The organism is Flavimaribacter sediminis, from assembly GCF_019492055.1.
In the GTDB taxonomy this organism is placed as follows: Bacteria; Pseudomonadota; Alphaproteobacteria; order Rhizobiales; family Rhizobiaceae; genus Flavimaribacter; species Flavimaribacter sediminis.
In genome coordinates, this window is sequence record NZ_JAICBX010000003.1 from 1 (window position 1) to 115,343 (window position 115,343).

The 115,343-nt window shown below is 60.2% G+C and carries 99 protein-coding genes, 1 tRNA gene and 1 riboswitch (1 of these 101 running past the window's edge); of the genes, 42 read left to right on the forward strand and 58 right to left on the reverse strand.

Features of this window, described 5'->3' with window-relative positions; genetic code table 11:
- Positions 1 to 633 precede the first annotated feature (633 nt).
- From K1W69_RS15745 to K1W69_RS15765, 5 genes are read left to right on the forward strand one after another with little or no spacing between them, the layout of a single operon-like run.
- Positions 634 to 1,584: a TAXI family TRAP transporter solute-binding subunit gene (locus tag K1W69_RS15745; protein ID WP_220229389.1), complete on the forward strand. Its 951-nt coding sequence runs from the start codon at positions 634 to 636 to the stop codon at positions 1,582 to 1,584.
- A 13-nt stretch (positions 1,585 to 1,597) separates the two neighbouring features.
- A complete protein-coding gene (locus tag K1W69_RS15750) occupies positions 1,598 to 3,538 on the forward strand; it encodes a TRAP transporter permease (RefSeq protein WP_220229390.1) in 1,941 nt (646 codons plus the stop codon).
- Positions 3,539 to 3,541: 3 nt separating this feature from the next.
- Positions 3,542 to 4,348 (forward strand): IclR family transcriptional regulator, encoded by an 807-nt coding sequence (locus K1W69_RS15755; RefSeq protein WP_220229391.1) that lies wholly within the window; start codon positions 3,542 to 3,544, stop codon positions 4,346 to 4,348.
- On the forward strand, positions 4,345 to 5,361 hold the full coding sequence (locus tag K1W69_RS15760) for an amidohydrolase family protein (RefSeq protein ID WP_220229392.1): 1,017 nt from the start codon (positions 4,345 to 4,347) through the stop codon (positions 5,359 to 5,361). The genes K1W69_RS15755 and K1W69_RS15760 overlap by 4 nt, the downstream gene beginning before the upstream one ends.
- Before the next feature lie 21 nt (positions 5,362 to 5,382).
- Entirely contained in the window at positions 5,383 to 6,969 is a 1,587-nt protein-coding gene (locus tag K1W69_RS15765; protein WP_220229393.1) for an FAD-dependent monooxygenase, read from the forward strand.
- Here K1W69_RS15765 and K1W69_RS15770 read toward each other — a convergent pair whose 3' ends face one another.
- Positions 6,970 to 8,535, reverse strand: coding sequence for an MDR family MFS transporter (locus K1W69_RS15770; RefSeq protein WP_220229394.1), 1,566 nt, complete (start codon positions 8,533 to 8,535; stop codon positions 6,970 to 6,972).
- A gap of 305 nt (positions 8,536 to 8,840) precedes the next feature.
- A complete protein-coding gene (locus K1W69_RS15775) occupies positions 8,841 to 9,293 on the reverse strand; it encodes an Lrp/AsnC family transcriptional regulator (protein ID WP_220229395.1) in 453 nt (150 codons plus the stop codon).
- Positions 9,294 to 9,410: 117 nt separating this feature from the next.
- On the opposite strand from K1W69_RS15775, the gene rocF reads away from it, so the two are divergent.
- The 4 genes from rocF (at position 9,411) to K1W69_RS15795 (ending at position 13,240) form a co-directional block, all read left to right on the forward strand.
- On the forward strand, positions 9,411 to 10,343 hold the full coding sequence (gene rocF, locus K1W69_RS15780; protein ID WP_220229396.1) for an arginase: 933 nt from the start codon (positions 9,411 to 9,413) through the stop codon (positions 10,341 to 10,343).
- Positions 10,340 to 11,410 (forward strand): ornithine cyclodeaminase, encoded by a 1,071-nt coding sequence (ocd, locus tag K1W69_RS15785; RefSeq protein WP_220229397.1) that lies wholly within the window; start codon positions 10,340 to 10,342, stop codon positions 11,408 to 11,410. The genes rocF and ocd overlap by 4 nt, the downstream gene beginning before the upstream one ends.
- Positions 11,411 to 11,490: 80 nt before the next feature.
- The gene (locus K1W69_RS15790; RefSeq protein WP_220229398.1) at positions 11,491 to 11,841 is read left to right on the forward strand and encodes a DUF1330 domain-containing protein; all 351 of its coding nucleotides are present in this window, start codon (positions 11,491 to 11,493) and stop codon (positions 11,839 to 11,841) included.
- Complete coding sequence (locus K1W69_RS15795; protein ID WP_220229399.1) at positions 11,786 to 13,240, forward strand: dicarboxylate/amino acid:cation symporter; 1,455 nt, start codon at positions 11,786 to 11,788, stop codon at positions 13,238 to 13,240. The genes K1W69_RS15790 and K1W69_RS15795 overlap by 56 nt, the downstream gene beginning before the upstream one ends.
- A 4-nt stretch (positions 13,241 to 13,244) precedes the next feature.
- Here K1W69_RS15795 and K1W69_RS15800 read toward each other — a convergent pair whose 3' ends face one another.
- The 5 genes from K1W69_RS15800 to K1W69_RS15820 all read right to left on the reverse strand — a co-directional run bounded on the left by K1W69_RS15800 (position 13,245) and on the right by K1W69_RS15820 (position 27,560).
- Positions 13,245 to 14,909: a tetratricopeptide repeat protein gene (locus K1W69_RS15800; RefSeq protein WP_220229400.1), complete on the reverse strand. Its 1,665-nt coding sequence runs from the start codon at positions 14,907 to 14,909 to the stop codon at positions 13,245 to 13,247.
- Positions 14,910 to 15,015: 106 nt separating this feature from the next.
- Complete coding sequence (locus K1W69_RS15805; RefSeq protein WP_220229401.1) at positions 15,016 to 15,846, reverse strand: universal stress protein; 831 nt, start codon at positions 15,844 to 15,846, stop codon at positions 15,016 to 15,018.
- A 49-nt stretch (positions 15,847 to 15,895) separates the two neighbouring features.
- The gene (locus K1W69_RS15810) at positions 15,896 to 17,104 is read right to left on the reverse strand and encodes an OpgC family protein (RefSeq protein WP_220229402.1); all 1,209 of its coding nucleotides are present in this window, start codon (positions 17,102 to 17,104) and stop codon (positions 15,896 to 15,898) included.
- Positions 17,104 to 18,870 (reverse strand): glucan ABC transporter ATP-binding protein/ permease, encoded by a 1,767-nt coding sequence (locus K1W69_RS15815; RefSeq protein ID WP_220229403.1) that lies wholly within the window; start codon positions 18,868 to 18,870, stop codon positions 17,104 to 17,106. The genes K1W69_RS15810 and K1W69_RS15815 overlap by 1 nt, the downstream gene beginning before the upstream one ends.
- Before the next feature lie 158 nt (positions 18,871 to 19,028).
- Complete coding sequence (locus K1W69_RS15820) at positions 19,029 to 27,560, reverse strand: GH36-type glycosyl hydrolase domain-containing protein (protein WP_220229404.1); 8,532 nt, start codon at positions 27,558 to 27,560, stop codon at positions 19,029 to 19,031.
- A 157-nt stretch (positions 27,561 to 27,717) separates the two neighbouring features.
- Positions 27,718 to 27,864: riboswitch (FMN riboswitch) on the forward strand.
- A gap of 75 nt (positions 27,865 to 27,939) precedes the next feature.
- Between K1W69_RS15820 and K1W69_RS15825 the strand changes: the two genes are divergently transcribed.
- Positions 27,940 to 28,374 carry a 6,7-dimethyl-8-ribityllumazine synthase gene (locus K1W69_RS15825; protein WP_220229405.1) on the forward strand — a complete coding sequence of 145 codons (435 nt, stop codon included), beginning with the start codon at positions 27,940 to 27,942 and terminating at the stop codon, positions 28,372 to 28,374.
- Positions 28,375 to 28,413: 39 nt separating this feature from the next.
- On the opposite strand, the gene K1W69_RS15830 is transcribed toward K1W69_RS15825, so the two are convergent.
- Positions 28,414 to 28,815, reverse strand: coding sequence for an META domain-containing protein (locus K1W69_RS15830; protein WP_220229406.1), 402 nt, complete (start codon positions 28,813 to 28,815; stop codon positions 28,414 to 28,416).
- 196 nt (positions 28,816 to 29,011) lie between these two features.
- Between K1W69_RS15830 and K1W69_RS15835 the strand changes: the two genes are divergently transcribed.
- Positions 29,012 to 30,913 carry an adenylate/guanylate cyclase domain-containing protein gene (locus tag K1W69_RS15835; RefSeq protein ID WP_220229407.1) on the forward strand — a complete coding sequence of 634 codons (1,902 nt, stop codon included), beginning with the start codon at positions 29,012 to 29,014 and terminating at the stop codon, positions 30,911 to 30,913.
- Positions 30,914 to 30,967: 54 nt separating this feature from the next.
- Here K1W69_RS15835 and K1W69_RS15840 read toward each other — a convergent pair whose 3' ends face one another.
- Entirely contained in the window at positions 30,968 to 32,104 is a 1,137-nt protein-coding gene (locus K1W69_RS15840; RefSeq protein ID WP_220229408.1) for an ABC transporter substrate-binding protein, read from the reverse strand.
- Between the two features lie 311 nt (positions 32,105 to 32,415).
- On the opposite strand from K1W69_RS15840, the gene K1W69_RS15845 reads away from it, so the two are divergent.
- From K1W69_RS15845 to K1W69_RS15890, 10 genes are all read left to right on the forward strand, one after another.
- The gene (locus K1W69_RS15845; protein ID WP_220229409.1) at positions 32,416 to 33,297 is read left to right on the forward strand and encodes a branched-chain amino acid ABC transporter permease; all 882 of its coding nucleotides are present in this window, start codon (positions 32,416 to 32,418) and stop codon (positions 33,295 to 33,297) included.
- Entirely contained in the window at positions 33,294 to 34,241 is a 948-nt protein-coding gene (locus K1W69_RS15850) for a branched-chain amino acid ABC transporter permease (protein WP_220229410.1), read from the forward strand. The genes K1W69_RS15845 and K1W69_RS15850 overlap by 4 nt, the downstream gene beginning before the upstream one ends.
- Positions 34,238 to 35,011 carry an ABC transporter ATP-binding protein gene (locus K1W69_RS15855; RefSeq protein WP_220229411.1) on the forward strand — a complete coding sequence of 258 codons (774 nt, stop codon included), beginning with the start codon at positions 34,238 to 34,240 and terminating at the stop codon, positions 35,009 to 35,011. The genes K1W69_RS15850 and K1W69_RS15855 overlap by 4 nt, the downstream gene beginning before the upstream one ends.
- Complete coding sequence (locus K1W69_RS15860; protein WP_258571133.1) at positions 34,995 to 35,732, forward strand: ABC transporter ATP-binding protein; 738 nt, start codon at positions 34,995 to 34,997, stop codon at positions 35,730 to 35,732. The genes K1W69_RS15855 and K1W69_RS15860 overlap by 17 nt, the downstream gene beginning before the upstream one ends.
- Complete coding sequence (locus K1W69_RS15865) at positions 35,729 to 37,810, forward strand: hydantoinase/oxoprolinase family protein (RefSeq protein WP_220229412.1); 2,082 nt, start codon at positions 35,729 to 35,731, stop codon at positions 37,808 to 37,810. Before K1W69_RS15860 ends, K1W69_RS15865 begins: the two co-directional genes overlap by 4 nt.
- A complete protein-coding gene (locus K1W69_RS15870; RefSeq protein ID WP_220229413.1) occupies positions 37,807 to 39,612 on the forward strand; it encodes a hydantoinase B/oxoprolinase family protein in 1,806 nt (601 codons plus the stop codon). The genes K1W69_RS15865 and K1W69_RS15870 overlap by 4 nt, the downstream gene beginning before the upstream one ends.
- Positions 39,609 to 40,616, forward strand: a complete 1,008-nt coding sequence (locus tag K1W69_RS15875) for an LLM class flavin-dependent oxidoreductase (protein WP_220229414.1) — start codon at positions 39,609 to 39,611, stop codon at positions 40,614 to 40,616. The genes K1W69_RS15870 and K1W69_RS15875 overlap by 4 nt, the downstream gene beginning before the upstream one ends.
- Positions 40,613 to 41,872 (forward strand): threonine synthase, encoded by a 1,260-nt coding sequence (locus tag K1W69_RS15880; RefSeq protein ID WP_220229415.1) that lies wholly within the window; start codon positions 40,613 to 40,615, stop codon positions 41,870 to 41,872. Before K1W69_RS15875 ends, K1W69_RS15880 begins: the two co-directional genes overlap by 4 nt.
- 3 nt (positions 41,873 to 41,875) lie before the next feature.
- Complete coding sequence (locus tag K1W69_RS15885; RefSeq protein ID WP_220229416.1) at positions 41,876 to 42,853, forward strand: LLM class flavin-dependent oxidoreductase; 978 nt, start codon at positions 41,876 to 41,878, stop codon at positions 42,851 to 42,853.
- A 71-nt stretch (positions 42,854 to 42,924) separates the two neighbouring features.
- Positions 42,925 to 43,746, forward strand: a complete 822-nt coding sequence (locus K1W69_RS15890) for an IclR family transcriptional regulator (protein WP_220229417.1) — start codon at positions 42,925 to 42,927, stop codon at positions 43,744 to 43,746.
- On the opposite strand, the gene K1W69_RS15895 is transcribed toward K1W69_RS15890, so the two are convergent.
- Entirely contained in the window at positions 43,743 to 44,624 is an 882-nt protein-coding gene (locus K1W69_RS15895) for an alpha/beta hydrolase (RefSeq protein ID WP_258571134.1), read from the reverse strand. The two genes, K1W69_RS15890 and K1W69_RS15895, sit on opposite strands and share 4 nt — an antisense overlap.
- Before the next feature lie 273 nt (positions 44,625 to 44,897).
- Between K1W69_RS15895 and cueO the strand changes: the two genes are divergently transcribed.
- Complete coding sequence (gene cueO / locus K1W69_RS15900; RefSeq protein WP_220229418.1) at positions 44,898 to 46,463, forward strand: multicopper oxidase CueO; 1,566 nt, start codon at positions 44,898 to 44,900, stop codon at positions 46,461 to 46,463.
- Between the two features lie 16 nt (positions 46,464 to 46,479).
- Here cueO and K1W69_RS15905 read toward each other — a convergent pair whose 3' ends face one another.
- The 4 genes from K1W69_RS15905 to K1W69_RS15920 form a co-directional block, all read right to left on the reverse strand.
- Entirely contained in the window at positions 46,480 to 47,307 is an 828-nt protein-coding gene (locus K1W69_RS15905; protein WP_258571135.1) for an ABC transporter permease, read from the reverse strand.
- A 5-nt stretch (positions 47,308 to 47,312) separates the two neighbouring features.
- On the reverse strand, positions 47,313 to 48,116 hold the full coding sequence (locus K1W69_RS15910) for an ABC transporter ATP-binding protein (RefSeq protein WP_220229419.1): 804 nt from the start codon (positions 48,114 to 48,116) through the stop codon (positions 47,313 to 47,315).
- Positions 48,117 to 48,120: 4 nt separating this feature from the next.
- Positions 48,121 to 49,128: an ABC transporter substrate-binding protein gene (locus K1W69_RS15915; protein WP_220229420.1), complete on the reverse strand. Its 1,008-nt coding sequence runs from the start codon at positions 49,126 to 49,128 to the stop codon at positions 48,121 to 48,123.
- Positions 49,129 to 49,241: 113 nt separating this feature from the next.
- The gene (locus K1W69_RS15920) at positions 49,242 to 50,180 is read right to left on the reverse strand and encodes a LysR family transcriptional regulator (protein WP_220229421.1); all 939 of its coding nucleotides are present in this window, start codon (positions 50,178 to 50,180) and stop codon (positions 49,242 to 49,244) included.
- 160 nt (positions 50,181 to 50,340) lie between these two features.
- Between K1W69_RS15920 and K1W69_RS15925 the strand changes: the two genes are divergently transcribed.
- Positions 50,341 to 52,548, forward strand: a complete 2,208-nt coding sequence (locus tag K1W69_RS15925) for an arylsulfatase (protein ID WP_220229422.1) — start codon at positions 50,341 to 50,343, stop codon at positions 52,546 to 52,548.
- Between the two features lie 314 nt (positions 52,549 to 52,862).
- On the opposite strand, the gene K1W69_RS15930 is transcribed toward K1W69_RS15925, so the two are convergent.
- The 15 genes from K1W69_RS15930 to K1W69_RS16000 form a co-directional block, all read right to left on the reverse strand.
- Complete coding sequence (locus tag K1W69_RS15930) at positions 52,863 to 54,164, reverse strand: NAD(P)/FAD-dependent oxidoreductase (protein WP_220229423.1); 1,302 nt, start codon at positions 54,162 to 54,164, stop codon at positions 52,863 to 52,865.
- 166 nt (positions 54,165 to 54,330) lie between these two features.
- On the reverse strand, positions 54,331 to 54,804 hold the full coding sequence (locus K1W69_RS15935; RefSeq protein ID WP_220229992.1) for an Lrp/AsnC family transcriptional regulator: 474 nt from the start codon (positions 54,802 to 54,804) through the stop codon (positions 54,331 to 54,333).
- 48 nt (positions 54,805 to 54,852) lie between these two features.
- On the reverse strand, positions 54,853 to 55,617 hold the full coding sequence (locus K1W69_RS15940) for an SDR family NAD(P)-dependent oxidoreductase (protein WP_220229424.1): 765 nt from the start codon (positions 55,615 to 55,617) through the stop codon (positions 54,853 to 54,855).
- The gene (locus tag K1W69_RS15945; RefSeq protein ID WP_220229425.1) at positions 55,614 to 57,149 is read right to left on the reverse strand and encodes a class I adenylate-forming enzyme family protein; all 1,536 of its coding nucleotides are present in this window, start codon (positions 57,147 to 57,149) and stop codon (positions 55,614 to 55,616) included. The genes K1W69_RS15940 and K1W69_RS15945 overlap by 4 nt, the downstream gene beginning before the upstream one ends.
- Positions 57,146 to 58,171 carry an ABC transporter ATP-binding protein gene (locus K1W69_RS15950; protein ID WP_220229426.1) on the reverse strand — a complete coding sequence of 342 codons (1,026 nt, stop codon included), beginning with the start codon at positions 58,169 to 58,171 and terminating at the stop codon, positions 57,146 to 57,148. The genes K1W69_RS15945 and K1W69_RS15950 overlap by 4 nt, the downstream gene beginning before the upstream one ends.
- Positions 58,149 to 59,153, reverse strand: a complete 1,005-nt coding sequence (locus tag K1W69_RS15955; protein ID WP_220229427.1) for an ABC transporter ATP-binding protein — start codon at positions 59,151 to 59,153, stop codon at positions 58,149 to 58,151. The genes K1W69_RS15950 and K1W69_RS15955 overlap by 23 nt, the downstream gene beginning before the upstream one ends.
- 1 nt (position 59,154) lies before the next feature.
- Positions 59,155 to 60,012 carry an ABC transporter permease gene (locus K1W69_RS15960; RefSeq protein ID WP_220229428.1) on the reverse strand — a complete coding sequence of 286 codons (858 nt, stop codon included), beginning with the start codon at positions 60,010 to 60,012 and terminating at the stop codon, positions 59,155 to 59,157.
- A 2-nt stretch (positions 60,013 to 60,014) separates the two neighbouring features.
- Entirely contained in the window at positions 60,015 to 60,983 is a 969-nt protein-coding gene (locus tag K1W69_RS15965) for an ABC transporter permease (RefSeq protein ID WP_220229429.1), read from the reverse strand.
- A gap of 20 nt (positions 60,984 to 61,003) precedes the next feature.
- Entirely contained in the window at positions 61,004 to 62,608 is a 1,605-nt protein-coding gene (locus K1W69_RS15970; RefSeq protein WP_220229430.1) for an ABC transporter substrate-binding protein, read from the reverse strand.
- A 64-nt stretch (positions 62,609 to 62,672) separates the two neighbouring features.
- Complete coding sequence (locus tag K1W69_RS15975) at positions 62,673 to 63,098, reverse strand: PaaI family thioesterase (RefSeq protein WP_220229431.1); 426 nt, start codon at positions 63,096 to 63,098, stop codon at positions 62,673 to 62,675.
- Positions 63,095 to 64,108: a quinone oxidoreductase family protein gene (locus tag K1W69_RS15980; protein WP_220229432.1), complete on the reverse strand. Its 1,014-nt coding sequence runs from the start codon at positions 64,106 to 64,108 to the stop codon at positions 63,095 to 63,097. Before K1W69_RS15980 ends, K1W69_RS15975 begins: the two co-directional genes overlap by 4 nt.
- 65 nt (positions 64,109 to 64,173) lie before the next feature.
- Positions 64,174 to 65,025 carry a VOC family protein gene (locus K1W69_RS15985; RefSeq protein WP_258571137.1) on the reverse strand — a complete coding sequence of 284 codons (852 nt, stop codon included), beginning with the start codon at positions 65,023 to 65,025 and terminating at the stop codon, positions 64,174 to 64,176.
- A 91-nt stretch (positions 65,026 to 65,116) separates the two neighbouring features.
- Positions 65,117 to 66,304: a M20 aminoacylase family protein gene (locus tag K1W69_RS15990; protein WP_220229434.1), complete on the reverse strand. Its 1,188-nt coding sequence runs from the start codon at positions 66,302 to 66,304 to the stop codon at positions 65,117 to 65,119.
- Positions 66,305 to 66,337: 33 nt separating this feature from the next.
- Positions 66,338 to 67,984: an aminotransferase class V-fold PLP-dependent enzyme gene (locus K1W69_RS15995; protein WP_220229435.1), complete on the reverse strand. Its 1,647-nt coding sequence runs from the start codon at positions 67,982 to 67,984 to the stop codon at positions 66,338 to 66,340.
- Between the two features lie 903 nt (positions 67,985 to 68,887).
- Positions 68,888 to 70,084 carry an ABC transporter substrate-binding protein gene (locus K1W69_RS16000; protein WP_220229436.1) on the reverse strand — a complete coding sequence of 399 codons (1,197 nt, stop codon included), beginning with the start codon at positions 70,082 to 70,084 and terminating at the stop codon, positions 68,888 to 68,890.
- Between the two features lie 156 nt (positions 70,085 to 70,240).
- Between K1W69_RS16000 and K1W69_RS16005 the strand changes: the two genes are divergently transcribed.
- The gene (locus K1W69_RS16005) at positions 70,241 to 70,993 is read left to right on the forward strand and encodes a FadR/GntR family transcriptional regulator (RefSeq protein ID WP_220229437.1); all 753 of its coding nucleotides are present in this window, start codon (positions 70,241 to 70,243) and stop codon (positions 70,991 to 70,993) included.
- Between the two features lie 20 nt (positions 70,994 to 71,013).
- Here the strand turns inward: K1W69_RS16005 and K1W69_RS16010 are convergent, their stop codons facing one another.
- The 4 genes from K1W69_RS16010 to K1W69_RS16025 all read right to left on the reverse strand — a co-directional run bounded on the left by K1W69_RS16010 (position 71,014) and on the right by K1W69_RS16025 (position 75,380).
- Positions 71,014 to 71,418 carry a nuclear transport factor 2 family protein gene (locus K1W69_RS16010; protein ID WP_220229438.1) on the reverse strand — a complete coding sequence of 135 codons (405 nt, stop codon included), beginning with the start codon at positions 71,416 to 71,418 and terminating at the stop codon, positions 71,014 to 71,016.
- Between the two features lie 19 nt (positions 71,419 to 71,437).
- Positions 71,438 to 72,463 (reverse strand): aldo/keto reductase, encoded by a 1,026-nt coding sequence (locus K1W69_RS16015; protein ID WP_220229439.1) that lies wholly within the window; start codon positions 72,461 to 72,463, stop codon positions 71,438 to 71,440.
- Between the two features lie 16 nt (positions 72,464 to 72,479).
- Positions 72,480 to 74,198 (reverse strand): ABC transporter permease, encoded by a 1,719-nt coding sequence (locus K1W69_RS16020; RefSeq protein WP_220229440.1) that lies wholly within the window; start codon positions 74,196 to 74,198, stop codon positions 72,480 to 72,482.
- Between the two features lie 69 nt (positions 74,199 to 74,267).
- Complete coding sequence (locus tag K1W69_RS16025) at positions 74,268 to 75,380, reverse strand: ABC transporter ATP-binding protein (RefSeq protein ID WP_220229441.1); 1,113 nt, start codon at positions 75,378 to 75,380, stop codon at positions 74,268 to 74,270.
- Between the two features lie 303 nt (positions 75,381 to 75,683).
- On the opposite strand from K1W69_RS16025, the gene K1W69_RS16030 reads away from it, so the two are divergent.
- From K1W69_RS16030 to K1W69_RS16040, 3 genes are read left to right on the forward strand one after another with little or no spacing between them, the layout of a single operon-like run.
- Positions 75,684 to 76,847, forward strand: a complete 1,164-nt coding sequence (locus tag K1W69_RS16030) for a serine hydrolase domain-containing protein (protein ID WP_220229442.1) — start codon at positions 75,684 to 75,686, stop codon at positions 76,845 to 76,847.
- 5 nt (positions 76,848 to 76,852) lie between these two features.
- Positions 76,853 to 77,470 (forward strand): flavin reductase family protein, encoded by a 618-nt coding sequence (locus K1W69_RS16035; RefSeq protein ID WP_220229443.1) that lies wholly within the window; start codon positions 76,853 to 76,855, stop codon positions 77,468 to 77,470.
- A gap of 47 nt (positions 77,471 to 77,517) precedes the next feature.
- Complete coding sequence (locus K1W69_RS16040) at positions 77,518 to 79,086, forward strand: GMC family oxidoreductase (protein WP_220229444.1); 1,569 nt, start codon at positions 77,518 to 77,520, stop codon at positions 79,084 to 79,086.
- Positions 79,087 to 79,194: 108 nt separating this feature from the next.
- On the opposite strand, the gene K1W69_RS16045 is transcribed toward K1W69_RS16040, so the two are convergent.
- On the reverse strand, positions 79,195 to 80,073 hold the full coding sequence (locus K1W69_RS16045; RefSeq protein ID WP_220229445.1) for an MBL fold metallo-hydrolase: 879 nt from the start codon (positions 80,071 to 80,073) through the stop codon (positions 79,195 to 79,197).
- Positions 80,074 to 80,288: 215 nt separating this feature from the next.
- Between K1W69_RS16045 and K1W69_RS16050 the strand changes: the two genes are divergently transcribed.
- Genes K1W69_RS16050 through K1W69_RS16090 form a run of 9 tightly spaced genes read left to right on the forward strand, consistent with a single transcriptional unit; the run spans position 80,289 to position 89,066 of the window.
- Entirely contained in the window at positions 80,289 to 81,461 is a 1,173-nt protein-coding gene (locus K1W69_RS16050; protein ID WP_258571140.1) for an acyl-CoA dehydrogenase family protein, read from the forward strand.
- Entirely contained in the window at positions 81,461 to 82,234 is a 774-nt protein-coding gene (locus K1W69_RS16055) for an enoyl-CoA hydratase/isomerase family protein (protein WP_220229447.1), read from the forward strand. Before K1W69_RS16050 ends, K1W69_RS16055 begins: the two co-directional genes overlap by 1 nt.
- A gap of 2 nt (positions 82,235 to 82,236) precedes the next feature.
- Positions 82,237 to 83,433 carry a CaiB/BaiF CoA transferase family protein gene (locus K1W69_RS16060; protein WP_220229448.1) on the forward strand — a complete coding sequence of 399 codons (1,197 nt, stop codon included), beginning with the start codon at positions 82,237 to 82,239 and terminating at the stop codon, positions 83,431 to 83,433.
- Positions 83,433 to 84,557, forward strand: a complete 1,125-nt coding sequence (locus K1W69_RS16065) for a thiolase family protein (protein ID WP_220229449.1) — start codon at positions 83,433 to 83,435, stop codon at positions 84,555 to 84,557. The genes K1W69_RS16060 and K1W69_RS16065 overlap by 1 nt, the downstream gene beginning before the upstream one ends.
- A 13-nt stretch (positions 84,558 to 84,570) precedes the next feature.
- Positions 84,571 to 85,002, forward strand: a complete 432-nt coding sequence (locus tag K1W69_RS16070; RefSeq protein WP_220229450.1) for a Zn-ribbon domain-containing OB-fold protein — start codon at positions 84,571 to 84,573, stop codon at positions 85,000 to 85,002.
- The gene (kce, locus tag K1W69_RS16075) at positions 84,999 to 85,952 is read left to right on the forward strand and encodes a 3,5-dioxohexanoate:acetyl-CoA acetone transferase (RefSeq protein WP_220229451.1); all 954 of its coding nucleotides are present in this window, start codon (positions 84,999 to 85,001) and stop codon (positions 85,950 to 85,952) included. The genes K1W69_RS16070 and kce (K1W69_RS16075) overlap by 4 nt, the downstream gene beginning before the upstream one ends.
- Complete coding sequence (locus K1W69_RS16080) at positions 85,949 to 86,731, forward strand: SDR family NAD(P)-dependent oxidoreductase (RefSeq protein ID WP_220229452.1); 783 nt, start codon at positions 85,949 to 85,951, stop codon at positions 86,729 to 86,731. Before kce (K1W69_RS16075) ends, K1W69_RS16080 begins: the two co-directional genes overlap by 4 nt.
- Before the next feature lie 16 nt (positions 86,732 to 86,747).
- Complete coding sequence (locus K1W69_RS16085) at positions 86,748 to 87,620, forward strand: SMP-30/gluconolactonase/LRE family protein (RefSeq protein WP_220229453.1); 873 nt, start codon at positions 86,748 to 86,750, stop codon at positions 87,618 to 87,620.
- Between the two features lie 15 nt (positions 87,621 to 87,635).
- The gene (locus tag K1W69_RS16090) at positions 87,636 to 89,066 is read left to right on the forward strand and encodes an NAD-dependent succinate-semialdehyde dehydrogenase (RefSeq protein ID WP_220229454.1); all 1,431 of its coding nucleotides are present in this window, start codon (positions 87,636 to 87,638) and stop codon (positions 89,064 to 89,066) included.
- Between the two features lie 15 nt (positions 89,067 to 89,081).
- On the opposite strand, the gene K1W69_RS16095 is transcribed toward K1W69_RS16090, so the two are convergent.
- On the reverse strand, positions 89,082 to 89,948 hold the full coding sequence (locus K1W69_RS16095; protein ID WP_220229455.1) for a LysR family transcriptional regulator: 867 nt from the start codon (positions 89,946 to 89,948) through the stop codon (positions 89,082 to 89,084).
- Positions 89,949 to 90,045: 97 nt separating this feature from the next.
- Between K1W69_RS16095 and K1W69_RS16100 the strand changes: the two genes are divergently transcribed.
- Positions 90,046 to 91,005 carry an MBL fold metallo-hydrolase gene (locus tag K1W69_RS16100; protein WP_220229456.1) on the forward strand — a complete coding sequence of 320 codons (960 nt, stop codon included), beginning with the start codon at positions 90,046 to 90,048 and terminating at the stop codon, positions 91,003 to 91,005.
- A gap of 673 nt (positions 91,006 to 91,678) precedes the next feature.
- Positions 91,679 to 92,182 (forward strand): tyrosine-type recombinase/integrase, encoded by a 504-nt coding sequence (locus K1W69_RS16105; protein ID WP_258571141.1) that lies wholly within the window; start codon positions 91,679 to 91,681, stop codon positions 92,180 to 92,182.
- 125 nt (positions 92,183 to 92,307) lie between these two features.
- On the opposite strand, the gene K1W69_RS16110 is transcribed toward K1W69_RS16105, so the two are convergent.
- From K1W69_RS16110 to K1W69_RS16175, 14 genes are read right to left on the reverse strand one after another with little or no spacing between them, the layout of a single operon-like run.
- On the reverse strand, positions 92,308 to 93,348 hold the full coding sequence (locus tag K1W69_RS16110; protein ID WP_220229458.1) for a branched-chain amino acid ABC transporter permease: 1,041 nt from the start codon (positions 93,346 to 93,348) through the stop codon (positions 92,308 to 92,310).
- Entirely contained in the window at positions 93,348 to 94,232 is an 885-nt protein-coding gene (locus K1W69_RS16115) for a branched-chain amino acid ABC transporter permease (protein ID WP_220229459.1), read from the reverse strand. The genes K1W69_RS16110 and K1W69_RS16115 overlap by 1 nt, the downstream gene beginning before the upstream one ends.
- Positions 94,229 to 94,954: an ABC transporter ATP-binding protein gene (locus tag K1W69_RS16120; RefSeq protein WP_258571142.1), complete on the reverse strand. Its 726-nt coding sequence runs from the start codon at positions 94,952 to 94,954 to the stop codon at positions 94,229 to 94,231. Before K1W69_RS16120 ends, K1W69_RS16115 begins: the two co-directional genes overlap by 4 nt.
- A complete protein-coding gene (locus K1W69_RS16125) occupies positions 94,954 to 95,667 on the reverse strand; it encodes an ABC transporter ATP-binding protein (RefSeq protein ID WP_220229460.1) in 714 nt (237 codons plus the stop codon). Before K1W69_RS16125 ends, K1W69_RS16120 begins: the two co-directional genes overlap by 1 nt.
- Before the next feature lie 30 nt (positions 95,668 to 95,697).
- Positions 95,698 to 96,876 carry an ABC transporter substrate-binding protein gene (locus K1W69_RS16130; RefSeq protein WP_220229461.1) on the reverse strand — a complete coding sequence of 393 codons (1,179 nt, stop codon included), beginning with the start codon at positions 96,874 to 96,876 and terminating at the stop codon, positions 95,698 to 95,700.
- 47 nt (positions 96,877 to 96,923) lie between these two features.
- Positions 96,924 to 98,675, reverse strand: a complete 1,752-nt coding sequence (locus tag K1W69_RS16135) for a hydantoinase B/oxoprolinase family protein (protein WP_220229462.1) — start codon at positions 98,673 to 98,675, stop codon at positions 96,924 to 96,926.
- A gap of 18 nt (positions 98,676 to 98,693) precedes the next feature.
- Positions 98,694 to 100,754: a hydantoinase/oxoprolinase family protein gene (locus K1W69_RS16140; protein WP_220229463.1), complete on the reverse strand. Its 2,061-nt coding sequence runs from the start codon at positions 100,752 to 100,754 to the stop codon at positions 98,694 to 98,696.
- A gap of 22 nt (positions 100,755 to 100,776) precedes the next feature.
- A complete protein-coding gene (locus K1W69_RS16145; RefSeq protein ID WP_220229464.1) occupies positions 100,777 to 102,132 on the reverse strand; it encodes an aspartate aminotransferase family protein in 1,356 nt (451 codons plus the stop codon).
- Positions 102,133 to 102,142: 10 nt separating this feature from the next.
- Positions 102,143 to 103,450 carry a TRAP transporter large permease gene (locus K1W69_RS16150; RefSeq protein WP_220229465.1) on the reverse strand — a complete coding sequence of 436 codons (1,308 nt, stop codon included), beginning with the start codon at positions 103,448 to 103,450 and terminating at the stop codon, positions 102,143 to 102,145.
- Positions 103,447 to 103,953 carry a TRAP transporter small permease subunit gene (locus K1W69_RS16155; RefSeq protein WP_220229466.1) on the reverse strand — a complete coding sequence of 169 codons (507 nt, stop codon included), beginning with the start codon at positions 103,951 to 103,953 and terminating at the stop codon, positions 103,447 to 103,449. Before K1W69_RS16155 ends, K1W69_RS16150 begins: the two co-directional genes overlap by 4 nt.
- A gap of 16 nt (positions 103,954 to 103,969) precedes the next feature.
- Positions 103,970 to 104,992, reverse strand: a complete 1,023-nt coding sequence (gene dctP, locus K1W69_RS16160; protein ID WP_220229467.1) for a TRAP transporter substrate-binding protein DctP — start codon at positions 104,990 to 104,992, stop codon at positions 103,970 to 103,972.
- A gap of 42 nt (positions 104,993 to 105,034) precedes the next feature.
- Positions 105,035 to 105,964, reverse strand: coding sequence for a 3,5-dioxohexanoate:acetyl-CoA acetone transferase (gene kce, locus K1W69_RS16165; RefSeq protein WP_220229468.1), 930 nt, complete (start codon positions 105,962 to 105,964; stop codon positions 105,035 to 105,037).
- Positions 105,957 to 106,910, reverse strand: a complete 954-nt coding sequence (locus tag K1W69_RS16170) for a 3-hydroxyacyl-CoA dehydrogenase (RefSeq protein WP_220229469.1) — start codon at positions 106,908 to 106,910, stop codon at positions 105,957 to 105,959. Before K1W69_RS16170 ends, kce (K1W69_RS16165) begins: the two co-directional genes overlap by 8 nt.
- Positions 106,911 to 106,912: 2 nt before the next feature.
- The gene (locus K1W69_RS16175; RefSeq protein WP_220229470.1) at positions 106,913 to 107,692 is read right to left on the reverse strand and encodes an SDR family oxidoreductase; all 780 of its coding nucleotides are present in this window, start codon (positions 107,690 to 107,692) and stop codon (positions 106,913 to 106,915) included.
- Positions 107,693 to 107,797: 105 nt separating this feature from the next.
- On the opposite strand from K1W69_RS16175, the gene K1W69_RS16180 reads away from it, so the two are divergent.
- Entirely contained in the window at positions 107,798 to 108,499 is a 702-nt protein-coding gene (locus K1W69_RS16180; protein ID WP_220229471.1) for a GntR family transcriptional regulator, read from the forward strand.
- Here the strand turns inward: K1W69_RS16180 and K1W69_RS16185 are convergent.
- From K1W69_RS16185 to K1W69_RS16195, 3 genes are read right to left on the reverse strand one after another with little or no spacing between them, the layout of a single operon-like run.
- The gene (locus K1W69_RS16185; protein WP_220229472.1) at positions 108,496 to 109,545 is read right to left on the reverse strand and encodes a Leu/Phe/Val dehydrogenase; all 1,050 of its coding nucleotides are present in this window, start codon (positions 109,543 to 109,545) and stop codon (positions 108,496 to 108,498) included. The genes K1W69_RS16180 and K1W69_RS16185 overlap by 4 nt on opposite strands.
- Positions 109,546 to 109,598: 53 nt before the next feature.
- Complete coding sequence (locus tag K1W69_RS16190; protein ID WP_220229473.1) at positions 109,599 to 110,015, reverse strand: acyl-CoA thioesterase; 417 nt, start codon at positions 110,013 to 110,015, stop codon at positions 109,599 to 109,601.
- 17 nt (positions 110,016 to 110,032) lie between these two features.
- Entirely contained in the window at positions 110,033 to 110,665 is a 633-nt protein-coding gene (locus K1W69_RS16195) for a TRAP transporter large permease subunit (RefSeq protein ID WP_220229474.1), read from the reverse strand.
- Positions 110,666 to 110,896: 231 nt separating this feature from the next.
- On the opposite strand from K1W69_RS16195, the gene K1W69_RS16200 reads away from it, so the two are divergent.
- Positions 110,897 to 111,181, forward strand: coding sequence for a site-specific integrase (locus K1W69_RS16200; protein ID WP_220229475.1), 285 nt, complete (start codon positions 110,897 to 110,899; stop codon positions 111,179 to 111,181).
- Between the two features lie 7 nt (positions 111,182 to 111,188).
- Here K1W69_RS16200 and K1W69_RS16205 read toward each other — a convergent pair.
- Positions 111,189 to 111,265, reverse strand: a tRNA-Ile gene (locus K1W69_RS16205).
- 127 nt (positions 111,266 to 111,392) lie between these two features.
- On the opposite strand from K1W69_RS16205, the gene K1W69_RS16210 reads away from it, so the two are divergent.
- Entirely contained in the window at positions 111,393 to 112,121 is a 729-nt protein-coding gene (locus tag K1W69_RS16210) for an SIMPL domain-containing protein (protein WP_220229476.1), read from the forward strand.
- Between the two features lie 66 nt (positions 112,122 to 112,187).
- On the opposite strand, the gene K1W69_RS16215 is transcribed toward K1W69_RS16210, so the two are convergent.
- From K1W69_RS16215 to K1W69_RS16230, 4 genes are all read right to left on the reverse strand, one after another.
- Positions 112,188 to 112,532, reverse strand: coding sequence for a hypothetical protein (locus tag K1W69_RS16215; protein WP_220229477.1), 345 nt, complete (start codon positions 112,530 to 112,532; stop codon positions 112,188 to 112,190).
- A 203-nt stretch (positions 112,533 to 112,735) separates the two neighbouring features.
- Entirely contained in the window at positions 112,736 to 113,341 is a 606-nt protein-coding gene (locus tag K1W69_RS16220; protein ID WP_220229478.1) for a GNAT family N-acetyltransferase, read from the reverse strand.
- Entirely contained in the window at positions 113,334 to 113,735 is a 402-nt protein-coding gene (locus K1W69_RS16225) for a ketosteroid isomerase-related protein (protein WP_220229479.1), read from the reverse strand. Before K1W69_RS16225 ends, K1W69_RS16220 begins: the two co-directional genes overlap by 8 nt.
- A gap of 2 nt (positions 113,736 to 113,737) precedes the next feature.
- A complete protein-coding gene (locus K1W69_RS16230; protein ID WP_220229480.1) occupies positions 113,738 to 114,193 on the reverse strand; it encodes a MarR family winged helix-turn-helix transcriptional regulator in 456 nt (151 codons plus the stop codon).
- 245 nt (positions 114,194 to 114,438) lie between these two features.
- Between K1W69_RS16230 and K1W69_RS16235 the strand changes: the two genes are divergently transcribed.
- Positions 114,439 to 114,927 (forward strand): hypothetical protein, encoded by a 489-nt coding sequence (locus tag K1W69_RS16235; RefSeq protein ID WP_220229481.1) that lies wholly within the window; start codon positions 114,439 to 114,441, stop codon positions 114,925 to 114,927.
- Positions 114,928 to 114,929: 2 nt separating this feature from the next.
- Here the strand turns inward: K1W69_RS16235 and K1W69_RS16240 are convergent, their stop codons facing one another.
- Positions 114,930 to 115,343, reverse strand: partial view of a glutathione S-transferase gene (locus tag K1W69_RS16240; protein WP_258571144.1) — the 3' portion only. The gene runs 258 nt beyond the window's last position; the window shows 414 of its 672 coding nt (coding positions 259-672); its start codon lies off the right edge, out of view; it ends in the stop codon at positions 114,930 to 114,932.

Genomic DNA, 115,343 nt, shown 5'->3' on the forward strand with positions numbered 1-115,343 from the left:
AAAATCAGGCATGCAGCAGACCGCCGCCCACGTTTCTCTTTCCCCTATTCAATTGTCAAAAAACACGGGAAAACCATCCCGTTCCCCAAACAAAACTCTAAAGTCCCGTCCAGGTCCAAAACAAAGCCCAAAAGCCCATTCCGGAAACCAACAAGGCAAAACGTAGCGTCGCCAGCGGCGACACCGCCCTCGTTGGTGGCGCTATATACTCAACACATCTCGAACAAGTCAACACCAAAAAACACCCAAAATGAAACTTTCTTGACAGTGGATGGGCGTCGACTTTCAGAACCCCCGAATACCGGCCTTTTGGCAGGCTGGAGCAACGGGCGTTCGCTTTGGAGATAGTGACAGGCATAGCCTTTTTCACCCTGGAGAAGGTTACAAATCGGCAATGTTTTCAGAGCAAGCGCCTGACGATTCCGGTCATCGCCATAGGGCGATGATGCGTTTGCGCCTCTACGCCCGCCATGGCCGGCGAAGCCGCAGCCATTTCGCTCCAATCCACCCTGGTGACATTTGGCGCTTGTAAATCATCGTATTCCCGTTCATTCTAGTCGAAAATCTCATGATAAGGGATTATTGATCGGTTTTGGCTCTAAACGCCATGCCGTCACACTGAGGGAGGAAACCATGCGTCACTTGCTTGCAACTGCATTGATGGCATTCGGACTGTGTCTGGCCGGACAGGCACAGGCCCAGAACGTCGGCATCGCCACATCCAATCCGGGTTCGCTGTTTCACAATATCGGGACAGCAGTCGCCAACGCCGCCAACGAATCGGGCCTCAACGCCACCATCCAGCCGGCGACCAGCCCGAACCAGTTCATACCCTTCATCAATTCCGGCGGCATCGAATTCGGCGTGGCGAACCTGCAGGAGGTCAATTACGCGCTGGAAGGCAAAGCCTGGTTCGACGGCCAGCCCAATCCGAACCTGCGCGTCGTCGCCATGCTGATGCCGTTGCGTGAAGCCATCTTCGTGCGGGCCGACAGCGACATCATGTCAGTCGCCGATCTGAAGGGAAAAAGGATGGTTGACGGCTACACAGCCCAGAACACCATTCTGCCGCAGCTCGACGCCATCTATTCCACGGCAGGCCTGACGCGCGGCGACATGACGCCGGTCAACGTTCCGAGCGTGGTCGCCGGCGCCGACGCCTTCATGGCCGGTGAATCCGACGGCTTCATCTTCGCCCACGGCGCAGGAAAGGTTCGTGAAGCGGACGCCGCCGTCGGCGGCTTGCGGGCTCTGCCGATCGACAATCCGACGGACGAGGTGCTGGCAAAGGCGCGTGAACACTGGCCGACCGCATTCTTCACCACGATCAAGGCCGGAACGACGCCGGGCGTGCTGGAAGACGCTTCCTATTTTGCTTTTCCGCAAGTGATCTTCACGCATGCAAATGCGCCGGACGACGTCGTCTACGCCATGACCAAGGCGATATATGAGGGCAAGGAGTCTATGGCCAATACCTTCAAGCCGTTCAATCTCTTCGATCCCGCAGAAGTAAAGGGCGATCCGGGCGTCGCGGAGTTTCATCCGGGCGCCTTGAAATTTTTCGAGGAAAACGGCCTGAACTGAGCCAGAACGCCCAATGAGTGAATCGTCGCAACGGGAGGCCGCCCACGGCCTCCCCTTCGCACTGGCCAGATCAGTCGCCGACGCGTTGGCGTTGCTTTTGACGGTTGCGGCGGTTTGCTGGGCCCTTTCGGTTCCGCGCTATTTCAATCTCGGCTTCTATCCACAGCAGTTTTTCGCGATTATCCTCGCCTGCGTGCTGCCGATCGCCTTTCTGACATTGCCGGCCCGCATGGGCGCCGAGCGCCACCGGGTTCCGTGGTGCGACGTGGCCCTTGCCGTTCTCAGCTTCGCCGTCGTCGCCTTCATCGCCATCCGCTATCCGGACCTGGTGCTGAAGATATTTTCCCGGCCGCCCGAAGTCTGGATACCGGGGCTCATCGCCACCGTGCTGGTTCTCGAAGCCCTCAGACGCGCCACAGGCTGGGCGCTTGTCATCATCATCCTCTGTTTTCTCGCCTATGCGCTTCTTGGCCATTTCATACCGGGGCGCCTGTCCGGCCGCCCCCAGAACTGGCAGATGCTGTCCGGCTACATGGCTTTCGATTCCAACGGCATCCTTGGCCTGCCGCTTTCCGTAGCCGCAACAATCGTCATCACCTTCATTCTGTTCGGCGGTCTGCTGTCGATCACCGGCGGATCGCGGTTCTTCACTGACGCGGCGATGCTCGCCATGGGACGGTTTCGCGGCGGCTCGATGAAGATCGCGGTGCTTGCGTCCGGACTTTTCGGCTCCATATCCGGCTCCGCCGTCGCCAATGTCGTTGGAACCGGCGTCGTCACCATTCCCATGATCAAACGAGACGGTTATCCGGCCCACAAGGCGGCGGCGATCGAAGCCGTCGCGTCCACGGGCGGACAGTTGATGCCACCGGTGATGGGCGCCTCCGCATTCCTGATGGCGGAGTTTCTGGCGGTCCCCTATTCGACCATCGTTCTCGCCGCTCTCGTTCCGGCGATTCTCTATTACATCGCGCTCTTCATTCAGGCCGACCTTGAAGCCGCGCGGCTCGACATATCCCCCGTTCCGAAATCCGAACTGCCTGTTCCCTCCGCGGTGCTTGGCGGACTGCATTTCGCGATCGCTTTTGCAGCGCTAATCTACGCGCTTTTCTGGATGCGCTGGCAGCCAGAGCGCGCGGCGCTTCTGGGCTGCGTGTCACTTGTCGTCACCTCGCTGCTGTTCGGATACGGCGGCAGCCGGCCGAAAATATTCGATATCGCGGCGAGCCTTTCCAGAACCGGACATTCGGTCGTCGAGATCATCCTCATATCGGCGGCCTCCGGCCTCGTCATCGGCGTGCTGAACGTCACCGGCCTCAGCTTCAACCTCACCTATGTGCTCGTACAGATAGGCGGCGGAAACGTTATCGTGCTGCTTGGACTGTCTGCCATCGTCTGCATCATTCTTGGCATGGGACTGCCGACGCTCGGCGTCTACGTGCTGCTGGCGGCGCTTGTCGCGCCGGCGCTCGTTCAGGTGGGCGTCGAGCCGATTGCCGCCCATCTGTACGTACTCTATTACGGCATGATGTCCATGATCACCCCGCCTATCGCGCTCGCCGCTTTCGCCGCCGCGAGCATCGCCAAAGCGCCATCCATGCAAACCGGCTTCGCCGCCGTGAAGTTCGGCTGGTCGGCCTACGTCATCCCGGTGTTGTTCGTGTTTTCTCCGACGCTGCTTCTGATCGGCGCCCCGATGGACATCGTGCTGGCGATCGTCACTGCTATTGTCGGCGTATGGCTGATATCGGCGGGGCTCGCCGGCTATTTCACCAGCCGGATGAATTTCGCCACGCGATGTCTGTTCGTGCTCTTTGGCCTGATGGCGCTAATTCCCGCGCAGGCGTTTCCCGGCGCACTCTACAGCGATATCGCCGGCGTGCTTGGCGGGTTCGTTCTGATGGGTTCGGAGTTCGCGCGAAGGCGTCTGCGCCTCAACCGGGCGGAGGGCTGAGCAATGGCCGCAAGCAACAGCCTCGAGCGCGTCCTTTCGGTCCTGCAGGTCTTTTCGGAAGACCGTCTGGAGTGGACGCCGGAAGAAATGATGGCCGAACTCGGCTACAGCCGCCCCACCCTCTACCGCTATCTCAAGACGTTGAAAGACGCCGGTCTGCTGACTTCGACGCCGAACGCCGGGTTCTCGCTGGGCCCAAAGATTGTGGAGATGGACTATCTCTTGCGCAAATCCGACGCGCTTTCGCTGAACGGCCAGCCCTATATCGAGGACCTCGCCGGCCGCTATCCCTGCACCGCTCTCCTGGTGCGCTGGTATGGCAAGAAGATCCTGTGCGTCGCCTCCGAATGCTCCACGCCCGATCCTCTCAGCAGCTATCCGAGAGGCCGGCCGATGCCGCTTGCCCGCGGGGCGATCTCACGGTCGATCATGGCCTTTCTGCCCCGACGGCAATTGCTTCCAATGGTGAAGGCGAACCTGGACGAGCTCAGCGCCGTCGGCCTTGGCGACACCGTCGAGGAGATCCTCGACAGCTACAGACGCGTCCGCAAGGCCGGCTTCGCGACCGCGCAGGGCGAGGTCACTGCGGGCGTGACCGGTTTCGCCGCGCCGATCTTCGACGCCGGCAAGAGCCCGATCGCAAGCATCTGCCTGACGATCGCGAGCGCCGAGCTGACGCCGGATCGCGAGATTGCAATAAGCCGGGACATAGCCCGCGCAGGCGCAGAACTCAGCAACGATCTCTCCGATCGGCGCAACGCCCTGGACGAGGATGAAAACGACACGATGCGGGAAAGGGAACACCCATGAAGAAGATCGACATTTTCAACCACATCTGGCCAGCCCCTTTCTTCAAGGCCCTTATCGACCACATCGGGGAAATGACGGACATCACGAACCGCAGCGGCGCTGTGCCGATGATGACCGATCTCGACCGACGCTTCGACGTCATGGACATGTTCGGTGAGGAGTACATGCAGGTGTTGTCGCTCGCGTCTCCGCCGCTGGAAAAACTCGCCGGCCCCGACAAGGCGCTGGACTTGTCGAAGATCGGCTCGGACTCCATGGCCGAACTCTGTGAAAAATATCCGGACCGGTTTCCGGGCTTCATCGGAACCGCCCCCCTGGGCAATCCGGACGGCGCCGTCGCCGAAGCCAGGCGCGCCATCGAAGATCTTGGCGCCTGCGGCATGCAGATCTTCACCAATGTGTCCGGCAAGCCGCTCGACCGGCCCGAATTCGAGCCGTTCTTCGACTATATGGCGTCGTCCGGCAAACCCGTCTGGATGCACCCGGCGCGCGGCGAGAATTTCCCCGATTACCTTTCCGAAGACCGCTCGGAATATGAAATCTGGTGGACCTTCGGCTGGCCGTACGAGACATCAGCCGCCATGGCGCGCATGGTGTTTTCAGGCCTGTTCGACCGCTATCCGGGTCTCAAGGTGATCACCCATCACGCCGGCGGCATGGTTCCGTTTTTCGAGGGCCGGGTCGGCCCCGGCTGGGACCAGATGGGCGCCCGCACGACCGATCGCGATCTCGCCGCCGTCCGCAAGGCGCTGAAGCGGCCGCATCTCGATTACTTCAAGGATTTCTACGCCGACACCGCGTCCTTCGGATCGCGCAAGGCGATCGAGCACGCCATGGAGTTCTTCGGCGAGGAGCATGTCCTGTTCGCCTCCGATGCGCCGTTCGACCCGGAAGCCGGCCCGATGTACATCCGGGAAACGATCCGGATCATCAGCGAACTCGACATATCCGAAGAGACCCGCGCGAAGATCTTCCAGGGCAACGCGGTTAAACTGTTGGGGCTTTCGCTTTGACGCGCAAGCCAGGTCCGCCCCATGTCTGATCAAACGGTCTCACGCGATGTCATTATTGTTGGCGGCGGTCCCGTGGGCATGGCGCTCGCGATCGAACTCGGCCAGCGGGGCGTATCCTCCGCAGTCATCGAGCGCTATCACACGCCGCAACCCATCCCGAAAGGTCAGAACCTCAACCAGCGCACCATGGAGCTGTTCCACTTCTGGGGCGCAGAGAAACAGCTCCGCAACGCCAGGCGCATTCCGGAAAACTACGGCATCGGCGGCCTCACCGCTTACGGGACGCTGTTGAGCGACTATCACTATGACTGGCTCAAGCGCGAGATCGTGCGCCCGTTCTATTTCAGGGAAAATGAGCGCCTGCCGCAAAACGAGACCGAAGGCGTCCTGCGCGAACGGGCGTCGGAACTGCCGGAAATCGCCATTTCCTGTGGCTTGCGCGCCGAAAAGATTGGACAGGACGCCGATGGCGTCTGGGCGGAGGCTCACGGCGAGACCGGCGCGATGCGACGCTTCGAAGGCCGCTACCTTGTCGGTTGCGACGGCGCCAGGTCGATCGTGCGCGACCAGGCCGGCATCACCCAGACCCTCAAGGACCACGACCGCGTCATGGTGCTGCTTGTCTTTCGGTCGACCGGCCTTCACACGCTGCTGGAACGGTATCCGGACAAGCAATTCTATTGCGTGCTCCATCCGGATCTCGAAGGTTACTGGCGGTTCTTCGGGCGGGTGGATCTCGGCACGACCTGGTTCTTCCACGCCCCTGTGCCGCCGGGAACCACGGAAGACATTTTCGATTTCGCGCAGCTCCTTTACGATTCCGTCGGCGCGGAATTCGACGTCGCCTTCGAGCATGTCGGCTTCTGGGATCTGCGTTTCGCAACCACCGACAACTACCGTTCCGGGCGGATCTTCGTGGCCGGAGACGCCGCTCACAGCCATCCGCCCTATGGCGGCTACGGAATCAACACCGGTTTCGAGGACGCCTGCAATCTCGGCTGGAAGCTCGCAGCGACCCTGAACGGATGGGGCGGCCCGGCCCTGCTCGACAGTTACAATGATGAGCGTGGGCCGGTCTTTGCCTCCACGGCGGACGATTTCATCGAGAATTTCATCCTCGAAGACCGCGCCTTCCTCGAACGCTACAATCCGGAGATCGACAAGTCGCTGTTCGAAGCGCAATGGGCCGCGCGCGCGGCGAGCACGGCCGAGGTAAGCGCCTATGTCCCGAACTACGCCGGATCGCCGGTCGTTTTCGGTTCGCAGGGCGCTGCGTCCGGAGCGAAAGGTGAACACGCATACGCCGCCCGTCCCGGCTTTCATTTGACGCCGCAAAGTCTCTCGTCGGGAGACAACGTCTATGAACGGCTCGGTACAGGCTACACGCTACTGGCCATCGATGCCCCGTCGCAGGCGGAACTGTTCAGAAAGGCCGCCGCTGACGCGGGTATGCCGCTGACGATCGTCACCGACGATGACCGGAACCTGGCCGAAACCTACGCCGCAAGGCTCATTCTGGTTAGGCCGGACCAGTATGTCTGCTGGACGGGCGGCGACGCTGAACCTGACGCCGTCGATGTTCTGAAACGGGTCTCGGGCGTCGTTTGACTACTCGCCGGCGACCGCCGCTGCTCTGCCGCCTACCTCCGGAGCGTCCGCCTCTTTTGCTTCATGCTTGGGAAGTCGGATATCCTTGAGCATGATGGCGAGAAACAGCGCGACGACGAACAGGGCCACTCCGAAATAATAAACGTCGTGAAAGGCGTAGGAGAACCGCGTCACGGCTTCGGCGGCCGCGTCCTCCGGCAGCGCGGAAATCATTTCCGGCGTGAGTTCGCTCAGAGGCAGGCCGAGCCGGCTGGCCATTTCCTCCGACACCAGCCCTTGCCCACGGACGAGGCCCGCCGTCAGCAATCCACCGTTGATCGCGAGCCCGAAGGCGCCGCCGGCCAGCCGCACCAGGCTCAGGGATCCCGTCGTGACGCCGACATCGCGATGCGGCACAGCGTTTTGCACCGCCACCATCAGGGTCTGCATATGCAGGCCGATGCCGAATGAAAACATCATCATCAGAGCTGCGACGCCCCAGACGGGCGTCTCGTTGTCAACCGTGGTGAAGATGACAAGGGCGACAAGTCCAAGCACCATCGATGCGATCGGATAGGGCTTGTAGCGTCCGGTGCGGGCAATCAGGATACCAGACCCGATCGACGCGACGAGGGTGAACATGGACGCTGGCAAAAACATCAACCCGACCATAGCCGGGTTCAGTCCCGTGACCGTTTGCAGGAAGAGCGCGAAATAGTTCAGCATCCCGAGCGTCGACATCGAGGCGAGAAAGGATATGGCGAGCGACAGCGCGACGGTCCGGTTGGTCAGGATCCTCAAGGGAAGAACCGGTTCGCTGGCGACGCGCTCGACCATCACGAAGCCGATCAGCGAAAGAGCGATGAGAACCGGCAGTATGTAGGACATGGCGTCCGGGTCGCCCGGCGCAAGCAGCTTCTGCGACCACAGGACGCCAAGCGTCACAGAGGCTGCGAGGAGCAGTCCGCCCGGGTAATCTATCTTCGGCCTGCTTGCCTTCGTCACCGGCGGCATGGCGAAAAACAGCGCCGCGATGACGACCGCCCCCACGGGAATGTTGATCAGGAAAACGAACTCCCAGCCGATCGACTGCGAGAGCACGCCGCCAGCAACCGGTCCGATTACGCTGGAAAGCGTGAAAGTGGCCGTGCTGTACCCCTGATAGCGGGCTCTTTCCCGCGGTTCGAAAAGGTCGGCGATCGTCGAGAAGGCTGAAGTGACAAGCCCGCCGCCGCCCAGACCCTGCAGCACGCGCGCAGCGATCAGCGCTTCCATCGACCAGGCAAGCGCGCAAGCGAGCGATCCGACGGTAAACAGCGCGATCGCGAAGATGAAGACCGGTTTCCTGCCGAAAATGTCGCCGAGCTTGCCGTAAAATGGCGTGACCGCCGCCGTCGCCAGCAGATAGGCGGCGCCCACCCAGCCGAAAAGATCAAGCCGGCCGAGTTCGGCGACCATGGTCGGCAGCGCCGTCGCGATGATCTGGATATCGAGCGTCGCCATGAACATGCCGGCCAGCGCCGCCAGATAGATGACATACTTGCGGCGTGGCGCAAGGTCATACATCGTGCTGGCGGAATGAGACATCAACGAATACTCGGCGCTACAGGAACATTTGGCAATCTGACTGCCGCTATCATCAATTTCTTGACGGAATGATAAGGACAGCCGGCAAATTTTATTACGGCGAAACCGTTCCTGCGTGTCAAACTTATTTATTTGAGGGCTAATATTAACGATTCGTATTTTTCTTTTATATACTACGACCGTCTACAGGAAATGTCCTGCGCCAGACCGCACGTATCGACGTTCATATTGCGGCCGCGATCACTGCCAGCAAGCCAGGAAAGAACACAACGCGGGTCGTCGACCGGATTGCGGCGAACCGGATATCAGGCAGTCGCGACAGCCCGCCCTGCCCGTCTGTTGCGGCGCGTTGAAAGATAGAGATTGGTTTCGCTCGCCGCGACGCCGTCGATCAACCGGATGCGGCGCAACACGGCGTCGAGATCGGCGAGCGTTTCGGCGCCAAACTCCACCACGAGGTCCCAACGGCCGTTGGTGGTGTGGATGCTTAGCGCCTCAGGCATGCCCTGCAATTGCGCTATAATCCGGTCCGCGCCCTTGCCTTCGATCGCTATCAGCACGACGCCGCGCACCGGCTGTTCCCGGACATCCCCCTTGAGTACGGCGGTGAAGCCGACGATTTCTCCGCTCGCAATCAGCCTGTCCAGCCGGCTGCGCACCGTCGCGCGCGTAACGCCGGCCTGCGCCGCCATCTCGGAGACCGACGCCCTGCCGTCGTTTCTCAGTATTGCGATCAACTTCGCGTCGATTTTATCCATAATGATAATCTATTATCGCCAATGTGAATAATATCAAGTCAATTTTGGTTACTATAATGTCTTGAATATGCCGCATGATGAGTAAAATTATTCACTATGCAAATTCAGGAGCAGTCAATGAGCGCCATCAGACTCATCGGCGCCCCGGTGGACCACGGCAGCGCGCAGCGCGGATGCCTCATGGGGCCGGACGCCTTGCGCACGGCCGGGCTGGAGGCGTCGCTGCGCCGTCTCGGTCACGACGTCGCCGACCTCGGCAATCTGACGCCGGACGCCGTGTCGACGCGATCCTCTCCGAATACAGCGATCCACGATCTGGAAACATGCGCAGGCTGGGTTTCCGCGCTCGCCCGGGCGAGCTACGAGGCCCGGCGGGACGACGTGATACCCGTGTTTCTCGGTGGCGATCATCTGATGTCGGCGGGCACGGTGGCCGGCGCCGCGCGCCACAGCGCGGGGGAAGGTCGCGAGCAGTTCGTCCTCTGGCTCGACGCCCACACCGATTTCCATAGTCTCGAGAGCACCGAAAGCGGAAATCTGCACGGAACGCCGGTCGCCTATTTCACGGGCCAGCCGGGCTTCGCGGGATCCTTTCCCGATCTCGAAGCGGCGGTCAAAACCGGAAATGTCTGCATGATCGGCATCCGGTCGGTCGATCCGGCGGAGCGCGCCAAACTGGCTGACGCGTCGATCGAGGTCTGCGACATGCGACAACTCGACGAGGAAGGCGTCGGCGCGCCGCTGCGCAAGTTCCTCGCCCGCGTAGAGCAGGCGAACGGCCGGTTGCATGTCAGCCTTGACGTCGATTTTCTCGATCCGCTGATCGCGCCCGCCGTCGGCACGACTGTTCCGGGCGGCGCGACCGTTCGCGAGGCGCATCTCGTGATGGAGATGCTGCACGACAGCGGCCTCGTGACGTCGCTCGACGTCGCCGAACTCAACCCGTTTCTCGACGAGCGCGGCCGCACAGCGATCCTGATGGCCGATCTGGTGGCGAGCCTTTTCGGAAAGCGCGTGATGGATCGCCCGACACGGAGCATTTGGCCATGAACACAATCATCCATCCCTCAACGCCGACCGGCGTCAACATCGTGCCATTCGTCAGCGTCGACAACATGATGAGGCTGGTCCTCCATGTCGGCGTCGAAACGTTTCTCGCGGAACTTGCCGCCTATATCGAAGACGATTTTCGACGCTGGGAGCGCTTCGACAAGACGCCGCGCATCGCCTCCCATTCGCGCGAAGGCGTCATCGAACTGATGCCGACCAGCGACGGCGAGACTTACGGCTTCAAATACGTCAACGGCCATCCGAAAAACACGAAGGACGGCCTTCAGACGGTTACAGCTTTCGGCGTGCTGTCCAATGTCCATACCGGTTATCCCGCGCTACTCACCGAAATGACAATCCTGACGGCGCTCCGCACGGCGGCGACCTCGGCAGTGGCTGCGAAATATCTGGCCCCGGAGAATGCCGATACGATGGCGATCATCGGCAACGGCGCGCAATCCGAATTCCAGGCGATCGCCTTCAAGGCGCTGCTCGGAGTCGATCGGCTTCGCCTCTTCGATGTCGATCCGTCCGCAACGGCCAAATGCGCCGCCAATCTGGAAGGCCACGGCTTCAAGATCGCCGCTTGCCGCTCGGCGCAGGAAGCGGTGGAAGGCGCGCAGATCCTGACGACGGCGACCGCGGACAAGCAGTACGCGACGATCCTCACCGATAACATGGTCGGATCCGGCGTTCATATCAACGCGGTCGGAGGCGACTGTCCGGGCAAGACGGAACTGCATCGCGACATCCTGCTGCGCAGCGACATCTTCGTTGAATATCCGCCGCAGACCCGCATCGAGGGCGAAATCCAGCAACTCGATCCCGACCATCCGGTCGAGGAACTCTGGCAGGTGATAACGGGTCGCGCAGCCGGACGCACCGGCCCTTCACAAATGACGTTGTTCGACAGCGTCGGCTTCGCAATCGAGGATTTCTCGGCGCTCCGCTATGTCGCCGACAAACTTTCCGCCGCGCCCTATTTCGACGAGCTCGACATGCTCGCCGATCCCGACGACCCGCGCGATCTGTTCGGCATGCTGATGCGGGCGAAAGGCGCCGACTGATTTCCACGCGCGATTACGTCACAGGTAATCGATCCCGCGACACCGCCCGCCTACAAACGTCCGAAACAGAGGAGACCCTCATGACGGCGTATGCAGTAGGCCATCTCACGGAAGTCGATACAGGACCCGCGATCGTCGGTTACCTGGAAGGCATCGACGCGACGCTCGCGCTTTTCAGCGGCAAGTTCCGCATTCACGGCGGACAACCGGAGAAGCTGGAAGGCGACTGGCTGGGCCACCTGATCGTCATCGAGTTTCCGGATATCCAGGCCGCCCGCGCCTGGTATTGGTCTGACGCCTACCAAGACATCGTCGCCCTGCGGACGGACAACAGCAAGGGGCATATTTTCCTGATCGAAGGCGTCTCCGACGATCATGCCTCGATCGAAGTCCTGCAATCCCGGTCCGCCGCTTGGAACAGCCTGTTTTGAGCCTGATCAATACGGCGCTGTGGCGGCGTGCTATGGTCCGGGCATGGTAACAAGCGCTTTCAAATACAAACGCATGACGAAGCGTCTCGACACGCTTGTGCGGACAAAATTATGGGCCCAGGTGCTGGTCGGCCTGTTTCTTGGAATCCTCGTCGGATTGCTGCTCGGGCCCAATCTCGACCTCGTTGAACGCCGGACCGCCGCCCTGATCGGCGCCTGGCTTTCCCTGCCGGGCCAGCTTTTCCTTGGGCTGGTGGCGATGGTGATCATTCCGCTGCTTTCAACCTCGATCATGCTCGGCATCGCAGGCGCCGGCGGAGGCGCCAATCTGAGGCGGCTTGGCTGGCGCCTGGCTATCTTTATCGTCCTGACCACGGCCGCAGCCGCCATCCTCGGCGCCGGTCTTGTGAGCTATTTCCAGCCCGGCCACATCGTTCCGGCGATCGGCGTGCCGCCCCCTGTTCCACAGCAGGCCGAACCGGCCGGCGAGATGCTGAAGCAATTGCCGACCGCCCTGCCGCAAATTATCGTGGGACTGATCCCCAAGGATATTGGCGACGCGGTCATCGAACATGATTTTCTGCCGATCGTCCTGTTTTCGGTGTTTCTGGGCATCGCCTTCGTCACCTCAGACAAAAAGACCGCCCTGCGCCCGCTTCTCGCTCTGCTGGAAGCTGTGCTTGCTGTTTCGATGACCGTCGTCAAATGGGCCATGATCCTGGCGCCTTTTGCGGTATTTGGCCTGATCGCCGAGCTCGTCGCGAACACGGGCGCGGAGACGCTGCTCGGTCTCCTCGCATACATGGCGGTCGTGTCCTTCGGCTTGTTCTGCCTCTATTGCGGCTATGTGATCATCGTCTCCGTGATTGGAGGCATGCCGCCGCTCGCCTTTATGCGCATTTCAGCGCCGGTCCAGCTTCTGGCCTTTTCGACCTCCAGCTCCGCGGCAGTCATGCCGCTGTCCATGGAAACGGCCGTCAAGGAGCTTGACGTTCCGCCATCCGTCGCCGGCGTCGTCATCCCCCTGGGCGCCACCATGAACATGGCCGGGACCGCCTTGTATCAGGCCGCCGCAATTACGTTCCTCGCGCAGATGGCGAACATGTCGCTTGGTCCGTCGGAACTTGCCCTGATCATCATTACGCTCACCGCCACCTCCATCGGCGCCCCTGCGGCTCCCGGAGCGAGCGTTGTCATTCTCAGTTCAGTCGCCGGAGGTTACGGCATTCCGGTGACGGGACTGGCCTTCATACTCGGCGTTGACCGACTGCTGGACATGGCGCGAACGGCGGCCAATGTAACCGGCGACATGGTCGCCTGCCGAATTCTTCGCGGTGTCGTCAGCGAGTATCATCCGGAGGAAAAACCGCCGGATGAGGTCATCGTCAAGAACGGCTGAACGCCTATTCGGCGGCCTGCAACGCCGCCTGCGCGCAGAAACAGGACGCGGCGACGCGCTTGTCCGCCCGCGCATCGGCAAGATCGAGTCGCTGGCGGATCTGTACGATCTCCACGGTCTCGCCGCGCGCCTTCAGGCAGTCATGCAAGCCTTTCAGGCTCCAGACATTGTCCGGATGCACCGTTGCGCGGCTCAACTGACCGCCTAATCCGAGATCCTCCCGGAAGACGGCTTCAGCCTCGTCGACGCGGCCCTGTTCCAGCAGCAAGGCGCCGAGCGCATGCCGCGTCGGCTGCATCCACCCCCAGGGCTCATCGTAGGGAAGACTGTCGTCGATCGCGACCGACCGGCGGAGCGCCGCAAAGGCTTCGTCATACTCGCCCTTGCGGTACAGAATCTCGCCGCGCAGCATTTCCGTTGCGATCTCCAGCAGATCGACAATACGGTTGTTATGCAGCAATCGCGACTCGGGAACCCTGGCCTTGGCCGCGAGAAACGCCTGTTCTTCGGCTTCCGCCTCGTCGATATTGCCAAGGGCGGCGTTCGCAACGCCGCGCGCATAATGCACATTGGCGGCGAGCGTGCAGTAAAGTTCGGGGTCTTCCGGCAATTCCAGCGCCATGGCTTCCCGCCACTTGCCGAAGCGGACAAGCACATGCGGCTCGAAGCCGAGATAGGCCTCGAAATAGTCCGCCATGGGCGGGCTCTCCATGCGCAACATCTCCTCCGGCACGGTCTCCGCCGCTTCTTTAATGGCTCGCATCGCAGGCTCGAATTGCCCAAGGAACAAGGCGCCGTAGATGACGAAATGGTAATTGTGCAACCGATAGCCCGAATAGATATTGAAGGGCCCCTTGTCGCGCCAGTATTTGAGGTCGGCCTTGACCGCCGTCTCGTTCCAGTGGACGACGTCGTGATAGTGGCCGCACAGCACATCGATATGTGTTGGCATGTGGATCAGATGACCGGCGTCCGGCACAAGGGTGCGCAGCGCGTCGCCGGCTTTCAGGGCCTTCTCGGGGAATGGCGACATCTCCATGAGATGGACGTAGAGATGAAGGATTCCGGGATGTGTCATGGCCGCCGGATCCGTATCCATTGCTTCCTCGAGAACCGCCCGCGCCTCTTCCGTTGAAGCGCCTTGGGCCGGCGCGCCGAGCTTCAGGTCCCACATTTTCCACGGCGTACGGTTCAAAAGCGCTTCCGCAAAGACCGTGCGGACCTCGAGATTGCTGCGATGCGCCTCGAAAGCCTCGCGCATCGCGTCGGCGAAATCGTCGTTCCAGGCCTTCATGTCGTCGACGGGTTCGACCTGCGGATAGCGCGCCGGCAAGGCGCGGATCATTGCGGCTTCCCAGTCGCTGACCGTATCGACAAGAGCAAGCGCCGACTGCGAGGACTGATAACCGGTCGCAAGCGCCGCCGCTCTGCCCGCGTCGTCGAACAGTTCCCAGGGCATGTTGTAATTTGGCCCCGCCGCATAGCCGACGCCCCAATGGGCCATGGCGCAGGCGGGATCGGCCTCGATCGCCTTGTTGAAACAGGCGACGGCCTCCTCGTGATTGTAGCCATATGTCCAGATGAAACCCCGGTCGAACCACAACTGCGCCTCTTCAGAGGACGTCGTAACCGGGAAATGATGTCCGCCCAGATCGTAGTAATCGTCCATTGCCAGCCCCTGTCGTTGCAAGAAGAATACGGTTTACTCGCACTGCCCTTGAGTATAGCAGAAGGTTAGCGTGTTAGAATATGTACTCTGTGGGGAACGTCACGCCCTATTCATACCGTGGCGCCGGCAGCGCCAGAACCGGACAGGGCGCGGCGCGCACCACCTGTTCGGTGGTCGATCCCAGCCAACGCTCGGAGAGCGACGCCGGGCCTGAATAGACCATGACGATCAGATCAGCCGCGTTTTCATCGGCAATGGCGGGAATGACCTCTTCCGGACGACCCGGACGCGACAGCGACTTCAACGCCCCATTTGACAGGTCGGGCGGCGCGAGCGGAAAACCGAGCGGCCCGTCGCCGACATGCAGCGCCTGAACAACGCCGACAGAAGCCGCCAGTTCACGCTCCAGCCACGTCACCTGATCGACGGCCAGTTGCGGATCGGGTTCGCTGTCGACAGGAAGCAGCACATGGTTGAACCGCAGCGATCCGTCCGCCGTAACGAACCCCGGCACGCCTTCGCGCACGAAGAGAAACGGCCGGTGGATGCGCCTCGCCAGAGCCTGCGCCACCGAAGGATGCTGCATCGCCGCCATGCCGCTGCGGCCGTGCGTGGCCATCACGACCATCGAAACGTCGTGCTCATCGAGATAGTGCGACATCACCTCGACCGGATTGCGGCCCGTGGCTTCGATTTTCGAAATGCGCAAGCCCGTCAGCGGTTCGAGTTCCGCCTGGCTGATGCCGGGATCGACCAGATTCCACCGCGCCAGGGTTTCACGGATATGCGGAAAGCGCGACCAGTCCTCGCGGCTCGTCCGCCCGTCGCCGACATGCATGATTGTGAGACCGGTCCCGAGCCCGAAGGCGAGTCTGAGAGCATGCCGGAAGGCGACATGGCTGGATGCGGAGAAATCCGTCGGGTGGAAAATCGTCATGGCGTCCCCCGTTGCCGTCGATCGGCCACGCGGAGATCGCCAGAGTTATTCAATCACCGCGCGCCACAAGGGTGGATAGGCCGAGATCGCGAATTTGTCCACTCCTGGCTGCAGACCGGTTGCCGGAAAGCTCCCTGTGCCATTCGAGAAACCAGGCCAGAGCGAACAGCAGCATTGTTCCGCCGCAGACAATAGCAATATCGGACAGGGCGGTGGATCCGTGGGCGATCCTCCAGGCCTGGGCCGCCATCGCCAACAAGGTTCCGAGCAGGAACACCGGCAAAGCGTGTCTACCGAGGACTGCAAGCGGGTTCCTGGCGGACAGTCTGAAGACCTGGTTCAGCTGCGGGATCATCGCGATCAGGTAACCGGCGGCAAGCACGTGAAGAAGGCGCGGCAAGGACAGAAATGTCTTGTCGAAGCCGGTCAGCACCGCCGGAAGATCGAAGGACGCATCGACGCCCCAAAGTGGAATGCGCACCCAGGCGAAGGAAAGAACAAGATAGGCGATGCAGCCGATAATCAGGTCCAGTCGCGCCGGCAGTTCTCCACCGCGACGCAAATACAGCGCCGCAGCGATGCCTATGACAAACAGGAATTGCCAGGACAACGGATTGAGGAACCATACGCCGTCATTCGGATAGTTCGGAAAGCCGATGCGATACCAGCCGCTGAAAATCCAGATCGATCCTGAAAGCGCGACCATCATGGTCAGGCTGCGCTTCCCGATCGCAAGGAATATCGGAAGCAGAAGAAGCATGACGGCGTAGACCGGCAGGATGTTGTTGTAGCCGAGCTGATGGCCGAGCGTCACGACTCCAACAAGCGCCGTTGCCGGCTCGGCGATGACCGGCGCGATGTTGATGGCCTCGAGAAGCTCGGGCCTTGCATAGACGGTCGCCAGGAAGCAAAAGATGCCGAGCGTCGCCAATGTCGTTGCGAGGTGAGCCACATAGAGCACGCCCGACCGCCGCCATATCTTCAGCGTCGTGACCAGCCGCGCGCCCTGGCCGTACTTGGCGCCGTAGGCGTAGGCGGCCGAGACGCCGGACAGCAGCACGAAGATTTCCGCGGCGTCCGAGAAGCCGAAATTCTTTGTCGTCAACCGCTCCAGCGGATTGCCCGGCACGTGATTGACGAAAATCATGATCAGGCACAGCGCGCGAATGACGTCGATGGACGTGTTCCGGTTCGCAGCATCGCGCGAAAGCGAAACGACGTTGCGGCCGGCATGTGGACCATGCGCTGCGTCTGTCATCAGGCCGCCTCGGCCTGCGGTGAGACCGCGTGAAGGCGGTCCTTCTCGAGAAGTCCGCCGGCCCGCAGAAGAGCAGCGAAACGGCCATTGTTGCGAGCGGCAAGGTCCGTAAACGATCCCGTTTCGATGATTTGCCCCTTGTCCATGAAGATCACGAGATCGGCGTCGCAAACGGTCGAAAGCCTGTGGGCGATGATGAACGTCGTGCGGTTCGCCCGCAACCTGTCGATGGCGTCCTTCACCTCCCGCTCGGTTTCGACGTCAAGCGCGCTGGTGGCCTCGTCGAGCACGAGTATGGGCGCGTCTTTCAGCACGGCGCGGGCGATGGCGATGCGCTGCCGCTCGCCGCCTGAAAGCTGCCCGCCGCGCTCGCCGACCACCGTGTCGTACCCGTCACGCTTGGCGAGGATGAAATCCTGCGCAGCCGCGGCAGTGGCGGCTTGGTGGATTTCGGCGTAGCCGGCGTCGCTGCGTCCAAGACGGATGTTCTGCTCGATCGACCGGTTGAGAAGGCCGGCGTCCTGAAAAACGGTGGCGATCTGCGCGCGAAGCGACCTTCTGGTAATCGTGCGCGTGTCGATGCCGTCGATGCGGATTACGCCCTTGTCGGGATCGAAGACACGCTGCAGGAGGTTGATGAGCGTGGTCTTGCCCGCGCCGGTTGGTCCGACGATCGCCACCGTCTGGCCCGCCGGAACTTCGAAACTGACGTCGCGCACGCCGTCCTGACTATCTGGAAACCTGAACGAAACATCTTCAAAGGAAATGTGGCCCTTGAGGGATTCGACCTCCCGGCTGGCGGAGTCCTGACGCTCTCCCACGGCGTCCTGCAGCGCAAAGAAAGGCTCCAGCCTGGCGCGGGACTCGAACACCTGGTTGACGAAGGCGGTGATCTGGTCGAGACGGCCGATCAGCAGTGTCGCAAAGCCCGTGAAGGCTACGATATCCCCGATACGCAACTCGCCGCTCTGAACGAGGAAGGAGCCGATCAGCAGCACGATCATCATCGAGATCGTGGCCGACAGTCTCTGCAGGGCGCTTGCCAACGCCCACCAGTTGAGCACGGGAAACTGCGCATCGATCAGGTCGGCCGTATAGCGGCGAAGCGCTTCGGCCTCCTGCGCCACGCGGCCATAGGACTGCAGGACGGAGATGTTGGAGATCGTGTCGCTGACGTGGGAAAACACCTGGTGATGGTGGCTCTCGACCTGCGCCTGGCCCGCCTTGGTGTTTGTCATGACGATATGGTTGATCAGGACATAGGAGGCGCCCAGACCGAATAGGACGATCGCCATGCGCCAGTCCATACCTATCGCCGTCGGCACGAGCAACACCAGGGTAACGGCGGTCGCCAGATGCTGACGCATGAATTCGAGCCAGAGGGAAAACAGTGTTTCGGACGCCCGCAGCAAGGTGTGCAGCACATGCGAAGTGCCGTGGCGATGATGCCAGGCGAGCGGCATGGTCATGATAGACTCGAAGGAATCGGTGAGAACTTCAACCCGGCGCTTGTGCGCAAGCCGGTCGGCCTCGCGCGACACCACAACAACAGCGACAATGCTGGCACCGCCGAGCGCGGCCCAGCCCGCCATGCGCAGGAAAAGATTTTCCTTGAGGGATATCGCCTCGATGATATTGCCGAACAGGATGGGTTCGGCAATCAGGATGACGGCCAGGGCGCAGTTGGAGATACATATGCCCGCCACCTTCCACCGCTCGGTAAAAAGCGCAGCCATCGAACGCAGATATATCGCTAACAGAGACAAGAAGACTCCTGATGTTCAGCCAAGGGGGTCGCCTTGCCCCTTGAAGACAGTGCACGGGGTAAAAACGGGCAAATTGCGGATGAGTTGCCGCAATGCGGCTACAATTATTTCGCAGCGCAGTAATTCGACGTGAACGCGAGCACGCGCGTAAGGTTTTATTATTGCAACAGTTTCAGCCGCGGTGACCTTGATGGCCTGCTGGTTTTCGATGCACGCGGCACGAATATCCTGACTTCGTGCAGTCCGTCCGTCAGGGGTACGGCCCCCCGCGTGTCGGTTCCGTTGAAAATCAGACCCGCTTTGTCGCCGTGATGCATCTCGATGTTGTAACGGGCTTCGCCGATCCTCAGCGTCACGGAACACTGCTCCCAGTGCGACGGCAGGCGCGGATCGATGTGCAAACGATCGCCTTCCCGGCGAATCCCGAGGATCGCCTCGACGGCCGCGCGATACAGCCATCCGGCAGATCCCGTGTACCAGGTCCAGCCGCCTCGACCGCCTTTTTCCGCCCCCGAATAGACATCGGCCGCAACCACATAGGGTTCGACCCGGTACCGATCGGCTGCTTTCTCGTCGAGCGCATGATTGACCGGATTAAGCATGGAAAAAGCGCGCCAGGCGTCATCGACCCGCCCCATCTGAGCAAGCGCCATGACCATCCATATGGCGGCGTGGGTGTATTGCCCGCCATTTTCACGAACGCCGGGCGGATAGTTCTTGATGTAGCCCGGATCCTTGTCGGTGTTTTCAAAAGGCGGCGTGAACAGTTTGATGATTTGATCGTTGTCATCGAAGAGCATGTCCAAAACGCAGTTAACGGCGCTTTCCGTCTTGTCGCTGTCGCCACCGCCTGAAAGGACCGCCCAGGACTGTGCGATGGAATCGATGCGGCATTCGTCGGAATGCCGGGATCCGAGCGGCGTTCCATCATCGAAACTGCCGCGCCGGTACCACTCGCCGTCCCATCCGTTCTCGTTGAGCGCCGTCTGAAGACCATCCGCGTGAGAAAGCCAGGCGCGCGCCCTCTGGCTGTCATCACGGCTTTCGGCGATCGGCGCAAACTCCCGCAACGTTTTCAGCAGGAACCAGCCGAGCCAGACGCTCTCGCCGCGCCCGTTCTCGCCGACCCGGTTCATGCCGTCGTTCCAGTCGCCGCCGAGGATCAGCGGAATGCCGTTGTCGCCGGTTCGGCTCACCGCGAGATCGAGCGCCCTGGCGCAGTGCTCGTAGAGACTCGCTTTTTCGTCCGACGTGTCCGGCTCGAAAAACCGGTCATGTTCGCCGTCGTTCAGTTCGGGCCCTTCGAGGAAGGCGATTTTCTCTTCGAGAATTCCGTCGTCGCCGGTGACGTGGATATAGTGCCGCGTCCCGTAGCCGAGCCAGACGACGTCGTCGGAGATCATTGTCCGCACGCCTGCGCCGTTGCCCGGCAGCCACCAGTGCTGCACATCGCCTTCCCGGAACTGCCGCCCGGCCGCATTGATGATTTGAGTTCGCGCCAGTTGCGGATCCTGCAGCAGCAGCGCAAGCGTGTCCTGCAACTGGTCGCGGAAGCCGAAAGCGCCGCTGGCCTGATAGAAGGCGGACCGCGCCGTGATGCGGCACGCGACGCTCTGGTAGGGCAACCAGACATTGACCATCGCGTCGAAGGCCGGGTCCGGAGACGAGACCTGCAGCGTTTCTCCGAACTCCTCCCATCGCCCGCGGTTGTCGGAAAGCCTCTCATCGAAATCCCGATCCAGGTGTTCGCGCGCCAGGGACACGGCTTCCTCATCCGAACCGGCGTCGCCGGTCACGAATAAAACATCCACCGTTTCGCCGGGTCGAATTTCCAGATCGCAGGCGATCGCCGCGCAAGGATCGCGGCCCGCCTCTATTGTTCCGGTCAGATCGTTGCCGCGCAGCACAGTAAGCGGCGCCGTGGTTGCGCCGCCCCGGCCGAGAAATTCCGTGCGATCGGCCGTCACCGATTGCCAGCGCGCATTGCTCGCCATGAAAGCCACCCGATCGCCGTAGTCGATGTGATATGGATTGCGGGCGGTCAGCACGCGATTTTCCAGATCGAAACCCGGTATGACGAAGGCAGCGGCCTTGTTCCGATTGTTGCCAAGCAGCCATTCGCAGTAAGCGTAAATTCTGAATCGTCTCTGTCGGTCGCCCGCATTGCCGAGCTTCAGGCGTTGCGCCTTGACCGGCGCAGCCGCGTCGACAAGCTGCGTCAGTTCCGCCGTGATGTCTCCCCGCGTCGCCTCGAATTGCGACACGCCGCGTGAATGGCGCGCGCGATACGCGATCGCCGGATCGCGCAATACGCATGCGAGCGGCGAAAACGCCTCATGCGTGTCAAGATCGTGCACATAGACGGCCTCGCCCGGCCGGTTCGTCACAGGATCGTTGGACCAGGGCGTCAGCTGGAAATCGCGGCTGTTTCTGCTCCAGGTAAAGGAGGCGCCCTCGGCCGAGCTGTGGAAGCCGAAGGACGGATTGGCGACGACATTGATCCAGGGATGCGGCGTCACGCGATCGCCGGTGAGTTGCACAACATAGTTGCGACCGCCATCGTCGAAGCCGCCGTAGCCGTTCCAGAATTCAACGTAGGGAGGCGTGACCGCTGTATCCTGATCCTTGACAGCGACGTCGGACACGGCGCGCCTTGCCGCCTCCGGCCATACCTCGTCGCGAACCGCCGTCAGTTCCGCCCGCTCGATCTGGTCGAGAATGGTGCCGTTGCGCGTATGCATGACGACGCGCGCCGAGGCGATCAGCGTTCCATAGGAACTCGCATCGGCAAGGTCGCGTCGAACCGTGAAGATATGCTGTCGCGGCCCGAATTCCCGACCCCGCGCGCGGGCGTTGTCGCATAGAAGTTCGATCGCGTTCTGCAGATCCTGCACGTAGGAGGAGGCCTGTTCATTGACGATAACGAGATCCGCTAACAGACCGTGTGCGCGCAGATATTCCTGCATCCTCAACGCGGAGGCGACGATCTCGATGTCCGCCTCGTCGCCGATGCGCAACGCGAATATCGGGAAGTCTCCGGAAATCGACAGCGGCCAGAGCGTGGACTGCGGACCAAGGCGCTCGGCGATCGTCTCGGGCTGCGCGCGCAGCACCGGATCGGGATAGAGGAGATACCTCGCCAGTTTCTGAACGCCGGCGGCCTCCGACAGACTGAGCCCGACATGCCGGACCTGCACCTGCGAGCGGGTCCAGGCGAGCATCGCCTGGCGCTGGAATACGTCCGAATATCGAAAGCGACGGATCTCGCCTTCGATATCATCGCGGTTGGCTGCAACCACGGTCCAGAAGCTCAGCGAAACCTTCTTGCGCGCCGGAACCCGCACCATGCAGCGCAAAGCCATGACCGGGTCCATGACATGGCCGGCGTTCCCCGACAGCGTCGCGCCCGGATCGAAGGCGGCTGCGGTGTCGATCGACCGGCCCCGGCCGATGAAGGCCCGGCGGTCTGTTTCGGCCTCCAGATCACGCGCCACGCCGGCTCCGCAGGTCATGAAATGAGCGAGCGCGATCGACGGATCGCTGTCAGAGCGCTTCCTTCGCGTCGCATAGACGACTTTGTCCTGTCCGTCGATTTCCGTCTTCACGAACATCTTCGAAAACGCCGGATGCGCGCTGTCGGCGGCTTCGAAGGCAAGGGCGACTTCGGCGAATGAGGTCAGTTCGATATGACGCTCTTCCTGGCCGTCGTTGATGAGCGTTATGCGGCGCACTTCGCCATTGGCCTCGCCAAGCACGATGCACTCCGTTTCCGACCTGAAGTCGCCGACGGTCTTGAAAAACGTCGCCTTGTCCTCGCAGAAGAACGCTCTGGCCTTCTCGCCTTCGATACGTTTCGGCTCTGCGGTCGCGGACCACCACGCGCCCGTGTCGACGTCTCTGAGGAATATGAAGGTCCCGCTTCGATCTTCTGTCGGATCGGCCGACCAGCGGGTGACGGAAATCTCGTCGGCGCGGCTGTAGCCGGTTCCCGCCGCGGTCACCATGACATGATAGTGCCCGTTCGACATCAGGTTGACGGCGCGGGACGCATTGAGCGGGTTTTCGATCAACCGTGAATCCGGGCGATCGTCGACCACGGCCGGCTTCACCTGCTCGCTCGCCTCGCTGCGGATCGGCGCGGGCGGAATGATGCGCGGCGCCTTTTCTTGCAGCAGCAGTTCCGCGGCTTCAATCACCGGGTCGCCATGAAACCGGTCGCGCATGCGGCCTTCGAACACCACATTGGCGACCGCGACGATGGACATGCCATGATGGTGCGCCATGAAATTGCGAACCACCGCGCAATCGTGGCCCTCGGGCACCCGGCCCGGCGTAAAATCCACCGCGTCGTGGTAGCCGTAGCGGCCCAGCGCTCCGAGTTTTTTCAAACGCTTCAGATTGGCGACCGCCTCGGCCGGCCGGAACTGCGCCGCAAGCAAACTGGCGTACGGCGCGATCACCACGTCCTGGCCGAGCCCGCGCTTGAGACCTAATCCGGGCACGCCGAAATTCGTGTACTGATAGGTCATCTGCGTGTCGCGAGCATTGTAGGCCGCTTCCGAGACGCCCCAAGGTATGCTCTTCGATCGTCCATAAGCGATCTGCTTGCGGATGATCAGATGCGAGGACTGGTCGAGGACGCCGCCGAGCGGTTCCTTCATGACGAGCGGAGGCATGAGGTATTCGAACATCGAGCCGGACCAGGACAGAAGCGCCGCGGAGAAACCGATTTCGGTGACTGAGCGTCCAAGCCGCAGCCAGTGTTCCGTCGGAACGTCCCCTTTTGCGATCGCAAACAGGCTGGCGAGCCGCGCTTCTGATGCGAGAAGGTCGTAGCAGGATTCGTCCAGCTGCTGTTCTGCGACGCGAAATCCGATCGACAAAAGCTTGCGCTCGCTGTTCAGCAGGAACGAGAAATCCATGCCGAGGGCGAAATTGCGCGCCCGCTCGCCGATGCCGAGAAGCCGGCTGCGCAGGCTCGCCGTACCGGCGCCCTCCAGATGTGCGTCGGCGAGGTGCGAGCGACAGGCTTTCTCGAGCTTGTTCGCCCAGAGCACGATCGTCTCGCTGTCGGCGTTGCGGATTTCCTCGTTGAGACCGCCCGCGAGATTCTTGATGTCCACGGCGATCACCGTCAGGTCGATGGTCCGGAACGTCGCCGTTTCCGGCTCGTTGATCATGGTGCGAACGGAGCGCCGCATGCCTTCCAGCCGCTCGCGCATGCGCTGTCGCAATGGTCGCAGAGAGCGCCGTTCGTCCGGCAATGCTTCGTGCTGATCCTCAAGTACAGAGAGCACATCCAGAATGCCGCGGAAATCGCCCTGTGTGTGCGCGGCCGGCGCGTCGGCCCAGTGTCGGCAGGCCGAGGCCACGGCGAGCAGGTGTCCGGCCAGATTTCCGCTGTCCACCGCAGAAATGTATTGTGGCTGTAGCGGCTGAAGGGTCTCGATGTCGTACCAGTTGTATGTGTGGCCGCGATATCGCTCGAGCTTTTCGAGCGACGCCATCGTCTGCTCCAGCCTCTCGATGGTTTCGGTAAGACTGATCCAGCCGAAGTCGCGCGCCGAGACGATCGACAGGAAATAGAGCCCGATGTTGGTCGGCGAGGTTCTTGGCGCGACGACAGGAGACGGCGTCTCCTGGAAATTGTCCGGCGGCAGAAAGTTGTGCTCTTCGGTCACGAAGGTCTCGAAATAGAGCCACGTTCGCCGCGCAATGTTTCGGAGCGCCTCGCCGTCCTCCGGGCGCAACGTCAGACGATCGTCGCTTTCGGCGGAGCGGCTGATGAGCCATGCGATCGCCGGCGAGGCGAACCAGATCAGCGCGAAGACTACGGCGATCGCCGCGCCGGATGATCCGAAAGCGAACGGTATCGCCAGTCCGGCCGCGCCAACAATCAGCGCGCCCCACATGGATTGATAGTGAGCCGACACGGAGCGCGTTCCGGACCGCGCCACCTGCGAGGCGGTGCGCCATTCCAGGAGAAGCTTGCGACTGAAGAAGACGCGGTGCAGCGTTCGCGCGATCGCGTCGCCCATGGACCAGGCCATGTGCGCCATCAGCGCCAGACGCATCGCCACCTGCGCCGTTCCCATTGCGAAACTTCGGCCGAAGGAAGCCAGATAGCTTCGCGGCGTCATTTCCATGGTGCGCGGCATGAAGGCGTCGATGACGCCGAGGGTCAGCGAGAAGAACACGGTGACAATCAGGAAAAGCTGCCACACAGCCGCCGACGCGAATGGCAGCAGGCTCCAGCCAGCCACGGACGCAGCAGTCCACGTGATCGGCATCAGCGACCGGCGCAGATTGTCAATCATCTTCCAGCGCGAGAGGCCGGGCAGCTTCGAGCGCGGGCTGAAAATCCAGTGCAGGAGTTGCCAGTCGCCACGCGCCCAGCGGTGGTGGCGCGAAGCGTCGACGAGGTAGCGCGTGGGATAATCCTCGATCAGTTCGATGTCCGACACCAGGGCGGCGCGGGCATAGGCGCCTTCCAGCAGATCATGGCTGAGGATGGTGTTTTCGGGTATCTTCCGCCTCAAGGCCGCCTCGAAGGCGTCGATGTGATAGAGCCCCTTGCCCGTGAAACTGCCCTCGCGAAACAGGTCCTGATAGACGTCGGACACGGTGAAGACATAGGGGTCGATGCCCCTGCCTTCGGAAAAGATCCGCTGGAAGAAGGACGCCTCGTCGCCGGTCGTAAGCGACGGCGTGACGCGCGGCTGCAATATGCCGTATCCGGAAGTTATGCGCCCGGACGCCTGATCGATGACCGGCCGGTTGAGCGGATGTTCGAGTTTGCCCACAAGCCGGTGCACGGCGTCCCGCGTCATGCGGGTGTCGGCGTCCACCGTCATGACATATTTGACGTCGTCCGGAAGCGGATCGTTGGGTGGAAAGAACGTCGTCTCGACATCGCCCCGCAACAACGCATTGAGTTCGTGCAGCTTGCCGCGCTTGCGCTCCCAGCCCATCCAGCAGCCCTCGGACGGGTTTTTCAACCGGTGGCGATGCAGCAGGAAAAAGCGCACATGTTGCGATTTAGGGTAACGGGCGTTTAGCCCGGCGATCATCATGCGGGCGTAATCGAGCAGTTGGTCGTCGCGGTCGGAGCGTTCTACAGCGCTGTCCGGCCAGTCCGACAGCAGCGCAAAATGAATTTCGCCATCCGCGTTGGAAAGATAGTGAACCTCGAGATTGTGAACCGCATCGTCGACATCGTCGCGCGTCGCGAGGATCACCGGCATCGCGACCATCGTGCGCGCATCGGCCGGAATTCCCGACTTGAATTCGTAGGCGATCAGTCGCTTCGGTTCGACGAACAGCGCCACCAGCGTATTGAAGAGACCCAGCGCCGCCTCGCTGGCCGGCAATGCGACAGCCAGGCAAAGCAGGAAGATCGCCACTGCCGGAATGCCCGTTTGGCCGAGTATAAGCGCCGTAACGGCGACAATGATCGCGGTGAAGAGAACAACCGGGACCACCATGGCCGGCCATCCGACGGCGCGGATGAACCGCAGCAGTCTGTCGGCGCGCGGCGCGCTGTATCCAATGCTCCGTTCGAACGGAACGCGCATTCGGCCGACGAGGGCGCAACCGATCTCGACGCTGCTATCCGATTCCCTCTTGTCCTCGACATAGGCGATCGCCTGGCTCGCAACATCGAATTCGCCCTTGCCGGATCGCTTGGCTAGCTTTTCGATGGTTTTGCGATAGACATTGCGCGAGGGCGCATCAAGCAGGCCAAAGTTCGTGCGCTCATGCAGCATCCGGTCGATCCGGCTGACCTGCTCGAACCAGCCGACCCAGTCCGTATCGTCGATCAGACGCAATCCGCGAATGATGTTGCCTGTGGTGACGTTGCCGCCGGAAAGCACGGCGTGCTCGTCAAGTGTGATCTGCTCGGCGTCGCTGCCGCCGGCCTCGAGCCGCCCCTCCAGCCAGTCCAGCGCCCGGCTGAACGAGCGCGAGCCGTCACGCAACCGATGCAGCAATTGCGTGGCGAAGCTTCGGTCGAGCGCATGCTCCGCATAGTCCTTCAGAATATCGACGTCTTCGTCTTCGGGAATTGAGGCCAGCCGGTCGGCGACGTTGTTGGCAAGCTGGCGCAGCGTGCGCGCGCGCTCGACCCTGAGCGCCAGCCGCCGCAAATTTTCCAGCAACACGAAACGAAGCACGGAGGGAAGCGCCCACAATTCGCCGATCCGGAGCGGCTCCACCTCCTGAAAACCGTCGACGACCGCCTCGAATCCCTCACGCGACACGGCGCTGTCGGTCTGGGCGACATAGTGCCAGGCGATCGCCAGAACCCGCGGCAGGCGCGCGCCGTCCAGTTGCGGAAGCTGACGGTAGAAGCGTGGCGGCAGATCTCGGCGAACTTCGCTGATCGCTTCCTCCACGACGTGTGAATTGTCGAGCAGCCAGTTGGCCGCGGGCGTGATTGTCTCGCCTTGCAGGTTGGCGGCGTTGAGGGTGGCCACGACATCGCCGATGTTGCGCGCGATGACCGAGATGTGGCGGTGTATGTCGAATTCCGGAACAGGTTCGGCGGGAAACAGGTTTCCGGCGGCCAGCGCCTTGCCGTAATCTCGCAAATCTCCGGAATGCGCGAGTGGAGAGCGTATGGGTTCCTCGACGCCCCGAATCAACGGGATGCGACCGCTTGCCGACCTGATGTCGGTATGCGCATTCATGAAAGTTTCATTCGGCTAACCGATGCAAGGGAAGTCACAATAACGCAAAAACTACCGAAATGAGCCGAAGTTCCGGCGCCGCGCCACACATTTTGCAGCGCAACGTAACGGACCGTGTCAATCCGCTTGATCAATTCCACTTTCGCAGAAATAATGAGTGCGTTCTCAGGGCGGGGTGGAAGTCCCCACCGGCGGTATGCGGCGGAAGCCGCGAGCCCGCGAGCGCCTTTCCTGAAGGAGAGGGTCAGCAGATCAGGTGAGACGCCTGAGCCGACGGTCATAGTCCGGATGAAAGAGAACGTGCCGCCGGTCCCGCGCGTCGTGGGCCGTGTGGCATGTGATCGCCTTGGGTGACGTGTCGTTACGAAAGGAGATCACGATGACACACACCCGATATGCGTTCATCAAGGCGAACTGGCACAAAGATATTGTCGACCAGGCCCTGGTGGGATTTTCGGAAATCATTCCTTCGGAACAGATCGACGTTTTCGATGTTCCGGGCGCCTTCGAAATGCCGTTGCTTGCGCGTGACCTTGCGCGTTCAGGACGTTACGGGGCCGTCGCCGCGGCCGCCTTCGTCGTCGACGGCGGGATTTATCGCCACGATTTCGTGGCGCAGGCGGTCGTCAACGGATTGATGCAGGCGGGTCTCGAGACCGGCGTGCCGATCTTGTCGGTGTCGTTGACGCCGCACAACTATCAGCCGAGTGAACACCATACGCGGATCTACAGGGAGCATTTCGTGCTGAAAGGCCGTGAAGCGGCCGAAGCCGCGCTCGCCGTTGGCCGAATTCGCAACGCCAAAGCCGCGTAGACTTGCGATCGGGCGGCGAAATCGCCGCCCGTCTCTAAATTATTTGCTTCTGACAAGGACGGCGACCGGATCGCCGCTGTCGTCACGCAATTGCAGCGTGTCGCCTTCGATGGTGAAGTTGCTTGCCGCGGCCAGCGCTTCCTGCAGCCTCTGCTCGAGCTCCCCGAGCGGCGGCGGACAGGCCTTTCGCGTCGCCGCCACCGGTCCGAAATCGATATTGTCGCCCTCGATCGCCGGTATGGACGTCATGCGGTTGCAGCCGATCGTCATCGAGATGTTCTCTTCCGGCGAAACCTCCAGGCTCGTCTTGCCTGAATCGAAATCCTGCGCGCCGCCGATCGATTCGAACCGCCAGCTTCCCACGATCCCCCCGTCTGCAGCGTGCGACGCGCCGCCAAGGGCCAGAGCGGCCAGTATTCCGACAAAAATCAACTTGCGCATGAATTGGTCCTTTCAAATTCAGCCTCGACGGCGATCTGTCACGGGGATTGCGTGCTCAATGTGTCTTTGAGGCAGAATCCCGCTCAGTCCCGCATTTACCTGAAAGGGTATATTTACCGCAAAGCTTTACAACGGGTTTTCACTGAAAAGAATTGCCGGGGCCAAAGCGCCTGCTGAACCTCCAGACCGCGAAACCATGACGCTATCATTTCGCCTCACCGTCACGTCCCTCGTGATGGTTATCCTCATAACACTGGCCCTGATGCTGATCGGCCTGCAATATCGTATACTCACGATCGCCGTCCACACTTCGGCGGGAGACAGCATGGAGTCGGTCAGCGAGCGCGTCGCGACGCGGATCGACGCGCGTCTCGCCAATACGGTCAGGCTCGTCAATTTCCTCTCCGCCATTCCGTCGATCGCCGACCAGGAACGTCCGGGCGCCGACAATCAGGCGATCGAACTCTTCCGGATGATGCTTGAACAGTCGCTCGGATATGAAAGCGTTTACGTCGGATACGCCGATGGCTACTGGCTGCAATTGCTCCGCGTTGCCGAATTGGCGCCGGAGCAGCGGGAATTGTTCAAGACGCCCGAAGGGGCCGTCTATATTCTGAACCAGGTGATTCCCGGCGCTCCCGGGCAACTTCCGCTGTTTCGCCACTTTCTCGACGCGGATATGCAGTTGATAAGCGAAATCACGATACCCCATCTCGGATACGACGCCCGCACGCGCCCCTGGTATCTCGATGCTCAGGGTCACCATACCGCAGCTATTTCGCGACCCTATCTTTCTTACGTCAGTGATGAATCCCTGATCACGGTGAGCGCGGAACTCGACGGCCTTATGAAAGGTGTGGTCGGCATCGATATCCAAACCGAGGAATTCAGCCATTTCGTCTCCGAACAGGCCGAGATCGAAAACACCGTCAGCGTCGTCTACATGGCCGATGGAACTCTGCTGGCGCATCCGCAATATCACAGCCTGCTTGCAAAGAAGCTGATCGCCAGCGACAATGTGGTCCTGCCGACCGTCGCCGACCTCGACAACGGGCTTGTAAAAGACGCGCTTGCGGATTCGAAAGAAAAAACAAGAGAAGCAGGCGGCGTCCACGACGACGAGGGCGATTATTGGCTCTACCGCATCGGCCCGCTTCATATCCCGGATTTCCCCGGCGCCCATATCGTTCTTCTCGCCGAAGAAACGGATTTCGCCGGAGACATCCGGCGGCTGCAATGGCGCGGTTTCCTCGTCGCCTGCGCGATCGGCGCGATCTTCCTGCCGGTAAGCTGGTTCGCGGCCAGCAGAATATCCAGGCAATTGCTGGCGATCACCGACGAGGCCAACCGGCTGCAGACGATGCAGACGCCGCCCGAGCGGCCAATTGGCTCGCTGATCAATGAAATCCGCAATCTCGGCCAGGCAGTTCATCTCGCCCAGAAAGCGATCTGGTCGTTCTCGCGCTTCGTTCCCTCAGAACTCGTGCGAAGGCTGCTGAAGGACGAAATGTCCACAGAGATCGGCGGCGTGCGGCAGGGCCTTTCAGTCGTTTTCACCGATGTCGAAAACTTCACGACAATTGCCGAAAACACCGACCCGAACGTTCTCATGAGCCAGACGTCGCGCTATTTCAGCGCCCTGACAGACGCTTTTCTCGCCGAGGGCGGCACGATCGACAAGTTCATCGGCGACGCCGTGATGGTGTTCTGGAACGCGCCGGAGCCGCAGGACGACCATGTCAAAAGCGCCTGTCGCGCCGTGCTCGCCGCGCGCGAAGCCAGCAAAGCCATCAACACGCAATTCGAGGCGGAAGGCCTGCCGCGCTTCCGCACCCGCTTCGGCGTCAACACCGGCGTCGCCGTCGTCGGCAATCTCGGCTCCTCGGAGCGGATGAACTACACGGCGCTTGGCAACACGGTCAATCTGGCGGCCCGACTGGAAAGCCTCAACAAGGAATACGACACCGACATCCTGGTCAGCGAGGCCGTCCGCGATCAGGCCGGCGACACGTTCACGTTCCGAAAGGTCGACCGCACGATCGCCAAGGGCATGACCCATGCGACGACAGTGTATGAGCTTGTGGGCGAGCAGAAGTAGCAGTTCACGCTAAATGATGAGCGGCGGGGCTGAACCCCGCCGCATCGCGTCGTCTTATTTTGCGACCTGTTCGAGCGAAAGGATGTCGACCTTGTTGTCGTTGACGCCGAGGATCACGACAATCTCACCGGCCTGGTTGTAATCGTCGAAGGAGATCGTCTTGCCCATCACCGTGGTGAACTCGATTTTTTCGAGCGCGTCGCGGATGGCGGCTGGTTCGGCGCTGCCGGCTTCCTTGATCGCCTGGGCGATGATGTTGACGGAATCATAGCCGGCCCAGGTCTGCAGCACCGGCGAGATCTCGTGCTTCACCTTGATCTTCTCGGCGAACGCCTTGTTCTCCGGCGTGTCGATCTCCGGCGAATAGGTCCAGGCGCTGACGGAGCCTTCCATGCCGCCGGCGCTGATCAACTCTTCATTCTGCCCGCCAAGTTCGGCGCGGCCCGTATAGGGAATGGTGAGGCCGAGCTGCATGGCGTTGCGCAGCATGGTGAGCTGGTCGGATCCGAGCTGGAACAGGGCGATCGCGTCGGGTTTCGAGCGCGACACCTTGGTCAGGACCGGCGTGAAGTCGGGCAAGCCCTGGGGGGCGAAGTCCGTCGAAATGATCTCGACGCCCGCTTCCTTGGCGAATTCGGCGAAGGCGCCGGCGCCGCCGCGTCCGAAATCCGTATCCTCGCCGATAATCGCGACCTTGGAGAACTTGCCTGAATTGGCGAGATAGCCGGCGAGCGTCTTCATCATAGCCGCGTCGGACGGATTGATGCGGAATTCCCACTTGTTGCCGCCGACGCCGGACTGGTCGGTGATGGCGGGGCTGGTCGACACCGCGGTGACCATGGGAATGCCGGCCTTCTCGATGATCGGCATGGTCGCCAGCGTGGCTGAACTGCAGTGCGCGCCGATGATGACGTTGACCTTCGCCTCGACCAGTTTGTTGGCGACGTTAACGGCCTCGGACGGATTGCACTTGTTGTCCATCGGCAGGAGTTCGATCTGCATGCCGAGCAGACCCCCGGCTTCATTGATTTCCTCTACGGCGAGGTCGATTCCCCATTTTTCCCGCTCAGCGGCGATAGCCGCCGGACCGGTGTAGGGATTGCTGATGCCAATCAGGATGCTTTCGGCCTGGGCGGCCACAGACGCGCCCAAGATTGAGGCAACTGATAGAATAACAGGCAGTATTTTCATGTGTTCCTCCTATCGGGACAAGAATAGGCAAGTTGATCTAATTTTTCGATTGACAATAAATCCAATCGGAGCCCATCATATGGTAAGTTACAGCGCTAGCAAGCCCGTTTTTTAGGCATAAGGTGAAAAACAATGGTTATAGGAACTTTAGTTTCATTTCCACGCTATATTTTATACTTCAAGAAATACATTGTGACTATAAGTAATTCTTGAGAGGAATACAGAAGTAAATATGAAGTAATCCTCGAATTGATACATCCCTCCCACCTCCGAACCTCTGCAAACAGGCAAACGCCGTCGGCGAACAGAACATGGACTACATCTACTTTTTGCAATTAACCGCGAACGGACTTGTGATCGGGCTGATTTACGCTTTGATCGCGGTCGGACTCGCCTTGCTCTTCGGCGTCCTGGGCATCGTCAACTTCGCCCATGGCGAACTGCTGCTTATCGGCGCCTATGCGATGGCGATTGCGTTGCCTGCTTTCGGACTGGCCTACATACCCGGCGTCATCGTCGCCGTGCTGACGGCGATCATCGCCGGCTGGTTCATCTATGAAGTGTTCCTGTCGAAGCTCGGGCACGGTGAATTCGAACGCAGCATCCTGATCACGATGGGCCTGTCCATCGTCATCCTCAATGGCATCCAGTATATCTTCACCGCCACGCCGCTCTTGGTGAACACCGAATTCGGCTACGCCGGCGTCAGCATCGGCGATATCCGCGTCGCGTGGACGCGCATCGCCGCAGCAGTCCTGTCGGCCGTCACCTTCGCTGCATTATATGTACTGCTCAATTACACCCAGATCGGCCGGGCCATGCGCGCCGTCTCCCAAAATCGCGACGCCGCCCTGATGGTGGGCATGCAGCCGCGCAAGATCGGTCGCAACGCGGTTATTCTGGCTGCTTCGCTCTGTGGCCTCGCCGGCGCCGCCGTCGCCCCGGTTCAACTGGTTCAGCCCTATCTCGGCCAGTTCCTTGTCTTCAAGGCGTTCGCAATCATCATTATCGGCGGCATGGGCAGCATCGAAGGCGCGGTGTTCGCAGCCATTGCGCTTGGCGTCATTGAAAGCTGGATCGGCGGCTTCTTCCCCGTCGTCTGGCAGGAAGCCGCAGGCTTCATCATCATGATCACGGTGCTGATGCTGAAGCCCAGCGGCCTGTTCTCTCGCGGCGGAATGCGGGTCGGATGAGAATGCCTTTTCTTGCCGTAACAGTCGTCGCCGTGGCCGCATTTCTGCCGCTGGTTGTTACCAGCAGCTACATCCTCAGTGTTGGCGTCACCATGTTCCTGTATCTGGTCGCGGCAATGTCCCTGAACGTCATCTATGGCCTGCTCGGGCTGCTGTCGCTGGCCCACATCGCCTTCTGGGGCATCGGCGGCTATTTCACGGTGATCGCCGTAATGGATCTCGGATTGAGCTTCTGGGTTGCGCTGCCGCTCGCCGGTCTCTTCGCAGGCGTCGTTTCGATCGCCGTCGGCTTTCCGGCGCTCCGCCTCAACCGGCACTCTTTCGTCGTCGTCACGCTCATCTTCGCGCTTTTGACTACACTGGTCGCGCGCGACTGGGTGTCGCTGACGCGCGGGCCGATGGGCATTCCGGGCATCCCCTCGCCCTATTTCTTCGGCCACGAGATCGCCGGCGCCTACAGTTTCTATTACCTCGCCGGCGCATTCGCCCTGGTCAGCCTGCTGCTGCTTTACCTCTTCTTCACGTCGCGGATCGCCGACACCATGCGCGCGATCAACCAGAGCGAGGATCTCGCCCGCTCGCAAGGCGTCAATCCCACTGCCTACAAACTTCTCGCCTTCTTCCTGTCCGCGTTCTTCACGGCCATGGCGGGCGGCATTCTCGCCTTCAACCAGAGGGTCATCGACCCGCTGATCTTCGACTTCTTCTTCATGCAGGCCTTCCTCATCATGGTCATTGTCGGCGGCAGGGGCAGCTTCGTCGGCGTGCTTGTCGCCGGCGCCGTAATGTCGATCCTGCCGGAAGTCCTGCGCTTCTCGGTCGACCTGCGCATGGTGCTCTATGGTCTGGCGCTGCTCGCCTTCGTCACCTGGGCGCCGAACGGCCTTGCCGGATGGATCAGGGAGCGGCGCGAGGAACGCCTGCGTTCGGAGTTGCGGCAATGAACAGCGCAACGCCACTTCTCGAGGTCGAGGGGCTTCGCAAGAGCTTCGCCGGCGTGCACGCCGTGGACAACATGTCCTTCTCCGTCGCGCACAACACGATCACCGGCGTCATCGGCCCCAACGGTTCGGGCAAAAGCACCACCATCGACTGCATCTCCGGCTTCCAGCGGCCGAACGCGGGTCGCATCAGACTGGACGGGCGCGACATCACCCGCCTGACGCCGCAGAAAATCGCCAAGGCCGGACTGATCCGGACCTTCCAGACCGTGCACATCTATGAGGCGATGACGCTGCGGGAAAATCTACTCCAGGCCGCCCGCCCCTTCCAGGCGTCCGGCTGGGTCGCCGATTTCCTGCGCCTGCCCGGCATGCGCCGCGAGGTCGATGCAGCGATGGTCCGCGCCGACGAGCTGGTCGACATGATTGGCCTGCGCAAATATTACGACGCGCCGACGCGCATTCTGTCCTACGGCCAGAAGAAGCTTGTCGCCCTTGCCGCGGGGCTGATGCCCAAACCGCGACTGCTCGTCCTCGACGAACCGGTCGCAGGCGTCAATCCGACGCGCATCCGCGAGATCGAGGAAGTCATCCTCAACCTCCACGCCGCCGGCGAGAGTTTCATTATCGTCGAACACAATGTCGAATTCGTCATGCGCTTGTGCGAACGCGTCATCGTCTTCGTCGGCGGAAGCAAGATGACCGAGGGCGACCCGAAATCCGTGCAGCAGGACGCGCGCGTACTGGAGGCCTATCTTGGAATACCTGCTTGAGCTGGACGGCCTGACCGCCGGCTACGCCGGCAAGCCGATCATCCACGACGTGTCCTTTCGCCTTGAAAAGGGAACCATCACGACTTTCGTCGGCGGCAACGGCGCCGGCAAGTCGACGCTGATGCGCGCGATCTACGGATCGTGCGATCATCTCGGCGGCGGAATCATTTTTGACGGGCGGCAGATCGAGAAAAAGACACCCTGGGAGCGCTACGAACTGGGCATCGGCTTCGTGCCGCAGGGACGCTGCAACTTCCCGGACATGACGGTCGCCGAAAACCTCAAAATGGGCTGCTACACTCTGCCGCGCAACGAACATCGCGACCGTATCGACGCAATGCTTGAAAGCTTCCCCATGCTTGCAAGGAAGATTCGCGAGAAAGCGGGCAATCTGTCCGGCGGCGAACAGCAGGTGCTGGAAACCGCGATGGTCCTGCTGTCGGAACCCTCGCTCCTGCTGCTTGACGAGCCCTCGCTCGGCCTTGCGCCGAAAACCCAGGGCGAGGTCTTCGAGTTCGTCAAACGCATCGCCGCCGACGGCGTAACGGTGCTGGTCGTCGAGCAGAACGTTCACGGCGCCTTGCTGATTTCCGACAAGGCCATCGTGCTTGAAATGGGCCGGAAGTTCCTCGAGGGAACCGCTGAAGAGGTCCGCAACAACCCGAATATCCGCCATGCCTATCTCGGCGGCAACCTGAGCGAGGAGGAAGTTTCCGAATGACGAATGCGGCGCGTCTGGCGGTCGATATCGGCGGGACTTTTACAGACCTTGCGCTGACCCGGGACGGGCGGCGCGTGACGGCAAAGGTGCTCACCACGCCGTCGGCGCCCGAACAGGGCGTGCTGACCGGCGTCAAGGCCATCCTCGAGAAAGCCGGACTGGCGCCGTCCGATGTCGGCATCGTCATTCACGGAACGACGCTCGCGACCAACGCGATCATCGAACGCAAGGGCGCAAAGACCGCGATGATCGTCACCGACGGTTTCCGCGATTCCATCGACATGGCGTATGAGAACCGCTTCGAGCAATACGACATCATGATGGACCGCCCCGCGCCGCTCGTGCCCCAGGCCATGCGCTTTCAGGCGGCCGGCAGGATCGACGCGCAGGGCAATGAGATCCAGCCCCTCGACGAGGCGAAGATTGCGGAAATCTGCGATCGCCTGGCCGCCGAAGAGGTCAGATCGGTGGCCGTCTGCTTCATGCACCCCTACGCCAACATGGCGCACGAGGAGCGCGCGCGCGAAATCATCTCGGCGCGTCTGCCCGACATCGCGATCACGCTTTCGGGCGAGGTCTGTCCTGAAATTCGCGAATATGACCGGTGGTCCACGGCGCTCGCCAACGCCTATATCCAGCCGGTCATGGACACCTATCTGCGCAAGCTTTCGGTCGAGCTTGAAAAAATGGGCGTCGACTGCCCGTTTTTCATGATTACGTCCGCCGGCGGCTTGACCGAGGTCGAGATGGCCCGCCGCTTTCCTGTGCGCCTGGTCGAATCCGGGCCGGCCGGCGGCGCGATCCTCGCTGCCCACGTGGCCGCCCAGTCGGACTACGAGGAAATCCTGTCCTTCGACATGGGCGGCACCACCGCCAAGATCTGTCTCATCGAGAACGGCCAGCCGCATTATTCCCGCACCTTCGAGGTGGCGCGCGAATACCGCTTCCTGAAAGGCAGCGGCCTGCCGTTGCGCATTCCCGTCATCGACATGGTGGAGATCGGCGCCGGCGGCGGTTCGATCGCCCGCATCGATGAATTGTCGCGCATCCAGATCGGCCCGGACAGCATGGGTTCGGAGCCGGGACCTGCGAGCTACGGCCGCGGCGGAACCGCCGCGACCGTCACCGACGCAAATGTCGTGCTCGGCCGTCTCGACCCGGAAACCTTTGCGGGCGGATCGATCCCGCTGCTTCCCGAACGCGCCGAAACCGCTGTGATGGAGCATATCGGCGCGCAGCTCGAACTTGATCCGCTCAATGCGGCGATCGGGATATCGGAAGTGGTCGAGGAAAACATGGCGAACGCTTCCCGCGTTCACGCCGTCGAACTCGGACGCAATCTCGGCGGCCGCACGATGATCGCCTTCGGCGGGGCCGCGCCCCTGCACGCCGCCCGGCTGGCCGACAAGCTGGGCATTCGGCGCGTGGTTGTGCCGGCGAGCGCCGGGGTGGGTTCTGCCGTCGGGTTCCTCCTTGCCCCGATCGCCTACGAGATCAACCAGTCGCGCTTCGTCACACTCGACGACACCTTCGACAACGAGGCGATCAACGCCTTGCGCAAGGACATGTACGCAAAGGCCCTCGAGGTCGTGTCGGCCGGCGCGGGCGACCAGCCGCTGATCGAGACATGGACGGCCGACATGCGCTATGTCGGCCAGGGCCACGAAGTCACCGTCGACATTCCCGCAACGCCGTTCGAGGCGGAAGACCACAAGGCGCTGCATGACCTGTTCGTGTCCTATTACACAAGCACGTTCGGCCGCTCGATACCCGGGCTGGTGTCGGAGATCACAGGCTGGTCGCTGAGACTGGCGACCCAGGCGCCCGCGCCGGAAAAGGCCCGTCACGAGAAAAACGGCAAAACCGTCTGCCCGGCCGGCGCCCGCCGCATGGTGGACGCGGCGACGGGCGACATGATCGAGGCGCCGGTCTATCACCGCGCCGAGCTTGAGCCCGGCGTAACGCTCGCCGGTCCCTGCATCATTACCGAGGAGGAGACGACCACCATCGTCACCTCCCGTTTCGACGCGGGCGTCAACTCGCTCGGGCACATCGTTCTGGACTGGAATGAGGCATGACTGACACATCGATCCTTTCCGTCATTCACTACCAGGTCATGTGGGACCGGCTGATTTCGGTCGTCGAGGAACAGGCGCAGGCGCTTATCCGCACCGGCTTTTCGACATCGACCCGAGAGGCGGGCGACGTCTCCGCAGGCATCTTTGACACCAGCGGCGACATGCTCGCACAGGCCGTGACCGGAACGCCCGGCCACGTCAACTCCATGGCCCGCGCAGTGGCGCACTTCCTCGACAGGTTCCCGGTCGACACGATGAAGCCGGGCGACGTCTTCATTACCAACGACCCCTGGAAGGGCACCGGACACCTGCACGACTTCACGGTCGTCACGCCGGCCTTCTTCAACGGCGCGTGCGTCAGCCTGTTTGCGTGCACCTGCCATGTCGTCGATGTCGGCGGCCGCGGCATTGGCCCGGACGGACGCCAGGTCTACGAAGAGGGTATTTACATCCCGCTGATGTACTTCGCCCGCGAGGGCAGGGTCGACGAAACCATGATCGAGATCGTGCGCGGCAATGTCCGCGAACCGGTGCAGGTGATCGGCGACATCTACTCGCTCGCCGCCTGCAACGACATCGGCTGCGAACGGCTTGTGGAGATGATGAGCGAATTCGGCATCGAAACCCTCGACGCGCTCGGCGAGCACATTCTCGACAAGACCGCCCGGGCCATGAAGGAAGCCATTGCGGACATTGCGCCCGGAACCTTCCACAACACCATGCGGGTTGACGGCTACGAACGCCCGCTCGATCTGGTCGCGGCGCTGACCGTGCACGAGGACCACATATCCGTCGATTTCGAGGGCACGTCCGCCCCCTCGCCTTTCGGCATCAACGTGCCCTTCTGCTACACGGAGGCCTATGCGACCTTCGGCGTCAAATGCGTCGTCGCGCCCAAGGTGCCGAACAACGCCGCTTCGCTCGCGGCGATCCGCATATCGACCCCGGAAAACTGCATCCTCAACGCCAAGCATCCCCTGCCCGTCGCCACGCGGCACATTACGGGTCAGTTGTTGCCAGACGTCATGTTCGGTTGCCTGTCGCAGGTACGAACGCGGGCCGGAGACCCTCTCGCAGTCCCGGCGGAAGGGTCTTCCTGCCTGTGGAACCTCTTTGCGATGGGCGGCGCCGGCCGTGTCGACGCCGAACCCGAAACGCTTGCCGACGCCCGCGTTTTCAACGTGATGAGCTTCCACTCCGGCGGCGCCGGCGCCCGCGCCGGCAAGGACGGACTGTCGGCGACCGCTTTTCCGTCGGGAGTGCGCAACGTGCCGATCGAAATCACCGAGGCCGGATCTCCCATGATCGTCTGGCGCAAGGAATACCGCACAGATTCGGGCGGCGCGGGCTATTACCGCGGCGGCCTCGGCCAGATCATGGAAGTCGACACGCTCGATACGGCGCCCTTCGCCGTCAGCGCCAATTACGACCGTGTTCTGTTCCCGCCCCGCGGCCGCGATGGCGGCCAGGACGGCGCCGCCGGCGTTGTCCGCCTCAAATCGGGCGAACATCTGCGCGGCAAGGGCCAGCAGACAGTGCCCTATGGCGAACGACTGCTCATCGAAATGCCGGGAGGCGGCGGGATCGGCGATCCCCTGCAGCGTCCGGCCGAAATGGTCGCGAAAGATGTCCGCGAAGGCATGGTGTCGGCCGAAAAGGCGCGCAGCGTCTACGGCGTCGCGCTCGATGACGCCCATGCGGTAATTGCCGATCAAACCGAAACCCTGAGAATGCAACTGAGGGCGAAAATGAAACAGGACGCGGCAGAGGACCGGTCCGTGCAAATGGAGACAAGCAAATGATAGTAAGCGCCGGACTGCCAACCGGGATGGAAGGCCTGACCTATCCGATCCCTTTTTCTTCGACGGAAAACGTCCTGAAGATCGCGACCCATGCGGAAGACCTCGGCTACCATTCGGTCTGGGGCAACGACCACATGACCACGCAGACCTATGTTCGCGACGAATTCCCCGAGCCGCCGCGCTTCTGGGAGCCGCTGATCACCTACGCCTTCATCGCCGCGGCCACCACCAGGCTGCGCTTCGGCACCGGCATTCTGGTCCTGCCGATGCGCCGCGACATCGTCGTCACGGCCAAGCAGATCGCGACCCTCGATCACTTCAGCGGCGGCCGGCTGGAAATCGGCGTCGGCGTCGGCGCCTATCGCGAGGAGTTCGAGGCGCTGTGGCCTGATTCGGGCGCGAATCGCGGCGCGATGGTGGAAGAAGGCGTGGAAGCGCTCAACAAGCTCTTTTCCGACCGCGTTTCCAGCTTCGACGGAAAATACTACCAGTACCGCGATGTCGAGCTTGCGCCCAAGACGCTGCAGAAGAAGCTGCCGATCTATTTCGGCGGAAACAGCCCGAAGCATCTGCCGCGCGTCGCGCGGCTCGCCGACGGCTGGATTCCGGCCGGCATGGACGTCGGCAAGATGGGCGGCATGATCACCCACCTCAAGGAACTTGTCGAAAAGGAAGGCCGCGACCCTTCAACCATCCAGATCGCCCCGCAATTCACATGCTATGTCGGCAAGACCCGTGAAGAGGCGCGTGAGCGCTTCAGCCAGAGCCAGATGTACAAACATATGGTTTCGCTGAAGAAATCGACGCTTAAGAGCGAAGGCGAGCAGGATCTGTCCGACGTCAACCTCGTCGGTTCGGTCGACGAAGTGGTGGAAAAGGCGATCGCGGCGCGCGAAGCCGGCGTCACCCATCTTCTCGGTCTTTACTTTGCCGCCAACGACGTTCAGGAATTGCTCGACCAGATGCAGCTGTTCGCGGAAGAAGTGACGCCGAAAATAACATGACCAGACTGAATTCCGGAATGCTGCCCGGTAGCGCGGCAATCGGGCAACGTTCGCTTGGCGATCCCTCCAGGAGCTTCCCGCTCCTGCCGGTGATCGTCGACGGCTGTCCGGCGACGTCCACCGACGCCATGCAGTATCCGCTGGAAATCGCCTATGATTACGACAAGGTCGATCGGTCGCTGTTCGATCAGGCGCCGTTGCCGGGCCTGTCGCGCTGGGCGCCGCTTCTGCCGCCGCTCGCCGACGGCCTGTCCATGGGCGAAGGCGGCACGCCCCTCGTCGATGCGGAAGAATTCGGCCGCGAAATCGGCGTCAAGGGACGCCTCTGGCTGAAAGACGAAAGCCGCAACCCGACCTGGAGCCACAAGGACCGTCTGAACTACTGCGTGGTCAGCGCTGCGATCGCATCGGAGGCGCGCGGCATTGCCGTCGCCTCGTCGGGTAATCACGGCGCGGCGGCTGCGGCCTATGCGGCGCGCGCCGGGCTGCCCTGCGCCGTCATCGTCGCCCAGAACATGCCGGACGCCTATCTGCGTCTCATCACCAGCCTCGGCGCCCATGTCATCGCCAGCCCCACCGAAAGCCGCTGGACCGTGCTGCGTCGCATCGTCGACGAAGCGGGCTTCATGCCCGCCAGCAATCTGACCCGTTTCCATACGGGCAATCCCTATGGCCCGGAAGGCTACAAGACCATTGCCTACGAACTGTTTCTCCAGCTTGGACGCAGCGTGCCGAGTACGGTGCTCGCGCCCACCGGATACGCCGAAATGCTGTTCGGCGTATGGAAGGGATTCCAGGAATTGAAAAACCTCGGCCTGACCGATCGTGTGCCGCGGATCCTGTCTGCCGAACCGGCCACGCGCGGCCCGCTCGCACGCGCCGTCAGCAGCAACGAGCCTGCCACGGAGGTGGACGGGCCGGCGTCCATCGCCATGGGCATTTCCTGTTCCGTCAGTTCCTGGCGCGGCGTGGTCGCGCTTGAAAACAGTCGGGATCGCGCGCTGACGTCGTCGGAAGATACCTTCCAGGACATGCGCCGGCGGCTCGCCGCCAGGGGTCTGTACCAGGAATTCTCGGGCGTGGCCGGTCTCGCCGCCGCGAAGGAGGCGTCGGAGCGCGGCGTCGAACTCGATGGAGACGTGGTCGCAATCCTGACCTCCACGGGGCTCAAGGACGCCGAACTCCTCGCGCCTCCGGACAATCTCTATAATCTCGACTCGCTCGACACTCTCATCGCCGAGCTGCAGAGGATCTAGATCATGTCTTCAGAAATAGGCGTCGCGCTGAACGGCAACGAACCCTGGCCCGAAGTTCAAAAGATGGGCGCGCTGATGGATGCGTCGGGGGTCGAAACCCTCTGGCTCGCCAGCCACCTCTTCCAGCGCGAGCCGGTCGCCAGCGCCGCAGCCATATTGAGCGCCACGAGCCGGCTGAAAATCGCCCTGATGGCGATGAGCCCGTTCAGCGTGCACCCGGTCTATATCGCCATGGCGGCCGCCACGCTCGACGAATTGTTTCCCGGCCGCGTTTCGCTCTGTCTCGGCGTCGGCGCGCCGCGCGATCTTGAAGCCGCCGGTATCGAATCAGACAAGCCGCTCCTGGTCATGCGCGAAGCACTGGAGCTCTGCCGCGCGCTGTTGAGCGGCGAGGTCGTGCGGTTCCAGGGCAAGCGTTTCCAGGTGGAGGGTCGCGCGCTGGAGGCCGGCAAACGCAATGTGCCGCTGATCCTCGCGGCGTCCGGCCCGAAGATGCTGAAACTCGCGGGCTCCCACGCCGACGGCCTGCTCATCAGCGCCGCCGCATCCGTCGCCTTTATCCAGTCTTGCCTCACGGAAACCGCCGCCGGCGAAGCCGAATCCGGAAGCAAGATCCGTCGCATGGGCCTCGTCTACGCCGCCATCGACGAGGATGAGACGCGCGCATTCGACAGCCTGCGCCGCAAGATGGCCTTCATCCTGCGCGGCATGCATCACAAGACCAACATCGAACTCGGCGGCGGAACACTCGATCAGCCGGCGCTCGCAAGGGCCTATGCGGAGAGCGACTGGCCAACCGTCGAGAGCCTCGTGAGCGACGACATCGTGCGCAGGCATGCGGTCGCCGGCAAACCTGAAGACGTGCGCAAGCGCCTGTCGGAGTATGAGAATGTCGGGTTGGACCAGCTGATCGTCACCGGCGTCGCAAGCGCGGAAGAACTGGCTCCGCTTCTCAATAGTCTTGCAGCAATTCGCGACTGATGGCACGATGCTGTCGAGTAATTGGGCGTCCGGGGAGTACGCTCAAAGTTTAGGCGCAAAGGATTGAAACCATGGCCAGACATCTCTCCGAACTCGACGCGAACCAGTCGCTCTCCAAAGCGCTGATGATCGTCAAGATGCTAAGCTCCACACAAGGCGATATCGGCGTACGCGAACTTGGCCGACGGCTGGACATCCCGCCCAGCGTCGTCCACCGTTTGCTGGCGACCTTGAAGAACCACGATTTCGTCGAGCAGGATCCGCGTACTATGCGCTACCGCACCGGATACGGGCTTTACGAGGCGGGCCAATCCTATCTCGTTCAAAGAACGCTCGCCGACGCCGCATTCGAGGAACTTCAGAAAGTCGCGAAAAACTGCAATATGGCCGCCTATCTCGGCGCAATGCACGACACCGAAATGGTGTATTTCCTCTCTTTGCCGAGCCCTCCGATACACGTCTACCCGCAACCCGGCCGAACCGCTCCGCTGCATTCCACCTCCATCGGCAAGATCGCGCTCGCCCGGCTTGAAAACAACGAACTGGCGACCTTCCTGCAGACACTGGATATGCCGCGTCTGACTGGCAACACGATTGTCGAACCGATACAGCTCTATGAAGAGGTGATTGAAGTCCGCAAGACCGGCTATGCGGATTGTCGGGGTGAAAACATCGAAGGCATCTACGCCATCGGCGTTCCGGTGCTCGACAGCCGCGGCGAGATCGTCGCAGGCATCAGCCTCGCCTCGCCAGGACCGGAAATGTTTCGCGAAATCAGAGACAGCGCGCTTGAACAGTTGCGCCGCGCCTCGGCGATCATTACCGAGCGCCTGTCGCGGCTGGTCAGCATTCCCGACACGGCGTCCACATCCAGCCACCGTCAACACGCCTAGTTGCGGGCGAGAAATCCCGATATTGCGGGGACCAGGCCCGGGTGCAAGGGATGCGAGGGGTCGGTATAGGTCGCCAATGGCTGACCTGGAGCATCGACCTTCAGCATGTGCGTCGCGCCCTCAAGAACCACCTTTTCGGCTTGCGGCAGCGCTTCGGCGAGCAGATCGGCGTCCATCGGCTTGACCTGTATGTCCGCATCCCCCTGAACGATCAGCGCAGGCCCCTGCCAGTCATGCGCCAGAGCAACGGGATCGTGAGAGAACAGATCGATCATGTAGCGCTGCAGGCCGGGCGAGAATATCGCCTTCAGATGCGGCGGCAGCTCGTCGGGATCGGCGGTGCGACCGGCCTCTAGACCCGTAACGATACGATCGATCGCCGGCATCGAGGGCGCCATGCCCGGCATCGCGCGCAGCTGTTCCCGCAACAATTCCCCCATCGGCCGTCCGGCGGTTGAAAGCAGCAACAGTCCGCAGAGTGGTTCAGGCGGCTTGCGGCTTGCGACAAGCGCAACCAGCCCGCCTTCCGAATGGCCTGCGATCCAGACGCACGGGGCCATCTCCGCAGCGCGTTTCACCCAGTCGCGCACGTCCCCGGCATAGGCTTCGATCGTCACATCATTGGGATCTGCAATGGCTGCGCTGCTGTCGAAGAGGCCGCGCTTGTCGATCCTGATCGAGGCTATCCCGGCTTCTGCGAGTTCGTCCGCCAGCATCTTGTATGCGTTGCTGTCCAGCCCTCCCTGCGGGCCGTTGCCGTCGCGGTCCACAGGACCGGAGCCGGGGATGATGACGACCACATGGCGTGCGCCTTCCACGGCGGTCGCCTCTCCGGCCAGCGGACCTTCCGGTCCGTCGATCATGATCGTTTTCGCCATTGATGAACCTGTAATGACAAGCAACAGGGCCAGAAGCCACGGCCCCATGGACATAAATTTGCGGAATTCACCCAACGGCGTTCACCCTTGCAGCCTGCTGGATAGATGGGGCCTTTCGGCCGTTCAAGAACTGACGCGACGCCGGCCGGGAATCAGATTTACACCAACTGGACGGGAAAACGCCAGCGCTCCGCCCCCACGGATAAGCGCAGTAAACTCCGGTTGAGAAACCTGTTATAAAGCACCCATCGGGGAAGTCATGGGGCGCGCATCGTGAGATTGATCAACAGAAGAGAGATGCTTGCCGCGAGCGCAGGCGCTGCGGCTTTGCTGGCCGGATCGCCGCTGGCGCGACGCTCGGCGTTCGCCGCGGAAAGACCCGCGCTGCCGATACCCCGCGAGTTGCGTCCGGGGCCGAATGGCGAAGTCCGGCTCAACGCCAGTCCGTCATCGGTGGAATTCCTGTCCGGCGTCAAGACGCCTACTTTCGGAATAAACGGTCCCTATCTCGGACCGGCGATACGCGCGCGAAGCGGCGAAACTCTGCAGATGCGCGTTCACAATGGACTTGCGCAGGACCTCACCATGCACTGGCATGGTCTGAAAATTCCCGGAGACGTTGACGGCAGCCCCTATAACATTATCAGGCCCGGCGCGAATTGGGATATTGCTCTTCCGATCGACCAACACGCCGCCACCTGCTGGTTTCACCCGCATGTCTATCCAGCCACGGCTGAACTCGTCATCAAGGGCCTCGCCGGCCTCTTCCTGATCGATGACGAACAGTCTGACGCTCTTCCGCTGCCCTCCACATGGGGCGTGGACGACATCCCGGTGATCATCCAGGACCGTCATTTCAATTCAGACGGCGCGTTCTTTCATCGCTTCAATCTCGCCGCCGTCACCACAGGATATGTCGAAGACGTGGCCCTGATCAACGGCGCTGTGTACCCGCAGGCCAAGACCGCGCGCGGCTGGATCAGATTGCGGCTCCTGAATGGATCGAATGCGCGCAGCTACCGGCTGGCGATCTCCGACGACAGGCCGTTCTTCGTAATCGCCAGCGACGGCGGCCTTCTCGAAGAGCCAGTCCGCCTCAGTGAACTGACCATGTACGCCGGAGAACGCTACGAAGTGCTGGTGGATGCTCGCAACGGCAATCCGTTCGAGCTTGTCACGCGCCCCGTAAGCCAGCTCGCCATGAACCTGCCGCCTTTCGACACCGACCTGCCCCTGGTGACATTCGTCCCGGACGGCGCGGACGGCCGAGGCCGGCTTCCCGACGCCCTGGTTCCATTGGAGCCGCTGGACGTCAATTTGCCGCCGGTCAGCCGCAACTTCGTGATGAACATGAACCTCGACGACCAGGGCATGAAACTTTTCAGGGAAGCAGGCCTGATGGCCATGAACAAGTCCGGCAAGTCCGACGCCGAAACTCTCAGGAAAGTCCGCGCCCTTTTGTATGACGGGCCGCCCTTGTCCCTGTCGCAACAGCTCTCCGCAAACGCCGTCAACGGCAAGTCCTTCGCCCTTAACGAGGTCTCCGACAACGCGCCGATCGGCGTCAATCTTCGCTGGCGGCTTTCCGAAGGAGACGACAGGATGCTGCATCCCGTCCACATTCACGGATGCCAGTTCCGGCTTCTGTCCATCAGCGGCAAGCAGCCCCCGGCGCATATGCGCGGCTGGAAGGACATCGCGCCGGTGGAAAAAGGCGGATTTTGCGATATCCAGGTGGCGTTTCGCCATCCGGCGTCAAGGCAATACCCCTTCATGCTCCATTGTCACATCCTGGAGCACGAGGATTCGGGAATGATGACGGATTTCACCGTGTCCTGATCGATTGTCGGAGGCGTCAGGTCACCGAAGCGGCGTCCCAGCGGATGACGATCTTTTCCAGTACAGAGACGATCGCAAAGCCGGTGATTGCGATAAACGAGGCCGTCAAGATGCTGGCGAAGAGCCTCGGCGTGTCGAACTCGTACATGCTTTGGATCAGCAGATAACCGATCCCGTGATTGGCGCCGATCCATTCACCGACGATCGCGCCAAGCACGCACATCGTCACGGATATCTTCAAGGCGGAAAAGATGTAGGGCAGCGCGCTCTGGAGCCGCACCCGCATGAAGACTTCCGTTTTCGACGCCGAAAGCACGTGCATCAGTTCGACGAGTTGCGGATCAACCGCGCGGAAGCCGCGCACCGCATTGACCAGCGTTGGAAAGAAGCAGATCAGAGCTGCGACGACGACCTTCGGCTCGATGCCGTTTCCAAGCATGATCTTCAGAACCGGGGCGATGGCGACGATCGGTATCGTCTTGATGATGATCGCGACGGGATAGAACATTTCCTCGATCAGTTTCGCGTAGACGAACGAGGCGGCGACCAGGATCGCAATGCAATTGCCAAGCAGGAAGCCCAGAAAGGCCTCGGTTATGGTCGGCACGGAACTGGAGGCGAGCAGGGCGAAATCGTTGCGCACGGCGAGAGCGACATCGCTCGGCGCCGGAACGAGGTAAACCGGGGTCTCCAGAACCCAGATGAGGAATTGCCACAGCGCAAGCAGTACGAAGAGACCGAGGAGACCCATCACGACGGGCCGCGCGACGCCGGCGAACTGTCCGATCGAAGCGAAGACCGTCATGTCCGACGTCTTGACGTCGCTGGTGTTGGCGATGCTCATTCGTCTTATCCTTCGTCCAGCAGGGCGCGGAGCGCCGCCACATACCGGCCAAGTTCGGGCGCGTCCTTCAGTTTCTGATTGCGCTCTTCGGGCAGGTCGATGTCGAGTACGCCGGCGATGCGCGAAGGGCGGCGTCCCATGACGACGACCCGCTGTGAAAGAAACGCCGCCTCCTGCAACGAATGGGTGACGAAAACGACCGTCGTGCCGCTGCGCTTCCAGATCTTCAGCAATTCGATATTCAGCATGTCGCGCACAAGCTCGTCGAGCGCGCTGAAGGGCTCGTCCATCAGCAGAATACGCGGTCGCGTCACAAGCGCCCGCGCGATCGAGACGCGTTGCTTCATGCCGCCGGAAAGCTCGGCGGGAAGCGCATTTTCAAAGCCGTCGAGTTCGACAAGGCGAAGCGCCTCGGCCGGATCCATCGCCTGGTCGCCGGCCGCCGAGGCACCGCCCACCTTGAAGGGCAGGCTCACATTGTCGATAACCGAGGCCCACGGAAGCAGCGTTGGCTGCTGGAACACCATGCTGAACTGCCTGGCCCGCCTGGCCTTCTCCGGAAGCGCGCCCAATACCTGCACGCGTCCCTCCGTCGGCTTGATGATGTCGGCGATAACGCGAAGCAGCGTCGATTTCCCGCAGCCGGAATGCCCGATCAGGGTCAGGAATTCTCCATCACGGACATCAAGCGAAATCCGGTCAATCGCCCGAACCTGGTTCTGGCCCTGTCCGAACGTCACCGACACATTCTCGATTTCAATGGCGGGCGTCGCCGGGATGTCGTCAAGCTGCATGGCGGCTTCGGCCATGATCCTACCTCTTGGTCAACTCGGTCTGGTCGAGAATGCTGGAATCGAAGACGTCGCCGGTCTTCAGTTCGCCGATCTCGCCGATCTTGGCGTAGAGATCCAGAGTGCGCTGCCAGCGGTCCTTGTCGACATTCGCAAAACCGTATTCGGCGGTATCTTCATTGTAGATATAACCGCCGTCAAGCATCACCTTCAGCGCCGCCGCCTCGGCTTCCGGCCGCAATCCTTCCGCGGTGGCGGTGACGATTTCGATCGCTTCTTCCGGATGGTCGGCGACGTAGGACCATCCCTTGTCGACGGCCTCGAGGAACGCCGCCAGCATCGCGCTGTCATTCTCGATGGTCTCTGTGGTGGCGATGTAATAATTGGACTGGAACTGAAGCCCGTTGTCCCAGATGCTCTGGGTATTGTATCCGCCGGGATGATTGGCGATTGGCTCGAGCGTGGCGAGATTTGTCGGCCACGAGGCGACAACGTCCACCTGCCCCTGCATCAGCGCCGGTATCTGGGCCTGTACGAAGGTTATGTCGTCGATCGACAGCCCGCTGTGATCGAGCAGGGCTTTCACCTGCGGCAGACCGGTCTGGCTGGCGCCGATGCGTTTGCCTTTCCAGTCGGCGACCGACTTGACGCCGGTTTCGCCAAGCGAATAGAAAGTCAGCGGCGCGACCTGGAAGGACGCCCCGAAAGACTTGATCGGCAGACCCTTGTCGGCGGCGTACATGATTTGCGGCGCATAGGCGTGCGCGATGGTCGCAACGCCCGCCAGCGTTTCCTGAACGGTGTTGGTGCTCGGTCCGCCGGGAAGTATCTCGACGTCCAGTCCCATGTCCTTGAAAAAGCCTTTCTCCAGCGCGACGATTTCTCCGGCCGCCGCCGCATTCGGCAGCCAGGCAAGCTGGAACTTGACGACCTTGTCTGCGGCTTCCGCCGACGAAATTTGGGAAACTGCTGCGATCGTCGCCACGGCGGCGGCGCTTGTCAAAGACAGAAGTCGACGGCGAGAAATCATCTTGCTCTCCTTTTAGCCAAGTGAAGGAATTGCCCAATTTCCAATCACATTAGTGGAGAGCGGGACCATTCATCTCATATCTTTTCTCGCAATCGCCATTACACTTGGTTATGTCAGGCCAATGGCGTGGGTATCGCCGTATGCTCATCGAGCACATCTTTCATTGCGGTGAGGACGCCATTGATGGGCGGCAGCCTGTCCAGCCCCTTCCGGTACACGAATCCCATGTCGAATTCGTGGACGGTCTGCGGAAGGTCGAGCACCTTGAGGCCGCTACCGATTGGACTTCTTGCGATCATCTCCGATTCGAAAAACAGGTAGCCGCCTGAGCGAACGAGTTCGACGCAGGCGTAGATCGAGCTTGTCTCGATCATGTTGCGCGGCGGCGGCGCCTCCATAGATTTCAGGAACCCGGACAGAATTTCCATGATGTCGGTCGTGGCGACAAAGGATACGAAAGGGTACTCGACGATCCGGCCGGGATCGATCGGACCTTCGACCCTGGCGAGCGGATGGTCCGGAGAACACATGATCGCCATTCTGGCCTTCGTCAGCGACTTGCGCACATAACCCGGAAACTGGTTCTGGCGGATGAGCGCGCCTGCGAACACATCGATCCGTCCGAGGCGCAGATCCTCGATCATCCGGTCGACCGATCCGGTCTGGATCATCACCCGGTGCCGGGGATAACGGCGATGAAAGCGCGGCAGGGCCGCGGGCACCACTGTCGACGTCCACACCGGTCCGGTGCCGAGCCGGATCGTCGACTCCTGGTCGGAGATGGCGTTCTGGATTTCCTGCAGCGCATGTTCGTATTCCAGCCCGATCGTTTGGGCGTGATTGAAGAACCTGCGGCCGGCTTCGGTCAGCTCCGTCCCGCTTGCATGTCTCTCGAACAGCCGGGTGCCGAGCATCACTTCCAGCTTCCTGATATTCTTGGAAAGCGCGGGCTGGGAGATTCTGAGCCTTTTGGATGCCCGCGTGATGCCTTTGTCTTCGGCGACGGCGACGAAATGCCGGAGCAAGGTCAGGTTTGGTACTTCGAAAGCCACGGGATGCGATCCGTCCGGGTCATAACCAAATGGAATTAGCGACGGTCACAATTCTATTGGCCCGCAGGGACCCTTTGTCAATTATCGGGGCCGGGGCAATCCGTCCTGCAATCGCGGTGAACGGATCCATGGCGGCAGATCGACAGAATGGAGCACAGGCGTGACCGAGAAGTTCAAAGGCAAAATCGCGGAGACTTTCGACGGATCGGAACCCTGGTGGCCTGAAAGGAGCAGAGGAAAATCGCCGAACATCATCACGGTCGTTTTCGATGACACCGGCTGGTCGGATTTTGGCTGCTACGGCTCGGAAATCAGAACGCCGACCATCGACGCCCTCGCCGCAAAGGGTCTGCGCTACACCAATTTCCACGTTACGCCGCTGTGTTCTCCGACCCGCGCCTGCCTGATGACCGGCAAGAACCATCACCGGGTCGGCATGCGCTGTCTCGCCGACACCGACACCGGATTTCCGAATGGCCGCGGCAGCATTCCCCAGGATACGCCGCTTCTGCCGGCAATGCTGAGGGACCGCGGCTACGGCGCCTACATGATCGGCAAATGGCACCTGACGCCGGCCCACGAGATCACGCCGGCCGGTCCGTTTTCCAACTGGCCGGTCGCTCGCGGCTTCGATCGCTACTACGGCTTTCTCGGCGGCTGCACGGACCACTATGCGCCGGAGCTGTGCCAAGACAACCATTCCATCGATCCGCCATTGGACGACGGTTATCACCTTACGGAGGATCTCTGCGACCGGGCGATTCACTATCTGCGCGACCATGCGAGCTGCCGCGGAGACGAACCAGTTTATCTCAACATCTGCTTCGGTGCGACGCACGCGCCGATCCAGGTGGAGCGACGTTATATCGACCCCTACGTAGAGGTGTTTGAGAAGGGTTGGGACACGGTTCGGGAAAACCGGCTTGCCCGTCAGAAGACGCTCGGCCTCGTGCCGGAAAACACCGAACTCGCGCCGCGCAATCCGGAAGTGCCGGCCTGGGATACTTTGAGCGACGACCAGAAGACCGTTTACACGAGACTTCAATCGGCTTTTGCCGGCTTCCTCGAACACGCCGACGAGCAGCTTGGCCGCGTGGTGGCGGAACTTGAGCGCCTCGGCATGCGCGAGGATTCGATCATCGTCGTCATCTCCGATAACGGCGCAAGCCGCGAGGGCGGAGACCATGGCGCCGTCGACACCAATGCGCCCTATTCCGGTCGCCCGGAAACGGTCGAGGAGATGATGGCGAAGCTCGACGATGTCGGCGGACCGGCGGGTCCGGCGCATTATCCGCAAGGCTGGGCCACGGCGGGAAACACCCCTTTCAGGCGCTACAAGCAATATGTCGAACTGGGCGGCGTGCGCTCGCCGCTGGTCGTCAACTGGCCGGCGGGCATCGCAAATCCCGGTGAAGTGCGCGACCAGTTCCTGCATGTCGTCGATCTGGCTCCTACGCTTCTGAGCCTCAGCGGCGAAGTGATGGAAACCGATTTCGACGGCGAAGACTTCTCCGCCACCTTCGCCGACGCGACGGCGTCGACCCGGAATGTACAATACTGGGAGATGTTCGGCAGGCGCGCGGTCTACGCCGACGGCTGGAAGGCCATCGCTACCCATGAAAAGGGCGAAGCCTACGAACAGGATGAATGGACGCTCTATGACACAAGCGAGGATTTTTCGGAAACCAGAGACCTTGCCGGGAAAAACCCGGAACAGCTGGAAAGACTGAGGGCGATCTGGAGCGAACAGGCGGCCGCCAACGAGGTGTGGCCGCTCGACGACCGGACGCTGGTCGATATCATCAAGTTCCGTCAGCCCAACGGCCTGATGGCGCGCGACGAGATCACTCTTTACCCCGGGCAGGGTCATCTGGCCCAGGTCAGCATGGTGACGGCGTCAGAGCGGTCGATGGAAATCACCGCGCATTTCTCGAAGCCGGTGGGGGCCGATCATCCCGGAGGCGTTCTCGTCGCCAGCGGCGACCGCAATGGCGGTTACGCGTTCTACATCAAGGATGGAAATCTGCATTTCGAGCATGTCAGACTCGGCGATCGCGTCACATTGAGCGCGCCGTCAGACGAACCGGTCCATCGCTGCAGCGTGGTGATCCATGTCGCCGACGACCACTCCGCCAGCGCCATCCTGTTCGCGAACCGCAAAAGGCTTGGCCAGCGCTGCATTCCCCTGGTGTCCACCCATCTGTCCTTCTGGGGCCTGGACGTCGGCCGGGACGCGGGCATTCCCGTAAGCGACGCCTACACAGCGCCCTTCCCCTTCCCCGACACGGAGCTCGACCGGGTGGTCATGCGTTTCTATGAGTCCATAACGGCGGAAGAAATCGCGATGGTGCTGGAAGCTGCAGAATAGCACAAACCGGTTTCGTCACCCGGAGAATTGAACAAAAGCAGAACATAAGGGCTGAATTGTTCGGCATTTCGTGCTATGGTCGGTTCCGCTCGCAAATCGGCGTCATCGGTTGTCTGCGCCCGTGAGGAAAGGTGAAATTCCGGATTCCCGAAACAAAGCCAGATTGGTGAAAAGTCGCAAAATCACAGAATCCCGAAACAAAGCCAAATCCAGGAAAAGTGGCGAAACGCAGATTCCCGAAACAAACCCAGATACCCGGAGGCGGCTGTGGTATTTATATAAGCTATTGATTTTAAATTATTATTTTACTCTGATTATTTTCCGGACGCGTCACGCCAGCGATAATAGCGAATGGATTGAGACAGAAACCACGGGTTCCCCGTATAGAAAGGCCGGGTGGAAAAGCGGGTCTTGTCGAGCGGCGTATCGCCCTCAGGGCTGCCCAGCACCTTCTGGCCGGCTTTCATTCCGAGATAGGTCGCCGTCGCGATGCCGGAGCCGCAATAGCCCATGGCGTAATGCATCCCGTCATGCTTGCCGACATGCGGCATGGAATCGAACGTGAAATCGACAAAGCCCATCCAGGAATGGCTGATGCGCACATCGCTGATCTGCGGAAAAAGGGAAATCAGCTCTTTTCGAAGCAAGGGCGCGCTTGTCTGAGCGTTGGTCTCCGTCAAGGAGACGCGTCCGCCGAACAACACCCTGCGTCCGTCCGGCGACGCGCGGTAGTAGTAAACGACCTTGCGGGAATCCGTCACGATGCGGTCGTGGGGAAATATCTCGCGAACGGTTTCCGGCGCAAGCTCTTCTGTTGCGATGACGTAGCTGCCGATCGGGATCACGCGCCGGCGCAGCCATGGCGTCACAGCCCCGGTGTAACCGCTCGTGGCGACAATCACGTCGTCGGCGAGCACCGTCCCCTTCGCGGTCTGCAGCCGAAAGCCCTTGCCCTCGCGGCGAATATTCTCGACGCGGCAACGGGAGACGAACCGGGCGCCGGCGGCCTTGGCGCGGTCAACCAGCCCGTTCTGCAGTTTGGCCGGATCCAGCGCCGAGTTCATCGGCAGAACCGCTCCCCCGTAATAGGCGTCCGATCCGATTTCGCTGCACTGATCTGCGGGCGACACCATGTGCGCCTCCACCTCCAGCCCCTTGGTCTGGTTGGCGTATTTTCTGGCCATCGCCTCGTATTGTGCGGGATTGTGGGCGGCGAAGAACTTGCCGTTCGGCCGATAATCGCAATCGATCTCCTCCTGCACGATGAAATCGCGCAGGAATTCCGTCGACCGCATGCCTTCCTGAAGTATCCTGAGAGCAAGGTCTGCGCCGTATTTTCGGGTCAGCGACGACAGCGACGGCTTGAGCGTATTGCTGATCTGTCCGCCGTTGCGCGAGCTGCAGCCCCAGCCCGGCTGCTCAGCGTCCAGAACCAGCGTCTCGCGACCGCCCCGGGCCGTGGCGATCGCCGCGCAAGACCCGGTATAGCCCCCGCCGACGATCGCCACCTCCGTTCTGGCGGGAAGATCTCGCTCGGGCGCCTCCGGCGCGGGACTGGCGTCCCACCAGTAGGGCCTGTCCTTGTAGTCTTCGGTGAAGATTTGCTGCATCGGCATTGTCGATGACACTCTCGTGGCCTTGCTCGGAATCGCCTGGCGTTCATTGACGATTAGCCCTTCCCGCCAGAGACGGCAATCGGGTCCGTGGAGCAAATCTCACAACATGTTCAGTTATTCAGGATGGCCGGCAGCACATGCATGGCGAGCGGTCTCCGCGAAGGCGTCAGCGCAGTTTGGTTTCCGCGTAATGCAGGGGGAGCTCGGTCGTCGACTTGATCGTCTCCATGGCGAACATGCAGTTCACGTCGCTCATGTCCACCTTTTCGATCAGGCGCTTGTAGAACGCGTCATAGGCCTTGATGTTCGGCAAGGCGACGCGAATCAGGTAGTCGATGTCTCCGCTCAACCGAAAGAAATCGACCACTTCGTCCATGTCCGAGACCGCCTTCTCGAACTTGTCGAGCCAGGCCCTGTTATGCTGGTTGGTGCGGACCGCGATGAACGCGGTCACATCGACGTTCAGCTTCACGCTGTCCAGCAGCGCCACCCGGGAGCGGATGAACTTCTCTTCTTCGAGTTTCTGAATACGCCGCCAGCAGGGCGTCGCCGACAAGCCCACGCGACTTGCGATCTCGGTCGCCGGAAGCGTGCAATCCTTCTGCAGCAGCGCCAGGATCTTCTTGTCAATATCGTCAATCATTGTGACGTCTCCTCCCGTCCGGCGCGGCGTCGCCGGTCCTTCTCATCACAGTCGCTGGCCGCCCGAAGCGTCAACGCATTGCCCTGTAACCCAACCGCCGGCCGATGAACACAAAAACAGAGCCACGGCGGCAACGTCCTGCGGGTATCCGACACGACGAAGCGCAATCGTGTTCGCCGTCGCCTTTGCCCTTTCGGGATCTTCGTCGAGCCGGTTCATATCCGTGACCGTGGCGCCCGGCGCAATGGCGTTGACCGTGATCCCCCGAGGCCCCAGATGATTGGCCAGGAGTTCTGTCAGGGATTCCAGCGCCGCCTTGGAGGGCGCGTAGATCGCCATCTTCGGAAAGGCCATCCGCGTGCCCATGGAAGACGTGTTGACGATCCGGCCGCCGTCACGCAGCGCCGGAGCCAAAGCCTGGGTCAGGAAGAAAGGCGCGCGGAAATTGACGCCCATCACGCGGTCGAAGATGGCCGGATCCACCTGTTCGAGCGTCAGCCGTTCGCCCAGGCCCGCATTGTTGACCAGGATGTCGAAGGCGCGTGCGCCGGTCGCCGCCTCCACCTTGTCGAGAAAGGCGTCGGCCAGTTTCTTCGGCCCGTCGGGGTCGGCAAGATCCGCCTGCACCGTGAAACCTTGCCCGCCTTCAGCTTCGATCCGGCTCAGGGTTTCGCGCGCGGCGACCTCGTTGCCCGAGTAGTGCACGCCGACCAGCGCGCCACCCCGCCCAAGACCCACGGCGATCTCCGCGCCAATACCACGGCTCGAGCCCGTTACAAGCGCAACCTTGCCTTCAAAGTCCTGGTTCAAGCTGTTTCTCCAAATTCGGCGGCGACGGACCAGCCGCCATCGGCTTCCAGCGCAGCGGCTTTCTGGATCAGCGCTCGCCGGTCAATCTTGTTCGTGCCCGCAAGCGGCAATTCCAGAGCGAAGAGCACACGGCGCGGATGCTGGTAGGTCGGCCCGTTCTTCAGGGCGTAGTCCTTGACCTCCTGCGTGGTCAGCGACGCGCCCTCGGCCGGCACGATGAAGGCGACCGGCATTTGACTGCGTTCCTCGTCGGCCAGCGGCACCACCACGGCCTGGCGTATCTTCGGGTGGGTCTCCAGCATCTTCTCGACCTCGCCGGGATAAATGTTCTCGCCCGCGCATACGAACATGTCGTCGGCCCGGCCGACGAAGAAATAGAACCCGTTTTCGTCACGCCGCATCACGTCGCCGCTGTAATACCAGCCGTCGCGAAAGACGGAGGCGGTCTTTTCCGGCATGCCGCGATACCCGGCCATCAGGCTCGGGTTTTTCATCATCAGAACGCCTTCGTCATCGCGTTCTCCGTCGACCAGCTTCACCATCGAGAGATCGACCGGATAGCCGAGCGTCACCGGTGGATTGGGCAGGCCGTCGGGGTGGAGCCCGAAGATCGCCGGACCCGCTTCGGTGGTGCCATAGCCGAAGCCCATGAAGGCGTTGGGGAAACGGGACTGGATTCGCTGCGCCAGACCTTCGGTCATCGGGGCGGAGCCGAGCAGTATCTTGGTCAGCTTCGAAAAATCCAGGGTTTCGAGCAGATCCTCGTGCCTCAGAAGCCTCGCGAACATGGTCGGCACCGCGGTCACGCCCGTGACTTCATATCTGGACAGGTTCTCGAGATATTTCCTGTCGTCAAAGCTGGGCATCAGCACAGTCGACGCGTTGTTGGAGAAAGTCGTCTTCAGCGAGAAAAGCCCGTTCATGTGAAAGAGCGGTTGCGCGATGATGCCTCGTTCTTCAGGCGTCGCCACGCCGGTTGACCGGGCTTCAAGAGCCCAGATCTGCGAATGATGGCTGAGTTCCACACCCTTGGGCCGACCCGTGGAGCCGGAGGTGTAGAGTATCTGAGCGATATCGTCGGGCGCCACGTCCACCGTTTCGAATGCGCCGGGTTTGATCGCTTCGGCAAAGCTGTCGTCCCCTTCGCTGTCGAAGTTCAGATGCGGCATGACTTCAGGGATCAGGCCTGCGCCCATCGTGTCAACGAAAGCGAATACGGTTTCTGAATCCTGCAGAACGAAGCGGATCGTTTCGGGCGGCTGCTTGGTGTTGACCGGCACCGCGACGAAACCCGCGCGCATGATGCCGAAATAGCAGGCGGCGTATTCGGCCCTGTTGAGCGAAAGGATCGCAACAGAGGCGCCCTTCTTCAGACCCAGGTCGGTCAGGTAATTGGCGACGCCATTGGCCAGAGCGTCCACCTCCGCATGGGTCCAGATTTTCGCCGGCTCCGTCCGCGCGTCGACAAGAGCCACGCGGTCCATACCGCCATCGTGATCGACGAGATCGCCAAGATTGGTCCAGGTCTTCATGTAGAGGCTCCCTCATGGTGAGCAGTGGCTGTTTCGGGCAATGAGGCCACGGGGATATCCCCGGCCTCCATCCGCTCCGCCAGATCGAAATGACAGGAGATGCGGTGTTCGCCGGACACACGCCGCAGGATAGGTTTCTCCGCCCGGCAGCGATCTTCCGCAAAGGGACAGCGTGTGGAGAAGGCGCAACCCTTGGGCAGGTTCGCCGGGCTGGGCAGATCGCCCTGTAGCATGAACTTCTTGCGTTTCCGCATCTCTTGCGGATCGGCGACCGGAGCCGCGGCCAGCAGCGCCTTGGTGTAGGGATGCGCCGGCTTTTTCCAGATCGTCTCGGCCGGGCCGGTCTCGACCACGCTGCCCAGATACATGACCAACAGCCGGTCGGCTATGTGCTGGACCATCGTCAGATCGTGCGAGATGAAGAGATACGACACACCCAGCTCGTCCGACAGATCCTGAAGCAGGTTGATGACCTGGGCGCGGATCGACACGTCAAGCGCAGAGACCGGTTCGTCGCAGACCACCAGCTTGGGATTGAGTGCGAGCGCCCGCGCGATCCCGATGCGCTGGCGCTGCCCACCCGAAAACTCATGCGGATAGCGCGGAGCCGCGTCGGGCGGCAGGCCGACCTGGGACATCAGTTCCGCCACACGGGCCTTGACCTCGGCCGCGGGACGACCCGCCACCTGCAGGGGCTGCCCGATCAGCGCTCCGACCGTGCGCCGCGGGTTGAGCGAGTTCATCGGATCCTGAAAGATCATCTGCATCTTGGACCGGATGGGCCGCATCTCCCGCTGGTCGATTTGTGTGATGTCCTTGCCGTCCAGAAAGATGCGCCCTTCGGTCGACGGCGTCAGGCGCATCACAGCCTTGCCAAGCGTGGACTTGCCGCAACCGGATTCGCCTACGAGACCGATGGTCTCGCCCGGTTCGATCTCGAAGCTGACGTCGTTGACGGCATGAATGGTGCCTCCCGAAGTCTCGTAGTCTACCGTCAGGCTACGCACGGACAGGAGCGACATAGCTTTCCTCCATTTCTTCAGCGAGGAAACAGGCGGCCTTGCGGCCATTCTCAAAGGTTTCGAGAGGCGGGTATTCCGTTTTGCACCGGTCAAACACCAGGGGGCAACGGTTGGCGAACGCACAGCCTTCGGGCAGATCCGCGAGGCTTGGCACCACGCCGGGAATTTCCACAAGCCGATGGCGCCGTTCGTCGTCAGGCTTGGGCGTCGCGCCGATCAGCCCGCGCGTATAGGGATGGCGCGCATCGGAAAAGAGCGCGTCTATTCCCGCCTCTTCCACCTTCTTGCCGGCGTACATGACTGTCACCCGGTCGGCGACGCCGGCGATGACGCCAAGATCGTGGGTGATGAAAATCATGCCCATGCCGCTTTCCGACTGGATCTCTTTCAAAAGCTCCACGATCTGCGCCTGGATCGTCACGTCGAGCGCGGTCGTCGGCTCGTCCGCGATCAGCAGCTTCGGCTCGCAGGCGATCGCCATGGCGATCACGACACGCTGGTTCATGCCGCCCGACAATTCGTGTGGAAACGAGTCCAGCCGCCGTTCGGCGTCGGGAATGTGCACCCGCTCCAGCAGGCTCAGCGCGCGCTTGCGGGCCTCGGCCTTCGAGACGCGGAAGTGCTTCCTGATCACCTCGGCCAACTGAAAACCGACCGTGTAGACCGGGTTCAGCGAACTCATCGGGTCCTGGAAGATGATCCCGACCTCGCGACCGCGGACGGCCTGCATTTTGCGCTCCGAGAGCTTCGTCAGGTCGCGCCCTTCGAGTTTTATCGAACCGCCGACGATTTTCGCAGGCGGCGTCGGCAGAAGCCCCATGATCGCCAGCGAGGTCATGGATTTGCCACAGCCGGATTCGCCGACGAGCCCGAGCGTTTCGCCCCGGTCGACGCCCAGCGACAAGCCGTTGATCGCCTTCAGATCGCCCCGACGGGTAAAGAGCGTGACGCGCAGGTCCTCGATTTCGAGAAGTCTTCCCATGTCAGCGGTCCCTCAGTCGAGGGTTCAGCGCGTCGTTCAGCCCGTCGCCGATAAGATTCATCGCCAGAACCGTGAACATGATGGCCAGACCCGGAATCGCGCAGATGTACCAGGAGCGACGGATCAGGGTTCGTCCGTCGCCGATCAGCGCGCCCCAACTCGCCACATTCGGATCGCCGAGACCCAGGAACGAGATGGAGCTTTCGAAGAGAATTGAACTCCCGATAATCACCGAGCCCAGCACGATCACGGGCGGGATCGCGTTCGGCAGGATTTCGGTCACCATGATGCGAATGTTGCCCATTCCCATGGATCGGCAGGCCAGCACGAATTCGCGGTCGCGCAGCGCCAGGTATTCCGCCCGCGTCAGGCGGGCGATCGGGGGCCACATCGTGATGCCGATGGCGAAGGTGATGTTGCCGATGGTCTGGCCCAGAACCGCCACCACCGTCATGATCATCAGGATGTTCGGGATGGTCTGGAACAGTTCGGTCAGACGGGTCAGGACTTCGTCGAGCCAGCCGCCAAACCATGCCGCGAAGGCGCCGATGATCACGCCAAGTATCGTCGCGGTGAAGGCGGCTGCGAAGCTGATCATCAGCGTTGTCCGGGCGCCGAAGAGGATCAGAGCCAGGATGTCCCGTCCAAGACTGTCGGTGCCCAGCGGGTATTTCGGATTGGTGAAAGGCCATATCTCGGGCCGATAGACAATCCGCAAGGGATCGCGGTCGATCAGCCAGGGCGCGGCGATCGCCGCCGCGAAGACGATCACGATGATGATCAACCCCAGCACCGCGCCCTTGTTGCGGGCGAAGCGATAGAGATGGTCAAGCGACTGGGAGGAAGCAGATCGGGCCAATGTCAGCGGTTCCTGATCCGTGGGTCGAGCCGGTAGTAGGCGATATCGACCAGCAGGTTTGCGAAGGCGACCACCACAGCCGACAGGACGAAAACGCCCAGCACGACGGGATAGTTGCGGCTCATCACGCTATCCAGCATGAGACTGCCAATCCCCGGCCAGGAGAACACGGCCTCGATCACCACCGATCCTCCCAGAACGGTTGCAAGCTGAAGCCCCAGCAGCGTCACGACGGGCAGAAGAGCGTTGCGATAGACATGGGCGAAGATCACGCGCGTCGTGCTCAACCCCTTGGCGCGGGCGGTGCGCACGAAGTCCAGCGAAAAGACCTCGAGCATCGAGGCGCGCATCACGCGCGTATAGATCGCCATGTAGAACAGCCCGAGCGACAGCGCCGGCAGGATCAGATGCCGTATCACGTCCCAGATATGGCCGAAGAAGCCATAATCGACCCCGATCGTGGTCATGCCGCCAACCGGCAGCCAACCCAGCCAGACCGAGAACACGATGATCAGCATGATCCCCAGCCAGAAGGTCGGCGCGGCGAAGAAGAAGACCGCCGCCAGAGAGATCACCACGTCCCAGAAGGTGTTGACCTTCACGGACGCGATGACGCCCGCGATCATCCCGAAGGTGACCGCGATGCCGATGGCGACCAGCATCAGCAGGAGCGTCGACGGCAATTGCGCCAGGATGATGTCCAGGACCGGCGCGTTCTGCCGATAGGAGTAGCCGAGATCCAGCGTAAACACCGAATAGATGTATTTCAGAAGCTGGATGATTGGCGACTGGTCGTAGCCATAGAGCTCCCGCATCCGATCCAGAGCCGCCGGGTCGGTAATCTGCTGCTCGGACGTCATAATGTCGAGCAGCGTGCCCGGGGCCATCTGGATGAGTACGAAGTTCATCACGATGACCCCGATGACGAGCGGGATGATCTGGAGCAGCCTGCTTAGTATCAGACGTTTCATTTGCTCGTCTTGCCTTGCTGTTAGTCGTCCAGCCAGACGTCGGACAGACTGTCTGCAGAGATGTCCGCGCGGCCCTCGAGGCCCTTGACCTCATCGGCGTGGACCGTGGTGGACTCCATTTCGACAAGGATCGTGATGGGCAGGTCCTCGGCAATGATTTCCTGCATCTTGTGCGCCATTTCCACGCGCTTCTCCTCGTCCACTTCAATGGCCATGGCGTTGACCAGTTCGTCCATTTCGGGATTGGAGTAGCCATTGGCGTTGCGGAAGGCTGCGCCCTTCACGATGCCGTCGGTGGTCACGTAGTTCGTCTGGCGCGGAACCTGTTCAACCTGTGACGCGTGGTTCGACAGTGCGATGTCATAGTCGTAGTCGTTATAGATGCCCTTGATCGAGCTTGCGCGATCCGGAACCTTCAGGTTCACCTCGATGCCGATGTCTTCCAGGTTCTGCTTCACGAACTGGCCGACCTTGCCGTTTTCCTCAAACCAGCCGGCTGCGAGCAAATCCACGGTGAAACGTTTGCCGTCCTTCATAGGATAGCCCGCCGCGTCCAGCATCTCCGCCGCCTTTTCGGGATCGAAGTCGTATTTGGGCAGGTCTGGATCATGGAAAATCGGATTGACTGACGACACAAAGGATACGCCGGGCTTTGCGCGTCCGAAATAGACGACATCGGCGATCAGCGCGCGATCGATGGCGGTCAGGATGGCTTTGCGCACCGCCGGATCGTCCACGATGGGATTGCGGCTGTTGAACTCGATTGTGGAGGCCCAGGCGGCGCCCAGGTACCCGTCCGAGGTAGCGACGAAATCATCCGTTTCGGTCAAACGGTCGATATCGGGCGCGGGGATAGGGTTGAAGATGCCGAGCTTCAGCTCGCCCGCTTCCATCGCCGCCGCGCGCGAGGCCGCGTCACGCCAGTAGCGTATAACAAGTCCATCGAGATAGGGCTTGCCTTCATCCCAATAGTCCTCGTTCTTGTCGTATTCGATATGGCTGCCGCGCACCCATTCCTTGAACTTGAACGGACCGGTGCCGACGGGTGTGTTGTTGATCGGGTTGGTCGCGATCTCTGTGCCCGCGTAGATGTGTTCAGGCAGCACGAGCGACGTGGCGAGCACGTTCTTGAAGAAGAATTCCGGTGTGGGCTTGCTGAACGTCATCCGCACCGTCTTTTCGTCAATCTTCTCGATGCCGGTGAAGTTGCTCAGAGCCGCGCCCGCGACCATCGGCTTCCAGTACTCGTTGACCGTGTAGATCACGTCGTCGACCGTGAAAGGCTCGCCGTCATGCCAGGTGACGCCGTCACGGATGGTGATGTCGTAGGAGGTGAAGTCGTCGGAGGCCGTCACGTCGGTCGCAAGGACCGGAAAGAATTCCGCATTGTCGTCCATGCGGATCAACGGCTCCAGGATTTTCGTGGAGCTGATCAGCGGGCTTGACCCGCCGCCGCCGGGCACGAACACGGCCTGCGGTTCGAACCCACCCCAGGTGGCGACAAGCGTGCCGCCGGTTTTCGGCGTGTCCTGCGCCAGGGAGAGGCCGGGCATGGTGAAGCTTGCCGCGGCCAGGGCGACGGCCGCGGTTGTCGTCAGGAAGAAACGTCGTGTTAGTCTTGTCATTGCATTCCCCTTCGAGGTCTGTCGTTCTTGGATCGGGACGGTTTTGTCTCCGCCCTCGTTTCGGCTATTTGCTGGGAGGTATTGCGTAGGTGCCGCGGCCGATCGCCACGAGGGCGCCGCTTTCGTTGAAGACGTCCACATCGGCCACCCCGACCGTGCGCCCAAGGCGCCGGACGGTTGCAGTCGAGATCAAGGCGGTGTTGATCGCCGGCTTCAGGTAATCGACGCGGAAATTGATCGTCGGAATGCCGGTGTTCAAAAGCATGGCGAGCGCGAAGTCGCCGACCGTGTCGATGACCGATGCGATCGGGCCGCCGTGCCACTGGCCGGTGCCTGCGCCGCGCTCGAATTCCGGGCGCAGCGGAGCGATCATGGTGATCGTCTGCTTTTCGATGTCGATCTCGGTAACCTTGAGGCCGCAGAAAGCGATGAAGGGCGAGCCGTCCAGGTATTTCTGGACCGTCGCCATATCCATGGTGGCGTTCGTCATGGCGTGATCACCAGCTTGCCAAGAACCTTGCGGTCCTCGAGCAGCCCCATGGCGTCCTTGGCTTTCTCAAGCGGAAATGTCTCGTCGATCACGGCCTTCAGCTTGCCTTCTTCCATCATGTCGAAGAGCCGGTGGATATCTTCGCGCTCCCAACCGTTCGAGCCTTTGATCTGCAGTTCGAAGGTCCAGATGAAGCGGATGTCCTCGACCGGATCGAAGCCGGCGGTGGCTCCGCAAGTTACAAGTCTGCCGCCCCTGCGCAGGCATTTCAGCGACGGCACCCAGGTTTCGCCGCCCGTGAAGTTCACGACCATGTCGACGCCGTTGCCCTTGAAGGCTTTGCCGATGCTCGGCTTGCCGTGGCGCGCGCGGCATTCCTTCATGAAATCGACCTCGCGGTAGAGAATGATCTCGTCCGCACCGTACTTCATCAGTTCTTCGCCTTTTTCCTCGGTGCCGGCGCAGGCGATCACATAGGCGCCCGCCGCTTTGGCCAACTGGACGCAGCAGATGCCGACGCCGCCCGAAGCGCCCAGGATCAGGACCTTCTCGCCTTCCGCGACCTCGCCGATGGTCGTCATCATCCTGATCGCGGTGCCATAGGCGACCGGCAGGGCGGAGGCTTCTTCGAACGACACATGGTCAGGCAGTTTGATCAGCTGATGCGCGCGGGTGACGCAAAGCTCGGCGAGACCGCCATTCTTCGTTTCGCCCATCAATCCGCCTTCGACGCGGTTGATCGGGTCGATCAGAACGCGGTCACCGGGAGCCCAGCCCTCGACGCCCGGGCCGACTTCAACCACTTCGCCGGCGATGTCGAGGCCAACGATGATCGGCATGGGAATCCTGATCCCGGGCATGCCGCGACGGGTGAAAATGTCATGGTAGTTGTACGAGCTGGCCTTGACCCGGATAACCACGTCGCCCTCTTCGGCAACGGGGTCGGGGAAGTCCTCGACATAGGTCATCTTGTCGAGCCCGCCGTGCTCGTTCAATACTACTGCGCGCATATCGGTGTTCCTTTTTCTTTCACATTCTTACGCAGCCAGGGCGCGCCGCCCCTCGTGCGCCTGGTTTATTCGTGGAATTCGATCGCCAGCCCGAAGGCCGCGTCCTCGCCGACGCGCAGCCGCGCGCCGAGGTCTTCGAAGGGCACGCCGCCGTCCGTCAGCGCCTTCCGCGCCGCGTCGAGCGACTTGCAGCGAACACTCAGCGCAATCATTCGCGCCTCGCCCTCTTCCGGAATGATCGAGACGGCGTCGCCGAAGCGCGCCTTGCCGGCCTCGGCGGTCAACGCGACCACCTGCCCTGCGCCAGCCTCCATCGCCATGCCGCCATCGACCGGCTTCATGACGCCTGGACCGAAAAATGTGTCGAACATGGCCAGCGTCTCCTCAGGCGCGCCGCCAGCGAAGACATATTCGGAGACGTCAAGCGCCGTGTTCGGATGCCCTTGCCACTCCTCGCGCCAGACATATTGCGGCGTCTTGTGATGGCAGAAGAAGCTGCGCCCCTCGGCAAAACCCTTCTTCGGAAAATTGATCACTGCGAAGGCGGCGTCGAAGGTGCCTTCGCCGGTCTCGACCGGGCGAACGAAATGCGTCGGATCTTCTATCTTCAGACCTGTTTCGTCCAGGCGGCTCACTACCGCGTCGAGGTCCGGGCAGCGCCAGACCACGGAGGCCAGGCCGCGCGGGGTCTCCATCAATTCGGGGCGCAAAAGCTTCTTGCCAGCCTCGAATCCCAGAAGTTCAAGATAATTGTTCTGGAAGATTGCAAGATTGTTCGATGAACCCAGCGAATGATGACCGCGCGGCGTCAAGTCAAACCCCATGGCGGCGTATTGCTCGACCGAAGCGTCGAGGTCGCCATGCACCATGACCACAACGTGATCAAGTTCTGGAATCAGTGTTTCTTTGTCGGTCATGTCCTGTGCCTTCATGTCTCTGAGATCGGGGCGAACATTTGGTGTAAGTGGATTGCCTAAGTGTTCCGGTGATCCGTCAATGCCTGACAGATCAGTTGATGGAATCGGGGATACTCGTGGGCAAACGCTGCCTGACCAGGGTCGTCCAGAAGGAACATCCCCAGGGGATAACGTCGTCGTTGAAGTCATATTTCGGGTGGTGGACCATGGCGCCCGGCCCGTTGCCGACCATGATCATGGCGCCGGGGCGTTCATTGAGCATGAACGAGAAATCCTCGCCGCCAAGCACCGGCGGCATTTCTGCAGACGTGTTATCCAATCCCGCCACCTCGGCGGCGGCGGCCAACACGTTCTCGACTGCCTCGGCGTTGTTTATCGTCACCGGATAGAGCCGCAAATATTCCAGTTCGCCTTTCGCGCCGAATGCTGCGGCGATGTGCTCGACAGCGAGCCCAAGCTTCTCTTCGACCATGTCGCGCACATCTTCATCGAGGCAGCGCACTGTGCCGCGCAGGGTTACCGTTGGCGGGATCACGTTGAAGGCGTCGCCGCCGTTTATCTGCGTGATCGACACCACCGCCGACTTGATAGGATCGAGGTTGCGCGACACGATGGTCTGCGCCGCCTGGACCAGCGCCGCCATTACCGGCATCGGATCGATCCCGTTATGCGGTGTGGCGGCATGGGCGCCGACCCCTTCGATTTTGATGTTGATTTCATCGACCGAGGCCATCATCGGGCCCGGGCGGGTCGTGAATTTCCCGACCTCCAGGTTGGGACGATTGTGCATGCCATAGAATTCCTGGATCGGAAACTTCTCCAGCAGTCCGTCGTCGATCATGGCCTTGCCGCCGGCGCCGCCTTCCTCGGCAGGCTGGAAAATAACGCAGACAGTTCCGTCGAAAGCGCGGCTTTCCGCCAGCGCGCGGGCTGCGCCCAGAAGCATGGCTGTGTGACCATCATGCCCGCAGGCGTGCATCTTGCCCGGAACCGTTGAAGCCCATTCCGCTCCGGTGTCTTCCTTGATCGGCAGGGCATCCATGTCAGCCCTCAACCCGATCGTCCGCCCGGACGCATTGCTCTGCCCCCGGATCACACCGACCACGCCGGTCTGGCCTATGCCTTCGTGCACCTCATCGACGCCGGCCTCGCGCAGGAGCCGCGCCACTTCGCCTGCGGTGCGATGCACGTCGTAGAGCAATTCGGGATTGCGGTGCAGATCGCGACGGAATTCCGTCAGTTCGTCAAGATGTCTTGCAACCCAATTCTCAATAGCCATTCGCCAGGTTTCCTATCCGTTGTCCGTGTCAGTTCAGGCCGCGCCACGTAGCTGCCGGGATGCTTCCACCGGCATCCAGAACCAACGCAACTTTTCACTTTCCGCATCAAATGCAGGTCCGACCTCCGGGGTGTGGCGCTCGGCCAGGTCGGCAATCTCGTGAGCTATCGCCAGGCAGGTCTCGAAGTCGGGGGCTGTTGTCGGCGCAGCGCCGTTTCCGAACCACATCTGGGCAAAATCCGGCGCCGCGTCTTCAATCGTTTCGACCATCCCGGGCAACGCCGCGGGATCCGGACGCCAGACGCCGCTCGCCGCGTCGAGACGGTAGGCAGGCAGGACCGACAGCCCGCGATGCGCGATGAATGCGATTGCGGCCTTGATCTGGTCTACCGTCTCTTCATCGAAGAACCAGCTGACCCCAAGCCGCGCCCAGCCGGGACGGAATACCGAGTAACCGCGGGCGACGGCGCGCTCATGAGCCCAGGCGGTGGCGGAATCGATGCCCAGAAGATCATGACCATAGGGCCCTGCGCACGAACATCCGCCCCGCGCCTGAATGCCGAAGAGATCGTTCAGCAGGGCGACCACGAAATTATGGTGCAAAAGGCGCTCGCCAGCCCGGATATTGAAGGAAAATATGCCAAGCCGCCGGGATCGCGGCGGGCTCAGCAATTCCACCGCCGGCTCCGCCGTCAGCAGGTTGTCGAGCCGCTGGGTCAGAAACTCTTCCTGCGCCGCAACGACTTCGTCGCCCATTCGCGCCTTGAGATCGAAGACCATGCCGGCGCGAATATTGTCGATGATGGCGGGCGTTCCCGCTTCCTCGCGCCGCTCGGGATCCTCCACGTAGACATGCTTTTCGGCGGTGACGTAGGAGACGGTGCCGCCGCCTGTCATGGTTGGCCGCTTCTGGTCAAAGATCCGACGATCGGCGACCAGGACGCCCGATGCGCCAGGACCGCCGGGAAACTTGTGCGCCGAAAAGAGCGCGGCGTCGATCCGGTCCGTCTCGCCGGGCGCGGATGCTCTCAAACGAACGGGAACATACGGTCCGGCAGCCGCAAAATCACAGATCAACAGGCCGTCATAAGCGTGGAGCAGGCGGGCCAGCGCAGGCAGGTCGGTGAGAACACCGGTCACATTGGACGCCGCCGAAAAAGCGCCGACGAATGGTCCGCCGCCCTGCCTTTCGCGCAGTTCTTCCGCGAGCGTGTCAAGGCAGAGTTCGCCGGCCTGGTTCAGAGGAATGCGCACGATGCGCGCTTTGGTCTCGCGCCAGGTCAAGTCGTTGGAGTGATGTTCGTACGGGCCGATAAAGACCGTCGCATCGGGCCCGAGATCGAGCGCGCGCGCCAACTTGTCCGCCGCCGCAGTCGCGCCCGCCCCGGCGAAAATTACCGCGTGGTCCTCATCGGCGCCAACGCTGGTTCTGATCGCCTGACGCGCCGCCTCGCGGACGTGTGTGGTCTGGCGTCCGCACCACGAAGTCTCGGTATGGGTGTTCCCATAGGCGGGCAGAATATGGTCGCGGATTGCATCCTCGATGAAACTCAAAGCACGCCCCGACGCAATATGGTCTGCATAGATCAACGAACGCGGACCAAACGGACCCGGCATCGGCATGGCGTCGCCAATCACCGAGCGGCGGATCATTTCGAATGTCAGGGTCGGAATTTGCATGGAGAAGTCGGTTTCGCGTCTGTTTGCAGTTCGGTCGTGTCAGCTTCCCCTTCATGAGGCACGTTCCCTGTAAAACCGTCAAGGTCATTTTGCGCATTTTGCAGATATTTTCTAATTCTAGGCCATAGATTAGTAAAATAGTGGAATGGAATTGCGTATTTTTCTCTTAATATAAAAAATTGAAACTCCAAGAATTGATCAAAACAACAGCAAATGCCTAAAAAAGCATCACAACACGCTTTGCCCGCAAAGTAATCAAATGGGGATGTGCAACCTGTCGCATGGCGATGAGTGCGGGGCGGAAGCCAGGTCGAATCCACGCGGGATCGTCATTCAGCATGCTCCATTAGCGGCACGGCATTCGGCTGTTGATCATAGGCTCTCGTTAACCGCTTGAGCGGTTGAGCCAGCGCAGAATAGCTCCGCGTATCGACTAGAAAATAGCCGACTGAGCGACCCGTCACCACGTGACGTGGTTCAATTTTATAGGGCAGCACACCATGACATAGGCGCCCACTGTCACCCATGTCTTGGGAACAAACGGTTACCTATGTCTCCGGGCTGTACAGAAAATAATTGGTGGCCCGGCAGGTGTAGGATTTGGCAACAAAATCAATGGAATATACTTCGAACCCAACACCTCTTGGCGTTTTGATTATCAAAAGCGTTTTTAGATCTACCCCCGAACCTGCGAACTCAAAATGCGATTTTTTCCGCCATCGTCTTTCAGCATTTTAGATCGTGACTGATCATTCCACCTGCCTGGTTCGAACGACTTTCCTCTCTGTCCGAGTCAGAAGATCCGGCGCGCATGAGCACGCCGGATCTGTCGGTTCAATCTTTTAGAAACTGCGATAGAACGCCGGGCAACTTCGCCGCGGAAACATCCGCGTTTCCGACCTCCTACTGGTCAGCGATCATTTTATCGATAACTTTGCGGGTTTCGGCCAGTTGGTCGAACTGGGCGATTGAGGAAACTGACACTACGGCCGAACCGGAGTCGTCGATCTGCCTTTTCAGCGCGGCGCCCACGCTCGAGTTGGGATTTGAGAGCTGACCGATACGCTCTTCTTCGCCCACCATCTCCATACCTTTGGTGACGAACCAGGCAGCAAAGAGGCGAGCTGCATTGGGATGCGGCGCATATTCTGGCACAAAGGTCTTCATACCGAGCACCGGCGTATAGTCAGCGAAAGGTCGAAACCGGATCGGCTCGCCACGCGCGACGGCGAGGTCGGTGGCATAGGCCATTCCGGTGCCGACTGCCGCCTCACCCGCCGAAACCGCAGCTCCGACAGCCCCGCTGCCAGCCTTGAGGATCGGGCCGTTGGCCAGAAGACCTTCGACAATGGAGACGGTCTCATCGTGGCCGATCTCATAGTTCAGGTAATCAACCGGCGCGATGTGATAGGAGTTGAGAGCTATCTTGCCATCCCATTTCGGGTCGGTCAGATCGGCGACGTTCTTCGGCAGATCGGCTTCGTCTACGAATTCAGGATTCCAGATCAGACCATAAACCAGATCAAACATCGAGAGCACGGTGTCATGCATTTCGGGCGGCACGCCTTCAGTGGCCTCCTTGATCCCCGGCAGGCTGTCGCCGAAGGTCGTGGTCCAGTCAAATTTGGCGATATAACCCTTTTCTACAGAAGGCCATAGGTCGTCGACGCTACCCTGTCCGACATCGCCACTGAAAGTCCCGGATGCGCTTTCGGCGTTCAGACGACCCATAAGGGCTGTTGGGTGCATTGGCGCCCATTCGATCTTTATATCGAGATCATATTCCTTTTTGAAGGCCTCGATCAGGCGATCGCGGTTGGCGCTGTTGGTCGGGTGCAGCATCAGCACGACTAGTTCACCTTCCGCCTGGGCGCCAGCAACCAGGTCCTCGACCGACTGAGCGAAAGCCCCGGACGTCAGAATCGCCGTTGCCACGGCAGCACTGGCGATCCGACCTATCGTTGAGTTGAAAAGCATCTCTTCCTCCCTTTTTCGCACATCGATGAGTCTGGTTATGTGCCTCCGCCAAGAATGTCGCAATGAGAGGCGTGAGTCAATTAAATATTGGACCTTTTTAATAATTTCTCCAAATTTTTGCATTTTTGATTATTTTACTGCATTATTACAACGATTTACTAATTTGGACTAAAGATTGTATTGTAGCGCATTTCATGACAAGACGTGGCAAACCGCAATGTTTGGAATCATCACGGCTTTGTTGTACTAAGACAGCGTGTGAGAATTGGTGGGAAAACCATGGAAAAAAAACCAGCGCTCAAGGCAATCGCGAGAACACCTGCGACCAGTATGTTGAACCTGGGTCCGGTAAAAATCCCTCGGGCTGCGGACGTTCTGGCCAACCAGTTGCGCGATGAGATTGTTGGCGGCAGGCTGGCCGACGGCGAAATGCTGCCGAATGAACGCGAGCTGGCGGAGTCATCTCGGCTCTCTCGATCGTCCGTGCGCGATGCGCTGCGAATGTTGGAACTGGAAGGGTTGATCGTCACGAAGCAGGGACGCAATGGCGGTTCCAAAGTATGCAAACCGGGGCGCGATACCATTGTGAAGACCGTGAGCCTGTTCATCTCGAGCCGCCGCACGCGGCGCGCGTCGCTAGTCGAAGCACGGGGTGCAATCGAGCCGTCGGCGGCGATGCTGGCGGCCAAGCATCGCACTGATGACGACATGGCCCAGATACGCGCCCTCCACACGGTGATGGAAGGAGGGATCAACGATCTCGACAGGTTCCTGCGAGGTAACATCGACTGGCATATGGCCGTCGTGCGCGCCAGCCACAACGATCTGTTGATCGCGTTCATGGAGTCGATCTCGCATTCGGTCTATGATGTCACCAATGACGAGACTCTGAACCCGCCGGAAGTTCGACAGCAAGTGGTCAGGATCCACGGACGCATTACGGACGCCATCGAAAAGCAGGACGCGGCCCAGGCGAGACGGCTGATGGATGGGCATGTGAACGCTTACGCCGACTTCCTGGGAATCACCTGAACGGTCGACGTAACTTGCGCCTACCCGGCTTGGTTCACGCCTGACGACACGGTGCCCACGGGTAAGACGGAAAAGCATTTTGCAACAATCTTCCACGACCCCCCAATGCACAGCATATGTAGCAAGTCGCTGAACCGGTAACCCGGTTCTCCCGCCATTTCCAGCGCCACAGCAGCGCAGTTGGGACCGGCCATGTATGCAGAGATTAAGCGGTAGTCGAACGGGCGGCTTTGCGATTTGTGTGAGGGACGGCCAGCGACGATGTCTATCCAGGTGCTGGCTTCGAAGCTTTTTAGCCGGTCGCCATCGACAAATTGCAGGTTGCAATGGGGCAGGAAGATATCGCGCAAGGCGTCGGCGTCACCCGCATGAAACGCGCGGGCATAGGTTTCTGCAAGACAAATCGGGCCGGTCATATCGGTCATTGGCAATCTCGTTCTGCGTTCAAGAGTTGTCGGAAGGGAGCGGCACGTGAAGCACCTGCTTAAGCCACCTTGCGCCGTTATGAAAATTGGTGACTGCGCTCCCCGGCGGCACGAGAGCATCAAAGGCCGGGATCAGTTCGCGTGGGAAAGTCAGGTCGAGAACGGGAAGCATTTGATCGAGCTGATCCATTGTGCGCGGACCGAAAAGAGGTGCGGCGACGGCCGGCTGGTCGCGGACCCAGGCCATAGCGAGTTGACCGGCGCTTACCCCGGCTTCTGCGGCCAGCCGAGCAACCTCGACACCGACCGCGATGCCGCGGTCTGTAATCCGGTCCGAATAGACACCGCCGCGAGTCACGGCTCGCGAGTCCTCCGGCAAATCGGCTTTGGAAGTATAGCGCCCGGCTAACACCCCTTGCGCCAGCGGGGCGTAGGGTATCAAGGATAGCCCGTAGGCAAGGCAGAGCGGCACCAGTTCGTTCTCGACACGACGATCCAACAAATTGTATGGGGGCTGCTCGACAATTGGGCGCACCCAGCCGCGTTGGTCGGTTAGCGCGACGGCCTCCATCACTTTCCAGGCGGGAAAGGATGAAGTTCCGACGTAACGTACTTTGCCTGCAGTGACGAGATCGTCGAGCGCACGAAAGGTCTCGTCCGCGGGAATGTTGAAATCAGGGCGGTGCAATTGCAACAGGTCGATATGATCGATCTTCATCCGAACCAAGCTACGTTCACATTCGCGGATGATATGATAACGAGAGTTGCCGCTGTCGTTGGGGCCCTCACCCACCGGATAATGGACCTTGGTGGCCAACACCACATCGTCGCGGCGCCCCCATTGAGCGATAGCCTTTCCGGCGAACTCCTCACTGCGGCCCTCGTTGTAGGAGTTGGCGATATCGAACAGGTTGATGCCCGCCTCAAGCGCCCGGAGCATGATTTTGATCGACATCTTCTCATCTGTTGGCCCTCCGAAATTGAAAGTGCCAAGCGCCAACGGCGCGACCTTGAAGCCGCTGCGGCCTAGAGAGCGATAGTCCACCTGAAACCTCCTTGTACTATTCTGCGGGAGCCAGTTTTGTGACGGCCGCGTGAGATTTGCGGTGGCGGCCGCTTTCCAGACGTGATGCGAAGAGCTGAACCGGTATCACGATTGACAGCAGGCCACCGACCAGGATTACGGCAAGCGCGGACGCAGTCGGGATCTCGGGTGTGCCCCAAAGAATATAGAGCTGTGACGCAGCCACCACGTTGGAGGTGGTAATCAGGAACAATGGGAAGGTAATGTCACGAGCGCTGTGTCCGGCGACCCAGAGCCAACCGTTGAGGATATGTGGCAGCAAGAGCGGGAATACGATGCGACGCAGCATGGTAAACCATCCTGCCCCGCAGACGAATGAGGCATTTTCCAGCTCACTGTGAATCTGGATCAGTGCGGCGTTCATGGTGCGTGTCCCAAATGCGATATAGGCGGTCACATGGGCCAGCACGATAATCCAAATCGTTCCATAGAGCGGAGTGCGCAGATAGATCAGCAAGATGGCGATAGCCAGGACCACCGGCGGAATGGCGATTGGCATGAATGAGATCACCTCAAGCGCCTTGCCGAGCCGACCCTTGGAGCGCACCGAGATCCAGGCGATCATAACCGATAGAACCATAACGATGGTAGCCGACATCAGCACAAGGATGATGGTGTTGACAAGCGCCCGGATAATGAACGACTGGCCGAATACATCGGCATAATTGTCGAAGGTCAGCCGACCCAGCGCCTCGATCGAAGGCACAGAATAGAACGGCAGGAAACTGGTCCAGACCAGCACCAGGAATGGCAACATCATAATGAGGAAGTAGAGCGCCACGAGGCAGGTTGCCGGCAGACGCCAGCTGCCAAGCGCACGTTTCGTGGGGCGGAATGCCTTGCCAGAGACCACGCGGAAGCGTTCGCTCAGGCGCACGGTGCGGAAATAGACCAGCACCAGAATCGCAGCCAGCAGCAGGAAAAAGGTGCCGAAGGTGGCGGTGAGTGAATAGTCGGGCCGCGAGATGTCGGAATTGGCGAGCAGGAAGATCTGTGTCGAAAGCACCGGCACCTTGGCGGTGAGGCCGATCACCAGAGGCAGGTCGAACGCCTGCACCATCGCCATAAACAACAGTATGCCGACCGACAGCAAACCCGGCACCAAGAGCGGCAGAGTCACAGTGCGAAACACGCTGAAACCGCCTGCGCCATGGACTGAGCCGGCGCTTTCAAGTTGGGGATCCATGTTACGCATCAACCCTGCGATCATGGTAAAGGCGGTTGGCACAATGGCCAGACCAGTGATGAATATCATTGCCTGCAGAGAATAGACCGAGATCACCGCGCCCTTTAGATCGAACATCCAACGCAGCAGCACGTTGAATATTCCGTTGCCCGGATTGCCGAGCAGGATCCAGCCGAACGCCATAACGATGGGCGGCACCGCCATCCACGAGAACATCATCGTGCGGATTGTCGCCTTGAACGGAAGGTCCGTGCGTTCGACCAGCCAAGCAATGCCAAAAGCGACGCTAACCCCGATTATCACGGTACCGCCTGCGTATTTCAGCGTATTGAATATCAATTTGGGAAGGCGGTCGTTGGTCAGCGCATTGCGATAATTTTCGAGCGTGTAGATATCCGTATCGAAAGGCAGTTCACCTGGGGGCGCGAGGCTCGTGCGGAACAGCAGGATCAGGGGCGCCACGACCAGAACCAAAAGTAGGGCCAGTAGCAGGATCGAGACAATCGTCACCGTCGGAATCGAACGTATTCTCTGGAAAGACGAGTTTGAATGCGTGTTTGTTATGGTCATCTCAGCGCCCTAACCCTGGTCCGGCAGCGCCACGCAGCGGTCGACGGGCAATTGCACGGTCACCTGCTCGCCGACCCGATGCGATGCGTAGGAACTGACGAAGACCCGCAGCACCTCCGAGCCCACGGCAACCTGAATGTCAAGAAACTCGCCGGTGAAACTGATATGACTGATAGCCCCGGTAAAGACGTTGGGGGCGTCGGATTTGGCTGAGTTCACAACGATCCCATGCGGGCGCACCATCAGCCCGACACGCTCGCCTCGAGCAGCCAGTTTGGGCGCAGGACAGGTCACTACGCCAAATCCGAGTTGTATTGTGCAGCGATCGCCCGAGACATCGATGATCTGGCCTGGCAGGATGTTCGAACGGCCAACGAATTGAGCCACAAACGCTGTGCGCGGGTTGTTGTAGATCTCGTCTGGGGTGCCGAGTTGTTCTAGTCGCCCCTTATTCAGCAGGGCGATCCGATCGGACATTGACAATGCCTCGGTCTGGTCGTGGGTTACGTAGATCGTGGTGGCGCCCACCGATTTGACCAGTTCGCGCAATTCGACCCGCATCGAGTCGCGCAGTTTGGCGTCGAGGTTCGAAAGCGGTTCGTCCAGCAGCATGATGGAAGGTTCATCGACCAGAGCGCGCGCCAGCGCAACCCGCTGCTGCTGCCCACCTGAAAGGTAAGGCGCGGGGCGGTCGGCAAAGTCTCTGAGGCCAACGCGGTCGAGCGCGCTCATCACCTTCTGGCGCACCTCGTTTCGGGGACAGCCGCCACGGCCATGCACCAGCGGGAAGGCGACGTTTTCAAAGACGGTCATATGCGGCCAGATCGCATAAGACTGAAATACCATTCCCAGCTTACGCTTGTTCGAGGGCACTACTGTCTGGGTGTCGCTGCAGAAGACCTTCCGGCCATCCATGGTGATCCGTCCGGTCGTCGGATGTTCGAGCCCGGCAATACTTTGCAGTGTCGTGGTCTTGCCGCAGCCTGAGGGACCGAGCAGGGTAAAGAACTCTCCTTGCCCGATGTCAATCGACAAATCGGTCAATGCCGGTTCCAGCGCTACACCCCGAGACTGCCCTTCAGTTGGTGGATAGGTCTTGTTTAGCCTCTCCAGAACCAGCATAGTTTCCTCCCACACCTATTCGACTGAACGACCTATCCGGGCACGCTACGTCATCTGCGTGCTCTCCCGGCTCTACGCCTGTCTGTCACACGAACAATAAGCATATGTCGGCAGCCGCGGTCAATATAAAAGGTCTAATGTTTTTATTTTTTGACTGAGAATCTCGCATTAAATGGTTTATCTATATGTTATTAATGGATTTATTAAGATATGAAAATGAGAAAATTTTCGCCATTGATCTTCTTGGACACAAATGTCATGTTAACATCAACCTAATAAAGAACAAGATTTCAGGAGGCCGTATTGAGAGATTTCAGCGCAAATCTTCGCACTTTTCAGCTTGACGCGCTTGGTGCGGCGATCCAACGGGACATCGATGCTGCTCTTTACGATGGCATGGCCGTAGGCATCCGATCCGGCGGAGAGACTGTCTACCAGCAAAGCTTTGGCTTCGCCGATCGCCGAACTGGTCGGAAGCTGGACGGTGACGATGTTTTTGCGATTCTCTCATTTACCAAGGTTTTTACCGCTCTCGGTATCTTCCAGGCAATCGAGAGGGGCGACCTTTCACTCACGACCCGGGTCGCCGACGTGCTGCCGGGCTTTGGAGCCAATGGCAAACAGAATATAACCATCGCCCAGCTGATGTCTCACACTGGAGGAATGCCGTTCACCCTCCCCGGCCTGACGCCGGAGATGCAGGGCGATCTGCGCATGACTGTCGATTTGGCCTGTCAGATCGCCCCGGTCAACCCGCCTGGCGAAGTGGTATCGTACAGTGCGCAGGTATCCTACGACGTCCTCGGCGGCGTGATCGAGGCATTGGATTCACACGGTCGACACTACCGCGAAATAATCGCCGACCAAATTTTTCGTCCTCTAAATATGAGTCACAGCGCGATCGGCGCACATCCCGATATTGCCTCGCGGCGTGTTCCGATCGTGGCGAGAAACGAGACACCGATGAACCTGGCCCTGATGGCGCGCGATGCGGCGATGACCGAAACCAGCGAATTGCCGGGTGGCGGCGGCTATGCGTCACTGGACGATATGCTTAATTTTGTGGCTATGCTGGAGGCAGGGGGCGTACTGGATAGCCGGTATGTCGTATCGCCGGCCGCCCTGGAGCTCGCGCGTAGCAATCATACCGGCCTGCGCCCCAACAACACGTTGGCGGCACAACGCGAAATGCGCGGGTTGGAGCCTTATCCGGCCTATCTGGGACTCGGATTCTTCCTTCGCGGTGAAGGGCTGTTTCCGATGCCCTTCGGCCAATTCGCCTCCGCCGAAACCTATGGGAGCATCGGCGCCGGATCGATGGTGTTCTGGTGCGATCCGAATCGCAACCTTTCGGCGGTGTTTTTATCATCAGGGCTCATGGATCAGGTAGACAGCCATCTGCGCTATCAGCGGCTGTCGGATATGGTGCATGCGGCGCTTGAGCCGCAGGTTAAAGGTGCGGAGTAGTCCGGATGGAAATTGATCCCAACACGAATTCGATGCTTGAGAACTACAAGATCATGACTGGTCTGGTGGTTCCACGCCCAATTGCCTGGGTGACGACGCTGAATGCAGCGGGCTCCACTAACCTGTCGCCGTTTTCTGCCTTTACCTTCTGCTCACACAAACCACCAATGGTAGCGATCTCGATCGGCCGCAAGGCGGGTGTCGTGCTGAAGGATACCGGACAGAACATCCTGCGTAGCGGCGAGTTTGTGGTAAACATCGTGAACAGCGCAGCACTGAGTGCAATGCATAACAGCTCGGCCATCGTGCCGCCCGATGTCAGCGAGGCTGATGCATTGCAACTGGATCAGCTGCCCAGCAGCACCGTTTCCCCTCCGCGCATCGCGGAAGCGCCTGCCAGTCTGGAATGCCGATTGCACCTGTCAATCCCACTGGGTGAGGAGCACAACATGCTCATGATCGGCGAAGTGCTGCGATTTCATGTGCGCGACGATCTGATCAACAATGGCAAGGTCGAAACCGTGGCGCTGGACCCGGTAGCGCGCTTGGGGGGGCCGAACTATGCCGGTTTGGGCGAGGTGATCCGCATGCCCGATGCAGTGCTGACGACGGTCGGCCGCTAGATTTGTCACACGAGACTACAACAGGGGCTGTCAGAACGGCGGATTTTGTGATCGTCGGTGGCGGCAGCGCGGGTTGCGTACTGGCGAACCGGCTGACGCAGTGTGGGCGCTACTCGGTGATTTTGCTCGAAGCAGGCAGTGGGCGGCGGCCGGTGATGACACAGATACCTCTGGGAGTCGGCCGATTGTGGAACAACCCTCAATATGGTTGGGGCTACCGCTCAGCACCAGAACCCGGTCTGCGTGGACGTCAACTGGAATTACCTCGCGGTCGGCTGCTGGGCGGCAGTGGTGCGATCAACGCCATGAATTTTGTGCGCGGGGCGGCGGCTGATTTCGATGCCTGGCATGCGCTGGGACTGCCGGGATGGTCCTCGCGCGACATGGCGGCGTCATTTCGTGCTGTAGAGCGTGTAAGCGGCGCGCTAGCCGGACCGCACCGTGGTGACTCCGGGCCGATTGAGGTCAATGAGACAACAGTTCAGGATCCGCTGATTGACATTTGGATCTCGGTACTGAAGGCGCAGGGTCATGCGTATATTCCCGATTATAACGCGGAATTCTCTGCCGGCGTCGGCCGTGCACAATTCAATATCGCGCGTGGACGGCGGTGCGATCCGCGCTCGGCCTATCTGGATCCAGCATTGAGACGACGGAACCTGACTGTCTTGAGCGGTCACCACGTGGCCCGAATCGCAGTGAGCCAGGGCCAGGCCAGCCACGTGATCGTGCGGCATGGCTTGGCTACGCTGCGCATCGTGGCGCGGCGCGAGATAATTCTGTCGGCAGGGACCTTCGGTTCGCCACATCTGTTACACCTTTCGGGCATCGGGCCGGGCACTGTGTTGAAGGCGGCAGGAATCGAACCGGTGGCCTTTAATGACGGTGTCGGGCGGAACCTGTGGGAACATCCTCGTGTCGCCATAGAGTTTCGCCGCCCACCCTCGTACATGCACCATCTGTTGCGTTGGGACCGGCTGGTGCTCAGGTTGATGCAGGCGCTGGCGCTGCGATCGGGACCGGTAACATGGCCGCTGGCCGCGGCGCATCTGTTCCTGAAAACGTCCCCGGAGCGGATCTCTCCGGATGTTCAAGTGCTGCTCCGGCTGTTCGACCCATCTCTGCAGCCGTGGCTGCTTCACCCACCTGCGGGCGACCGCTGGGGAATGGTGGTCTGCCTAGTTCAGCCCGACAGTCGCGGCCGGGTGCAGGCAGTATCGGACGACCCGATGAAAGCCCCGAAGATCACCACGGGCATCCTGAGCAACGCCGTGGACGTGGCCAGGCTGATTGGCGCCTGCCGAGAGCTTAGACAGGCAATGGACACGCCGGAGCTGGCGCAATGGACCAGGGAAGAGGTGACGCCTGGAGCTGGCCTGTCGTCAGAAGCGGACTGGGAAAATTTTGTGCGCGACACCGCCGATACGATCTTTCACCCTGGCGGCAGTTGCGCGATGGGCGCCGTAGTGGATCACCGACTGATGGTTCACGGTCTCAGCGGATTACGTGTGGCCGATGCCTCGGTCATGCCCCTACCGGTTTCGGGTAATATTCATGCCGCTGTGCTGGCTGTCGCAGAGAAGGCAGCCACGATGATCTTGTCCGCAGCTGGATAAATCATGAGTTAATATAGCCGGCTTTGCACAAAGCGCGCCGGAGACATTTTCTCGATCGCGGTTTTTGTAACGACATGTTTCATCGAACCGGATCAAAATTGATTTCGCTCATGGATTGAAGCGCCAGTCCTCCGCCACGAAAGCAAATCCGCAGCCACGCCGGTCGACGTGGCCAAGCGTAGGAAATGGCAGATGCGAAGCGGACATCAGCCATTTCTCGGTCGCGATCATGTCCAGCCCGCGCCTGCGCGAGGCGATGGCGGCATCGGCGTCCACGTCGAAGGTGAAGTTCTGGTCGAGGATGTGGAAACTATAGACCGGCGAATAGACGAGATCGCCGGCCAGGAAGAGCTGATCGCCGTTGCTTTCGATCATGAACCCGGAATGCCCAGGGGTGTGGCCGGTCAGCGGCATGGCGGTGATTCCGGGCTGCACCTGACCCTCCTTATCGAACAACCTCAGGTTCGGGTACAGCTCAGGCACCGTGCGCGCTCGTAACAACCAGGGGCGGTTGCGCTCAGTGCTGCGCTGCATCGCGAGATCACCCATGAAATAATCGAACTCGGCCTGATGCATAATGATTTCGGCGTTCGGAAACACCGCTCCGCCCTCGTCGAGTAGTCCGCCGATATGGTCGGCATGCATATGGGTGATCAGGATCGCGTCGATGGAGTCAGGCCGGATCCCCGCATATTTCATATTGAACTGCAAAAAACCCGACGTCGGCCCGAACAGCGGTCCGCAACCGGCGTCAACCATCACCCGGCGCTTGCCGTCATCGACGATATAGACGACCGTACCCATCCGAAATGGGCCCGATGGCAGGAAAGCCTCTGAAGTCAGCCGAGCCAGTTGGTCGGCTCCCCCCGAGAAGTAGGACGGATCCGCCTCGAGGTAGCCGTCGGAAATGATTGTCACCATAAATGAGCCGATGCGGCGGCGATAGATCGCTGGAGTCTGGTGTATTTTTGAAAAATTATCAACCATTTAATATTTCCTCTTCTATCGGGAAGAAAAGTCTATCAAGACATATATTTACAGCTACATCATCGAAACCGAAAACGCAATAAGCAGAAAACGAAATAAAAGGTTTGATGTTTTAATTCGATTGATGTTTAATGCTCAAATATGCGGGTCGCCAATCTGACCCGTCGACTTCACGGGGTATAATTACGATGACCGGAACTAGCGACGACGATGGAATGCTTGGCTGGGAAATGCCGGAAGAGCTACGCGCGTTGCGCGACATGGTGCGCAAGTTCATGACCAACGAGGTCCGTCCGGCTGAAGAGACGTTGCCGTTGGATTCGTTCCAGTTTCCCGAGGACATGCTGGAAAAGCTGCGAGATCATGCGCGTGCGCTCGGGCTGTGGTATGTGCAGTCGCCTGCAGAACATGGCGGAGCCGGCCTGAGCCTGCTGGGCCAGGTCGTGGTGGCCGAAGAGGCCGCCAAATGCCGGATGGGCGCCTATGTGCCGGCGGGCGGTGCATTCGGTTATGACCCGCCGAACGTCATCTTCAAAGGAACGCCGGACCAGATCGCTCGTTATGCCAAGCCGTGTATCGCCAATGGCGACAAGACATTCGTTGCTATCTCCGAGCCAAGCGGCGGCTCTGATCCGGCACGGTCGATCCGAACGCGGGCGGTGCGTGATGGCGACGACTATGTCCTGAATGGCACCAAGGTCTGGATCACCGGTGCAGGACAGGCGAAGTGGGGCGTCGTCTTCGCCCGAACGGGTAACCACAACGAGCGCGGGGGAATCACCAGTTTCATTGTCGACGTTAACACGCCTGGCCTTAGTTTGGAGCCGATCGAGGTGATCCGATCCTATTCGCCCTATCAGCTTACCTTCGAGGATTGCCGGATTCCCTCGGCCAACCGCCTGGGTGAAGAAGGCCAGGGTTTTGCGTTGGCGGAGGACTGGCTGGTTCATCAACGCGTTCCTTACTCGGCGACCTGTATCGGCACTGCGCAGGCGGCGTTGGACATCGCGCTGGACTGGACGCGAGACCGCGTCACCTTTGGAAAGAAACTGGCCGATCACCAGGCAATCCAGTGGATGCTGGCCGATAGCGAGGTTGATCTGCGCGCAGCGAGACTTCTGGTTTATCAAGCGGCGTGGCGCGCAGAGCGCGGCGCGAATATCAAGCTCGAGGCGTCGGTGGCCAAGCTTTTCGCCAGCGAGGCGGCAAATCGTGTAGTCGACCGTTGCGTGCAAATACTGGGCGGCATGGGCGTGGCGAAGGAACTGCCGCTGGAGCGCTGGTTTCGGGAGACGCGGATAAAGCGGATAGGTGAAGGTCCTTCGGAAGTGCACCGTATGGTGATCGCACGCGACCTGATCCGCAACGGCAGCCGCGAGGTCGATTGATGTCGATCGACCTTTTAACAACCGGCCACATTGCGCGGATCACTCTGAACCGGCCGGAACGCATGAACGCATTGGATGGCGCGCATTATACGGCGCTGGCCGAGGCCTGGACGGCGGTGCGCGACGACGACGCAATACGCGCCGTGGTGGTCACCGGTTCGGGCGACAAGGCATTTTGCGCCGGGGCCGATCTGAACGGGTTCACCAATACCGGACCGCCGCTGTCGGAACTCTGGAATCCGCAGCAGGGGATGCTGCTGAACCGGGGAATCGAGCTGTACAAACCAGTACTGGCGGCCGTGAACGGTTATTGTCTCGGTGGAGGCATGACGCTGTTGATGGCGACAGACCTGCGCCTGGCAATCCCGTCCGCGACATTCGCAGTAACCGAAGTAAAGCGTGGTGTAATCGCAGCAAATGGCGGCACCCAGAGGATCTTGAAGCAACTGCCGCATGCCATCGGCATGGAATTGTTGCTGACCGGACGCAGCATGGATGCAGAGGAGGCTTTGCATTGGGGGTTGATCAATCGCATCGTGCCGAAGGAGCAGTTGGACGACGCTGCGATGGAATTGGCCGAAGCGTTGGCCGCCAATGCCCCGCTTGCCATGCGCGCATCGAAAGAACTGGCATTGCGTAGCTATGACATGGACCTTCAGGCAGGTCTGCGGGCTGAACAGATGGCAAACCGGCTCATGCAGACGACCCAGGATGTGAAGGAAGGCGCGCGCGCATTCGCGGAAAAGCGCCCGCCGGTTTTCAAAGGGAAGTAGAGATGAACACAACCGGACCCCTGCACAACGTCATCATCATCGACGTGGGGCAAATTTATAACGGTCCATACTGCACGTTTCTGCTGGCCATGGCAGGGGCCAAGGTGATCAAGATCGAACCGCCCCGGGGCGATCCGCTACGGCGGCGCACAGTGGTGGGAGGCGCCGCCCTTCCCTTTGCGATGCTGAATTCGAACAAGGACATGGTGTCGTTGGACCTCAAGTCCCAGCGTGGCAAGGAGATTTTTCGACAGATGGTGATGCGCGCCGATGCTGTGGTCGAAAACTATGCGCCGGGCACGATGGAAAGGCTGGGCGTCGGCTACGAGGATCTCAAGGCTATCAAGCCGGATATCGTCTACGCAGCCGGATCCGGCTATGGCCGCTCAGGGCCCAAGTCACGCTATCCTGCAATGGATTTGACAGTGCAGGCGATGACAGGCGTGATGAGCACCACCGGGTTTCCCGACCGACCGCCGGTCAAGGCAGGACCTGCGATCGCCGACTTCTTTGGTGGCGTACACCTCTACGCCGGTCTGGTGACAGCGTTGTATGACCGTGCCGTGACGGGAAACGGACGGCTGGTCGAAGTGGCGATGATGGAGGCGCTTTATCCGTCGCTCAGTTCCTCGCTGGGTCTGTATTATGGCAGTCACGGCGATATTCCTCCGCGAACCGGCAATCGGCATGCCGGACTAGCCGAGGCTCCATACAATGTCTACCCGACGACAGACGGGCACATCGCGATCATTTGCGTGTCTGACCAGCACTGGATCAACCTTACACAAGCGATGAAACGGAACGATCTCGCTGAAGACCCGACCCTGGAGACCCTTAAACAGAGGGTCGAACGGATGGACGACGTCGATAGGCTGGTGTCGGAATTCACAAGCCAGTATCCAAAGCAGGAGTTGTTTGATCTGCTATCGGAACACCGCGTTCCCTGTGCGCCCGTGCGAACGCTGGACGAAGTGGTCAACGATGACCATCTGCACGCACGCGGAGCGCTGGAATGGATCGACCATCCGATGTACGGACGGCTTGCCCTACCGCGTTCGGCGCTGCGATTCCACGGCCAGGAGACGGTCGAACTGCGGCCGTCGGGCGAACTGGGTCGCGACAATGACGCCGTCTATGGCGACTGGTTGGGTCTTTCTCGGAAGGATGTCGCCTCTTTGTACGAAGAAGGCGTCATCTGATGCGCGGGCAGGTCGTTATTGCGGGCATCGGGCAAACCGAGTTCGGCAATCTGCCGGGGCGGTCGACTTATTCACTGAATGCAGAAGCGGTGCGTCACGCGCTGAACGATGCCGGAATCCCCAAAGACCGTGTCGACGGGTTGTTCGTCAAGTTCCCGACCTCGCGGTTCGAGTTCATGTATGGCCAGAAACTGGCCGAGACTCTGGGTATTGTACCACGGATCGGCGGGGTCTGGGACCAGGGAGGAGCCGCCAATGCTTCGATGGTAGGCTATGCGGCGATGGCGATTGCCGCCGGACAATGTGATGTGGCGGTAGTTACATTTGCCGACAATCCGAAGTCGGGTACTCGCCAGGCCTATGACAAAGCCTGGGGCCACGACCAGATTTACGGCTGGTTCGGCATCCCCGCCGGTTATGCGATGATCGCTCAGCGTCATATGGGGCAGTATGGAACCACAGCCGAACAATTAGGTGCGATTTCGGTAACTTGCAGGACGAACGGTGCGAGAAACCCGCGCGCGCAGTTGCAAAAACCACTGACGTTGGCCGATTATATGGACAGCCCGATGATCGTCGAGCCGTTGCGGCGCGACGACTGCTGTCTGGTCTCGGATGGCGGAGCGGCGGTGGTGCTGACCAGCGCCGAATTCGCTCGGCGTGAAGGGCTGGATAAAACGGTGCCGATCCTCGGTTTCGGACAGGGTCAAACGTCGTGGGAAGTGGCCCAGCGCCCGGACCTGACGACCACAGCGGCCAAGGCGTCGGCTGAAACTGCGTTTGCAATGGCGGGGCTTACGCCGCGCGATGTGGATGTCGCACAGATTTACGACTGTTTTACTATCACAGCACTGATGTCGCTGGAAGATTACGGGTTCTGCAAGCCCGGCCAAGGCGGCGATTTCTGTGCATCTGGCGCTATCGCGCTGGACGGCGAGTTGCCGATCAATACCTCGGGCGGACTGCTATCGGAAACCGGAATGCCCGGGATGCAGCTGATAATAGAGGGTGTGCGTCAGATGCGCGGCGACGCTGCAAATCAGGTCTCCGGCGCCCGGACCTGTGCGATTTCAAACCAGGGTGGGGTGATGCATACCCACGCGACACTCATCCTCGGACAGTAAAGGAACGACGACGTTGAACGCCCCCGATAACTTCCCCACCCCGGTGATCGACGCACTGAACGCTCCCTATTGGGATGCTTTGGGCCAAGGACATCTATCCTATCAGCACTGCAAGACTTGCAGCAATTCCTGGCTTCCGGCACGCAGCGAATGCCCCGGATGTCTCGACACCAATTGGTGCTGGCAAACCGCCTCGGGAGACGCCAGACTTGTCAGCTGGGTTGTCTATCACCGTGCCTTCGACCCGGCATTTCAGGAACGGCTGCCGTATAACGTTGCCATAGTGGAGTTGGACGAGGGCCCGCGGCTGATCTCAAATATCGTCGGGCTGGATGCCAAACAGGACATCGGCTCTCAGTTGCGGATCGACCAACCGTTGCAACTGGCGATCCGCCATGAACACGGGGTGGCTATCCCGGCCTTCGTAATAAAGGCTGTGCAATGAGCCTATCGGACAAGATAATCATTACCTGTGCGGTTACCGGCTCGATCCATACACCGTCAATGTCGCCGCATTTGCCGATTACGCCCGATGAAATCGTCGCATCGGCGCTCGGAGCCGCCGAGGCGGGAGCTGCTATACTGCATTTGCACGCCCGCAATCCGGAGACTGGCCGTCCTGACCAGAGCCCGGAAGCCTTTGCGCCGATCCTGTGCGAATTATCGCAGCGGACCGACGCGGTGCTTAACCTGACCACGGGCGGTGCACCCACGATGACAGTGGCCGAGCGGATCAAGCCTGTAGTCGAACATCAGCCTGAACTGGCTTCAATGAATATGGGCAGCATGAATTTCGGCCTCTATCCGATGCTGGACCGCTACACCGAGTTCAAACACAGCTGGGAGCCAGAATATCTCGAAGGAAGCCGGGCGAATATCTTTCGCAATTCGCTATCAGATATCGAACAGGCGATGGCCGCCTGCGGTAGAAACGGAACACGGTTCGAGTTTGAATGCTACGATATCGGTCACCTGTACACGCTTGCGCATTTCGTGGCGCGCGGGCTAGTGACACCGCCCTTCTTTGTGCAGAGCGTTTTCGGCCTGTTGGGTGGAATTGGGAACCACGGAGAAGACATCGCTCATATGCGCCGTACGGCCGATCGGTTGTTCGGCGACGATTATCGCTGGTCGGTTCTGGGAGCCGGGCGGCATCAGATGCGGGTGGCGGCGGCGGGGTTGACCCTGGGCGGAAATATTCGTGTCGGGCTTGAGGACAACCTGTGGGCCGGCAAGGGCCGGCTGTCCGTATCGAACCGCGAACAGGTGGATATCGCCCACGCGCTGGTCGAGGGATTGGGCTTGTCTGTGGCGACTCCGGATGAGGCGCGCGCGATCCTGGGGCTAAAAGGGTGTGCGAAGACCGGATTTTTGAACAGAGGAGCCATGATGTGACCGAGAAATCGAGCAAACCCGTCGCCTTTGTAACCGGAGCTAGCCAGGGTATCGGCCGGGCCATTGCCGAAACATTGGCGGCGCAAAACTATGCGCTGGTGATCGCTGCTCTGGACACACCCGAGTTGGCGGAAACAACCATGGCGTTGAGAACGGTGACCGAAGTTCTGACCCTGCCCGCCGATTTGGCGGATGCCACCACTGCGCCTGCGCTGATCGCTGAGGCAGTCAAGCGTTTCGGGCGGCTTGATGCCTTGATCAACTGCGCCGGGGCGACGCGGCGTGGCACCATCACCGATCTCAACGACGCGGACTGGCAGCACGGATTCGCAGTAAAGTTCTTTGGCGCCATTGCGCTGACCCGCGCAGCTTGGCCGCATCTGCGCGAAGAACGAGGCGCGGTAATCACGATTGCCGGAGCGCTAGCGCATTCGCCGTCGGATTCTTCGCTGATCGGCGGCACGATCTGCGCCGCACTGCTGAATTTCAACAAGGGACTGGCGGAGACCGGGCGGCGCGACGGGGTGCGGGTGAACGCCATCAACCCCGGATGGATCGACACTGGACGGCTGGGCAGCATGCTGGAGCAGCGTGCCAGCGATGCGGGGCATAACGATCTGGACCAGGCTGCAAGTGAAATGATCGCCGATCTGAAGATCACCCGGTTTGGCCAACCCGGCGACGTCGCAGGGCTGGTCACCTTTCTGCTATCGGATGCAGGCAGCTTCATCCACGGCGCGGCGATCGACATCGACGGCGGAATGACCAAGGGCCTGTAAGTGGGAAGGAGCCGAAGTGTTTACACTCGACGCAAAGGATTTCAGCTTTGCCGGCGCGGATCTCAGCCGCCCCGAATGTATTGTAGCTGAGCGAGACGGAACACTGTGGGTGTCGGACAATCGTGGTGCGATCACCCGTATCATTCCGGACGGACAACAGCAGCGGTTGGGGCGGATGGGCGGTAAGCCCAACGGCATGACGATGGCAGGAGACGGCAGCTTTTTGATGGCCAATATTGCTTTGCGCCGGTTCTATCGGGTATCGCGCAATGGCGAGGAAAAGGTGTTTCTGGACACGATCGAGGGCCAACCGGTGGGGGCCGCAAATTTCGTCGAGCGCGACCCGTTGGGGCGGTTGTGGCTGTCCGTGTCGTCGCGGCTGGAGAACCATCTGGAGGCGCTCGAGTCGGATATTCCGGACGGCTATGTGATCCTGCTCGATGAAAAAGGGCCGAGGATTGTCGCCGATGGTTTGCTATTCACCAATGAAGTGCGGCTGGATGCCGAAATGGGCTGGCTGTACATGGCGGAAACCCGCGGCGGGAGGGTATCGCGCGCACCAGTCTTGGACGATGGCAGTCTGGGACCACGTGAAATATTCGGACCTGAACCGATCTTTGACGGCGCGCTGATCGATGGTATCCGCTTTGATATGGACGGAAATCTATGGGTGACCGAAATTACCCGCAACCGGCTCTACATGATCGCCCCCAACGGCACGGCGCATATGGTGTTCGAGGATCCGAGCAGCGAGATCCTGGACCATCCGTCGAGTCTGACCTTTGCAGGACATGATTTGCGCACTGTGTATGTCGGCGGGTTGGGTCAGACTCGCCTTGCGACGTTCCGGGCGCCAGTAGCCGGGCTGCCCCCCGCACATTGGGTCTGATTGGGATCGCGAGCAATGACGAAAATACACTTGGGTTTCGTGAACGGAGCCTGGCAGGACGCACCGCGCGAGACGACACCTTGTACCGACCCGGCCACAAACGAGGTGATCGGCGCGATATCGATGACCGCACCTGAAGCAGTCCCAGACATTCTTGATGCGGCCGAACGGGGTTTTGCCCACTGGCGACATGTATCGCCGGCGCAGCGCGGCGAAATACTGCGTCGCGCCGCCGCGATCGTGCGGCGCGACGCTGAGGCGCATGGGCGCGCTATCGTCTGTGAGCAGGGCAAGCCACTAGGCGAGGCACGTATCGAGGTAGCGGTATCGGCGGAGATGATCGACTGGTCGGCCGCCGAGGGACAGCGCCAGTATGGACGGATCATTGCCCCGCGCGACCCGCGGTTTCAGCAGTTCGTGAAGCGCGAACCGGTGGGCGTATGCTTGCTGATCCCGTCTTGGAACGTGCCGCTGATGTTTGTCGCGCGCAAGCTAAGCGAGGCGCTGGCGGCGGGCTGTTCGGCGATCCTGATCGGCAACAAACAGGTTCCTTCCGCCGCAACGGCGGTTGTCCTCGCCCTGGCCGAGGCTGGAGTACCGGAAGGCGTGGTCAACCTGGTGTTTGGGTCGAACACAGCACTCAGCGAAGCGTTGCTGAGCTCGGGGCGTGTGGCAAAGCTGTCGTTTACCGGTAGCACCAGAGTGGGCCGGACGCTTTCGCGGATCGCCGCCGACCATGTGGTGAAGACGACGCTGGAGCTGGGCGGGCACGCGCCGACGATCATCGACCGCGACGTTGATGTCGAGGCGGTCGCGGCTACGACGGTGAGCAGCAAATATCGAAATTGCGGGCAGGTCTGCAATTCGCCCACGCGCTTGTTTGTGCATCGCGAAATCTATGATCGCTTTGCCGAGGCGTTTAGCACCGCGGCTACTGGCCTGCGGCTTGGGCATGGGCTGGAGGATGGCACCCAAATGGGGCCGCTGGCATCGGCCCGTCAATTGCAGCGCATCGAGATGATGACCGAGGACGCCCGTGCCCAAGGCGGACGGGTACTGACCGGCGGCGCGGCGCTGGAGGGGCCAGGTAATTTTTTTGCGCCAACAGTTGTCGACCAATTGCCCGAAAGAGCAGCGATACTGCGCGAGGAACCCTTCGGCCCGATTGCAGCGCTGATCGCCTTTGACGACGTTGAGGCGGCAATCGCGCAGGCGAATGCCCTGCCTTTTGGACTGGCCGCCTATTGCTATACCAACTCCATCCGCACCCAGCATCGAGTGTCCAACGGGCTTAATGCCGGCATGATAGGCATCAACACGCCACAGATCTCGTTGCCAGAAACGCCATTTGGCGGTGTCGGACTAAGTGGAAATGGGTCCGAGGGCGGCGCCGAGGGCGTTGCGGGATACATGACAACGAAATACGTTTCGCAGTTCGTGGCCTGAGCTGCGGTGCGCCAGTCAGCCGGCAATTTTCGCCGTCCGCATACTATCGACAAAAGCGCGCACCCGCGCCGTGTTGCGCAAATCGCGGTGGTAGAGAACCCATATGCCTTGGCTGGATTTCATTTCATAGCCCGTCAGCCTCTCTAGCCCAGGTTCGGCATTGCCAATCAAGGTAGGCAACTCTATCACGCCCATGCCCTGCAAAGCCGCATCGATGGCGGTGAACTTGTTGTCGGTATGACAGGCGCACCGGCCCGCAGGGAACAGGCGGTTGTGCCAGCTGTTGCGCAAGATATCGTCGTCGTGCGCGATCCAGTCGAGATCATCGGCGGACAGGCATGACGCGGCGTCCAACCCTCGTTCGGCCAGCAGCGAGGGTGCGGCGTAGAGGCCCGAATAGTTATCGCATATCTTGTAGCCGTGCAGTGTGTCCATCGGCGCGGCGGTAACCCTGACGGCGATATCCGCCTCTCGATTGATCAGGTTGGATATCTCGTCAGCTCCTTGCAGGAACAGATCGATCCCCGGATAGTTCCGGCCGAACGCGGCGACGATCGGGATCAGCAGGTAGTGGATAAGCACTAGCGGCGCGGTGACGCGAAGCGCCCCTTCGAGCCGCGTGTCCTGCGCCAGCGACAGGCGCGAGATGCGTTTGGCCCCAGCCTCTATTTCCTCGGCGGCGGCGATCAGCCGAACCGCTTCGGCGGTCGGCACGAAGCCGGTCTTGCGCCGGTCGAACAGGCGCGTATCCAGATTCTGCTCAAGCGCCGCGATGCGGCGCGATACGGTCGTATGGTTCACGCGCAGGGTTTCGGCAGCAGCGGAAATGCTGCCCTTACGCACTACAGCGAGGAAATAGCGAAACCCGTCCCAGTCTTCCATTCTGCATATTTGCAGCAGAACTCTGCATTATGCAACGTTTATTGCAGATTATCTGACGTGTAATTAAGCCTTAGTCAACGCCGTAAGGGACCACACGATGAACGAGAACAGACGTACTTTTCTGCAGTATTCGACAGCAACGCTTTGTGCCGGCGCCTTGGGCGAAGCGCTGCCAAGTGCTGGATTTGCCAAGGAGTCAACCGATCAGATTACCCTGACCGGGAGCAAGACTTGGCAGATCGGCGATATCAGCTGTACAGCGTTGCTTGATGGCGTCGTGCAGGTCGATGCCGCCATCTTTGGCACAGCCGAGCCTGATACACTGGCCGCTCTGTTGGCCGCGACAGGGCAGCCCGAGGGTAAAATTAACCTGGATGTGAACGCCTATCTGCTGGAGATCGGCGGGGAGAAGCTGTTGATTGATACGGGAACACGCGACATCTACGGCCCGACTCTGGGAAAACTACCCGAACAACTCGCCGCATTGGACGTTGATCCCTCCGAGATTGGCAAGGTTGTTCTGACACATATGCATAACGACCATACCGGCGGACTGACAGATGCGCAGGGTCGCGCGGTCTTCGATCAGGCCGAACTGATCGTGCCGGCGGCCGAGTGGGATTTCTGGACCAGCGAGGACAATTTCGCCCAGGCGTCGGACACTTTCAAATTCTCGTTCACCGGGGCGCGAGCAGCGGGTAAGGCGTATCAGGACCGCGTGCTCGTCATGCCTGATAATGCTGATGTTATGCCCGGATTTTCTGGTATCGCCCTGCCCGGCCATTCGATTGGTCATACAGGTTACCGGATTTCGTCAGGCCGTGACCAGATGATCATTTGGGGCGACACGGTGGTGTCTCCCGAGTTGCAGTTCGAGCATCCGGAATGGGCAAGCGCATTTGACGCAGATGCTGAACAATCTATCGCCTCGCGAAAGCGCATCTTTGATGAAGTTTCGGCCGACAGGATATTTGTTGCCGGAATGCACCTGCCGTTTCCGGGAGTCGGATATGTGTCACGGAAGAATAACAAATACCGCTTCGAGAGTGTCGTCTGACAAGGTGTACTTGGAACCGACGGTTGCGCGGCAGAACGGCTGCCACGAGCGCATCTACCGAACCCTGTAGCTGAAGATGGCACGACCACCGGGCATATAAAGTCTCACGGATTTGATCGCGGGTTCTTTGCGATGTTCTGACCTTCGACCTAAAATCGATAGACGGTGTCTACACGGGCCTTGCAGGCCTTCGCTGGTCTGTCGAGACCTGAAGATAGAGTACCGTGCGCTTCATGGGATGATCCCTAGGTTCGGGGTATCGATCCGATGTTCCGGACTTGGGTATTCATCGATCATAAACAAAGTGTTTTTTGAACAGGCTTGGTATTTCAATCCCCCTTCATCATCGGCTCAGACCTTCGCGCAACAACCAACGAGTTAGAGACCGCTTCTTGATTGAACTCAGCCATTTAGCGCGATTGCATCCCAGCTTGAAAGTGTTTGTTATTCAATTGAGAGCAACGCTTTTCGAATAGCATCGCAGAAGGCATGCAGCGATCCCACGTCGCCAGCTAGTCTCGACACCGAAACATCACCAATCGATATGTGAATACAGATGCGGATCCCAATCGGGAAATCTCCGAGGTCATTGGTCAGCGCATTTAAGCAGGGCTCCGTGAGAGGTTCCGGCGGAGGTGATTCCTCTGAATAAGTAAACATCCTCGCTTCAGGCTTGCGCCGGGGAGATGTGCATAAGGTCGGGCCCCAGCACGTAAAGAACGGCGTACTAAAATACCGTGCCGCCAAGAATGCGGTGGCTGTCACGGTGAAGCTGCCACAGTTCCTAGTCGATACCATCGCAGCAACACCGACCGGTGATATGCGGTTCATGGTCAAGAAAAAGGGCGAGGCCTGGACTTCGAAAGAGAGTTTCGGAAACTGGTTCAGCAAGTGCTGCCGAGAGGCCGGCCTCGAGACGGGTAAATCTGCCCACGGAATTCGGAAGCTCGCGGCGACCATTTCTGCAGATGCTGGCGCAACGACACACGAGCTGATGGCACAGTTCGGATGGAAGACGGTCAGTCAGGCGGAGGTCTACACAAGAGGAGCTGACCGGCACCGACTTGGCTTGCAATCTTCCAGTCGTGTTGCGGACCATATCGAGAACATAATACCCCGAACCTTGATATCGGGTGCGGGTAAAATTCAGAAAAACACAAATAAATCAACAATTTGAAAATAGATGGTGGGCCCGGTAGGTGTAAGATTTGGCAACAAAATCAGAGGATTCCACCCCGAACCCAGCAATTATCGCTCTATTGATATCATAAAAAAAAACTTAGGAGACGCACCGAACGTCGGTTATCCGATTTGATCGTTGGTTATGGGTAATTCGTTGGCTGCCTTCCTCTTCCATGGCAGTGTCAATTCCCTGCCATTGGTGATGCCCATCGGACGAACGAGAAGTATCAGGAGCATCATGATCGCCAGACCGATCTCTCGCAGGCCGGGCATGGCGATGACCTCCACGCCGAATATCTCGAAACCCGAAGAAAGAATTCGCAGGATCTCGCCTATCGCCGCCACGGCGAATGTGCCGACCACCGCCCCCGACAGGCTTCGCATCCCGCCAAGCACAAGCATCGCCAGCGATAGAAACGTGAATTCGAGATAGAACTGGCCTACTGCCAGAATGCCGAGGAAGTGTCCCTTCAGAACACCTGCGATCGCAACGACAGCGGCAGAAACAACGAACGCGAACAGACGCAACTGTCTGACGGGAATGCCGGAAGCCAGTGCCGCCGCTTCGTCCTCGCGGGAAGCCTGAAGCATGAGTCCGTATCGCGAAAACCGGAACACGAAAGCAACGACAAGAGCTAGTAGGGCGGCGGAGGTCGCCACGAAAAGATTGGTCTCGATCGGCAGTCCGACCAGAGAACTTGTCCCCTTTGTCAGAGCCTCGGCGTTAGAAAAGACCGAATGCACGATTGCAAGCCATGCCAATGTCGCGATGCTCGCTGCAATGCCCGACAATCGTACAATGACAACACCGATGACGGCTGCCGTGATCGCCGCCGTGACCGCCCCGATCGCCGCGCCGCCTGCCAGACCGACCTGGGTCGACAGTACGAAAGCCGGCAGCGACGGCAGGAAGATCTTCTTCATGGTGATCGGCAGTGTGAACCAGGCGGCGGAATATGCGCCAATCGCTGCAAAACTCGCATGGCCGAAGGACAGGACTCCCGAATTGCCGATAAAGATGGAAAGACCGATCACGACAACGAGATTGATCATTGCGCCGATCACCACGCGAAGCAGAAGCGGTGAACCGAATACACCTAGCAGCGAAACCGCGAGGATCATGAGCACCAGAATGAAGAGCGTCGGAATTGCGGCTCTCATCACACACGCTCCCGGGCGGCCGCGCCCCTGAAAAGGCCCTGTGGTCTCAAAACGAGAACGGCGATCACAACGATGTACACGAAGGCCTCGCGATAGGCTCTCAGTTCGGGTGGCAGGAATGCCTGCAGCAGTACGGTGACTACCCCGACCGCAAGGCCCCCGAAAACAGCGCCGACCAGGCTGCCCATCCCGCCAATCACCGTCGCGACGAAACCGACCAGAGCCAGTTCGAGGCCGATTGTCGGGGCAGCGACCCCCGTGCGGGCTGCGAAGAGAATGGCGACGACAGCAGCAAGCAGGCCGCTCATGGCAAAAGCCACCGCAATAACCCGGTTTGCCCGAATGCCAAGCAGTCGCGCCATTCGAAAATCGACGGCCGCAGCCCGCATCTCGATGCCGATCCGCGTCTTGCGAAGAAAGAGCGCAAATGCACTCAGCAGCACGATGGTCGCTCCTATCGTCGCAATATCGATACGCGGCACGCGAACCGATCCCATAACGATGGGGCGTGCAAGTTCCGGTAATATGTCCAAGCCGATCGGACGGGCTCCGAAAATGAGCACAAGGGAATATTGGAGCAGGTAGCTGACTGCGAAACTGGTCACCAGCAAAGTGGCGGGATCAGCGGTCCGGATGGGGCGAAACGCCATTCGCTCCACCACAAGCGCCAGGACGACGACGACGCAGATCGCGGCAAGAGCGGCCAGCGGAAACCAGACGCCGGCGCTCAGCATGAGAATATAGATGCCGATTGTCACGAATTCGCTTTGGGCGAAGTTGATCAGCCGCATGATGCCGAACAGCAATCCGATACCGAGCGCGGAAAGCGCGTAAATCGATCCGACGCTGAGGGCGTCAATAGCGGTTTGCAGGGCAAAATTCACGGCGTGGCGGCTTTCAGTGTTCCGAAGTATGCATCTTCCAGCGCCTGCCGCTCGAGAATTTCGGGACGGCCGGACAGGGCAACGGAGCCGCCGGTCAGGACAATCACATGATCGGCGATTTCACCGATCCTCGCCGGGTTCTGTTCCACCAGCAGCATCGCCACGCCAATCTCCTTGAGCTTCTTCAACACCGTATAGACAGTGTCCACCATGATCGGCGCCAGCCCGAGCGACGGTTCGTCCAGGATCAGTAGGCGCGGTTTCGACAGAAGCGCCCTGGCGATGGCCAGTTGCTGCTGTTCGCCGCCGGAAAGCCGCGTGGCCTGGCTCGTACGGCGCTCTCGCAGCACCGGGAACATCGAGTAGACTTCGTCGAATGCCGACGCCGTGCTGCCGCTCTCCTTTCGAGCGGTCATGCCCAGAAGCAGATTTTCTTCCACGGTCAGCCCTTCAAAAATATGCCGGCCTTCCGGCACGAGCGCGATGTTTTGAAAGGCGACCTTCTCGGGCAGCCAGCCGGTGATATCCGTTCCGGCGATCTCGATCGTCCCCAGCGCCGGTCTCACGGCCCCGGCGATCGCCAGAGTGAGCGTCGATTTTCCGGCGCCGTTTGCGCCCACGACTGCAAGCGTGTCCCCTTCCCCGATTTCCAGCGAAATATCGCGAAGCGCCGGGATGGGACCGTAACTTACGGAAAGATTGCTGACCTTCAGCAGCGGCATCAGTGACCGCCTCCTTCCGCGCCAAGATAGGCGTCCTTTACGGCGGTGTTGCTCTTGATCGCATCCGGATCACCACGTGCGATAACCCGGCCGCCGTCCAAAACGACAAGCCGCTCGCAGATGGACATGACAAGATTGATGTTGTGCTCGATGAGGAGCAATCCCATCCCGGTGCGATCGCGAAGTGCGACCAGCGTCCTGTCGAGATCCTCGATCTCATTCGGGGACATTCCGGCGGCTGGTTCGTCGAGCAACAGAAATTTTGGTTTAAGTGCAAGAGCGCGGGCGATTGCAAGGCGGCGCTGATGCGCATAAGGCAGGCTTCCGGCGTCGCTGTCCGGACGATCGGCGAGGTCAAGAAGTTGGAGAAGCGTGTCGACGCTTTCTGACCTGGAGCCCAGAACCGCGGCCGCGGCGGCGACATTGTCTCTGACCGATATACCGGAGAACAACCGGACAGACTGAAAAGTTCGCACGACTCCGGCGCGGGCTATACGGTCCGGCGAGAGACCCAGCAGAACGGAATCGCCGAGCTTAACGGATCCGGTTCGGGTCTTCTGGAAGCCGGAAAGAACATTGACGAGCGTGCTCTTTCCGGCCCCGTTTGCGCCGATGAGACCGACAATCTCGCCGGGGCCGATGTCGATATCGACATCGGCGATGGCCAGAAGACCGCCGAAATTGACCGTCAATTGCTCGGCAACCAGTCGCATTTCCATCTCGTCAGAAAGCCAGATTTCTCTTCAGAACTTGATATCCGACACTTTCTCGGCGGAAAAGCTGCCGACCGCCTTATGCTTGCCGTTCTCGATTTCGAGCACAGTCATGGGCCGCCCGGTGTTTATGTGAATATCCGGCGAAAACGACGTTTCACCGACCAGCAAAGGTTCGTCGGAGAACTTGTCGAGTTCGGCACGAACTGCATCAGTATCGAAGTTGTTGGCGCGCTTCACTGCTTCGGCCCAGGCCTCGATTACGGAGTATCCTGTCATGGAATGCGCGGTTACCGGCAATTCGCCGTACTTCTCCTGGAACTTCGTCACGAAGGCGTTGACCTCCGGGTTGGGGTCGTCGCCGAAGATGCTGCCATAAGTCGCGACATAGAAGTTCGAAAGATCGGGCACCGCTTCCAGCCAGTAGCTGCCGTCCATGGACTCGCCTGCAAGCATCGGCTCATCAATGCCGGCAGCGCGAATCTGACGGACGTAGGACCCGCCGTTGATAGCGCCACAGAACATGATCACGTCGATGTCATCATGGGACTTGATGCGGGTGATTTGCGGCGCGATCGATGTATCGTTGCCGGCATTGTACGCATCGACGTCGACAATGCCTTCAGGTCCGGCCAAGTCCGCGAAGCGCTCCTGAAAGGAGTTGCAGAGGGACTTGTTGTACTCCACCTGCAGGTCATTGAGCACGAAAGCCTTGCGGAAGCCGAGTTCATTGTAGGCGAATTCCGCCAACAGGGCGCCTTGTGCAATGCTGGCCGTCGCCATCGTGTAGGCATTGTTTCCGATACCCTGGGCGCCGAACTTCGGATCGGCGGCGCAGGAGGAGAACGCGATCTTGTTCTGGGCCTGCGCCACCAGTGCAGCCGGCGCTCCGAAATCGAAGTCGCAGGTCACCATAACCATGGCCGCGCCCTTGCCGAGAACGTCCGTGGCGGCATTTGCCCCCTCGGCTGGGTCCGATTTCGTATCGGCTTCGACGCTGACGATCTTCTTGCCCAGCAAGCCGCCTTCAGCGTTGATGTTGTCAATGGCGAGCAGCGCCGCCTTGCGCGGTCCGTCGTCATAGGGGGCGACGAAGCCCGACAGCGCAACCGGAAAACCGACAGTTACCGTATCATCAGCCGCATACGCCATGCCCGGTGCAGCAAACAAGGCAGCGGACACAAACATTGTCTTGTAAAGTTCTTTCATCTTTGTCTCTCCTTGGTTCTAGGGACGCTTTCCATACGTCGTTCTTCTCAGGCCGCGAAATCGGACCTGAGCCTTGAAGTTGCTTCCATGTCGGGTCGCCCGTTTGCATCGAGCGTGACCTTGTAGATTTGCTCGGCGCGTTCAGGCGTAATCCATCCTTCTGCCACATCCCTGGCCACTGCCTCGGGCTCACGTTCCTGTGGCGGTCCGTATCCGCCGCCGCCGCAGGATATTGAAAGGATCAGTTCTCCGTCGTTCAGCGTTACCTGAGCGCAGCCCTCAAGTTGTTCGCGGGCGCCATCCGGCAGCAGGCGGAACTGGTTCGACCCCATGGCCTGATGGCCTTCGCGCACGCCTTTGGCGGGGTTGTGCATCCCGTCGCTGACATAGCCCACCGAAAGATCACATCCGACCGGGCCGAATTCGACCGCAATCGAGGGCGCTCCCTTGAACTTTCCGGCGCCTTCGCTGTCCGGCACCAGCTTTCGGGATCTCACCCAAAGCGGTTGCCGCTGTTCGTCTAGCTCGACGCTGTCGAGACTGCAGAACCCGGCGTTCCCGACATGTCCGACAGTCACCCAGGCATCGGTCGTCGGAGCCCCGGCGCCACCGGTCATGCCGAGAAAAACCTGATTGATGAAGGGTTTGCCATCGCGCGGACTAGTTCCGGAAATAACGCCGACCGCGGGCGGAATTACGGCCCCGCACTCGGCCATTCCGGCCCCTTCCGCGATATCGGCGATGGCGCATTGCACGGGATTAGCCACACGGTCGGCGACATTGGTTGTCGCCACCGACGTCGAAGTGGGATGGCGCGGAATGCCGACGACACAGTTTTCACGCAGTATGATATCCAGCCGCCGAAAGCTGCCGGCGTTTTTCGGCACCGTATGGTCGATGGAATTGAAGATGCCCACCATCGCCGCCGTTCTGGAACAGGCTTCAGACAGATTGAGACCGCATGGCAGGCAATCCATATTGTCGGTCAGGTCCACGCGAATGCGCGCGTCATCGGGATCGATGTCGACATCGACGTTTACGAGAATGCCATCTTCAGGCGTGCCGGGGAAATGATCGTGCGTGCTCGATCGACGGGCCTTGCCGGCGGGCAGCGAACTGACGGCGTCGATCATGCGGCGTTCCGAATAGTCGAACCATTCGGATGCGAATTCCGTCAGCGTGTCCCAGCCGACCTCATTCGCCATCGCCGTGATTTCCTGCTCGCCGATGCGCGCGGAACCAAGCGCCGCAAGAAAATCGCCCCACCACTGGTCAGGCACGCGTATGCGCATGCGGCACATCCGGACGAAGTCCTCATTCGTTTCATAGTTTTCCTGGACCTTCACGGACGGGAAGATCAGCGCCCCTTCCTCGTAAACATCGACGGCCGACCCGTGGTAGGTAGTCGGTATTGAGTTGCCGATATCCGCCTGATGGGCCTTGGCGAGCACGGTGAAGCGATGTCTGCCTTCGTCATCCATGACCGGAACAAGGATCGTGTGGTCGGCGGCGTGGCTGCACCCGTGATAGGGCGAGTTGTTGAGATAGGCGTCGCCGCGCTTGAGTCCCTTTGACAAGTCCACCATGTGGCGCGCCATGATGTCCGGACCCGAAAGAACGTGGATCGGAAGCCCTTCGTTGGCGACCAGCAGATCGCCTTCTGCCGTTGTGATGCAGCAGGAAAAATCACGGGCGATGTTGAGAACCCCGGAGCGACCGGTCCGCAGCAGGGTATTGGCCATACTTTGCGCAACACCCTCAAAGCGATGGTTTAGCAGTGACAGCTTTACCGGATCCATAATTCGCTTCTCCTTGCGTCAAACGTCGATAACCAGCGTGCCCGAGGGCTTACGCCTCGCGACAGCGCCCGGGTCGACGACAATGGTCGTGAATGAATTTTCAATAATCGCCGGCCCCTCGATCTCGACGCCGGGCTCGATGTATCCGAATGGGAAGACCTTCGATTCAATCCATCCTGTATCGCCGAAATAGGTCTTTCGGGCCCGCGGTTCGCCGCTCTCTTCGTTGCTTGAAAGACGCAGCGCCGGGGTTTCCGAGAAGCTGCAGCTCACCTGCGCGGTCCAGCCGATGATCTCGATTGGCGAGGCCGGATCGGCAAATGAGAAGAGCGCCTTGTGGGCGGCATGGAAATCTTCGATGAAACCATCGACATCGGCTTGTGTCGCCAGCGAATTGCCCCGCAGCGGCACTTCGATATCCCAGACCTGGGTCGCATAGCGGGCGCTGACACGGAATTCCGTTCGCGAACCGAAGGAATTGGCGCCGGGGCCCTCTGCAAATTCACGACACCGCTCGCCAAGACCGTCGAGCACCCGCTGCGACCCTTCGTGGTCGAAATCCGCCGTCGTGGCGAAGAAAGCGCCGTAATACTCGGCCTTGAGGTCCGACATCAGCGCTCCGGCCGCTGAAAGGGCGGCGCCCACTTCCGGGATGATGAGCTGGCGGCATCCGAGCCGCCGGGCGATACGGACTGAATTCAGGCCCGCCGCGCCGCCGCCGCCGACCAGCACCACCTCCTGCGGATCAATGCCCTGGTTTACCGTGATGTCGTTAATCGCCTGGACCATGCTTTCCGTGGCGATTGTTATGATCGCGTCAGAGGCGGATGCGACATCAAGGCCGAGTGGTTCGGCAACGACCGTCCTGATGGCGTTTTCCGCCGCGTCCAGATCAAGCGACATTGATCCGCCGAGAAAGAAATCCGGATCGATGTGGCCGAGCATCAGCGACGCGTCGGTGACCGTCGGCTGCGTTCCGCCTCTGCCGTAGGCGACCGGCCCGGGATCCGAGCCCGCGCTTTGCGGACCGACATGCAGGAGACCGCCGCTGTCGATCCAGGCGATAGACCCTCCTCCGGCGCCGACGCTTCTGACGTCTATCCACGGAAGACCGATCATGACGCCGCGATAACGCGGTCCGATCCAGGTTTCGCGCGACGTCGGGATGCGGCCTTTTCGCACGATCGAGACGTCATAGGTGGTGCCGCCGGTGTCGGCTATGATCGCATCCGAAATCCCGCTGTCCTGTCCCGCGAAAAAACGGCCGGCGACAGGCGCCATCGATGGCCCTGAATTGACGATGTGGATGGGAGATTCGGCGGCGTCAGCCGCATCGATGACGCCGGCCTGCGACGTCAACACCAGTGTACGACCGTTGAAACCTGCGTCGCGCAAACGCCCCTCCAGCGACCGCATGTATCTGCCCATCATCGGCTTGAGCGATGCGTCGACCACGACCGAGGATGCACGGCGGAATTCACGAATTGCAGGATTGAGGCGATGCGACAGCGTGTAGGGAACGTCGGGCAGATGTTCCTCGAACAGCGCCGCTATCTGCTCTTCGTGATCGGAGTTGGCTATCGACCAGAGCAGGCAGACGCCGACGGCTTCCACCTGCTTTTCCTTCAATGCTTCGATGATGGCCAAAACAGCGTCTGTTTCCAGTGGCTTGATGATGGAACCGTCCGCATAGATCCGTTCCGGAACCTCGAAGGTCAGCCTGCGGGGGACATAAGGTTCCGGGAATTTCTGCGTGAAATTGAACGTGTCGGCGCGGCCGCCTTCGCGCAGGACAAGCATGTCGCCATGTCCTTCGGTGGTTATGAACGCCGTCTTTGCGGTCCGTCCCGTAATAATGGCGTTGATGGCGTGGGTGGTGCCGTGAATGAGAATGCCGCCCCTGGACAACAATTCCTCGCGCGGCATGCCGAACGCTTCGGCCGCGACGCCGAGCGCATCGAGAACGCCGGCTACCGGATCTTCCGGCGTCGTGCGCGCCTTGAACATGGAACAGCTTCCGTCGTCGTTCTCGACAACGAGGTCGGTAAAGGTTCCGCCGGTATCAACTGCAAATCGCATCTTCGTCCGTATCCAGTATCTTCTAGGGTGCAATCGTGGTTTCTATGCCGAGTGCATCGCGCCAGCGTGTCGACCGAGCGCGCATGACGTCCAGAAACATGTCGACTTCCGCGTCTCCGATCGGCAGCGACAATGCGATCAGACCGCGGCGTGCGAGGTAGACGCCATCCTCGAGCAGATCGAGGAAAACGAGCTCGCGTATGGCCGGATCACACGCCTCGAGATCCGCCGGACTGTTCGGCGTGTCAGGCGTCGGATGCAGGCCAATCAGCGAGCCGAGACCGGTCGCGACAAATGGCAGACCCGTTTCGCGAAACAGCCGGTTGAGAGCTTCCCGCAGCGCGTCTCCGCGCGCGTTCAGCGCTTGAGCGGCTTCCGGCGTATAAACCTCGCTCAGCGCGGCGACGCCGGCGGCCATGGTCAGCACATTGTTGTTGAACGTGCCGGCGTGCGGCAACGCTCCCGGACGGGCGGGATCGAACAGGTCCATGATATCGGAGCGACCGCCAAAGGCTCCGAATGACATGCCGCCGCCGATATATTTACCCAGTGTAGTCAGATCAGGCCGGATATCGAGTTGCTGCTGGCGACCGCCCGCCGCCAATCTGGACGTCATGACTTCGTCGAAGATCAGAAGCGAACCTGTAGCGGACGTTTCACTGCGCAGCATTGAGAGAAACTCCGGATCACCCGGAATGCAGCCCGCCGAGCCCTGCATCGGTTCCACCAGCACTGCAGCCAGATCATCCCCCTGCTGCCGGATCAGCTTCTGTGTTTCCTCGAACCCGTTGAATGGCGCAATCACGAAGTGATGGGGCACATTCACCGGAGACCCGGCGCCGCCGCCAAAAGTCAGCAGACTGCCGTGATAGGCGCCGTCGAAGACAAGGATCTTGTCCCGCCTTGTAAAGGCCTTCGCCAGCGCGATCGCCAGTAGATTGGCCTCGGTTCCCGAATTGGCGAAGCGCACACGCTCGATCGAGGGAAATCGCGAACATACGAGATCGGCGAGCCGTGCCTCCAGTGGACCATGACCTCCGAGATTGATGCCATTGCCCATCGCGCCGACGACGGCTTGCCTGATTACCGGGTCGGAGTGACCAAAGATGCCGGCGGTGAATTCTCCAAGAAAATCGACGTAACGATGGCCGTCGGCGTCTTCCAGCCGGCATCCCTCCCCGCTGACAAAGGTAAGCGGAAAGGGATCATAATAAAGCACCGTCCTGGTATTGCCGCCCGGCAGAAATTGCGAGGCCCGACCGTGCAGCTTGAGGCTTTCCGGGTTTCTGTCGATGAACCCCTGCCGTGCATCGACCAGCGCTTCTTCGAGAGCAGAATAGTTCGGAATTTTGTGACCGGCGGTTGGGTCGGACGACATGCGAATTACCTCAATCGAACAAAAGGTTTGGCAGCCATGTGGCCGTCTGTGGGACCAGCATGACGATCAGCAGGACCAGCACTTTGAGTGACAGGAACGGCGCGATGGACCGGTATATGTCGAGCATCGTTATGCCCGGCGGCGCCACCGCCTTCAGATAAAACAGGGCGAACCCGTAGGGGGGAGTTTGAACGGCAATCCCCATGTTGAGGATCATCAGGATTCCGAACCAGATCGGATCGTAGCCCAGCGCAACCGCAATCGGCGTATAAAGCGGCGCGCAGACGATAACGATGATCATCTCGTCGATAATCAGTCCGAGAAGAATCATCGACAGCTGCATGGTCAGGATAATGGCGAAAGGCGGAAGATCCGACTCGACAGTGAACCGGGTGAGCATGCGCCCGGCCCCCATCAGCAGGTGGAAATTCGAGAAGACAGCCGCGCCAAGCACGATCCAGGCGACGACCGTCGTGAGCTGCCCGGCCTCCAGGCTCGCATCCTTCAGAACACGCCAGTTCAACTGACCGTAGGCCAGAGCCACCAGCAACGCTCCGACCGCTCCCAAGCCGCCGGCTTCTGTCGGGGTGGCCACGCCCAGAAGAATAGTGCCGAGCGTACACAATATCAGCAGGAAGGCGACGCCGCCGTCACGAACGGCAAGCGCCTTGTCCTTGCGGGACGGCCGGGTATCGATCGCCGGACCCGCTTCCGGATTTCTCCAGCAGACGAGCACGACATAGGCCACGAACAGGACGATCAGGATAAACGCGGGAATGAGGGCTCCGGCAAAAAGCTTCCCGATCGAAGTGTTCGTTGTGGCGCCGAAAATTATCATTGGAACGCTGGGCGGGATCAGGATGCCCAGGCTTCCCGCCGCCATCACTACGCCGAGCGCGAGGCGCCGGTCGTAACCACGTTGCAGCATCGGCTCCAAAGCGACTGAACCGGCGGTCATGATGCCTGCTCCGATGATGCCGACCATGGCGCCGATCATGCTGCAGACCCCGATGACGCCGATCGCAAGGCCGCCTCTCACCCGTCCCGATAGAACATAGGCGGCATGGAACATCGATTCGCCCAACCCCGAGCGAACCAGCATCTGACCCATGAAGATGAAAAGCGGAATCGACAGCAGGATGAAGTTCGTCACCGAGTTCAAACCGGTGCTCGGTATTAGCTTGTAAGCCTGCGGTCCCCAGGTGAACGTAGCGAAGCCCATTGCAACAGCCCCGAGGCCGAAACCCACGGGGACGCCGAGAGCAAACACGACCAGAACACTTGCAAACAGAAGGATCGTGAGAATCTCGATACTCATTGCTCGGCGGCTCCGTCGGCAAGAATTGTCACCGCCTTGATCATGTTCGACAGGAGTTGCACCAGGATCGCCGCGGCGCCAACAACGATCGGGGCCAGGAACAGGATGAGCGGGGGAGCCCATTCAGTCGGTCTGCGCGATCCCGTCTCGAGCGCATCGATTGCGATCAGGCCGACCTGCCAGACTACCAGCACCATGAAGAACGCGATGATCGGCGCTCCGACGATATCGAGGATTGCCCGCCCCTTGTCGGAAAAGCGGGAATAGAAGATGTCCACCCTGATATGCGAGTCCCGCTTCATGGCGAACGCGCCGCCAAGCATTCCGACCCATGCGTAGATCATGAGCGCACTGTCATAGACCCAGATGGTCGGAGCGGAGAAAAGATATCTCGCCACGACCTCGATGGCTATGACCAGGACCATGACCGGCATGAGCAGCGTGAGCAGGCGCCCACTCAACTCACTCAGCCGGTCTATGGTCCGTGCCAGGGAGGACAGCATCACGATCTCGCCTGCCTCAGGCCCCTATCGCAGCGAGATAGTCACGCTGAACATCAATCAGTTTCTTCGAAAACGGATCGGCTTCCGCGTACTCTTCCCACACCGCGGCCGCCGCCTTTTTCCATTCCTGCCGGTCAGCATCGGAAGGCGGCCCAGTAAAGGTGGCACCTGCCGCCTCCATTTCGGCGACCGCGCCGGCAACTGTCGTGATCGAGAGCCCGACATGTCCGAAACAATGTTCGACCTGTGCGACCTGAAGCAGCGACTGAAGATCCGCCGGCAGCGTTTCGAAAGCCTGCCGGTTGACGATCGTCGGCGCAACCTGGGCGCCTGAAAGCGGCACTGGATAGAGATACTTGGCCTGCTCGTACCATTTGCCGTCGCGGTAATCGATCAGGTTGGAACTTGCGCAACCGTCGATTACCCCGGTCGCAAGACTCGTATAGACTTCCGAAAAGGCCATCGTCACCGGAGCAACGCCAAGCTGGCGCATCTGGTTGCCATAGGCTCCCGGCGAACGCAGCTTCATGCCCTTTAGATCGGAAAGCGCATTGATCGGTTCCTTGGTGAGCACATAAACGCCAGGCTGTATGCAAGGTCCGAGGTGAACCAGCCCGTGGCTGCCATAGGCTTCATCGAGAACCGGCGCCCATCCGCCCATCGAAAACAGCGTGTAAAGCTGGTCATAGCGCTCCGGACCACCGGGCAGTCCGAGCTCGACGACACCGGACGGCATTTCCCCGGCATGCAGAGCCATGTACGGCGAACCCATTTCGACGAGGCCGCTTTTGGCCGCGGCGAAGACCTCCGTCGCGCCGACGCCTTCCCCGTCATACACAACGTCGATGACGAGGCGACCGCCGGATGCTGATTCAACACGTTTTGCGAATGCGTCATAGGCAACACCGAACGAAACGCCTCGGGGATACAATGTCGCCATGCGCCAGCGAAAAGTCTGCTGGGCGATGGCTGGCGCGGCCAGCGCAGTGCCGGCGGCTGCGCCGGCGACAGTCATTCCAAGGAAATTGCGTCTGTCCATGATCCAACTCCTTTGCTGAGTGATTGAAAAGATCGGGAACCTCTAGAACCCGACCATGTCTCCTCCCTTGAGGTTGAGGATTTCCCTCGCTTCGTCCGGCGTCGCCACTTCCAGGCCAAGCCCTTCCACAATCATGCGAATCTTGCGCACCTGCTCTGCGTTCGACTGCGCCAGCTGCCCGCGACCGATATAGAGAGAGTCCTCAAGGCCGACACGCACATTTCCGCCCAGCAGCGCCGACTGCGTCAGGAACGCCATCTGCTGCTTGCCGATACCGAATGCGGAGAGACGATAGTCCGAACCGAAGAGCCGGTCGGCTACCTGCTTGAAATAGACAAGGTTCTCCAGATCACCGCCGACACCGCCGGAAATTCCGAAGATGCCTTGGATGAAGAACGGCGGCTTCACCAGATCGCGATCGACGAACATCTTGAGGTTATAGAGATGGCCAATATCGTAGCATTCGAACTCGAAGCGCGTGCCGTATTCCTGTCCGACCTCTATCATGATGCGCTCGATCATCTCGAACGTGTTCGGATAGATCATCTTCCAGGTGCTTTCGATGTAGTCCTTTTCCCAGTCGTGCTTCCATTCGGTGTATTTCTTGCCGAGCTGGGCGACCGAAAAGTTCATCGATCCCATATTGAGGCTGGTGACTTCAGGCTTCGCGCGATGCGCAGGCGCCAGCCTTTCGTCGAGACTCATGCCCAGCCCGCCGCCGGTTGTCAGATTGAGCACGGCGTTTGTCGCTTGCTTGATCCTTGGCAGGAACTGCATGAAGAGTTCGGGATCCTGCGACGGTTTGCCGGTCTCGGGATCTCGCGCATGCAGATGGATGATCGCGGCTCCCGCCTCCGAAGCCTCGATCGCGGAAGCCGCAATTTCGCTTGGCGTAATTGGCAAATGCGGAGACATCGTTGGCGTGTGGATGCCGCCGGTGACCGCGCAGGTGATGATAACCTTGTTACTCATGAACCTTTTCCGTGTTGTCCAAACTGTTCTTGAGCGCCAGCAACTGCATCAGCGCCTTGTCGCGCCAGCGCATTCGGTCGCGAATGTCGCCGGATTCCACCGCCGCCCGCCGGCACTGCTCGATTTCCTGAAGAGCGCTTTCCGGCCACGGCTTCGTCACGAGAAGCTCTTTTCCCATCTGCTGATAGTATCGGCCGTAGCGCGTGGCGTAGTCGAGGAAGCCATCCGGGGCGTTCATGTCCATTGTCTCGAACGGCCCCATGAATGCCCAGCGCAGGCCAAGGCTGTGCTTGACGACGGCATCGAGATCGTCTGGCGCGATCACACCATCCGCCACCAGAGCGACAGACTCATTGACCAATGCCGTCTGCAGCCGGTTCATCACGAAGCCGACGATTTCCTTTTGAACAACGACCGGGACCTGGCCGACGGAAGCAAGAATTTCGCATACCTTGCCAACGCACTCGGCATCGTTCCATGGAGCAGGCGCGACTTCAACGACCGGCATCAAATGCGGTGGATTGGCCGGATGCGCGACGATACAACGCGCCCTTCCGGGCACATCGGCGAGGAAGCTGCTTCCGGGCATCGTGCTCGTTGAACTTCCGATAAATGTTCCGTCGGGCGCCAATTCATCTATGGCCTTGAAAATTGAATTCTTGATTTCGAGATCTTCGGGAAGACTTTCCTGAACGTAGGATGCGCTGCTGACTGCGTCTTCAAGATTTTCGCTGACACTGACTGAGGCCCTGGCCTGCTCTGGATTATCGACCATTCCGAGCGCCGCCAGGTCGTCGATCGCATCCGAGACGAACTCTAGCGCGGCTTCGCTGGCGGGCCGATCGCGATCCCAAAGTCGGACCCGCCACCCGGAGCGAGCGAAAACGACAGCCCATCCCCTGCCGATAAGGCCTGTACCGACAATCGCGACGGAAGGCGCGGTCATGCTCATTCCTCCCACTCGACATTGCCGTCGACGCCGATGAACTGGCCCGAGACATGTTTGCCATGAGGAGATGCAAGAAATTCGATCATCGCCGATATATCCTCGGGGTCGATCAGCGTCCGCATTGAAACGTAACGAAGCATCGCAGCGGCAAGATCTTCGGGGTCCATTCCGAGCGCGTCCGCCTTCGCATCGATGACGCGCTGTATCCGGTCACCCCGAATCGGGCCGGGCAAAATCGCGTTGACGCGAATGCCGTCCGGGCCGAGCTCCCGGGCAAGATTCATGGTCAGGCTCAGAACCGCGCCCTTGCTGACAACGTAAGGAAGGCGCAGCGGAAGCCCGACCTTTGCGCTGCCCGACGACACGTTCACGATCAGACCGCTTTTCTGCGCCTTCATCAAAGGGATAGCGGAGCGGGCGAACAGGAAATGGCTGGTCACGTTGACCCGCAGCGACTCGTTCCAGTCATCGAGGGAGAGATCCTCCGCGCGACAGGTCGGACCGGCGATTCCGATATTGTTTATCAATACGTCGAGGCCGCCGGCGTTTTGCGTCACGGTGTTAAAGATTTCCAGGACTGAGCCTTCATCTCCCGCATCCCCTGGGACCGAGACAATGCCCTCGCAATCTGCTTCGAGCGCCTTCACGGCGTCCGCGTCCACATCCGAAACGAAGACCTGCGCCCCGCCCGCGGCAAACCGTCTTGCAGTGATATTTCCCAGTCCGCCGCCCGCAGCATTAACGAGCACGCGCAACCCTTTCAGATAGTCGCGATCCACGAAGTCTCCGCCTCTGCCCCTCTTATATTTCTGATATAGCACTTTATGTCGTTGGCAGAATGCTGTCAATCTGATATTTCAGAATTGCCAAGGAGGCGATTCGTCATGGCTGAGATGGTCAAGGCCAAGAGAAGAGGCCGCACCAAACTGCAGGCTCCGGGCCTGGAGCCGGTGGATCCCACCGCCGAGGAATCGGTTGAAAAGCAGGTCTACCGGCGGATCCGGCATGGCCTGATGACCGGTCTCATTGCGCCGGAATCCACCATGACTGGCCGTTCACTCGCCGAAAAACTGCAGGTCAGCGTGCAACCCGTACGAGACGCTCTGAAGCGTCTCGAGGCCGACGGCATTCTCGAGGGACGCTCCAAAAGCGGCTTTTATCTCCGCCCGATGACCGGAGAAAAATACTGGGAAATCACCGAAATCAGGGTTCGGCTGGAAGGGCTGGCGGGCCGACAAGCCGCTGGAAAGGTCGATGCCGCAACCATCGAGAAATTGCACGAGATCAATACGAGGATGAGGAGCGATACGGCCGAGGGTTTTTATCTGAAACAAAACTTCGACTTCCATTTCCTGATCTATTCCCGGTCGGAGATGCCCGCGCTGCTTGCGATCATTGAAAATCTCTGGGCCCGGATAGGCCCGATTCTGAACTACCACCCCCACGACTTCAATCATCAGGAAACGCTTCGCAAACACAATGCGATCATTGAGGCTTTGGAGAGACACGACGGAGAGGCCACGGAAAAGGCGATCGCCTACGATCTCGTCACGGCGGCAGAATTGATCGTTGAAAGTCTTGACTAGGCCGCTTGCCGTTTGGCGGCGATGACGTCGCGCGCCATCTGGTCGGCTATCAGAAAACCGGGCTCTCCCGTTGCCTCGACGCGACGCAGAATATCAACCGTTCTGTCGTGGATCGCGTCAATCAGCTCCATCATCTCCTCGAGACTGCGATCGCGAAAATATTCCGTCGCCACGGCGATGATGCCGCCCGCATTGATGACATAGTCCGGCGCGTAGGCGATCCCGCGTTCATGCAGAATGTAGCCCGCGCGCTTCGTCAGGAGCTGGTTGTTGGCTCCGCCTGCAACGGCGCGCGCCCGCATGTTTTCCGCAACAAATTCCGTCACCGCCCCGCCGAGCGCGCAGGGCGCCAGAATGTCAGTTTCGGCGAGGAGTATTTCCTCGTGATGAAGCGGTTCTGCATGATACGTATCGCAAATTCGATCCACGTTATCCTGACCAATATCGGCAACCATCAGCTCCGCGCCCAGCTCTGAAAGTTCCCGGCAGAGATTTCCGCCAACGCCGCCGAGCCCCTGTACCGCCACCCTCAAGCCGTCGAGGTCTGGTCTTTCGAAGACCTGATGCGCCACGGCCTCAATACCCCGACGTATGCCGTAGGCGGTAAAGGGCGATGGATCGCCGCCGACGCCGTCCTCCGGAGAAAGTCCGGACACATAACCGGTCCGTTTCGCCATGATCTGCATGTCGGCGGGGCCGATTCCCACATCCTCGGCGGTGATATAGCGACCGGCCAGCATCTCGACGCATTCGCCGAAAGCCAAAAGCAATCTCTCGCGTGCGTCGTCCGGGACAGGTCCCAGAATGACGCTCTTTCCGCCGCCCAAATTCAGACCGGCGAGCGCATTCTTGTAGGACATCCCTTTCGACAGCTTCAGGGCGTCTGTCAGCGCCTCGTGCGCTGACTCATAGCTCCAGAGCCGACATCCGCCCGCGGACGGACCCATCACTGTCGAGTGGATCGCTATGATGGCTTTCAGACCCGAATCCCGGTCATGGACGTGCAACACTTTCTCATGTGCGTCAAAGGCATCGTTATCGAACATTGCTGCTCTCGCTGATCTGTCTGTTCCGGCCCGCTGTTTCCTGCGAGACCGTCTTAGTCGTCACCCATCAACTGTTCGATCCGTTCTCGAATGGAAGGTACGACTTCCATGGCCGCGCGTTTATTGAGATCGAACTGAACCGTTACGGATTCCATCTCGGCGGCAATGTCGCCTGTCGTGGCGTTATGCATCAAAAACAGGTTCGTCAGCGATTTGGTCCCCACCTTCACCACACGTCCGGTTACGAGCGTGAGAGCGGCAGCGGACAGTTCCGCCTTATAGGTAATGGATGTGCGCACATCGGCCAGTCCGATGCCGGATTGGAGCTGTTCTTCGCCGAAGCCGATTGCGCTGAAGAGATGGTAGGAAGCATCATCGAACATGGCCATGTAGTGACGCGTCGTCAGGTGTCCCATCACATCGCACAGCCACGGATGGACCACGCCCCGGTAGCATTCGATTGGTTTCATTGTTCGATCCCGTATGTTCAGTTCATTTGAGACGGCAGCCAGAGCGCGAGACCCGGCCACAGGAAAAGCACCGCGACATTCAATGCGATGAGCACAACGAACGGCGCGGCGCCACGGAAGATTTCGCCTACCGGAACCGATATTGCAACCCGCCTGAGCACGAACACATTTAGTCCGACGGGCGGCGTAATCAGCGCAAGCTCGATCATCATGGTAATGAATATGCCGAACCAGACCTTGTCGACGCCCAGCGCAACAATCACGGGAATAACGAAGGGAAGCGTCAGGATAAGCATGCCAAACGTGTCGAGGATGCAGCCGAGCACGAGGTACATGATGGCGATGAAAATCAGGACTATGACCGGATCGGCGCTGGCCCTGCCGATAAAAGCGACAATACCGGATGTTATTCCCGTGTGGACCATAAAGCGCGCGAACATCACGCCGCCAGTGATTATGGCGAATATCATCGAACTGATCACGCCGGTCTGATGCAGCGCGTCGCGCAGCACCGGCCAGGTCAGACGCCCCATGGCCGCTGTCACGATCGTCACGCCTGCCGCGCCGACAGCAGAAGCTTCGGTCGGGGTAAACACGTCGCCATATATCCCGCCGAGCACGATAGCGAAGATCACGATGATCGGCAGCAACTTGGTCAGCGATCCGATACGCTCCGCCCATGAGAATACAGGTCCTTTCGGACGGAGTTTCGGGACAATCCCGTATGGATCGAAAGCTGGTCACGAAAATACCAGCGCCTGATAACGCTCAACAACGCCATGTCTATCACTCCGTATTCCCCCGCCAACATCACGCAGGGGTGGGTTTAAACATGGGTCAGTTCTCATTGAAAAAATCGCGCCTTACCGGGTCAGTTCTCGTTGAAAATCAACACCGGCCTCGAGACGGGAAAATCTGCCCACGGGATTCGGAAGCTCGCGGCGACCTTTTCTGCAGATGCTGGCGCAACGACGCATGAGCTGATGGCGCAGTTTGGATGGAAGACAGTCAGTCAGGCGGAGATCTACATAAGAGGAGCTGACCGGGACCGACTCGGCTTGCAATCTTCCAATCGTGTCGCAGATCATATAGAGAACATAATACCCCAAACCTTGATATCGGGTGCGGGTAAAATTCAGAAAAACACAAATAAATCAACAATTTGAAAATAGATGGTGGGCCCGGTAGGACTCGAACCTACGACCAAGCGGTTATGAGCCGCCGGCTCTAACCAACTGAGCTACAGGCCCCACCCGATGCGACGCGATAGAGCCAGGCGCCGCACGAAGCCATCGCTTAAACCAAATCGCGCGGGCCGACAAGAGATTGCCGCAAAGAGATTTTACGGATCGCGGGACTTCAACCAAGGGGATTCCCATGAGCCCAGCAAAGAAATTTCTGATCATGTTCGCCGTCGCCCTGCTTCCGGTTTCAGCAATGGCCCAGGCGCAGAAGCCACACCGCCAGCCGAGCATTTCCGTCACCGGAGAAGGTTCAGCGCAAGTCACGCCTGATATGGCGGTCATAAACCTGACGGTGCTTCGCCAGGGAAAGACTGCGCGCGAGGCGCTCGACGCAAGCAATGAGGCCATGGCCGCCATTCTGGCGGAAATGGAGGCAACCGGCATAGAGGATCGCGACCTGCAGACATCGAACTTCTCTATCAGCCCCCAATATATCTACCCCACGCAGGATGATAACCGGCGGCAGCCTCCGACGATCGAGGGGTATAATGTCTCGAATTCCCTGACTGTGCGCATTCGAGATCTTAAAAATCTTGGCGGCGTCCTCGACAAATCGGTGACGCTCGGCGTCAACCAGGGCGGTCAAATCCTCTTCACCAGCGACGACCCATCCGCCGCAATCACGGAAGCGCGCAAGAAAGCCGTTGAAGACGCGATGGAAAAGGCGCAGACGCTTGCCGAAGCCGCAGGCGTTGAACTCGGCGCGGTGCTGAAGATCAGCGAAGTCGCCAATCCAGGCCGGCCGGCGCCGATGATGCGCGCGGAAATGGCCATGGCCTCCGATGCGAGGGGCGTGCCGGTGGCCGCCGGCGAAAACGAGTACAGCGTTTCCGTCACGATGTCCTTCAAGATCAAAGACTAGAAAAAGCAAACCCCGGCTGCAGGCGTCGCAGGCCGGGGTTTTGACCATATTTTTTTTCGGCGCGGCTTAGTAAACCGCCAGGACCGGGCAGTTCCAGTTGTTGGCCAATACGACTTTTCTCTTATAGCCCTTGGACCAGCCCTTCACGACGACCTTGTAAGGCGTCTTCTTGACGACATAGGCCTTCTTCACGCCGTACCAGTGCGCCTTCTGCAGCGCCTTGTAGTTCTTGCAGTAGCCGCCCTTGGGACCGTGCTTCGGACCCCAATACGGTCCCGGGCCATATCCCGGCGCACCGAATTGAATGTTGATGCCGACACCGCCAGCTGCTGCGGGCGTGGCGGTTGTCGCTGCGGCGCCAAGGCCGATCATCGTCGTAACGGCGACAGTTTTGATGATATTTGCAAACATTGGTTCTCTCCGTGTCCAGATTGGTTTCGCCTCTCAAGCGATGACTGCACTCTGGACTTCCGTGGCTGAACCAATTTGCAACCGGGCGTTCATGCGGCGTTCACCTTGAACGCATGACGCCGAGGAACGCGATATTTCAAAGTGAATTCAGACATTTATTTGAGTCAAAAATTCTCAAAGTAAAAAATGGAAAGACGATTCTTTCAGTCCAAAGTCTTCGACCAGAACTGCAATGGCTTTTCCGTCTCCTCCCGGTCGCCGATATCCCGCCACGAAAAACGGCAGGCGACGCCCTCCATCGGAGCATATCCGCGGTTGCGCCAGAAACCGTCGAGCGGCGTATAGCCGTCCGGTCGCATCGGATGATCGTCTGGCCTGACGACGCCGCAGAACACCGTCTCCCGGAATCCCTGGTCGATCGCGGCCTTCTCGCGTTCTTCGAAAAACCGCACCCCGACGCCGCCCCCTCGCCACTCTTCCAGCAACACCGATTCAGAGAGGTAGAAAAGTCTGTCCGGATCGTAACCGGCCTTCGCCAGCGGCTCGGAAAACTCGGAGAAATGATCGCCCAAAGGCGACGCCGTGGAGGCCCCGACCATCCGTCCGCCATCGAATGCGCCAACGACGACCGCGCCATCGGACCCTGCAAAACGAGACAGGTAGCGGCGTTCATAATCCATGTCGCCGTCATAGAGATAGGGCCACTCGCGAAACACGGTGATGCGAAGGCGGGCGAGGTCGTCGAGCGCTTCGCCGATTTCGTCGCCGGAAAGCGTCCGGATCGTCAGCGGACCCCGCGCCTCATTCATCGCGCACCTGGGCGATCCATTCCTCCAGATTGTAGTAGGTCGTGACGCGCGTGATGAGCCCCTGATCGATTTCGAAAAATTGGCCCGCGGCAATGGAATAGGACTGTCCGCGCGCGGCCGGCAAACCGTCAGCCGTCGCCTGGTAATTGCCACGCACCGTGAATTCGGCTGCTGCGCGTCCTTCCGCACTGCTGGTCATGATGACAATGTCGGAAAGCTGTTCGGAGTAATGCCGGTTCATCGTCGCCAGAAACCAGCGAAACTTTTCCTTCCCGATTTCACGACCGCCCTGGTTGATGTCATGAACGACATCCTCGTGAAGCAGCGCCAGCATAGCCTCGCTGTCCTTGCTGTTGAAGGCGTCGAAATACTGTCGAATGAGTGTTTCAGTCATGGTCAATCCCGATCTGTTTGTCCTGCAAGGTCCTTGCGCAGTTGGCGCAAAAAATCCGTCGTGGCCTGTATCCTGCTACCGTCCAGGCGTTCCGCAGCCTCGCCAAGGCTCGTCCTTTCCCGCCTGCGAATTTCGGAAAACACCTCCCTGCCCCGCTTCGTCTGCGCCAGCAACCTGGATCGCCGATGGGCGGGATTGTCGCGAAACTCTGCGAACCCCGCTTCGACAAGGGCGTCGGCGAGTTGCTGTATGTGTTGGCGGGTCCGGCCCTTGCGCCGCGCAATGTCCGGAACTGTCTGGGCGCCGTGCATATCCAGATCCTCCAGCACCGCCCGCATTGCCGCCGTCATGCCGAGATCCAGGATCTGTGCGTCGGAAAAAGTCCTCAACTCACCGAAGGCTTTGCGAATCTCGGTGATCAGGGCGTAAAGTTGATCAGGATCCGCGGGTCTGGTCACGTCTTGGTCTCCTCAGGCTCGGCTTCCTGTTTGCCCCATGGCAGAGGCCCGGCGCAAGCGATGTTTCAGCTGTTGTCCCTCATCAGCATGTACCCACACCCTTGCGGAAGACATCATACGCCGCGTGGAACACTCAGCGAGCCCATCGACGTTCTTCCTGATAATGGCCTTCACTATTGACAAGTCTATTGTCAATTCCAATATGACAAGTGTATTGTCAAAATGGAATGGTGGAGGATTGAACCATGCTGAAGAAGAACCTGATAGCCCTGTCTGTTTTCACGATTGTCGTCGCCGGCGTCGCCCACGCAACAAATGAACGCAATCACCTCGACAAGGCTGGAGCGGCTTCCTTCTGGTCGCCGGGGCATGACCGGTCGCAGCACAGCAGTCGCGACTTCTGTCAAAACCTCTCAGGCTTCCGCCTGGATTTCGCCGAGAAGTTTGCGATTGTCGATCTGGACCTGAATCGGCAACAGATAGACCTGCTCGGAGACGTCAAACAGCAAATCCGGCGGATCGCCGAGCGTCCGGACGGCGTCTGTTCGACGCCGATCGAGGCGGGGCATCTGATGCAGGACATGGCGTCAGCCAAGATCTGGCTTGTCAGCGCACAACAGGCGCTCGACGATCTGGAACCACCCCTGCAGTCCTTTTACGCAAGCCTCGACAAAGTCCAGCAGGACAGGCTTTCACAATGGATGAGTGGAGGCCATCACGGCCGGAGTCGATAGGATCAGGCCGCAAACAAAGTCGTCGGGTCACCCGCTTTCCATTTCGGATAGCGGGTCATGATCGCGCTGAACCGTCTGGATTCAAGAAACCGGTCCAGCCAGCCAATCAGGTCCGGCCAGTCCTGGCCATCGAACCACTCCCGATCCACATTGGCGAACTGTCGCACGAATGGAAGGCTGGCGAGATCGGCGAGCGAAGGGCGGTCGCCGAAAAGCCATGGGCGCCCCTTCAGCAGGGCGTCCAGCTTCTCCAGGAAACGGCCGGCCTTGTTGCGTTCCTCAACAGGATCCGCATCGCTGAAGCGAGTCTCGTACTTGTAGCGGTCGAGGCTCCGTTTGAAGGGGCCGTCCAGCTCCGCGATCAGATCGAGCATGTCATCAAGCGTTCCGATCGGAGGATCGAGCAGGTCTTCAGG

Excerpts from the sequence above, each read along its gene's own strand:
- K1W69_RS15790 (WP_220229398.1), top strand. The coding sequence starts at position 11,491 with ATGACGGCGTATGCAGTAGGCCATCTCACGGAAGTCGATACAGGACCC.
- K1W69_RS15840 (WP_220229408.1), bottom strand. The coding sequence starts at position 32,104 with ATGAAAATACTGCCTGTTATTCTATCAGTTGCCTCAATCTTGGGCGCG.
- K1W69_RS15970 (WP_220229430.1), bottom strand. The coding sequence starts at position 62,608 with ATGACAAGACTAACACGACGTTTCTTCCTGACGACAACCGCGGCCGTC.
- rocF (WP_220229396.1), top strand. The coding sequence starts at position 9,411 with ATGAGCGCCATCAGACTCATCGGCGCCCCGGTGGACCACGGCAGCGCG.
- K1W69_RS16215 (WP_220229477.1), bottom strand. The coding sequence starts at position 112,532 with ATGTTTGCAAATATCATCAAAACTGTCGCCGTTACGACGATGATCGGC.
- K1W69_RS16150 (WP_220229465.1), bottom strand. The coding sequence starts at position 103,450 with ATGAGTATCGAGATTCTCACGATCCTTCTGTTTGCAAGTGTTCTGGTC.
- K1W69_RS15775 (WP_220229395.1), bottom strand. The coding sequence starts at position 9,293 with ATGGATAAAATCGACGCGAAGTTGATCGCAATACTGAGAAACGACGGC.
- K1W69_RS16155 (WP_220229466.1), bottom strand. The coding sequence starts at position 103,953 with ATGCTGTCCTCCCTGGCACGGACCATAGACCGGCTGAGTGAGTTGAGT.
- K1W69_RS16140 (WP_220229463.1), bottom strand. The coding sequence starts at position 100,754 with ATGCGATTTGCAGTTGATACCGGCGGAACCTTTACCGACCTCGTTGTC.
- K1W69_RS16185 (WP_220229472.1), bottom strand. The coding sequence starts at position 109,545 with ATGTTCGATAACGATGCCTTTGACGCACATGAGAAAGTGTTGCACGTC.
- K1W69_RS16125 (WP_220229460.1), bottom strand. The coding sequence starts at position 95,667 with ATGCGACTGGTTGCCGAGCAATTGACGGTCAATTTCGGCGGTCTTCTG.
- K1W69_RS16050 (WP_258571140.1), top strand. The coding sequence starts at position 80,289 with ATGCTTGGCTGGGAAATGCCGGAAGAGCTACGCGCGTTGCGCGACATG.
- K1W69_RS16045 (WP_220229445.1), bottom strand. The coding sequence starts at position 80,073 with ATGGTTGATAATTTTTCAAAAATACACCAGACTCCAGCGATCTATCGC.
- K1W69_RS15845 (WP_220229409.1), top strand. The coding sequence starts at position 32,416 with ATGGACTACATCTACTTTTTGCAATTAACCGCGAACGGACTTGTGATC.
- K1W69_RS15805 (WP_220229401.1), bottom strand. The coding sequence starts at position 15,846 with ATGACGATTTTCCACCCGACGGATTTCTCCGCATCCAGCCATGTCGCC.
- kce (WP_220229468.1), bottom strand. The coding sequence starts at position 105,964 with ATGAGTAACAAGGTTATCATCACCTGCGCGGTCACCGGCGGCATCCAC.
- K1W69_RS16000 (WP_220229436.1), bottom strand. The coding sequence starts at position 70,084 with ATGCAAAAATTTGGAGAAATTATTAAAAAGGTCCAATATTTAATTGAC.
- K1W69_RS15915 (WP_220229420.1), bottom strand. The coding sequence starts at position 49,128 with ATGATTTCTCGCCGTCGACTTCTGTCTTTGACAAGCGCCGCCGCCGTG.
- K1W69_RS16130 (WP_220229461.1), bottom strand. The coding sequence starts at position 96,876 with ATGAAAGAACTTTACAAGACAATGTTTGTGTCCGCTGCCTTGTTTGCT.
- K1W69_RS16235 (WP_220229481.1), top strand. The coding sequence starts at position 114,439 with ATGCTGAAGAAGAACCTGATAGCCCTGTCTGTTTTCACGATTGTCGTC.
- K1W69_RS16095 (WP_220229455.1), bottom strand. The coding sequence starts at position 89,948 with ATGGAAGACTGGGACGGGTTTCGCTATTTCCTCGCTGTAGTGCGTAAG.
- dctP (WP_220229467.1), bottom strand. The coding sequence starts at position 104,992 with ATGGACAGACGCAATTTCCTTGGAATGACTGTCGCCGGCGCAGCCGCC.
- K1W69_RS15955 (WP_220229427.1), bottom strand. The coding sequence starts at position 59,153 with ATGGGAAGACTTCTCGAAATCGAGGACCTGCGCGTCACGCTCTTTACC.
- K1W69_RS15965 (WP_220229429.1), bottom strand. The coding sequence starts at position 60,983 with ATGAAACGTCTGATACTAAGCAGGCTGCTCCAGATCATCCCGCTCGTC.
- K1W69_RS16225 (WP_220229479.1), bottom strand. The coding sequence starts at position 113,735 with ATGACTGAAACACTCATTCGACAGTATTTCGACGCCTTCAACAGCAAG.
- K1W69_RS15770 (WP_220229394.1), bottom strand. The coding sequence starts at position 8,535 with ATGTCTCATTCCGCCAGCACGATGTATGACCTTGCGCCACGCCGCAAG.
- K1W69_RS15895 (WP_258571134.1), bottom strand. The coding sequence starts at position 44,624 with ATGGCGAAAACGATCATGATCGACGGACCGGAAGGTCCGCTGGCCGGA.
- K1W69_RS15830 (WP_220229406.1), bottom strand. The coding sequence starts at position 28,815 with ATGCGCAAGTTGATTTTTGTCGGAATACTGGCCGCTCTGGCCCTTGGC.
- ocd (WP_220229397.1), top strand. The coding sequence starts at position 10,340 with ATGAACACAATCATCCATCCCTCAACGCCGACCGGCGTCAACATCGTG.
- K1W69_RS15810 (WP_220229402.1), bottom strand. The coding sequence starts at position 17,104 with ATGACAGACGCAGCGCATGGTCCACATGCCGGCCGCAACGTCGTTTCG.
- K1W69_RS15905 (WP_258571135.1), bottom strand. The coding sequence starts at position 47,307 with ATGAGCATCGCCAACACCAGCGACGTCAAGACGTCGGACATGACGGTC.
- K1W69_RS15850 (WP_220229410.1), top strand. The coding sequence starts at position 33,294 with ATGAGAATGCCTTTTCTTGCCGTAACAGTCGTCGCCGTGGCCGCATTT.
- K1W69_RS16135 (WP_220229462.1), bottom strand. The coding sequence starts at position 98,675 with ATGGATCCGGTAAAGCTGTCACTGCTAAACCATCGCTTTGAGGGTGTT.
- K1W69_RS15865 (WP_220229412.1), top strand. The coding sequence starts at position 35,729 with ATGACGAATGCGGCGCGTCTGGCGGTCGATATCGGCGGGACTTTTACA.
- K1W69_RS16010 (WP_220229438.1), bottom strand. The coding sequence starts at position 71,418 with ATGACCGATATGACCGGCCCGATTTGTCTTGCAGAAACCTATGCCCGC.
- K1W69_RS15880 (WP_220229415.1), top strand. The coding sequence starts at position 40,613 with ATGACCAGACTGAATTCCGGAATGCTGCCCGGTAGCGCGGCAATCGGG.
- K1W69_RS16170 (WP_220229469.1), bottom strand. The coding sequence starts at position 106,910 with ATGACCGCGCCTTCCGTCGCGATTGTCGGTACAGGCCTTATCGGCAGG.
- K1W69_RS16220 (WP_220229478.1), bottom strand. The coding sequence starts at position 113,341 with ATGAATGAGGCGCGGGGTCCGCTGACGATCCGGACGCTTTCCGGCGAC.
- K1W69_RS15980 (WP_220229432.1), bottom strand. The coding sequence starts at position 64,108 with ATGCGCGCAGTAGTATTGAACGAGCACGGCGGGCTCGACAAGATGACC.
- K1W69_RS15870 (WP_220229413.1), top strand. The coding sequence starts at position 37,807 with ATGACTGACACATCGATCCTTTCCGTCATTCACTACCAGGTCATGTGG.
- K1W69_RS16055 (WP_220229447.1), top strand. The coding sequence starts at position 81,461 with ATGTCGATCGACCTTTTAACAACCGGCCACATTGCGCGGATCACTCTG.
- K1W69_RS16090 (WP_220229454.1), top strand. The coding sequence starts at position 87,636 with ATGACGAAAATACACTTGGGTTTCGTGAACGGAGCCTGGCAGGACGCA.
- K1W69_RS15825 (WP_220229405.1), top strand. The coding sequence starts at position 27,940 with ATGACACACACCCGATATGCGTTCATCAAGGCGAACTGGCACAAAGAT.
- K1W69_RS16005 (WP_220229437.1), top strand. The coding sequence starts at position 70,241 with ATGGAAAAAAAACCAGCGCTCAAGGCAATCGCGAGAACACCTGCGACC.
- K1W69_RS15885 (WP_220229416.1), top strand. The coding sequence starts at position 41,876 with ATGTCTTCAGAAATAGGCGTCGCGCTGAACGGCAACGAACCCTGGCCC.
- K1W69_RS15995 (WP_220229435.1), bottom strand. The coding sequence starts at position 67,984 with ATGCAAATTCCGACCCTGACATTCGAAATGATCCGCCGCTCGGTGATT.
- K1W69_RS15755 (WP_220229391.1), top strand. The coding sequence starts at position 3,542 with ATGGCCGCAAGCAACAGCCTCGAGCGCGTCCTTTCGGTCCTGCAGGTC.
- K1W69_RS16035 (WP_220229443.1), top strand. The coding sequence starts at position 76,853 with ATGGAAATTGATCCCAACACGAATTCGATGCTTGAGAACTACAAGATC.
- K1W69_RS16025 (WP_220229441.1), bottom strand. The coding sequence starts at position 75,380 with ATGCTGGTTCTGGAGAGGCTAAACAAGACCTATCCACCAACTGAAGGG.
- K1W69_RS15985 (WP_258571137.1), bottom strand. The coding sequence starts at position 65,025 with ATGACCGACAAAGAAACACTGATTCCAGAACTTGATCACGTTGTGGTC.
- K1W69_RS15750 (WP_220229390.1), top strand. The coding sequence starts at position 1,598 with ATGAGTGAATCGTCGCAACGGGAGGCCGCCCACGGCCTCCCCTTCGCA.
- kce (WP_220229451.1), top strand. The coding sequence starts at position 84,999 with ATGAGCCTATCGGACAAGATAATCATTACCTGTGCGGTTACCGGCTCG.
- K1W69_RS15855 (WP_220229411.1), top strand. The coding sequence starts at position 34,238 with ATGAACAGCGCAACGCCACTTCTCGAGGTCGAGGGGCTTCGCAAGAGC.
- K1W69_RS15800 (WP_220229400.1), bottom strand. The coding sequence starts at position 14,909 with ATGGACGATTACTACGATCTGGGCGGACATCATTTCCCGGTTACGACG.
- K1W69_RS15950 (WP_220229426.1), bottom strand. The coding sequence starts at position 58,171 with ATGTCGCTCCTGTCCGTGCGTAGCCTGACGGTAGACTACGAGACTTCG.
- K1W69_RS15945 (WP_220229425.1), bottom strand. The coding sequence starts at position 57,149 with ATGAAGACCTGGACCAATCTTGGCGATCTCGTCGATCACGATGGCGGT.
- K1W69_RS15975 (WP_220229431.1), bottom strand. The coding sequence starts at position 63,098 with ATGACGAACGCCACCATGGATATGGCGACGGTCCAGAAATACCTGGAC.
- K1W69_RS16210 (WP_220229476.1), top strand. The coding sequence starts at position 111,393 with ATGAGCCCAGCAAAGAAATTTCTGATCATGTTCGCCGTCGCCCTGCTT.
- K1W69_RS16190 (WP_220229473.1), bottom strand. The coding sequence starts at position 110,015 with ATGAAACCAATCGAATGCTACCGGGGCGTGGTCCATCCGTGGCTGTGC.
- K1W69_RS15835 (WP_220229407.1), top strand. The coding sequence starts at position 29,012 with ATGACGCTATCATTTCGCCTCACCGTCACGTCCCTCGTGATGGTTATC.
- K1W69_RS15745 (WP_220229389.1), top strand. The coding sequence starts at position 634 with ATGCGTCACTTGCTTGCAACTGCATTGATGGCATTCGGACTGTGTCTG.
- K1W69_RS15765 (WP_220229393.1), top strand. The coding sequence starts at position 5,383 with ATGTCTGATCAAACGGTCTCACGCGATGTCATTATTGTTGGCGGCGGT.
- K1W69_RS16120 (WP_258571142.1), bottom strand. The coding sequence starts at position 94,954 with ATGCCGCTGCTGAAGGTCAGCAATCTTTCCGTAAGTTACGGTCCCATC.
- K1W69_RS15795 (WP_220229399.1), top strand. The coding sequence starts at position 11,786 with ATGCCTCGATCGAAGTCCTGCAATCCCGGTCCGCCGCTTGGAACAGCC.
- K1W69_RS15760 (WP_220229392.1), top strand. The coding sequence starts at position 4,345 with ATGAAGAAGATCGACATTTTCAACCACATCTGGCCAGCCCCTTTCTTC.
- K1W69_RS16110 (WP_220229458.1), bottom strand. The coding sequence starts at position 93,348 with ATGAGAGCCGCAATTCCGACGCTCTTCATTCTGGTGCTCATGATCCTC.
- K1W69_RS16060 (WP_220229448.1), top strand. The coding sequence starts at position 82,237 with ATGAACACAACCGGACCCCTGCACAACGTCATCATCATCGACGTGGGG.
- K1W69_RS15930 (WP_220229423.1), bottom strand. The coding sequence starts at position 54,164 with ATGCCGATGCAGCAAATCTTCACCGAAGACTACAAGGACAGGCCCTAC.
- K1W69_RS16145 (WP_220229464.1), bottom strand. The coding sequence starts at position 102,132 with ATGTCGTCCGACCCAACCGCCGGTCACAAAATTCCGAACTATTCTGCT.
- K1W69_RS15875 (WP_220229414.1), top strand. The coding sequence starts at position 39,609 with ATGATAGTAAGCGCCGGACTGCCAACCGGGATGGAAGGCCTGACCTAT.
- K1W69_RS16100 (WP_220229456.1), top strand. The coding sequence starts at position 90,046 with ATGAACGAGAACAGACGTACTTTTCTGCAGTATTCGACAGCAACGCTT.
- K1W69_RS16065 (WP_220229449.1), top strand. The coding sequence starts at position 83,433 with ATGCGCGGGCAGGTCGTTATTGCGGGCATCGGGCAAACCGAGTTCGGC.
- K1W69_RS16180 (WP_220229471.1), top strand. The coding sequence starts at position 107,798 with ATGGCTGAGATGGTCAAGGCCAAGAGAAGAGGCCGCACCAAACTGCAG.
- K1W69_RS15990 (WP_220229434.1), bottom strand. The coding sequence starts at position 66,304 with ATGGCTATTGAGAATTGGGTTGCAAGACATCTTGACGAACTGACGGAA.
- K1W69_RS15890 (WP_220229417.1), top strand. The coding sequence starts at position 42,925 with ATGGCCAGACATCTCTCCGAACTCGACGCGAACCAGTCGCTCTCCAAA.
- K1W69_RS15820 (WP_220229404.1), bottom strand. The coding sequence starts at position 27,560 with ATGAATGCGCATACCGACATCAGGTCGGCAAGCGGTCGCATCCCGTTG.
- K1W69_RS15910 (WP_220229419.1), bottom strand. The coding sequence starts at position 48,116 with ATGGCCGAAGCCGCCATGCAGCTTGACGACATCCCGGCGACGCCCGCC.